Annotated in this window: 95 protein-coding genes, 3 tRNA genes and 1 pseudogene (1 of these 99 running past the window's edge); 54 read left to right on the top strand and 45 right to left on the bottom strand. The window is 52.7% G+C overall.

What is annotated here, in order from left to right:
• The 7 genes from xdhB to V7775_RS18755 all read left to right on the top strand — a co-directional run.
• Positions 1 to 701, top strand: partial view of a xanthine dehydrogenase molybdopterin binding subunit gene (xdhB, locus tag V7775_RS18785; RefSeq protein ID WP_335753460.1) — the 3' end only. 1582 nt of this gene lie to the left of the window's left edge; 701 of the gene's 2283 nt are visible here — the last part of the coding sequence; the start codon falls outside the window, past its left edge; its stop codon occupies positions 699 to 701.
• Positions 694 to 1470, top strand: a complete 777-nt coding sequence (xdhC, locus tag V7775_RS18780) for a xanthine dehydrogenase accessory protein XdhC (protein WP_335753459.1) — start codon at positions 694 to 696, stop codon at positions 1468 to 1470. Before xdhB ends, xdhC begins: the two co-directional genes overlap by 8 nt.
• Entirely contained in the window at positions 1467 to 2984 is a 1518-nt protein-coding gene (locus V7775_RS18775) for an ABC transporter ATP-binding protein (RefSeq protein ID WP_335753458.1), read from the top strand. Before xdhC ends, V7775_RS18775 begins: the two co-directional genes overlap by 4 nt.
• A gap of 48 nt (positions 2985 to 3032) precedes the next feature.
• Complete coding sequence (locus tag V7775_RS18770) at positions 3033 to 4115, top strand: ABC transporter permease (RefSeq protein WP_335753457.1); 1083 nt, start codon at positions 3033 to 3035, stop codon at positions 4113 to 4115.
• Complete coding sequence (locus V7775_RS18765; protein WP_335753477.1) at positions 4115 to 5035, top strand: ABC transporter permease; 921 nt, start codon at positions 4115 to 4117, stop codon at positions 5033 to 5035. Before V7775_RS18770 ends, V7775_RS18765 begins: the two co-directional genes overlap by 1 nt.
• Before the next feature lie 49 nt (positions 5036 to 5084).
• Positions 5085 to 6158 (top strand): BMP family ABC transporter substrate-binding protein, encoded by a 1074-nt coding sequence (locus V7775_RS18760; RefSeq protein ID WP_335753456.1) that lies wholly within the window; start codon positions 5085 to 5087, stop codon positions 6156 to 6158.
• Between the two features lie 154 nt (positions 6159 to 6312).
• Complete coding sequence (locus tag V7775_RS18755; RefSeq protein WP_335753455.1) at positions 6313 to 7359, top strand: alcohol dehydrogenase family protein; 1047 nt, start codon at positions 6313 to 6315, stop codon at positions 7357 to 7359.
• Between the two features lie 29 nt (positions 7360 to 7388).
• Here V7775_RS18755 and V7775_RS18750 read toward each other — a convergent pair whose 3' ends face one another.
• Complete coding sequence (locus tag V7775_RS18750) at positions 7389 to 7781, bottom strand: ectoine synthase (RefSeq protein WP_335753454.1); 393 nt, start codon at positions 7779 to 7781, stop codon at positions 7389 to 7391.
• Positions 7782 to 7854: 73 nt separating this feature from the next.
• On the opposite strand from V7775_RS18750, the gene V7775_RS18745 reads away from it, so the two are divergent.
• The 5 genes from V7775_RS18745 to V7775_RS18725 are packed head-to-tail and all read left to right on the top strand — an operon-like array spanning position 7855 to position 11949.
• Positions 7855 to 8463 (top strand): glutathione S-transferase family protein, encoded by a 609-nt coding sequence (locus V7775_RS18745; protein WP_335753453.1) that lies wholly within the window; start codon positions 7855 to 7857, stop codon positions 8461 to 8463.
• Positions 8464 to 8511: 48 nt separating this feature from the next.
• A complete protein-coding gene (locus V7775_RS18740; protein ID WP_335753452.1) occupies positions 8512 to 9447 on the top strand; it encodes an aldo/keto reductase in 936 nt (311 codons plus the stop codon).
• Positions 9444 to 10514: an NAD(P)/FAD-dependent oxidoreductase gene (locus V7775_RS18735; RefSeq protein WP_335753451.1), complete on the top strand. Its 1071-nt coding sequence runs from the start codon at positions 9444 to 9446 to the stop codon at positions 10512 to 10514. Before V7775_RS18740 ends, V7775_RS18735 begins: the two co-directional genes overlap by 4 nt.
• Complete coding sequence (locus V7775_RS18730; protein WP_335753450.1) at positions 10511 to 11164, top strand: DUF938 domain-containing protein; 654 nt, start codon at positions 10511 to 10513, stop codon at positions 11162 to 11164. Before V7775_RS18735 ends, V7775_RS18730 begins: the two co-directional genes overlap by 4 nt.
• On the top strand, positions 11161 to 11949 hold the full coding sequence (locus V7775_RS18725) for a glycoside hydrolase family 25 protein (protein WP_335753449.1): 789 nt from the start codon (positions 11161 to 11163) through the stop codon (positions 11947 to 11949). Before V7775_RS18730 ends, V7775_RS18725 begins: the two co-directional genes overlap by 4 nt.
• A 68-nt stretch (positions 11950 to 12017) precedes the next feature.
• Here V7775_RS18725 and V7775_RS18720 read toward each other — a convergent pair whose 3' ends face one another.
• From V7775_RS18720 to V7775_RS18705, 4 genes are all read right to left on the bottom strand, one after another.
• Positions 12018 to 14510: a GcvT family protein gene (locus V7775_RS18720; RefSeq protein ID WP_335753448.1), complete on the bottom strand. Its 2493-nt coding sequence runs from the start codon at positions 14508 to 14510 to the stop codon at positions 12018 to 12020.
• 148 nt (positions 14511 to 14658) lie between these two features.
• Positions 14659 to 16059: an FAD-binding oxidoreductase gene (locus V7775_RS18715; RefSeq protein ID WP_335753447.1), complete on the bottom strand. Its 1401-nt coding sequence runs from the start codon at positions 16057 to 16059 to the stop codon at positions 14659 to 14661.
• 4 nt (positions 16060 to 16063) lie between these two features.
• The gene (gene ggt / locus V7775_RS18710; protein ID WP_335753446.1) at positions 16064 to 17842 is read right to left on the bottom strand and encodes a gamma-glutamyltransferase; all 1779 of its coding nucleotides are present in this window, start codon (positions 17840 to 17842) and stop codon (positions 16064 to 16066) included.
• A 51-nt stretch (positions 17843 to 17893) separates the two neighbouring features.
• A complete protein-coding gene (locus V7775_RS18705) occupies positions 17894 to 18880 on the bottom strand; it encodes a 2-hydroxyacid dehydrogenase (RefSeq protein ID WP_335753445.1) in 987 nt (328 codons plus the stop codon).
• A 128-nt stretch (positions 18881 to 19008) separates the two neighbouring features.
• Between V7775_RS18705 and V7775_RS18700 the strand changes: the two genes are divergently transcribed.
• The 5 genes from V7775_RS18700 to V7775_RS18680 all read left to right on the top strand — a co-directional run bounded on the left by V7775_RS18700 (position 19009) and on the right by V7775_RS18680 (position 23769).
• Complete coding sequence (locus tag V7775_RS18700; RefSeq protein ID WP_335753444.1) at positions 19009 to 19542, top strand: SH3 domain-containing protein; 534 nt, start codon at positions 19009 to 19011, stop codon at positions 19540 to 19542.
• A gap of 63 nt (positions 19543 to 19605) precedes the next feature.
• The gene (locus V7775_RS18695) at positions 19606 to 20595 is read left to right on the top strand and encodes an NADPH:quinone reductase (RefSeq protein WP_335753443.1); all 990 of its coding nucleotides are present in this window, start codon (positions 19606 to 19608) and stop codon (positions 20593 to 20595) included.
• Positions 20596 to 20670: 75 nt separating this feature from the next.
• A complete protein-coding gene (locus V7775_RS18690; RefSeq protein ID WP_335753442.1) occupies positions 20671 to 21993 on the top strand; it encodes a mechanosensitive ion channel domain-containing protein in 1323 nt (440 codons plus the stop codon).
• A gap of 74 nt (positions 21994 to 22067) precedes the next feature.
• A tRNA-Gln gene (locus tag V7775_RS18685) sits at positions 22068 to 22142 on the top strand.
• A 934-nt stretch (positions 22143 to 23076) separates the two neighbouring features.
• The gene (locus V7775_RS18680) at positions 23077 to 23769 is read left to right on the top strand and encodes an HTTM domain-containing protein (protein ID WP_335753441.1); all 693 of its coding nucleotides are present in this window, start codon (positions 23077 to 23079) and stop codon (positions 23767 to 23769) included.
• Between the two features lie 996 nt (positions 23770 to 24765).
• Here the strand turns inward: V7775_RS18680 and V7775_RS18675 are convergent.
• From V7775_RS18675 to V7775_RS18655, 5 genes and pseudogenes are all read right to left on the bottom strand, one after another.
• On the bottom strand, positions 24766 to 24966 hold the full coding sequence (locus V7775_RS18675; protein WP_443070145.1) for a transposase: 201 nt from the start codon (positions 24964 to 24966) through the stop codon (positions 24766 to 24768).
• Between the two features lie 57 nt (positions 24967 to 25023).
• A pseudogene (locus V7775_RS24860) lies at positions 25024 to 25387 on the bottom strand (transposase); the annotation flags it as partial.
• Between the two features lie 87 nt (positions 25388 to 25474).
• Positions 25475 to 26092, bottom strand: coding sequence for a TetR/AcrR family transcriptional regulator (locus V7775_RS18665; protein ID WP_335753438.1), 618 nt, complete (start codon positions 26090 to 26092; stop codon positions 25475 to 25477).
• Between the two features lie 51 nt (positions 26093 to 26143).
• On the bottom strand, positions 26144 to 27877 hold the full coding sequence (locus V7775_RS18660) for an aldehyde dehydrogenase family protein (protein ID WP_335753437.1): 1734 nt from the start codon (positions 27875 to 27877) through the stop codon (positions 26144 to 26146).
• Between the two features lie 235 nt (positions 27878 to 28112).
• Positions 28113 to 29828: a GMC family oxidoreductase N-terminal domain-containing protein gene (locus V7775_RS18655; RefSeq protein WP_335753436.1), complete on the bottom strand. Its 1716-nt coding sequence runs from the start codon at positions 29826 to 29828 to the stop codon at positions 28113 to 28115.
• Between the two features lie 428 nt (positions 29829 to 30256).
• Between V7775_RS18655 and V7775_RS18650 the strand changes: the two genes are divergently transcribed.
• Both V7775_RS18650 and V7775_RS18645 read left to right on the top strand, forming a co-directional pair.
• The gene (locus tag V7775_RS18650) at positions 30257 to 31987 is read left to right on the top strand and encodes a phosphatidylglycerol lysyltransferase domain-containing protein (RefSeq protein ID WP_335753435.1); all 1731 of its coding nucleotides are present in this window, start codon (positions 30257 to 30259) and stop codon (positions 31985 to 31987) included.
• Positions 31988 to 32296: 309 nt separating this feature from the next.
• Entirely contained in the window at positions 32297 to 32800 is a 504-nt protein-coding gene (locus V7775_RS18645) for an AAA family ATPase (RefSeq protein ID WP_335753434.1), read from the top strand.
• A 70-nt stretch (positions 32801 to 32870) separates the two neighbouring features.
• Here the strand turns inward: V7775_RS18645 and V7775_RS18640 are convergent, their stop codons facing one another.
• The 4 genes from V7775_RS18640 to V7775_RS18625 form a co-directional block, all read right to left on the bottom strand.
• Positions 32871 to 34535 carry a GMC family oxidoreductase gene (locus V7775_RS18640; RefSeq protein WP_443070144.1) on the bottom strand — a complete coding sequence of 555 codons (1665 nt, stop codon included), beginning with the start codon at positions 34533 to 34535 and terminating at the stop codon, positions 32871 to 32873.
• A 158-nt stretch (positions 34536 to 34693) separates the two neighbouring features.
• Positions 34694 to 35803 carry an NADH:flavin oxidoreductase gene (locus V7775_RS18635; protein WP_335753432.1) on the bottom strand — a complete coding sequence of 370 codons (1110 nt, stop codon included), beginning with the start codon at positions 35801 to 35803 and terminating at the stop codon, positions 34694 to 34696.
• A 225-nt stretch (positions 35804 to 36028) separates the two neighbouring features.
• Positions 36029 to 36469, bottom strand: a complete 441-nt coding sequence (locus tag V7775_RS18630; protein WP_335753431.1) for an acyl-CoA thioesterase — start codon at positions 36467 to 36469, stop codon at positions 36029 to 36031.
• Positions 36466 to 37617, bottom strand: a complete 1152-nt coding sequence (locus V7775_RS18625) for an iron-containing alcohol dehydrogenase (RefSeq protein WP_335753430.1) — start codon at positions 37615 to 37617, stop codon at positions 36466 to 36468. Before V7775_RS18625 ends, V7775_RS18630 begins: the two co-directional genes overlap by 4 nt.
• Before the next feature lie 233 nt (positions 37618 to 37850).
• On the opposite strand from V7775_RS18625, the gene V7775_RS18620 reads away from it, so the two are divergent.
• Positions 37851 to 39176 carry a cytochrome-c peroxidase gene (locus tag V7775_RS18620; protein ID WP_335753429.1) on the top strand — a complete coding sequence of 442 codons (1326 nt, stop codon included), beginning with the start codon at positions 37851 to 37853 and terminating at the stop codon, positions 39174 to 39176.
• Here V7775_RS18620 and V7775_RS18615 read toward each other — a convergent pair.
• Together V7775_RS18615 and V7775_RS18610 are read right to left on the bottom strand one after the other, a co-directional pair.
• Entirely contained in the window at positions 39173 to 40669 is a 1497-nt protein-coding gene (locus V7775_RS18615; protein ID WP_335753428.1) for a CRTAC1 family protein, read from the bottom strand. The two genes, V7775_RS18620 and V7775_RS18615, sit on opposite strands and share 4 nt — an antisense overlap.
• Positions 40670 to 40683: 14 nt before the next feature.
• Positions 40684 to 41883 (bottom strand): ROK family protein, encoded by a 1200-nt coding sequence (locus tag V7775_RS18610; protein WP_335753427.1) that lies wholly within the window; start codon positions 41881 to 41883, stop codon positions 40684 to 40686.
• 273 nt (positions 41884 to 42156) lie between these two features.
• Here V7775_RS18610 and xylF point away from each other — a divergent pair, with 273 nt between their 5' ends.
• The 5 genes from xylF (at position 42157) to V7775_RS18585 (ending at position 47961) form a co-directional block, all read left to right on the top strand.
• Positions 42157 to 43185: a D-xylose ABC transporter substrate-binding protein gene (xylF, locus tag V7775_RS18605; RefSeq protein WP_335753426.1), complete on the top strand. Its 1029-nt coding sequence runs from the start codon at positions 42157 to 42159 to the stop codon at positions 43183 to 43185.
• A gap of 138 nt (positions 43186 to 43323) precedes the next feature.
• Positions 43324 to 44619: a sugar ABC transporter permease gene (locus V7775_RS18600; protein ID WP_335753425.1), complete on the top strand. Its 1296-nt coding sequence runs from the start codon at positions 43324 to 43326 to the stop codon at positions 44617 to 44619.
• Positions 44616 to 45365 (top strand): ATP-binding cassette domain-containing protein, encoded by a 750-nt coding sequence (locus V7775_RS18595; RefSeq protein ID WP_335753424.1) that lies wholly within the window; start codon positions 44616 to 44618, stop codon positions 45363 to 45365. Before V7775_RS18600 ends, V7775_RS18595 begins: the two co-directional genes overlap by 4 nt.
• Positions 45362 to 46801, top strand: a complete 1440-nt coding sequence (xylB, locus tag V7775_RS18590; protein ID WP_335753423.1) for a xylulokinase — start codon at positions 45362 to 45364, stop codon at positions 46799 to 46801. The genes V7775_RS18595 and xylB overlap by 4 nt, the downstream gene beginning before the upstream one ends.
• Before the next feature lie 236 nt (positions 46802 to 47037).
• Positions 47038 to 47961 carry a glucokinase gene (locus tag V7775_RS18585; protein WP_335753422.1) on the top strand — a complete coding sequence of 308 codons (924 nt, stop codon included), beginning with the start codon at positions 47038 to 47040 and terminating at the stop codon, positions 47959 to 47961.
• A gap of 4 nt (positions 47962 to 47965) precedes the next feature.
• Here the strand turns inward: V7775_RS18585 and V7775_RS18580 are convergent, their stop codons facing one another.
• The gene (locus V7775_RS18580) at positions 47966 to 51406 is read right to left on the bottom strand and encodes an indolepyruvate ferredoxin oxidoreductase family protein (RefSeq protein WP_335753421.1); all 3441 of its coding nucleotides are present in this window, start codon (positions 51404 to 51406) and stop codon (positions 47966 to 47968) included.
• Between the two features lie 115 nt (positions 51407 to 51521).
• Here V7775_RS18580 and V7775_RS18575 point away from each other — a divergent pair, with 115 nt between their 5' ends.
• The gene (locus V7775_RS18575; protein WP_335753420.1) at positions 51522 to 51986 is read left to right on the top strand and encodes an Lrp/AsnC family transcriptional regulator; all 465 of its coding nucleotides are present in this window, start codon (positions 51522 to 51524) and stop codon (positions 51984 to 51986) included.
• A gap of 127 nt (positions 51987 to 52113) precedes the next feature.
• On the opposite strand, the gene V7775_RS18570 is transcribed toward V7775_RS18575, so the two are convergent.
• Both V7775_RS18570 and V7775_RS18565 read right to left on the bottom strand, forming a co-directional pair.
• Positions 52114 to 52863: an SDR family NAD(P)-dependent oxidoreductase gene (locus V7775_RS18570; RefSeq protein WP_335753419.1), complete on the bottom strand. Its 750-nt coding sequence runs from the start codon at positions 52861 to 52863 to the stop codon at positions 52114 to 52116.
• Positions 52864 to 52969: 106 nt separating this feature from the next.
• Positions 52970 to 53659 (bottom strand): GntR family transcriptional regulator, encoded by a 690-nt coding sequence (locus V7775_RS18565; RefSeq protein WP_335753418.1) that lies wholly within the window; start codon positions 53657 to 53659, stop codon positions 52970 to 52972.
• A gap of 329 nt (positions 53660 to 53988) precedes the next feature.
• Here V7775_RS18565 and V7775_RS18560 point away from each other — a divergent pair, with 329 nt between their 5' ends.
• The 5 genes from V7775_RS18560 to V7775_RS18540 all read left to right on the top strand — a co-directional run bounded on the left by V7775_RS18560 (position 53989) and on the right by V7775_RS18540 (position 59021).
• Positions 53989 to 55005 (top strand): TRAP transporter substrate-binding protein, encoded by a 1017-nt coding sequence (locus V7775_RS18560; RefSeq protein ID WP_335753417.1) that lies wholly within the window; start codon positions 53989 to 53991, stop codon positions 55003 to 55005.
• 140 nt (positions 55006 to 55145) lie between these two features.
• The gene (locus V7775_RS18555; RefSeq protein WP_335753416.1) at positions 55146 to 55580 is read left to right on the top strand and encodes a TRAP transporter small permease; all 435 of its coding nucleotides are present in this window, start codon (positions 55146 to 55148) and stop codon (positions 55578 to 55580) included.
• Entirely contained in the window at positions 55577 to 56887 is a 1311-nt protein-coding gene (locus tag V7775_RS18550; RefSeq protein WP_335753415.1) for a TRAP transporter large permease, read from the top strand. Before V7775_RS18555 ends, V7775_RS18550 begins: the two co-directional genes overlap by 4 nt.
• A gap of 28 nt (positions 56888 to 56915) precedes the next feature.
• Positions 56916 to 58079: a mannonate dehydratase gene (gene uxuA, locus V7775_RS18545; protein ID WP_335753414.1), complete on the top strand. Its 1164-nt coding sequence runs from the start codon at positions 56916 to 56918 to the stop codon at positions 58077 to 58079.
• Positions 58080 to 58103: 24 nt separating this feature from the next.
• The gene (locus tag V7775_RS18540; protein WP_335753413.1) at positions 58104 to 59021 is read left to right on the top strand and encodes a sugar kinase; all 918 of its coding nucleotides are present in this window, start codon (positions 58104 to 58106) and stop codon (positions 59019 to 59021) included.
• Positions 59022 to 59174: 153 nt separating this feature from the next.
• On the opposite strand, the gene V7775_RS18535 is transcribed toward V7775_RS18540, so the two are convergent.
• Both V7775_RS18535 and V7775_RS18530 read right to left on the bottom strand, forming a co-directional pair.
• Positions 59175 to 62234 (bottom strand): ATP-binding protein, encoded by a 3060-nt coding sequence (locus V7775_RS18535; RefSeq protein ID WP_335753412.1) that lies wholly within the window; start codon positions 62232 to 62234, stop codon positions 59175 to 59177.
• A 154-nt stretch (positions 62235 to 62388) separates the two neighbouring features.
• Positions 62389 to 62997 (bottom strand): phosphoribulokinase, encoded by a 609-nt coding sequence (locus V7775_RS18530; protein ID WP_335753411.1) that lies wholly within the window; start codon positions 62995 to 62997, stop codon positions 62389 to 62391.
• A gap of 266 nt (positions 62998 to 63263) precedes the next feature.
• Here V7775_RS18530 and V7775_RS18525 point away from each other — a divergent pair, with 266 nt between their 5' ends.
• From V7775_RS18525 to cysG, 10 genes are all read left to right on the top strand, one after another.
• On the top strand, positions 63264 to 63848 hold the full coding sequence (locus tag V7775_RS18525) for an ANTAR domain-containing response regulator (RefSeq protein WP_335753410.1): 585 nt from the start codon (positions 63264 to 63266) through the stop codon (positions 63846 to 63848).
• The gene (locus tag V7775_RS18520; protein ID WP_335753409.1) at positions 63845 to 64993 is read left to right on the top strand and encodes a CmpA/NrtA family ABC transporter substrate-binding protein; all 1149 of its coding nucleotides are present in this window, start codon (positions 63845 to 63847) and stop codon (positions 64991 to 64993) included. Before V7775_RS18525 ends, V7775_RS18520 begins: the two co-directional genes overlap by 4 nt.
• 248 nt (positions 64994 to 65241) lie before the next feature.
• A complete protein-coding gene (locus tag V7775_RS18515) occupies positions 65242 to 66612 on the top strand; it encodes a CmpA/NrtA family ABC transporter substrate-binding protein (protein WP_335753408.1) in 1371 nt (456 codons plus the stop codon).
• A 69-nt stretch (positions 66613 to 66681) separates the two neighbouring features.
• The gene (locus V7775_RS18510) at positions 66682 to 67755 is read left to right on the top strand and encodes an ABC transporter permease (protein WP_335753407.1); all 1074 of its coding nucleotides are present in this window, start codon (positions 66682 to 66684) and stop codon (positions 67753 to 67755) included.
• Positions 67756 to 67760: 5 nt separating this feature from the next.
• Positions 67761 to 69449 (top strand): ABC transporter ATP-binding protein, encoded by a 1689-nt coding sequence (locus tag V7775_RS18505; RefSeq protein WP_335753406.1) that lies wholly within the window; start codon positions 67761 to 67763, stop codon positions 69447 to 69449.
• 4 nt (positions 69450 to 69453) lie between these two features.
• The gene (nirB, locus tag V7775_RS18500; RefSeq protein WP_335753405.1) at positions 69454 to 71892 is read left to right on the top strand and encodes a nitrite reductase large subunit NirB; all 2439 of its coding nucleotides are present in this window, start codon (positions 69454 to 69456) and stop codon (positions 71890 to 71892) included.
• Positions 71889 to 72224: a nitrite reductase small subunit NirD gene (gene nirD, locus V7775_RS18495; RefSeq protein ID WP_335753404.1), complete on the top strand. Its 336-nt coding sequence runs from the start codon at positions 71889 to 71891 to the stop codon at positions 72222 to 72224. The genes nirB and nirD overlap by 4 nt, the downstream gene beginning before the upstream one ends.
• A complete protein-coding gene (locus tag V7775_RS18490) occupies positions 72221 to 74797 on the top strand; it encodes a nitrate reductase (RefSeq protein WP_335753403.1) in 2577 nt (858 codons plus the stop codon). Before nirD ends, V7775_RS18490 begins: the two co-directional genes overlap by 4 nt.
• The gene (locus tag V7775_RS18485; protein WP_335753402.1) at positions 74794 to 75729 is read left to right on the top strand and encodes a glycosyl transferase family protein; all 936 of its coding nucleotides are present in this window, start codon (positions 74794 to 74796) and stop codon (positions 75727 to 75729) included. The genes V7775_RS18490 and V7775_RS18485 overlap by 4 nt, the downstream gene beginning before the upstream one ends.
• Positions 75726 to 77105, top strand: coding sequence for a siroheme synthase CysG (cysG, locus tag V7775_RS18480; RefSeq protein WP_335753401.1), 1380 nt, complete (start codon positions 75726 to 75728; stop codon positions 77103 to 77105). The genes V7775_RS18485 and cysG overlap by 4 nt, the downstream gene beginning before the upstream one ends.
• A gap of 32 nt (positions 77106 to 77137) precedes the next feature.
• Here the strand turns inward: cysG and V7775_RS18475 are convergent, their stop codons facing one another.
• Both V7775_RS18475 and V7775_RS18470 read right to left on the bottom strand, forming a co-directional pair.
• Complete coding sequence (locus V7775_RS18475; RefSeq protein ID WP_335753400.1) at positions 77138 to 77452, bottom strand: putative quinol monooxygenase; 315 nt, start codon at positions 77450 to 77452, stop codon at positions 77138 to 77140.
• Between the two features lie 140 nt (positions 77453 to 77592).
• Positions 77593 to 78207 (bottom strand): TetR/AcrR family transcriptional regulator, encoded by a 615-nt coding sequence (locus tag V7775_RS18470; RefSeq protein WP_335753399.1) that lies wholly within the window; start codon positions 78205 to 78207, stop codon positions 77593 to 77595.
• A 93-nt stretch (positions 78208 to 78300) separates the two neighbouring features.
• Between V7775_RS18470 and V7775_RS18465 the strand changes: the two genes are divergently transcribed.
• Positions 78301 to 80346 (top strand): NADH:flavin oxidoreductase, encoded by a 2046-nt coding sequence (locus V7775_RS18465; RefSeq protein ID WP_335753398.1) that lies wholly within the window; start codon positions 78301 to 78303, stop codon positions 80344 to 80346.
• A complete protein-coding gene (locus V7775_RS18460) occupies positions 80347 to 81384 on the top strand; it encodes a trans-3-hydroxy-L-proline dehydratase (RefSeq protein ID WP_335753397.1) in 1038 nt (345 codons plus the stop codon).
• Between the two features lie 393 nt (positions 81385 to 81777).
• Here the strand turns inward: V7775_RS18460 and V7775_RS18455 are convergent, their stop codons facing one another.
• Positions 81778 to 82689 carry a LysR substrate-binding domain-containing protein gene (locus V7775_RS18455; RefSeq protein WP_335753476.1) on the bottom strand — a complete coding sequence of 304 codons (912 nt, stop codon included), beginning with the start codon at positions 82687 to 82689 and terminating at the stop codon, positions 81778 to 81780.
• A 183-nt stretch (positions 82690 to 82872) separates the two neighbouring features.
• On the opposite strand from V7775_RS18455, the gene ugpB reads away from it, so the two are divergent.
• From ugpB to V7775_RS18425, 6 genes are all read left to right on the top strand, one after another.
• Positions 82873 to 84177 (top strand): sn-glycerol-3-phosphate ABC transporter substrate-binding protein UgpB, encoded by a 1305-nt coding sequence (ugpB, locus tag V7775_RS18450; RefSeq protein ID WP_335753396.1) that lies wholly within the window; start codon positions 82873 to 82875, stop codon positions 84175 to 84177.
• 97 nt (positions 84178 to 84274) lie between these two features.
• Complete coding sequence (gene ugpA / locus V7775_RS18445) at positions 84275 to 85156, top strand: sn-glycerol-3-phosphate ABC transporter permease UgpA (protein ID WP_335753395.1); 882 nt, start codon at positions 84275 to 84277, stop codon at positions 85154 to 85156.
• Positions 85156 to 86007, top strand: a complete 852-nt coding sequence (gene ugpE / locus V7775_RS18440) for a sn-glycerol-3-phosphate ABC transporter permease UgpE (RefSeq protein WP_335753394.1) — start codon at positions 85156 to 85158, stop codon at positions 86005 to 86007. Before ugpA ends, ugpE begins: the two co-directional genes overlap by 1 nt.
• Before the next feature lie 10 nt (positions 86008 to 86017).
• A complete protein-coding gene (locus tag V7775_RS18435) occupies positions 86018 to 87070 on the top strand; it encodes a sn-glycerol-3-phosphate import ATP-binding protein UgpC (RefSeq protein WP_335753393.1) in 1053 nt (350 codons plus the stop codon).
• A 3-nt stretch (positions 87071 to 87073) separates the two neighbouring features.
• Positions 87074 to 88048 carry a glycerophosphodiester phosphodiesterase gene (locus V7775_RS18430; RefSeq protein ID WP_335753392.1) on the top strand — a complete coding sequence of 325 codons (975 nt, stop codon included), beginning with the start codon at positions 87074 to 87076 and terminating at the stop codon, positions 88046 to 88048.
• Positions 88048 to 88932 (top strand): HAD-IIA family hydrolase, encoded by an 885-nt coding sequence (locus V7775_RS18425; RefSeq protein ID WP_335753391.1) that lies wholly within the window; start codon positions 88048 to 88050, stop codon positions 88930 to 88932. Before V7775_RS18430 ends, V7775_RS18425 begins: the two co-directional genes overlap by 1 nt.
• Positions 88933 to 88960: 28 nt before the next feature.
• On the opposite strand, the gene V7775_RS18420 is transcribed toward V7775_RS18425, so the two are convergent.
• From V7775_RS18420 to V7775_RS18375, 10 genes are all read right to left on the bottom strand, one after another.
• Complete coding sequence (locus V7775_RS18420) at positions 88961 to 89968, bottom strand: aldose epimerase family protein (protein WP_335753390.1); 1008 nt, start codon at positions 89966 to 89968, stop codon at positions 88961 to 88963.
• A complete protein-coding gene (locus V7775_RS18415; RefSeq protein WP_335753389.1) occupies positions 89965 to 91866 on the bottom strand; it encodes a beta-galactosidase in 1902 nt (633 codons plus the stop codon). The genes V7775_RS18420 and V7775_RS18415 overlap by 4 nt, the downstream gene beginning before the upstream one ends.
• A 6-nt stretch (positions 91867 to 91872) precedes the next feature.
• The gene (locus V7775_RS18410) at positions 91873 to 92718 is read right to left on the bottom strand and encodes an SMP-30/gluconolactonase/LRE family protein (protein WP_335753388.1); all 846 of its coding nucleotides are present in this window, start codon (positions 92716 to 92718) and stop codon (positions 91873 to 91875) included.
• A complete protein-coding gene (locus V7775_RS18405; protein ID WP_335753387.1) occupies positions 92715 to 93323 on the bottom strand; it encodes a 2-dehydro-3-deoxy-6-phosphogalactonate aldolase in 609 nt (202 codons plus the stop codon). The genes V7775_RS18410 and V7775_RS18405 overlap by 4 nt, the downstream gene beginning before the upstream one ends.
• Positions 93320 to 94243 (bottom strand): 2-dehydro-3-deoxygalactonokinase, encoded by a 924-nt coding sequence (locus V7775_RS18400; protein WP_335753386.1) that lies wholly within the window; start codon positions 94241 to 94243, stop codon positions 93320 to 93322. Before V7775_RS18400 ends, V7775_RS18405 begins: the two co-directional genes overlap by 4 nt.
• Positions 94244 to 94246: 3 nt before the next feature.
• On the bottom strand, positions 94247 to 95017 hold the full coding sequence (locus tag V7775_RS18395) for an SDR family NAD(P)-dependent oxidoreductase (protein WP_335753385.1): 771 nt from the start codon (positions 95015 to 95017) through the stop codon (positions 94247 to 94249).
• Positions 95018 to 95074: 57 nt separating this feature from the next.
• Complete coding sequence (locus tag V7775_RS18390; RefSeq protein ID WP_335753384.1) at positions 95075 to 97180, bottom strand: alpha-galactosidase; 2106 nt, start codon at positions 97178 to 97180, stop codon at positions 95075 to 95077.
• 6 nt (positions 97181 to 97186) lie between these two features.
• Complete coding sequence (locus tag V7775_RS18385) at positions 97187 to 98035, bottom strand: carbohydrate ABC transporter permease (protein ID WP_335753383.1); 849 nt, start codon at positions 98033 to 98035, stop codon at positions 97187 to 97189.
• Complete coding sequence (locus V7775_RS18380) at positions 98035 to 98976, bottom strand: carbohydrate ABC transporter permease (protein ID WP_335753382.1); 942 nt, start codon at positions 98974 to 98976, stop codon at positions 98035 to 98037. Before V7775_RS18380 ends, V7775_RS18385 begins: the two co-directional genes overlap by 1 nt.
• A gap of 107 nt (positions 98977 to 99083) precedes the next feature.
• Complete coding sequence (locus tag V7775_RS18375) at positions 99084 to 100343, bottom strand: ABC transporter substrate-binding protein (protein WP_335753381.1); 1260 nt, start codon at positions 100341 to 100343, stop codon at positions 99084 to 99086.
• Between the two features lie 167 nt (positions 100344 to 100510).
• On the opposite strand from V7775_RS18375, the gene V7775_RS18370 reads away from it, so the two are divergent.
• Positions 100511 to 101308: an IclR family transcriptional regulator gene (locus V7775_RS18370; RefSeq protein WP_335753380.1), complete on the top strand. Its 798-nt coding sequence runs from the start codon at positions 100511 to 100513 to the stop codon at positions 101306 to 101308.
• Positions 101309 to 101326: 18 nt separating this feature from the next.
• A complete protein-coding gene (locus tag V7775_RS18365; RefSeq protein WP_335753379.1) occupies positions 101327 to 102385 on the top strand; it encodes an ABC transporter ATP-binding protein in 1059 nt (352 codons plus the stop codon).
• A 16-nt stretch (positions 102386 to 102401) separates the two neighbouring features.
• Here V7775_RS18365 and V7775_RS18360 read toward each other — a convergent pair whose 3' ends face one another.
• The 9 genes from V7775_RS18360 to V7775_RS18320 all read right to left on the bottom strand — a co-directional run bounded on the left by V7775_RS18360 (position 102402) and on the right by V7775_RS18320 (position 111916).
• Positions 102402 to 103448: a flavin monoamine oxidase family protein gene (locus tag V7775_RS18360; RefSeq protein WP_335753378.1), complete on the bottom strand. Its 1047-nt coding sequence runs from the start codon at positions 103446 to 103448 to the stop codon at positions 102402 to 102404.
• A gap of 54 nt (positions 103449 to 103502) precedes the next feature.
• Positions 103503 to 104171: a cupin domain-containing protein gene (locus V7775_RS18355; protein WP_335753377.1), complete on the bottom strand. Its 669-nt coding sequence runs from the start codon at positions 104169 to 104171 to the stop codon at positions 103503 to 103505.
• A gap of 111 nt (positions 104172 to 104282) precedes the next feature.
• Entirely contained in the window at positions 104283 to 105749 is a 1467-nt protein-coding gene (locus V7775_RS18350) for a mannitol dehydrogenase family protein (RefSeq protein WP_335753376.1), read from the bottom strand.
• Complete coding sequence (locus tag V7775_RS18345) at positions 105749 to 106522, bottom strand: L-iditol 2-dehydrogenase (RefSeq protein WP_335753375.1); 774 nt, start codon at positions 106520 to 106522, stop codon at positions 105749 to 105751. The genes V7775_RS18350 and V7775_RS18345 overlap by 1 nt, the downstream gene beginning before the upstream one ends.
• A complete protein-coding gene (locus tag V7775_RS18340) occupies positions 106519 to 107523 on the bottom strand; it encodes an ABC transporter ATP-binding protein (RefSeq protein WP_335753374.1) in 1005 nt (334 codons plus the stop codon). The genes V7775_RS18345 and V7775_RS18340 overlap by 4 nt, the downstream gene beginning before the upstream one ends.
• Before the next feature lie 88 nt (positions 107524 to 107611).
• Entirely contained in the window at positions 107612 to 108442 is an 831-nt protein-coding gene (locus V7775_RS18335; RefSeq protein ID WP_335753373.1) for a carbohydrate ABC transporter permease, read from the bottom strand.
• Positions 108443 to 108455: 13 nt separating this feature from the next.
• Positions 108456 to 109322, bottom strand: coding sequence for a carbohydrate ABC transporter permease (locus V7775_RS18330; RefSeq protein WP_335753372.1), 867 nt, complete (start codon positions 109320 to 109322; stop codon positions 108456 to 108458).
• Between the two features lie 145 nt (positions 109323 to 109467).
• Entirely contained in the window at positions 109468 to 110775 is a 1308-nt protein-coding gene (locus V7775_RS18325) for an ABC transporter substrate-binding protein (RefSeq protein WP_335753371.1), read from the bottom strand.
• Positions 110776 to 110878: 103 nt separating this feature from the next.
• Positions 110879 to 111916, bottom strand: coding sequence for a LacI family DNA-binding transcriptional regulator (locus V7775_RS18320; protein ID WP_335753370.1), 1038 nt, complete (start codon positions 111914 to 111916; stop codon positions 110879 to 110881).
• A gap of 834 nt (positions 111917 to 112750) precedes the next feature.
• Here V7775_RS18320 and V7775_RS18315 point away from each other — a divergent pair.
• From V7775_RS18315 to V7775_RS18305, 3 genes are all read left to right on the top strand, one after another.
• A tRNA-Met gene (locus tag V7775_RS18315) sits at positions 112751 to 112827 on the top strand.
• Between the two features lie 249 nt (positions 112828 to 113076).
• A complete protein-coding gene (locus V7775_RS18310) occupies positions 113077 to 113451 on the top strand; it encodes a hypothetical protein (protein ID WP_335753369.1) in 375 nt (124 codons plus the stop codon).
• A 92-nt stretch (positions 113452 to 113543) separates the two neighbouring features.
• Positions 113544 to 113768: a hypothetical protein gene (locus tag V7775_RS18305; protein WP_335753368.1), complete on the top strand. Its 225-nt coding sequence runs from the start codon at positions 113544 to 113546 to the stop codon at positions 113766 to 113768.
• A 209-nt stretch (positions 113769 to 113977) separates the two neighbouring features.
• Here V7775_RS18305 and V7775_RS18300 read toward each other — a convergent pair.
• A tRNA-Arg gene (locus V7775_RS18300) sits at positions 113978 to 114054 on the bottom strand.
• 325 nt (positions 114055 to 114379) lie between these two features.
• Positions 114380 to 115246, bottom strand: coding sequence for a glycosyltransferase family 2 protein (locus V7775_RS18295; protein ID WP_335753367.1), 867 nt, complete (start codon positions 115244 to 115246; stop codon positions 114380 to 114382).
• Between the last annotated feature and the right edge of the window lie 97 nt (positions 115247 to 115343).

Below are 115343 nucleotides of genomic sequence, written 5' to 3'. Positions count from 1 at the left end.
GCCAAACCATACGCAATCGTATGTTAGAGCATTTGGCAGAGCTGTTTGACTGCGCGCTAGAAGACATCAAATTCAAAGATGGTAAGGTTTTTGCAGGCAATCAAACTATCAGTTTTGCCCAAGCGGCTCAACGCACCTATGAAGCGCGGATCAGTCTGTCGGCCACTGGGTTCTATAAAACCCCCGAGATTAAATGGGACCGGATCAAAGGCGAAGGCCAGCCGTTCTTTTACTTTGCCTACGGAGCCGCAGTTACCGAAGTTGTGGTTGATACGCTTACCGGCGAGAACCGCATCTTGCGCGCTGATGTCCTGCATGACGCGGGCCAATCCCTGAATCCGGCGCTGGATATCGGCCAGATTGAAGGCGGATATGTTCAGGGCGCGGGTTGGCTCACCACCGAAGAACTGGTGTGGGATGACAAAGGCACGCTCAAGACCCACGCACCAGCGACCTACAAAATTCCCGCCTGTTCGGATCGGCCAGATGTATTCAATGTAGCTCTTTGGGATCAACCCAATCCTGCACAAACAGTTTACCGCTCAAAAGCCGTGGGTGAGCCACCATTTATGCTGGGCATATCTGCATGGTCGGCACTAGCTGATGCAGTGGCAGCTTGCGGCCCTTCCTACGGCGATCTGCAAACTCCTGCCACGGCCGAAGCCGTACTCGATGCAATTGGGCGGACCAGCGATGCGTGAGGCACCAAATGAAATCTGGGTGAAGATCACAAAAACACGTGGTTCGGCCCCTCGCGATGCGGGCACGGCAATGATGGTCACACCTACAGGAATAAAAGGCACCATCGGCGGGGGCGCGCTAGAATACAGTGCCATCGCAACTGCGCGCCAAATCCTTCGTGACAATGGCGAAGAACGCTCGGAAACCATCCCACTGGGCCCAAACTTGGGTCAATGTTGCGGTGGGGCGGTGACACTCCTTTATACGTTTGAAAAATGCCCAACGGATATGCACTACTTCGATATGTCTGATATCAAGAACGCCCCACCCTACCCTACATTCCTTTGGGTCTGGGGCGCAGGGCACGTTGGCCGTGCAGTGATCAATGCATCCTACCCGCAAGCGTTCAAAATAAATTGGGTCGATAGCACAGCGGACCGTTTTCCTGTGAACATTCCCAAGCACGTTCAAAAGACACCCGCAGCAGACATGCCGCTGCTTGCATCTCGCGCACCAACTTATGCACATCATCTTATATTCACTTATTCCCACGACATTGACCTGGCTCTTTGCGCGACCTTATTGCGGCGCGGCGCGGCCAGTATTGGGGTGATAGGATCAGACACAAAATGGACACGTTTTTCCAAGCGATTGCGCGACATGGGTCTTGATCCCGGCGCCATCACTTGCCCCATCGGCGATAAAAGCCTTGGCAAAACGCCTCACGAAATAGCACATGGCACTGTGCAAACATTGCTCAACGCAACTAACACCAAGGTTCCCGCATGACCCAGCCCCTGCTCTCATTGTCTTCGTTGACCAAAGCCTATCCCGGCGTTGTTGCCAACGATGATGTCTCCCTAGAGATCGCTCCGGGTGAGGTGCATGCCCTTTTGGGGGAAAATGGTGCAGGCAAATCGACCTTGGTTAAGATGATCTATGGCCTTGTGAAACCTGACAGCGGCCAGATGAAAATCCACGGCCAAAGCTATACTCCGTCTGAGCCACGCGCCGCGCGTGCGGCGGGCGTGGGCATGGTGTTCCAACATTTCTCGCTGTTTGACGCGCTCAGCGTGGCCGAAAACATCGCCCTTGGTATGGAGAACGCACCAAAGCTCAACGCGCTTTCCGCGCAGATCAGTGCCGTATCGGAAACCTACGGGCTGCCCCTTTCGCCTGATCGAATTGTCGGCGATCTATCTGCAGGTGAACGCCAGCGCGTAGAAATCATCCGCTGCCTGCTGCAAGAACCCAAACTGCTGATCATGGATGAACCGACATCCGTTTTGACACCGCAAGAAGTTGAAATCCTGTTCAAAACCCTGCGCAAGCTAAGTGCCGAGGGGACGGCGATCCTGTATATATCTCACAAGCTGGAAGAAATTCGCACATTATGTGACAGCGCGACGATCTTGCGATTGGGCAAGGTTGTGGGCGACTGCATCCCGCGCGAAACAACAGCGCGCGACATGGCCGAAATGATGGTTGGCAAGCTGTTGCACACACCAACACGCGCAGGGCAATCTGCGGGTGAGGTAGTCCTGACCCTCAAGACCCTCAAAGCCCCTGCGCCCAATACGTTTGGTATGTCCCTCAAAGATATTTCGCTGGAACTGCGCGCTGGCGAGGTTCTGGGCATCGGCGGAGTCGCGGGCAACGGACAAGATGAGCTGATGTCAGTGCTTTCTGGCGAACGGAAAGTTGCAAAAGGCATGGTGACCTTCAAAGGTGAAGACATTGGCGCGCTTGGCCCCACAGCACGCCGCCAGCGTGGCGTTCTTACCGCCCCAGAAGAGCGGATGGGTCACGCCGCAGCACCCGATATGTCGCTCACCGAGAATGCGATGCTAACAGGTGCGGTGCGCGAAGGGTTGGACAAGGGCGGCTTTTTGAACTGGCCTGCCGCCACACGGTTCGCCGAAAGCATAATCGAGCGCTTTGATGTGCGCACGTCAGGGCCAAGAGCGGCTGCGCGTTCGCTTTCTGGCGGGAATTTGCAGAAATTTGTGATTGGCCGCGAAGTCATGCAGCGCCCCGAGGTTTTTGTCGTGAACCAACCCACTTGGGGTGTGGATGCATCTGCCGCCGCAGCGATCCGTCAGGCCCTACTTGACCTCGCACAGAATGGAGCGGCCCTTATTGTGATCAGCCAGGATTTGGATGAATTAATGGAAATTTCCGATCGTTTTGCCGCGTTGAATGAAGGGCGGTTATCTCCGCCGCGCCCAGCAAAAGGGATCACGGTGGATGAGATTGGCCTGATGATGGGCGGCGCACACGGTATGGAGGTGGCGCATGTTTAAGCTATTAAGGCTGTCACCCCGCAGTATCATTTCGCCGGAGACACACACATGATCGCCTTGGTAAAACGCCCCGAGCCTAGCCGCGCGTTTTCGCTGGCCGCACCTGTGCTGGCCGTCTTGGCAACGATGTTCTTTGGCGGATTACTCTTCGCCCTTTTGGGAAAAGACCCGTTAGAGGCCATCAAAACTATTTTCTGGGAACCTCTGTTTGGTGAGTTCGCGTTTTTCTATCGCCCGCAGCTGTTGATCAAAGGTGCGCCATTGGTGCTGATTGCGATCGGCCTTAGCCTTGGCTTCAAGGCGGGCATCTGGAACATCGGCGCCGAAGGGCAATACATTATGGGCGCATTGTTTGGTGCAGGCGTGGGATTGGCGTTCTACCCAACGGAAAGCGTGTTCATCTTTCCGTTGATGGTGCTTGCGGGCGCTTTTGGCGGATGGATTTGGGCCATGATCCCTGCTGTTCTCAAGGTGAAATTTGGCACCAACGAAATTCTTGTCTCACTGATGCTGGTGTATGTAGCTGAACAATTTCTGGCCTCTATGTCGCTGGGCATGATGAAAAACCCGGAAGGGTTCGGTTTTCCCGGCTCGCGCAACCTGCAACAATATAGCAGCGCACATAATGCCGATCTGATCGCAGGGTCGGGAATGCACTGGGGTGTCGTTGCTGCGCTGATTGCAGTGATCTTTGCCTATGTTTTGCTGGCGCGCCACCGCCTTGGTTTTGCCATCCGTGTCACAGGGGATGCGCCACGCGCCGCTGCATTCTCTGGCGTAAACCCTTCACGGCTGATCCTGTTTTGTCTGGGCATGTCGGGTCTGCTGGCGGGCCTTGCTGGCATGTTCGAAGTGACTGGCCCTGCGGGTCAGGTCACAATCGACTTTAACGTGGGTTACGGTTTCACCGCAATTATCGTTGCCTTCTTGGGGCGCTTGCATCCGGTTGGCATTTTGCTAGCAGGCGCGCTGATGGCGTTGACCTACATCGGCGGTGATATCGCGCAGTCAAAACTTGGCCTGCCCGCTGCCGCCATTCAGGTCTTCCAAGGGATGTTATTGTTCTTCCTTCTCGCCTTTGACCTTTTCACAAATTATCGGCTGCGCATCGGCCAAACAGAGGTGGCATGATGGATCTTTCATCAATCAACCCAATCCTTTTTGTCGCTGGCTTCTTTGTTGCCGCGACCCCACTCATCTTTGCTGCAATTGGCGAATTGGTGGTCGAAAAAACAGGTGTGCTGAACCTTGGTGTCGAGGGCATGATGATCATGGGCGCGATCTGTGGCTTTGCCACAGCGGTTGAGACTGGCTCTCCCCTGCTGGGGTTTGTAGCTGCGGCTGTCGGTGGTGCGGTACTCAGCCTGCTGTTTGCATTCCTCACCCAAGTTATGTTGGCCAATCAGGTCGCATCCGGGCTTGCGCTCACCCTGTTTGGGTTAGGATTTTCCGCCCTGCTTGGCCAAAGTTATGTTGGCGTTAAACCACCTCGCCTTGGCGATATAAGCTTTGGCCCCTTGGCCGATATTCCTGTGATCGGCCCTGTTGTCTTGAGCCATGACATCATTGTCTATCTTGGGCTGGCCTTGGTTGTTGCGGTTTGGGCCGTTATGAAATTCACCCGTGTGGGTCTGGTTTTACGCGCCGTTGGCGAAAATCACGATGCCGCACATGCGCTGGGATATAAGGTTGTCCGCATCCGCACGCTTGCCATCATGTTTGGCGGTGCCTGCGCGGGCGTTGGCGGAGCATACATCAGCTTGATCCGTGTGCCCCAATGGACCGAAGGCATGACAGCCGGAGTCGGCTGGATCGCACTCGCGCTGGTGGTATTTGCCAGCTGGAAACCATTTCGCGTGCTGCTAGGAGCTTATCTTTTTGGCGGTTTGGTTCAATTGCAGCTGAATCTACAAGGCGCAGGCGTTGCCATTCCGGTCGAATATCTGGCAATGTCGCCCTACGTTATCACCATCGTGGTTCTGGTTTTTCTGTCGCGCTCAAAAAGCGCCGCACCGGGATCACTTGGACGCATATTCCACGCCTCGTCCTGAGGCAAAAACCGCCAACGAGCGGAAAAGACCAACTGGGGAGAACTATAAGATGAATTTCACCAAACTGCTGACCGGCGCTGCGCTGGCCGTAGGCCTTGCCACAGGTGCATACGCCGAAGATAAAACGAAAGTCGGCTTTGTATTTGTTGGCCCCGTCGGCGACGGCGGCTGGACCTATGAGCACAACAAAGGCCGCTTGGCCATTGAAGAAGAATTTGGCGACAAAGTCGAAACTGTCTTTGTTGAGAGCGTGGCCGAGGGCCCCGACTCTGAGCGTGTTATGACGCAGATGGCGCTCGACGGTGCTGATCTGATCTTTACCACGTCCTTTGGCTATATGGACCCAACGATCAACGTTGCGGGCAAATTCCCGAATGTGAAATTTGAGCACGCAACGGGCTACAAACGTGCGGACAACGTGAGCACCTATTCAGCGCGCTTTTACGAAGGCCGCGCAATTCAGGGCCACATCGCAGGCAAGATGACCAAATCCAACATCGTGGGTTACATTGGTTCTTACCCGATCCCCGAAGTTATCCGTGGCATCAACTCTGCGTTCATCCACGCGCGCAAAGTAAACCCAGACGTACAGTTCAAAATCGTTTGGGCCTACACATGGTTTGATCCCGCAAAAGAAGCAGACGCAGCCAAGGTCCTAATCGAGCAAGGCGCTGACGTTGTTCTGCAGCACACAGACTCCACAGCACCACAAGCGGCTGCACAAGAAGCTGGCAATGTTGTAACCTTTGGTCAGGCATCTGACATGGGCCAGTATGCACCATTCCCACGTGTTTCATCCATCATTGATGACTGGGCACCATATTACGTTGCACGCACCAAGGCCGTCATGGACGGCACATGGGCATCCACAGATACATGGGACGGCATTGGCGCAGGCATGGTTGGCATCGGCGAGATTTCCGACGCAGTCCCAGCAGACGTGAAAGCCGAAGCATTGGCACTGAAAGCTTCACTGGCGGACGGTTCTTACCACGCGTTCACTGGCCCGCTGAACAAGCAGGACGGCACAGCATTCCTAGCGGACGGCGAAACAGCGGATGACGGTACATTGGCTGGCATGAACTTCTACGTTGAAGGCATTGAAGGCGAAATTCCGCAGTAAGCGAAATCTCATTAATAGCTGAAAAGGCTCCGCTTTTTGCGGGGCCTTTTTTTTGTTGTGAGTTATTCAAACTGAACACCAATTGACTGTGCTTTAGATTGACTGGGCTTCAGATTGAGCGGAGTGTCGGAATTGGAAACCTGCGGAGAACAAAATGGCCCTTCCCGACAAAATGTACGGCGTCGCTTTAACAGGGCACGGCGGGCCCGAAATGCTGCAATGGCGCGACGATCTTGCTACACCCTCCCCCATGAAGGGGGATGTCATAATCGAAGTCAGCGCAGCTGGCGTGAACAATACGGACCTCAACACGCGCATCGGCTGGTACTCTAAGGGAGACGCCGCATCCGAAGATGCCAGTTGGTCAGGCAATGCACTCTCGTTCCCGTTCATCCAAGGGGCCGATGTTTGTGGAACGATTGTCGCCGTCGGAGAGGGCGTAAATCCTGAACGTATTGGTGAACGGGTCTTGATTGAGCCGTGTCTGCGCAAAGCAAACGGTGAAGCGCTCGAGCTCCCCTGGTATTACGGCTCTGAATGCGACGGCGGCTTTGCCCAATACACGCGCGTGGCTGCGCGTCATGCGATTTCGATCAACAGCGATCTAACGGACGTCGAACTGGCGTCCTTTCCCTGTTCCTACTCAACAGCCGAAAACATGCTGACCCGCGCACGGGTAAAGGAAGGCGATGTTGTTTTGGTGACTGGTGCCTCGGGTGGCGTAGGATCAGCAACCGTACAATTGGCCCGCGCACGCGGCGCACGTGTGATTGCTGTTACAAGCGCATCCAAAGCATCCCTTTTGTCCGAACTAGGCGCCGAAAAGACGCTAAATCGCGACGATGATTTCCTTGCTGAACTGGGCGCAAATAGTGTCGATGTCGTTATTGATCTGGTCGCAGGGCCAAAATGGCCTGCACTGTTAGACATCCTGCGCCCCTTTGGTCGCTATGCAGTTGCAGGGGCTATTGCAGGTCCGATTGTCGATCTGGACGTGCGCACCCTCTACCTCAAAGACCTCAGCTTTTTCGGGTGTACCGTTCTTGAACCTGAGGTGTTCGGCAATCTGGTCAAGCGGATCGAAAGCAAACAGATTAAGCCACTGGTCGCAGAGACCTTTACGCTTGCCAATATCGGACAGGCCCAAGCAAGCTTTTCCGAAAAGGGCCATGTCGGCAAGATCGTCTTGACCGTACGATAGGCTTCTCGCACCTCTCGAGGTGTCAGGCATCACTTCGGCGGGGGATAGCTCCCGTCAACCCCGTGCACCTCGTTGCCCTCTAACGCAGGCGAAAAGACGCATATCAAATGCAATGCCGTGCCGTCTTCGGGCACGCGCACCTCATGCTGTTCGTGGGCGTTAGGAGCATACAACACGCCAGCATGAATTGTATGAACAGCGCCGCTTCCCAGCTCCACCACTTCGCCGGCGCCGCCAATGCAGTAACATGCCTCGATGTGATGTTTGTACTGCAACCGTAGCACGGCCCCCGGCAACACGCGTGTTTCGGTCATTGAAAATCCCATGCCATCCGAGCGGACCAACAGGCGCAAGCTCTCCCAGCCAGATCCACGGGCATCCCGTGTTGTTCCGGTCAACGTCGCCTTATCTGCAATTATCATCTCAATTCTCCCGTTGCGTCACAGGCAACATGACCTGCTTTGCAGACCGCTGCAAACCTCCTAGTCTAATTGAATGATCAAACTTCATCACCTCAACAGGTCCCGCTCGCTGCGCATTCTCTGGCTATTGGAAGAGATTGGCGCGCCCTATGAATTTGTTTTGCATGAACGCGATGAGGAAACCAACCTCGCGCCTGATGCCCTGCTCAAAGTGCACCCATTGGGTAAGTCACCTGTCATCGAGATTGATGGCGAAACCGTCGGTGAGAGTGCTGCAATCACCGAACTGCTATGCGCAAAATTTGCACCGCAGATGATCCCAGCCGTTGGTACAACAGCGCACATTCGCCACCTTGAAGCCATGCATTTCGCCGAAGGTTCTGCGATGACGCCGATCCTGCTAAAACTATATGTTGGACGTTTGGGTGAGGCAGGCGCGCCGTTGCATCCACGCATTCAATCCGAACTCGACAACCACTTCTCTTACATGGAACAGATGCTGCGCCCGTCGGGGCATTTTGTTCTAGATGATCTCTCCGCCGCCGACATTATGCTCAGCTTTCCTGCGCAAATTGCGATGCGGATGGAACAGCGCGAAACCTATCCAAAGCTGGCTGCTTTTGTCGACGCCATCGAGGCGCGGCCCGCATATATCCGCGCAGTTGAAAAAGGCGGCGTGTAAACCGCACTTTCCATTGCCAAGCGGTATCAAGGGTGGCACCAAAAGCGGATGAAACACATCCTGACCAGCCTTGATGGCACCCCTGCCAGCCGCCTTGCATTTGGCACCATGCAATTTGGAGGGCGCGCAGACCGCAGTGCCTCCCAAGAAATGTTTGATGCGTCGCTTGCCGCGGGCATCACCCATTTCGACACCGCCCATCTGTATACGGATGGCGCATCCGAAACCTATCTAGGCGAGATGATCAAGCCGCACCGAGAACGTCTGATCATTGCGACCAAGGCAGCCTATGCAGGTGGCGCCACCGCAGACAACATCCGCGCATCAGCCGAGACCTCTCGCAAGCGCATGGATGTTGATGTGATCGACGCGCTGTATCTGCACCGTTTTGATCCAAACACCGACATGCATGAGAGCTTTGAGGCCCTAGCCCAGCTCAGAAATGATGGTATCATCCGTGCTGTTGGCATTTCAAATTTCGCGGCTTGGCAAGCAGTTAAGGCTGCAAATATCGCGGCCAAATTTGATTTATCCATCTCGTTCATTCAGCCGATGTATAGCGCGGTGAAACGTCAGGCCGAAGTCGAGATCATGCCCATGGCAAAAGATATGGGCATGCTTTGTGTCCCTTACTCACCTTTGGGCGGTGGCCTACTGACAGGCAAATACGCAAACGGTGGCGGGGGCCGTTTGACCGAAGATAAAAACTATAAAGCGCGCTACCGTTTTGATCACATGCACGAAGCCGCTCAAACGCTAGGCCAGATCGCGGCCCGCGAAGGGGTACATGCGGCAACTCTAGCTGTGGCGTGGGCAGCGGCGCATGAGACCGCACCAACACCCATTATATCCGCGCGATCAGCCGAACAATTGGCTCCCTCCCTTGCTGCGATGGAATATACTATATCGCCCGAGCTTTATGCTGAGCTAGCCACTCTTGTCCCAACCCCGCCTCTCGCAACAGACAGAGCAGAAGAACAATGAGCGACATCATCATCATCGGCGGTGGGATTGCAGGCCTGTCTGCCGCCGCCCGCTTATCCGTCGACGCACAGGTAACCGTGTTGGAAATGGAAAGCGCCTTTGGCTACCACGCTTCTGGACGTTCTGCCGCCCTGATTGAGGAAAACTACGGCGCGCCGTCAGCTCAAGCCCTCAACCGCGCCAGCATGGAACATTTTGAAGCAGGCAATTATCTAACCCAACGTGGTTTGATGATTATTGCCTCCGCAGATGACGCCGAAGCCTTTCATGCAGATGCCAAGCAGATGGGCGTACAAGAGATTTCACCAGCTGAAGCGATTGATTTTGTTCCTGTATTGGACCCTAAAAAAGTTGCACTGGCCGGATATCACGCCGAAGCATTTGACATCGACACCGATCTTTTAATGCAGGATTTCATCCGCACCATACGCGAAAATGGTGGCCAGATTATATCAGACGCTATTGTGACAAGCATCCGTCAGGACGACCACGGCTGGCACGTAAGCGCGACTGAAACCTATAGTGCGCGCACGCTTGTAAATGCGGCGGGCGCCTGGGCTGACCTGATTGCAGGCATTGCGGGTGTGACGCCTTTGGGCATTATTCCACATCGCCGTTCAATGGCGCGTATCGCGGCCCCCGGTGGACATGACACCAGCCGTTGGCCCATGTTCTTTGGAACGGGTGAAAGCTGGTATGCAAAGCCGGATGCGGGTGCGCTGCTTGTCTCTCCTGCCGAAGAAGACGCGACCTACCCCCACGATGCCTTTGCCGATGATATGACCTTGGCCAAAGGGCTGGACCGCTATCAACAGATGGTAAGTACTCCTGTCACAAGACCACTGGCAACATGGGCGGGTCTGCGCAGTTTCGCGCCGGACCGTACACTGGTTCTGGGTCGTGATCCTGATGTGCCTGAATTTATCTGGTGTGCGGGACAAGGCGGATACGGTTTTCAAACCTCTCCCGCTGCATCTGTCCTGCTGGCTGACCTCGTGATGGGGCGCACACCAACCCTTGATGCCGACGCTGTGGCAGCACTACGTCCTGACAGGTTGCGGGTATGAGCAAGCTACCGCCAAACGCCAGTGTCGCAAGCCAAACTGAAGACGGAAAACTCTGCGCGCCTTCGGCATTGCGCAATGCGCCCGTGATTGTCGAGCTTTTGCAACAGATCGCACCACCTCGTGGTCGCGCCTTGGAAATTGCATCCGGTACTGGGCAGCATATTTCCGCTTTGGCCGCGGCGATCCCGCAGATCGATTGGTATCCAACCGAAATTGCAGTTGATCGGATCACCAGCATTGACGCCTACGCCGCGCAAGCGGCACTTGATAACCTACGCCCAGCGCAACTTCTTGATGCTTCCGTGCAAGGATGGGCAGCCAGTCACATACCATACGATCTGATTTATTTGGGTAACCTGCTGCATCTTATTTCAGCTGAGGCGGCGGCCACTGTTCTGCTCGAAGCGGCCAGCACCTTGGCGCCACAGGGTCACTTTGTAATCTACGGGCCCTTCAAACGCGATGGTATCCTTTCCTCGGATGGAGACGCAAAATTTGACGCTGAACTGCGCGCTGCCAATTCCGAAATCGGATACAAGGATGATCAATGGATCAAACAGGTGCTGACAGGCGCTGGCTTGGACGCTAGCCTCGTTCAGAACATGCCAGCGAACAACCTCGCCCTTATCGCCAAACGGAAGCCATTATGACTCTGCGCACAACTTTTTCGATCCTCATCATCTCAATCTTAGCCTCCTGCGGAGGAGGTGGTGGCAAGGTCATCCCCGTAGGAGAAGCCGTCGCACCCAATTTTCGCGATGCTGATCCGATTGATTTCAAAGGCCAACGGCCAGCGCGCTATCCGGTTCACGGCATTGATGCCGCGCGGTTCCAAAAAAGCATTCATTGGAAGCAGGCGCGCCGTAACGGGGTGAACTTCGCCTTCATCAAGGCGACTGAGGGCGGCGATCTGCTAGACTCGGCATTCAAGCAACATTGGCGCGGCGCGGGTCAGGCTGGCGTGGCGCGCGGCGCGTATCATTTCTATTATTTCTGCACTGCGCCAGAAGTTCAGGCACGGTGGTTCATTCGCAATGTCCCCAAGACCAAAGGCATGTTGCCCCCTGTGTTGGATATGGAGTGGAACCCCTTTTCACCCACCTGTGCACATCGTCGCCCCGACGCGAAGGTTGTGAAAGACGAAATGCGCCGCTGGCTCAGGATTGTTGAGGCGCATTACGGCCAGCGCCCGATCATCTATACCACGCCACGTTTTTACAAAGAAAACGAGCTGGCCAGTTTCAGAGGGTATGAGTACTGGTTGCGTACAACGGCCAAAACTCCGCATGAAGCATTTCCACGTCAGGGTTGGCGGTTTTGGCAGTATTCGTCCACCGGGCTTATTGATGGCATTCAAGGTGAAGTGGATCTGAACCTGTTTTCAGGAAGTGCCGCTGAGTGGAACGCTTGGCTGGCGGCGCGGTCTGTTAAATAACATTAGTTAAAAGGCCATAACCCTAGAAAAAAAGGGCCGCAGCACTAAGTGCTGCGGCCCTTTTTTATTTACCCATCCACACGGATGGTTGTGTTCTTTGGATCGTAAGGACTGTCTTCGACAATCTCGGCATCCCACAACTTGTCGAACATTTTCACGCTCAACTTTGTGCCAACCACGGCTGTTTCAGCCGAGACATAGCCCATGCCAATGGATTTCCCAAAGGCCACCGAATACCCGCCAGAAGTCAGACGCCCAACACGGGTGTCACCGTGATACAGCACTTCGTGACCCCATGGATCAGCATCATCAGGACCATCAATCAGCAAGGTTACGCATTTTGCCTTGATGCCATGATCTTCCAAGGCCTGCTTGCCATAGAATTCTTTTTTCATATCAACAAAGCGCGGCAGGTCAGCTTCTAACGGCGTTGCATCACGGCCCAGCTCGGTGCCAAAGGCGCGATAGCTTTTCTCTTGACGCAACCAGTTTTGCGCACGTGCGCCAACCAGCTTCATCCCATGTTTTTCACCCGCTTTTTCCAGCAGATCAAACAGGTGGTTTTGCATCTCGATCGGGTGGTGCAATTCCCAACCCAGTTCTCCGGTATAGGCCACGCGGATCGCACGCACAGGCACCATGCCCAGTTCGATGTTGCGCATCGTGAGCCAAGGAAAGCGTTTGTTGCTCAGCACAGTATCGGGGTTTGCATCTTTGATCACATCGCGCAGAACCTCACGCGATTTTGGACCCGCGATGGCAAATACGCCCCACTGCGTCGTGACATCGTGACATTCGATATAGCCCAATTCCGGCGCCTTATCCTCGATCGCTTTGCGCAGATAATCGCTATCATAGGCTGTCCACCCGCCTGCACTCACCAGATAGTATTCATCCTGCGCGATGCGCACGATGGTGTATTCGGTCCGTGTGGTCCCAGCGCCCGTCAGCGCATAGGTCAGGTTGATGCGCCCGATGCTTGGCAGTTTGTTGCAAGTGAACCAATCAAGGAAGGCCGTAGCACCGGGTCCTTTGACAACGTGTTTGGTGAAGGCTGTAGCATCGATCAGGCCTACACCTTCACGGATTGCTTTTGCCTCATCCACAGCGTACTGCCACCATCCCCCGCGTTTAAACGAACGTGAATCATAGTCGCTGAAACCCGCTGGCGCAAAATAGTTTGGACGTTCCCAGCCGTTCACCCAACCAAACTGGGCACCACGCGCGGCTTGGCGGTCATAGGCTGGGGATGTGCGCAATGGACGGCATGCAGGGCGTTCTTCGTCAGGGTGGTGCACGATATAAACGTGTTCATAGGCTTCTTCGTTTTTGCGCGCTGCAAATTCGGTTGTCATCCAGTCACCGTAGCGTTTTGGATCAAGGCTTGCCATGTCGATCTCGGCTTCGCCTTCAACCATCATTTGGGCAAGGTAATAGCCTGTGCCGCCCGCTGCGGTGATCCCGAATGAGAACCCTTCGGCCAGCCACATGTTACGCAAACCGGGTGCAGGGCCCACCAGCGGGTTGCCGTCTGGTGTGTAGCAGATCGGGCCATTAAAATCGTCTTTCAGGCCGCATTCTTCCGTGGAAGGGATGCGGTGGTTCATCGCCATATATTGGCCTTCAATCCGGTCCAGATTGAGCTGGAAAAGATCGGCGCGGAAACTGTCTGGCACACCGTATTCAAAACGGGCGGGCGCACCTTTTTCGTACACACCCAAGATCCAGCCACCGCGTTCTTCACGCACATAAGATTGGGCATCTGCATCGCGAATAACAGGGTGTTCGGCGTTCCCCTCTTCGCGGAATTTCACCAAATCGGGGTCTTGATCCATTACGATGAACTGGTGTTCAACCGGAATGGCGGGCATTTTGATGCCCAACATCTGGGCGGTACGCTGTGCGTGATTGCCTGACGCCGTGACAACATGCTCGGCGGTGATCACAACTTGTTCGTCAGAGGGAACAAGGTTGCCGCCCTTTTCTACCATCTTGGTTACGGTGACTTCCCATGCTTCGCCGTTCCAGTGGAATGCATCTGCTTGCCATTTGCGTTCAATCACAACGCCACGCTGGCGCGCGCCTTTAGCCATCGCCATGGTCACGTCAGCAGGGTTAATGTACCCGTCAGTTTGGTGATAAATCGCACCCTTCAGGTCTTCTGTGCGGATCAGCGGCCATTTTTCTTTGATCTCGTCGGGTGTCATCCACTGGTAGGGGACGCCACAAGTTTCAGCGGTAGACGCATAGAGCATGTATTCGTCCATGCGTTCATCTGTTTGTGCCATGCGCAGGTTTCCAACAACGGCAAAACCAGCGTTCAAACCCGTCTCTTCTTCAAGCGTTTTATAGAACTTGATCGAATAGTCGTGGATGTGGGTCGTCGCGTAGGACATGTTGAAATAGGGCAGCAAACCTGCCGCATGCCAAGTCGAGCCTGACGTTAGTTCATCGCGCTCTAGCAGGACAACATCATCCCAACCTGCGCGCGCCAAATGATAGGCGATCGAAGTTCCGACGGCGCCGCCGCCTACAACCAATGCTTTGACTTGCGTTTTCATGTCACGATTCCCTTTTGCGCGCTCTTGCCCCGTTTTAGACCGCAGGCACAGAAACCGACGCCAAACCGCGACCGGACAGAGCAGAAAACCGACCTACTCCTCAGTTGAAAGGTCGCAATTACGACGGATCCATGCGAGCTACAGCTTCTTAGGGAAGAATTTTACCCGGATTCATGATGTCGTCGGGGTCAAGCGCCCGTTTTATCGCCACCATAACATCAACTGCACCGCCTAGCTCTTTTACCAGATAGGGCCGTTTGCCTTGGCCAATTCCGTGTTCACCTGTGCAGGTACCGCCAAGAGAAATGGCACGATGATTTAACCAACTGACAAATTTTTCAGCATTCGCGACCTCGATCGGATCATCCATATCGATCAACACTGACGCATGGAAATTCCCATCCCCCGCGTGACCGACAACAGGCGCAATCAGGTTCAACTCTTCTGCTTTTTCATTTGTCGCAACAACTGCCTCAGCGAGTTTCGAAATCGGTACACAGACATCTGTGGCAACCGCCTTTGATCCGGGTCTAAGCGCAAGCATCGCCCAATAGGCATCATGACGCGCCTGCCATAGTTTTGTACGTTCTTCCGCCGAAGTGGTCGCCGCATATCCTGTTCCGCCAAAATCTTCGGCCAATGCACCGAAAGTCTCGGCCTGTTCGGCAACGCCCGCGTCTGATCCGTGGAACTCAAGCAACAACAAAGGTGTTTCTGGCAGTGTCAGCTTCGAATAGCTATTCACCGCTTTAACCACCAAAGCATCCAACAATTCGATCCGCGCAACAGGCAGGCCGTATTGGATGACTGCCATTACCGTTTCGCAGGCCGCCTCTACCGTTGGAAATGAACAACTGGCGGCAGAAATCGCTTCAGGAATACCCTGCAGGCGCAATGTAACTTCCGTGATGATCCCTAGTGTTCCTTCGGACCCAACCATCAAGCGCGTTAAATCATAACCCGCCGAAGATTTCCGCGCGCGGCTGGCGGTTCGGATGATTTCGCCGTTGGCCATCACAGCCTCAACGCTCAGCACGTTGTCTTTCATCGTACCATACCGCACCGCGTTGGTGCCAGACGCACGTGTCGCTGCCATGCCGCCAATACTTGCATCGGCACCGGGGTCGATCGGAAAAAACAAACCTTGGTCGCGCAGATGGGTATTGAGTGCCATGCGCGTCACACCCGGCTGTACACGGCAATCAAGATCCCCCGCGTTGACCTCTAGCACCTTATCCATTTGGCTGACATCGATACTGATCCCGCCTGCAGGCGCATTTACATGCCCCTCTAGGGAGGTGCCCGTGCCAAAGGGAATGATCGGCACCTTATGGGCTGCGCAAATCTTGACAACGTCAGACACTTCTTGGGTGGAATGGGCAAACACCACGCCATCGGGCGGCTGATTGTTGATCCATGTCGTGGTGTGTGCGTGTTGCTCACGGATCGAAGCGCCCGTGTTAAACCGTTCGCCAAATTGCTGCTTGAGAATACCCAGCGCCGCACCGATACCGTCTTCGTTGCGCGCTAGTGATGTTGCTTGAACCATTACTCTATTCTCCCAACGCGATGCCTTCGCGGCGCGGATCAGCGCCGCCCTGCAGCGTATCGCCAATAGCAATCAAATGAAGGCCCGACGTCAAAGCGCGCGCATTCGTTTCAAACCCAATACCGGTCAAACCGTCGTTCAACGCTTCGGCTGATGTTCCAGCTTCAAGGTCGTAGGTCCCAAAACGATTGACCGCATGTGGTAATGCAGCCGCTTCCTGAGGGTTAAGGCCCCAGTCAATCATCCCGATGATCGCTTCTGTGGTGTAACCGATGATCCTGCTGCCACCAGGAGAGCCAGCAACGATGACTGGCGCGCCGTCTTTCATAACGATTGTCGGCGACATGGATGAACGCGGACGCTTGCCCGGTTCAACACGGTTGGCAATCGACACGCCATCACGGTGACTGCGGAATGAGAAATCTGTCAGCTCGTTGTTGAGCAGAAAGCCACCAACCATCAGGCGACTCCCAAAACCGTTTTCGATGGTAGTGGTCATCGACGCCACATTGCCAGCCGCGTCTACAATCGAGATGTGAGAGGTTGAAGGCAGTTCAATTGCTTCGTCATCTGCCCAAATCAACGCATGATCAAACGCGGGGGAACCTGCTGACACTTCGGGCAGTGCATCATCGCCAGACAAAAGCGCACCACGTTCAGCCAAATAGGCAGGATCAAGCATGCCCTGCACCGGTACTGGCACATAATCGCTATCGGCCAGGTAGCGTCCACGATCTGCAAACGCGAGGCGCGCGGCATCACCGATCAAGCGACGCACATTGATATCATCAGGTCCCGCGCTGAGGTCGTAACCTTCTAGCATACCCAACGTTTGGCCAACTGCGATAGCACCGGAGGATGGTGGGCCCATGCCGCAAACATCATGCGCGCGGTAGGTGGCACAGACGGCTGGGCGTTCTTTAACTTGGTAGATCGCCAGATCTACTTCGCTCAGAACACCGGGATTGCCTTTGGCGCCTTGTACAGTAGCGATAATATTTTTGGCCAGATCGCCTGCGTAAAACGCATCAACGCCCTGCGCGCCAATTGCTTTTAACGTTTCCGCATAGGGCTGGTTCACAAGAGTATCCCCTGCCTTGATCGGTGTCCCTTGGGGTAAGAAATAGGCTGCGGTTGTGGTTGAGCTTGCCAGACGCTCTGCGTCAGAAGCAACAAGTTGGGCCAAGCGCGGGCTAACGGTAAAACCATTTTCGGCCAATCCCATGGCAGGGCTAAGAAGGCTCGCCCAATCCTGATTTCCGAAACGCTTGTGGACATGGGCCAATAGCGCAGGCGTGCCCGGCGTGCCCACAGAAAGACCACCAACCACAGCATCAAAGAACTTAAGCGGCTCGCCAGCTTCATCCTGAAACAATTGCGGTGTTGCGGCCAGAGGCGCCGTTTCACGACCGTCAAACGTGGTCAACTCGCCACTCGCGGCATCATACCAGACCAGAAATGCACCACCGCCCAAACCAGAGCTTTGCGGTTCAACCAAACCCAGCATCACCTGAACAGCGACAAGTGCATCAGCCGCCGTACCACCCGCAGCCAGAACATCTGCACCCGCCTTGACCGCATGAGGATTAGCCGCAGCGATCATCCAGTTGTCTGCCAAGACTGGTTGTCCTGCGGCCTTGGCTGCCAGCGATGCCGATACATCCGCAGACAGCGTCTCAAATACGCCGGCACTCGCGGCCTCTGGCGCAACTGCATCCGCCGCTTGTTGGGCTGCGACACTGCCAGCCATCGCAACAAAAACACCAAACAAAATTGTACGCATCACAGGTTTCCTCATTTTTTCAAATCGTTAGTCAACTTACGTTGACGGCGTTCATAGCATTGCAGGCACAACCTGATCTGGCGGCCTGTGACCATCATCAAACGTTTTAATATTGATGATCACCTTTTCGCCCATTTCAATCCGCCCCTCGACGGTGGCAGACCCCATGTGGGGCAGCAGGACGACATTCTCGAGCTCGCGCAAACGTGGGTTAATTTCGACGCCGTGTTCATACACGTCCAGACCCGCACCTTTTATCTCACCAGCGCGTAGCATCCGCGTTAGCGCGTTCTCGTCGATTACCTCACCGCGGGAAGTATTCACAATCACCGCATCCGGTTTCATCAGCTTTAATCGACGCGCATTCATGAGGTGAAACGTCGAGGGCGTATGTGGACAGTTAACAGAAATCACGTCCATCCGCGCAACCATCTGATCTAAGCTTTCCCAATAGGTCGCCTGAAGATCAGCTTCGGTTTCGGGGCGCAAGCGGCGACGGTTGTGGTAGTGGATTTGCATCCCGAATGCTGACGCGCGTTGCGCAACCGCCTGACCAATCCGGCCCATTCCCAAAATCCCCAAACGACGCCCAGAAATGCGACCGCCCAACAACGCATTAGGGGCCCAACCATCCCATTCGTTCTTTTGCATCTTGGCCATACCTTCCGGCATCCGCCGTGTGACCGCCAATAACAACGCCATTGTCATATCAGCGGTATCATCCGTTAACACACCAGGAGTGTTTGAAACCAAAACCCCCTGCTGGCGGGCGGTAGCCACATCAATATGATCAACGCCAGCACCGTAATTCGCAATCAACTTTAGGCGCTCCCCCGCTTGGGAAATCAGCGCGTTATCGATCTGATCCGTAATTGTTGGCACCAAAACATCGCAGGTTTTGATCGCTTCTCGTAACTCGGCGCGGGTCATGGGGGTGTCCGTGTCGCGTAATTGGACATCAAACAATTCTGCCAGACGGGTCTCAACGACCTCTGGCAACCGTCGCGTGACTACAACACTCAGCTGTTGTTTGGGCATTTTTGTATCTCCGGACTTGGCTTGACGTATGGATTAAGTGCATGGTGACCTAAGCAGCGACGAGGCACAAGAACCTCGAGTTGCATGAGCAAGACCAAAACAATAAAATTCAGTGCAGGCAGCACATTATGAACAAATCACAATTGCGCAAATTGGGCGCAGGGCTCCTTGGCGCGTGTGCGCTGATCCTGACCACCAGTTTTGCCACACCTGTTCTTGCCGGTAGCGGTACAGAAATGGGAAAAGTAACCAATCGACCTATCCCGCGTTTCGTTTCAATGAAGGCGTCCGAGGGGAATGTGCGCCGTGGGCCTTCATTGACCCACCGCATCGATTGGGTATTCAAACGCCGTGACATGCCTTTGCGGATCACAGCAGAGCATGGTCATTGGCGCAGAGTCGAAGACCGCGACGGTATCGGCGGATGGGTACATTACTCCCTTCTCTCCGGTACAAGAACTGTGTTGATCGAAAAAGATATGCTACAACTTCATTCACGTCCGGATGCAACGACGCTTGTGGTGGCCGCACTGGAGATGGGCGTTGTCGCCCGCGTTAGCGCATGTAACGGCGAATGGTGCCTTCTGCGTTCGGGCGGCTTCAAAGGTTGGGCACCCAAGGCCCGTCTTTGGGGTGTGCGCCCTACTGAGACGTTTGACTGATTGCACCTGAGCGCCTGTTGGACCATGCTGGGATTCCCAACTAGATCCAAAGGACCACACGTCATGAAATCCGTTTACTACGACCATTTCGGCAGCGCCGCCGATGTCCTGAACATTGCAACACTGGGCACCCCAGCACCAGCCGCTGGCGAAGTAACCATCCGCATGGCATTTTCTGGCGTAAACCCTTCTGACATCAAATCCCGCGCAGGGTCTCGTCCTGGCGTGTTGAAACCAGCCTTCCCGCAGGTCATTCCGCATAGTGATGGCGCTGGCGTGATCGAAGCAGTTGGAGAAGGTGTTCGCCCGAACCGTATTGGCAACCGGGTCTGGATCTGGAATGGCCAGTGGCAGCGCGCATTTGGCACGGGATCTACACACATTACCTTGCCAGCCGAACAAGCTGTCGATCTGCCAGAAGGCATCAGCCTTGAGACAGGTGCAGTCCTAGGTATTCCCGGGCTTACAGCGGCCGAGGCCGTGTTTGGCGCGGGCGACGTGACGGGGCAAACCCTATTGGTTTCCGGTGGCGGCGGGACTGTCGGCTATCTGGCTGTACAACTGGCCGTTTGGGGCGGTGCAAAAGTCATTGCCACCTGTAGCGAACGCGACATGGAGAGGGTTAAGGCCGCAGGCGCCCAGACCGTTCTGGATTACCGCTCCGAGACCCTGGTTGAGGATATTTTGACAGCGAATAGCGGTGCACATGTTGACCGCATACTTGAAGTCGAATTTGGCGCGAATATTATGATGAACGCCGAAGTCATCAAAGTGAACGGAACAATCGCCGCCTACGGCTCTCAAATTGACTTAACCCCTACAATGCCATTTGCTCCGTTCTTGTTCAAAGCGGCGACAATCGACATCATCTTGATCTATCTCTTGCCACTTGCGGATCGTCAGGAACGGATCACACGGCTGAATGACGCGCTGGCTGACGGTGCCCTCATTTGCCCTGTTGCGCAAATTTACCCGTTGGAAGAATGTGTAGCAGCGCATGAGGCGGTTCTTGCTGGAGGGCGCGCTGGGGCTATCTTGGTGGACTGTAGCTAATACCAAGTTTGCAAAAGCAATAAGGCGAGCCTAAGCTGCCGCCTTATTGTTAGCTATATTTTACAGAGATCATTAATGCGTCACATTGCTCTTTTGCTGTGCCTACTGCTGCCCATCAGCGTTCTGGCACAGTCCACCGACCAGCCCTCGGGAACGATAACCATTCAGGACAGCGCTGGCCAAGATGCTGCCATTGCCAACCGTATCCGCGACATCCTGAGCGAATTGGAAGGCTTTGATGACGTGACTGTTGCCGTAAGTTCCGGCATCGTAACCCTACGGGGCCATACGCTGGATACTGCAAGCGCTCAGCGCCTCAACACACTTGCAGGGCGCGTCGAGGGCGTGGTGGCAATAGAAAATGAAGTGACCAAGACAACCGACGTCGTGCAGCGGCTAAACCCCGCTGTTGAACGGTTTCTCGCACGCGGCAAACAGCTTATTGCCTTTCTGCCCCTAGCGATCATCGCCCTGTCGTTGTTTGCTTTGATCGTGCTGCTAGGCTTTGCCATAGCGCGACGCAAGCAGCCGTGGAACCGCTTGGCTCCAAATGCGTTTATTGCAGACATCTATCGGCAAATCCTGCGGTTGGTTTTCATCATCGGTGGTTTGGTCGTAGCTCTCGATATCATCAATGCAACGGCACTCCTGTCCGGCATTTTGGGCGCTGCGGGCATTGTTGGCCTCGCTATCGGCTTTGCGGTGCGTGACACGGTTGAGAATTTCATCGCGTCCATCATGCTTTCTATCCGCCAGCCCTTTCGCCCCAATGATACGATCGAGATCGGAGGCGACACTGGCAAGGTCATCCGCCTAACCTCTCGGGCAACGATTCTGCTGAGCTTTGACGGAAATCACATTCGCATCCCCAACTCGACCGTTTTCAAAAGCCGTATCGTCAATTTCTCTCGCAATGCAGAGCGGCGTTTTACGTTTCAGCTTGCCGTCGCGCCTGAGGCTGATCTGGCCCATGCCCAAACCCTGGCCTTATCGACACTTGAGGGGCTGCCATTTGTTCTGCAAGCGCCCAAAGCGTCCGTATGGATCGACTCCGTTGGTGACAGCTGGATCACAATGGGAATGGCAGCATGGATCAATCAAATTGATACAAGCACAGTCCTTGCACGGTCCGAAGCGATCCGCTTGGTGCAAGCCGCCTATGATACAGCAGGCATGGCCGCACAAGCACCCGCCTACCGGCTACTTCATAATGCTCCGCCAATTGATGCGAATTTGGCAATGGCGTCACAAAGCTCAGATTTTGAAGGCCCAGACCTACCACCAACACCCCCTCAAGATGTGGATGCACTTGAGGATAAGCAACTTGAACAAATCGTAGACCTTGAACGCGCCGAAGAGCACAGCGATTTGCTACGGGAAAACGCCGATCAAGAATAACTGACAATTAGGATGCATTTCTGACAGATAAAGGCTTGCACCCAACGCCATCCCGCCCTATCTAAGCCGCACGTTGGGATGTGGCCTAGTGGTAGGGCACCTGTTTTTGGTACAGTAGATCGTAGGTTCGAATCCTACCATCCCAGCCAATTTACCATTTATATTTAATATCAATTACTTAGCGTCGAACCGTTTATTGGTTCGTAACAGATTTTCGTAGCATTTTTTCGTACCGATTACTCTAACTACTGCAGGCACTAAGCCCAAGCCGACGCGACCTTTTTAAAACGCGAGCAGGATGATTCGGACTTACATTTCGACACCGATTATTCCTCAGTTTCTGAACATGCCCTCAGAAACTGAGCAGATGCGCGTATGCAGCCCGTGGGAGCGCTTGACGCCACGCCAGCTAGGGTGGGGAGGCGAAGCCCCAAGGCGAGCCCTTATACTCGACGGGTATTAGTGATGAGCAGAAGCGGTCTATCGTGGACCAGATACGGCTGCCAGCATGATGGTTCCTCCCGACATGGAGGTCTTTGAGGTCTCTAGTCATATTAGGTATGAGTAATGGACACTGAGAAAGAAGAAGAAATATGAAGGCGGGGGCTAGCTTCATGCAGCATTAACCATTTAGCCGCTAACAGAACATATGTGGAAAACTCTTTCATTTGCCCTGCCCGTGCTCTTTCCATCATGGCAATTCTTCAAAACGATTGAACCTTCACCTAGGGTACAATGGGCACTGCTGTCAGACAGCAAATCTGCTGTGATTGAGTGGAGAGAGTTCCGGCCGCACCCTTTGACGATCTCACCAATCCAGATGGTTTTTCGGCTATTTTGGAACCCTGACTGGAACGACGCGTTGTTCGTCGTAAGTTGTGCTGAGCGAATTCAACAATCCCCCGATCCGCACAGTATCAATGAAATCAGACGGCGGATTCTATCTGATCTTCAGAAGCTCCCGATTGATACAATGGGACAGCTGCTGCAATTCCGGTTGGTTTTTGTGCATCGTGGCGAAACGGGTTTGGTCCGTGAGGTCGTGTTTCTTTCAAACACATATCCAGCAAATGTATTCGTAAAATGTTGACGTTAGAACTCGCTCTGCGGGCGACTGAGGTTCTATTGGCTTTGGCCTTTTTACAGCAAAGCGCCGAGCATATCTTCGGGTCCCGCGACAGCCGCCAACTATTCGTCTGGCGCGCGATCATGAGCATAGGACTTTTGCCCGGGCATTATAGTGAGTGGATCCTGCTGGCTTTGTCTGCACACAGCCTGCTTATCTTGAACCGCTATCAAGGCCCCTACAATGGAGGCAGCGACCGAATGGGCCTATTGGTTTTATATTGCTTGTGCCTTTCTCGGTGGCTTCCAGAGGGGCTCCCCAGCGAAGCCGCATTTGGTTACTTGGGCCTTCAGGTTATCGTATCCTATTTCGTGTCCGGCCAAGTTAAGATCGTCAATCGCGACTGGCGAACTGGACAAGCGTTGCAGGACGTTTTTAGTTTTTCAGCCTACCCTGTAGCGGAATCATTGCGCGCGCTGGCCAAACGTCCACACCTGCTTTGGATGGCGTCATGGATGGTGATGCTGTTCGAAGTTCTATTTCCTCTAAGTTTTTTGAACTCAACCACCCTCATGTTGGCCCTTGCGGTGGCGATCTCGTTCCATGTGGCCAACGCCTGCCTGTTTGGGTTGAACCGATTTGTTTGGTTTTGGATCGCAGCCTATCCATCGCTGATATGGCTGCAGGCGCGTCTTGTGGCTGGCGTTTAGCTAGGAGTTCTATTTTTGCACACAGTATCTTAGGCCATAACAACAACGGCTCGGCGTTCGAGGTTGTTTAGGGAGGGAAACCTATGAAACTGGTTTTTGAGTGTGTATGGAATTTAAAATGATCTTCTTTTTTCAGCATATTTATTTTTTGCCTTCATAAGTGGCCTAATATTTCTCTACTCAAGCTTCGCGTTGAGCTTCGGCAACCTCTTTCTGTTATTTGACGTAAGTTGGCTTATGTCGATCTGGGCTCCAAAGCATCAACCTATCAAGTACATTGTTTTTCTATTTTTTCAGAACCTTATGTTTCGTTGAGCAATCAATTGGAGGCCGCAATGGTCTGGGATTTGGGAGTGGATCAGGTGGCCACCCATACCAAAGACAAATGGTCGATGGTGAGTATATGTATGTTGGCAAAATACGAGCGATGAAGTTCATCGCACTTGGAGTGTTTGTCTATTTTATTGGCGAATTTTGTCGTCTTGTCGGAAAAGAGGCCCAGAAAAATTGAGCCGGGTGGCTCAACCTAGGCGTCAAAGCTTCTTTAAAGCACTAATGACTCGTTAGAATAGGCCGATAATCTAGTTCGAGCCAAGCTTGAAAGTCAGTCAATCCGGACTCCAGAAATTCACAATAGTCCCTTCAGCGGATCCCAAATAGTCCCTTCAGCGGATCCCAAATTTCAAGTACAGTGGGGCGTAGTTGCACAAATCGGTTGAGGACGGCAATGCGGATTTGGATTTCCGCAACCTGACGATCAAATTCCCTCGCCATTTGGGATTGGCCAAGCAGTTTCATACGATGCATCCACTGACCGACAGGATCATGCGCAACATGATCCAGAGAGGTTTCGTTTCGACACGGCTTCGGCGGTGATATCGGCTCCAGCGTCGCCACACGGTGCGGTCCAGATATCGTTGTGCATTGACCGCGTCGTTACGTGCAGCACTTGTCCACTGCCCGGCAGTGCGTGCCAGCATGCACGAGAGGGGGCTTTCAGGGCTTTGCATTCTTACGCGGTGGGATCAGCGTGGGCACCTCGGGCGGCAACTGCCTCGTGGCATTTACGCGTGTCATAGGCCCATCAGCGGTGACGGTGCCTATGTCCTGATCGGGAGGGATTTGGTTCAGGAGTTCGGGCAGCATAGGGGCATCTCCGATGTTGCTGCTGGTGACTTCGACTGCCCGAACCTCCAGCGTTTCCTCGTCGAGGCCTATGAGTATCTTACACCAGGTACAGCGTATGGAGCCGCTATACGGCAGGCTGACATTCAGTGTTTTTTTCATGACGACATAAGGTACAGAAGTCTGGGGCTGCCCAGTCCAGCCCAACCATCTGCAATAGGCTCTGGACGAACCCAGTTGTCTGGCGAAACGGCATACCAAACAAGACCTTCAGCGTCAGGCACGTCTGAATGGCAGCGTCATTGAATTGCCGTTGCGACCCCGCTCGCCACTTGGCCGCGGTGTCCAAACCATCTCTGGATCAAACCAGCCCCTCACACATGCAAGCATGTGTTGTCAGCCAGTGGATCGACAACGATCCGCGCCGCTTCAAACTGGCATTGTAAGACGACCAATTCTTGGTCTTGTACTTCGTAGGCGCCCAACGGCTCATGCCGTCAGCTATAATGATGGATTCATACAGTGGATTCCGTCAGCCGATTTGTGCAACAAAACAGTACAGTGATCACAACTCAAACCGCTACTCCATCAAAAATGCCAACCCAGATGACATCTCATCAACCATGTCCTCAGGGTTCCATCCTGTATTCCGACACGCCAAATGCAGATGGCGTTGAAATAGGCCGTCCAAAATATGATAGGCTGCTGTTGTCGTCTCAGGGCGCATTCCAACTGCATCAACAATCCGACCCGTCATGTCGATCAGCGATGCCTCGATGTCACTAACAACCTTCTGGAACGCCTCCTCAAACAGGGCTTGAGACCGGATATCATACCAAAGTCTGTGTGTGGCGGCGTCCGCTTCAATGGTTCCGGCTAGGCCATCTAAGATGGCAGCCAGTTTATCATCTTGAGGGATATCCAGCGCAATGATTTGATCTATGTCTGATACGAAACGTTCTTTGTAATTGCGTACGCAGAAGCAAATTAGATCATTTTTGTCATCAAAATGGTAAGTTAACGCACCAACAGAGCGACCAGAGATCGCCGCGATGTCACGTAGTCCCATCCTCGCATAGCCCAGCTCGGAAATGGCCGCTACTGCATAAGCGGCCAATTCCAATTTTGTCTCTTCGCGCCGAATTGAACGGCGCGTCGCATCGGCTCTCATCTTTGTAACTTTTGCAAGGGCTGTCATTTCCGTCACCTACATCAGACATTGAGCTTCTTACTAAGTACTTATGTGTGCTCAGCCAAGTAGCGCATTCAGGAAAATACGTGGAATTTTGAGGAATGACGGTTTGTATTGGAAACGCGTCAACAACATACCAATTATATGCTGCTTGCGGTTCGTTACCAACCAAGGTGGCTTTGGCAAAAGCGTCATACTCAGGCTTAGCAAGTTACGCGGGAATGGCCTGAAGGGCGCCCAAACGATGCAACGCTCCACCTTGTCGAACATATAGGTGTTATGGACAAAACCGATACCACTTTGCACGTCATCAAGAGTATGACCCGGAAACGCACCCCAAGGACATTGCGGCATCAAAAACCCAAGCCCCGTCCATGCGTTGATCGCGATTGTACCATAGCGCAAATCAGCCAGAATTTCTTCAAACTGCTTTTTGCCGATTTGCTTGATCGTTGCGGGGTGGATCAAAATATTTGCGCCAAGCGTGCCGTGCAGCTCAGTGTTGCAATACTCAACCGCGTCCCGCAAATACTGCGCCGGATCAGTGCCCGCGATTTCATGTGTGGTCATTGCGGGGGCAAAAACTTCGGTGTTTTTGAAGTACTCTGCACTTGTTTCAGGCTCCAGAAGGATTGGCTCTGCGTCCACACGCTCAAGCTTAACAACATTGCTGCTGTTATCCTCAAACGCCTGCAACCGATCCTTTGCTCCGGGATAATAAAGCCCCCGTGTTGGCGCGTTTGCCATGACATCCGTGACCGTTTTCTTAAACTTGGCCGCCTTATCCCAATCACCCGGCATAACCATGACCTGACAAGCAACGCAGTTGAAGCCAGAATTGTGCAGCTTCATGGTTGCGACTTGAGCAGCTTGGAATTTCAGATCGGCAGCAGTCCAAGGTCCAGGAACAATGATTACGGGGCAAACGGCGCCCAACTCGGACGTGATCTTTCGTGGATTTTGCGGCGTGCCTGCCGCCTTGTTTGCTACACCTTCTGCACCAACGCCCCAAACGATTGCATCATGCGACGTTTCTGCGCCAGTGATGTGAATTTCTTCAATATCGGGGTGGTTGCAAAGGTACTGACCAACATCAGTGCCTCCTGTAACAATGCGCAAGGCACCCACATCAATCAACGGTTTCATGAAATCCGCCAAGTATGGCGCAAGGTAGTCGTTCACAGGGTTCATTTTCAAAACCACGACGCTGTGTTCGCTGAATATTTTTTGAAAGCAATCAAGCGGCGTAATCGCTGCGATGTTACCTGCGCCGAGAACCAAGGAAACCACGCCTTTGCGATCTTTTGGCGCAATATCATAAGCGCTAGCAGTGTGTGTCGCCAGATTGGCAGCGGTCACACCTTTTTCCATCCAAACGTCCGCGCGAACACCTGAAAGCAGCAGATAATCCCAAATTGAATGCGGAACAATCTTTGCTGACACTTGGCCAGTGACCGTCTCACGCAGTGGAATTTTCTTGAGGAATTTTTTGTCTTTCATCTCGGACAAGGTTTCAATCAAGTGGTTCATTGCAGCCATCACCGCGTAAGGACCTGAAATCCATTCTTCACCCGCCAAAGGGGAACCCTGCGGGATCTGCTTTTTAGTCGCAGCCTCGGCTGCCCACTCAGGTGCCACACGATTTAGACGATCCCGCATTTGGCTAATGATGCCAATGCGCTTTTCAATACTGGACTGTGCCCATGCTGCTGCGTTTGCCTTTAGCGCAGCAACATCGCGCGCCAGTTCCGGCTGCTCGGCCACATCTGATAATTTTTTAGCTGTACTCATGATACTCTTTCCCCTTCTGGGGTTAATAGTTGGACCTGAACATTGCGCAGGTCCTTTTTGCGATCTTAGGTGTCGCGATCATCTGCCTACAATTTGTCTGAAATAGGCTCGCTACATGCTTGCCAAATGGCAAGTATTTCTGTGTGTTTTGGTCAAACACCTCGATCCCGTTCACGACTGACCGCTTGCTCCAAGTCGGGATGAGGTGCCGCCTAGCAGGCAGCACCCCCATAATTTATGCGTCAGCCTTTACGAGGTCCGCGCATTTCTCACCGATCATGATGCTAGGCGCATTAGTGTTGCAGTTCACAATGAACGGCATGATGGATGCATCCGCGACCCGCAGGCTACCAATGCCGTGAACGCGCAATTGTGCATCCACAACTGCCATATCATCACTGCCCATCTTACAGGTGCCGACCGGGTGATAGATCGTTTGGATGTTGTTGCGAATGAATTCACGCAGCTCATCATCTGTCTGAACATCTTTGCCAGGTAGGTACTCTTCGCCACGGAACTCATCAAATGCAGATGACTCCATGATTTTTCGGCCAATTTTGAATCCTTCAAGCACCACTTCGAGATCGCGATCATCTTCAAGAACGGCTGGATTAATCACTGGCTTATCGTGCGCGTCCGCCGAAACGAGGGACAAAGACCCAACACTTCTGGTGCCTACGATGCCGGGCAACAACGTATAGCCGTGGCCTTCTGGGTTTCCTGCACCATCAGCGATGAACCAGTTTGGTGCAAAGTGGAATTGTAGATCTGGCGCTTCAACGTCATCAAACACTGTCAAAAAGCCACCAGCCTCGCCGATGTTGGATGTCAAAAGACCCATACCTTCGGCAAACAGCTCTGCTTGACCTGGCTCAGCTGCACCTGCCAACGTCACCGGTTTGAGACTGTGATATGCCAGTGGTGCCATTCCATGGTCCTGAAGGTTTTGGCCAACACCGGGCAGGTCTTTTTCAACCGTAATACCCAACGCTTCTAGGTCTGCTTTTGGGCCGATGCCCGAAAGCATCAAAAGCTGTGGTGAATTAAACGCCCCCGCGCTGACAATAACCTCAAGGTTTGCATTCACTTCGTGGATCTCTCCACCCGCTTCAAACCGAACCCCCGTGCACTTGCCGTCGCTGATCAGCAACTTATGCGCCAAAGCTTCGCCTTGGATTGTCAGGTTTTCGTTCTCAAGCGCTGGATGCAGATAAGCGACAGCAGTTGATTCACGTTTGCCGTTATTCTGCGTTACTTGGTACTGTCCGAACCCTTCTTGATCGCCATCATTGAAGTCAGAATTTATCTTGTGGCCCTGCTCTTTGGCTGCCTCCACGAATGCAAGCGTCAATGGATTTGGATCATTCAGATCAGACACATTCAGCGGGCCACCCGCGCCGTGCATTTCGCTGGCGCCACGAGAGTTATCTTCTGCCTTCATAAAGAATGGCATAACGGCATCCCAATCCCAACCGGGGTTATCCTTGCCCCAGCTGTTATAGTTTGAAGGGTGTCCGCGCTGATAGATCATCGCGTTGATCGAAGACGTACCACCATACATCTTGCCACGTGGCATGAATAAATTCCGCTCATTCAACCCTTTTTGTGGCGTACTAGAATAGGCCCAATCCAGTTCTGTATTGAACAAAAACGGGAACGTTGCGGGGATATGAATATACTGGTTGTCATCAGGCGGGCCCGCTTCCAGCACCAGAACTGTCTTGCTAGGATCTTCGCACAAACGTGCAGCGATGGCACAACCAGCAGAGCCAGCACCAACAACAACGTAATCATAGCTTTCAGCAGCTTGCGCACTTGCGTGTTGGCCGCTCAGCACCATCGGTGTTGCCGCCACGACGCCAAGCGCAGCCGACGACCGCAAAAATTTCCGCCGCGAAATTTTTCCGCTTTCGAAATTCGATTTTAGTGCACTAAATTTAGGTGTAGTCATCTTGTCCTCCCATAGACAGCTGTCGTTGCAGCTCGATAATTACAAAACAGTTATACAAAACAGTTGTTATGTAAATCTATTTGTTTGTGATCAGCCAAATCAACAAGCGTGTCGGGCATCTAGAATGGCGCCATTCGACAAAGGAACAGACGCCCAACGCCCTGAACCCACCGCTCCCAATTGTATCTATCTTTCATGATGTTCTTAGCGGTTTGGTTAGGCGCCATGCGTATGTGTTGAGTGGGAAAAAATGGGTGATTGGTTTGCAGAATTTAAATACGTCAGCGGAAGCTGTTATTCGTCACAGCATGCCCTTTGTGTTGGCAGCCATATGCATTTATTCAGCCCCTCAAGTTTTGAATACAGTGTCTTTGCCTGATGTTGTATTTTTGATCGGAACCTTGCCTCTTTGGGCCTGGTTCCTTGCGATGGCTTTCACAGTTGTCAGTTTTTACGCGGTTGGTCAGTACGATGTTTTGGCCAGACGGCACTTGGGCGCATTAACACCGGATGGACAGGCGCGCCGCAATGGAATGGTTGCCGTTGCCCTTTCTCAAACACTTGGCTTTGGGTTGATCACGGGCAGTCTCGCGCGATACCGATTACGTCCTGACGAGGGGCCTTTGCGCGCTGGCCAGATCACCGGATTGGTCACATTATTCTTCCTGACAGGACTAGCCGTTATTGTTGCACTGGCGGGCCTTTTGTCAGGTGTATTGATCTATCGCAGCATCAGCATCTCAGTCCTATTTGGGACGATTTCCGTCTTAATATTTTTGACGCTTTGGCGACCCAACATTCGCTTCAAACAACGTGAAATTTCGATTCCTTCACTGACCGCAGTCAGTGCTGCACTCTTTTGGACCGCAGTTGATGTCTTGGCTGCAGCTGCTGTTCTCTACATCATTTTACCTGCGCAAGTGCAGCTTCCCTTTTTCGCTTTTCTGCCCGTGTTCTGCGTCGCATTGGGGGCTGGCACGTTATCGGGCGTTCCAGGTGGCGTTGGTCCATTTGAATGTGTGTTGCTTGCATTGACCGCCAATGAAATGCCCGCGCATATCGATCCAACCCATCTAATGACGGCAATTTTGGGTTTTCGTATCGTCTACTTTGTTGTGCCTGCCATCTTGGCTGCTTTTGTAATTTTGCGCCCAAACACTTCCAATCATTCTGCGCAATCAACACCAAAAACCTCACCGCCACATCACGTCCTACGTGCTGAAACGGGTGTTATCGCTCAAAACGGTGGCGCGATGGTCTCATTCACATCGGGTTGCGCTGCCCTTTGGTCCACTGGAAATAGCCTTGTGGTGTTATTTGACCCCGTACTGAATGCCTCAACAAATTGGGTATGCGACCTCAAACATTACGCGCGCAGGCGCAATCTATTGCCTGTGATTTACAAGTGTTCCGCCCGAACTGCGACAGCCGCGCGCAAGGAGAACTGGTGTGCCTTCAAAGTGGCCAAAGACGCAATTATCACCCCAACCTCATTCGACACCAAAGGTTCAAAAAATGCGCGATTGCGAAGAAAGCTGCGCAAGGCAACATCAGCTGGCACAACGATAGAAACATTCCAAAGGGAACATCTACGTGATCTGGAACGGATTGACGCGATTTGGCAATCTCGATGCGGGAGCCCCAGAGGCGGCACAATGGGACGGTTTTGTCCTAGGTATATTGAGGATCAGCTCGTTCTTGTGGCCAAACACAATGGAAAACCAGTAGCCTTTATCACTCTCCACACTGGCGCACAGGAATGGGCACTAGATATCATGCGCGATTGTCCAACTGCGCCAGATGGCTCCATGTATCTACTTGTACACGCCGCAATCCAAATGGCAGCAACGGCCAAGATCACCAAATTCTCATTGGCTGCCGTGCCTGTAATAAGAGACGCTGGTGAGGGTTTTCAAGGCATCCTCCTTGGTTACATGTGTGAAAAATTCAATTCAAAAGGGTTAACCCAATTCAAGTCCGCGTTTAACCCTAAGTGGGAGCCGCTTTATATGCTCGCCCCAACCAGGTTGGGTTTATGTTTAGGTGCCATTGATTTGCTAAGAGAAATTCATCGACCTGCGAAAGTTGGATTTGCCAAAGCACATCCCGATGCCCACCCGAAACAGCAGGTGCATCAAATGCCTTTGCTACAAATGTAACATTGGCAAAGCGGAACGGCTGGTGACGGTCATCAAATTTTGTTCGAAACTGCCAGTATCTCAGGCTAAGATTAGTTCCCAATACGCTCAAGACATAAGGTCTGGCCCGCCTTTTTGTTTCATGCGCACAAACCTAGACCTGAGAATAGACATTAAAGTTGCGACATGCAATTTTGGACACATGAAACGTGACACTCAGAAAACCGTCCTTCAAAGACGCACCCGAATTACCTTCCCGGTCTGAAAACCGGACCGGGTAATTCGCTTTTGAACGTCAACTGCGCGCAACGCGCCCAAAAGGTTATTCTAATGTCCCCTACCCTCCCAACCCTGCATTTGGTTTGCGGGAAAATTGCGTCTGGAAAATCAACGCTGACTGCTCAACTCGGCAGCGTAAATGGAACTGTTGTCATTGCCGAAGACGATTGGCTGAACGTTCTGTATTCTGGTGAGATGTCTTCGATCTCAGACTACGGGCGTTGCATGTCGAAGTTACGCGAGATCATAGGGCCGCACGTGGCATCTTTGTTGAACGCGGACGTTTCGGTCGTTTTGGACTTTCAAGCAAATACGCTTGAATCCCGCAACTGGATGCGACGCATTTTAGAGCAGACAAACGCGGCGCACGAACTTCATGTATTGGACGTGCCTGATGAGGTTTGCATCGCACGCCTACATGCACGTAACGCGCAGGGGGATCATCCATTTGCCGTATCCGAGGAACAGTTCAGGCAGTTTTCCAACTACTTCGTTGCACCGTCTACAGAAGAGGGTTTCAATATCGTTTTACATCAAGCTGATCCGCATCCCTAACGAATGTCGGGGCCACGCGAATACCCAAACACTATGCCAACAGAGGTTCCTAACGCAGGATCAGAGAACACTATTGCCCTGCCAAAATCCAACCCGCAGCTTTTTCTGCAATCATCAATGTCGGTGAATTTGTATTGCCACTGGTGATCTGCGGCATGACACTCGCATCAACTACGCGCAGGCCTCGTACCCCTTTCACGCGCATATGCGGATCAAGAACCGCATCGGCATCATCCTCACGCCCCATTTTTACTGTGCCAACGGGGTGAAATATTGTGTTGGCTATGTCGCCGGCCAGCTTGGCCAAATCCGCGTCGCTTTGATATTGAACACCGGGTTTGAATTCTTCAGGTTCAAACTCCGCCATTGCAGTTTGACCCATGATTTCACGCACTTGTCGCAGGCTATCGGCGGCGACCTTGCGGTCGTCTTTGGTGGTCAGATAATTAGGCGAAATTTTTGGTGCATCACGGAAATCACCTGACCCGATGCGCACATGCCCCCGGCTTGTTGGGTTCAGGTTGCAAACGCTGACAGTTACGGCAGGAAAATCATGTAGATCCTCACCAAAGGCTTCGAGGCTCAGCGGTTGCACATGGTATTCAAGGTTAGCATGGATTCGGTTTTTGTCCGACCGCGTAAACGCGCCTAATTGGCTTGGCGACATGCTCATTGGGCCGGAGCGTTTGAACATATACTCCAAACCGATTTTGGCCTTACCGACCATCGAGTTTGCCAATGTGTTGAGTGTTTTGGTCCCATTCACCTTAAACACCGCACGAATTTGCAAATGGTCTTGAAGGTTCTCACCAACCGCCGGCGCATCCAGCACAACCTCAATACCATGAGATTTCAACAGTTCCGCTGACCCAATGCCTGACAATTGCAGAATTTGCGGCGAATTTATTGCGCCAGCTGACAGGATAACTTCACCATGCGCGGCGACGGAAACACTTTTGCCCTTATGATCAACAATGGCGCCGCTGCACACGGGCAATCCATCAGCTCCCTTTTCAAAGGTCAACTTTTCAACTTGTGCTTCGGTCCAAATGGTCAGGTTTGGGCGCCTCTTGGCAGGACGCAAAAATGCTTTTGACGTATTCCACCGCCATCCCGATCGTTGATTAACATCGAAATAACCAACGCCAGCATTATCACCGCTATTAAAGTCTTCCGTCCGGCGAACGCCCGACTGCACAGCCGCATCCGCGAAACCGTCCAAAACATCCCAACGAAGGCGCTGTTTTTCTACACGCCATTCGCCACCATTCCCGTGAGTATCCGCAAACCGCATGTTGTCGCCCACTTTTGGGTCGGCTCCGTCGTCCAGTTTGTAATGATCTTCATGCGCCATGAAATCCTTTAGGGAGTTTTCCCAACTCCATGCGCCGTCTCCCGTCAGATGGGCCCAATTGTCATAATCCCGCGCCTGACCGCGCATGTAGATCATTCCGTTGATAGATGAGCAGCCGCCCAAAGCCTTGCCACGAGGATACCGCAGGACGCGCCCGTTTAATCCTGCGTCAGGCTCGGTGTTATACATCCAATCCGTGCGCGGGTTGCCGATACAATACAGATAACCCACGGGAATATGAATCCAGTGATAGTTGTCAGGTCTGCCTGCTTCGACCAGAAGAACACGGTTTTTGGGATCAGCGCTCAATCGGTTCGCCACGAGGCATCCCGCCGTGCCGCCCCCCACAACGATATAATCAAATTGGTGAGCTGCGCTGATTTTCGTATTCACTTGATCCCTCACATTTTGGCTGGACGACATATGCGCAGAGTAGAAGCCATCGCGAGGCAGGTCGATAACGAACTGCTAAAACACGTCTCTATGAACGCAGTTGGCTGGAAAGGCGCGGCGTGATGAACCCCGCGCCAGACGTTAGATCAGTATAGCTTTTTCAACATGTCTTTTTCATAGGCTGTAATGTTGGAAAGATTTCCTGCCTCTACTTGGTTTGCCCAATCAGGATTGGCAATCAGCGCACGGCCAACAGCCACAAGATCAAATTCATCCCGCTCAAAACGCTCTAGCAGGTTGTCGATGCTGGCGGGTTCCGCTTCTTTAAAATTGGCCGTGCCATCCTCAGGCAAGAAGTCGGCATTCAACCCAACGCTGCCAACCGTGATGGCTGGTTTACCAGTAAGCTTACGTGTCCAACCCGCGAGATTCAGATCGCTGCCTTCAAACTCTGGCTCCCAAAAGCGACGTGTCGAACAGTGGAATATATCCACACCAGCATCTGAAAGCCGCGCAAGGAATTCGCCCAGCGCTTCGGGTGTCTCACAAAGGCGCGCGCAGTAATCTTGCTGTTTCCACTGTGAATAACGGAAGATGATTGGGAAATCATCGCCTACAGCAGCGCGCACTGCACGGATAATCTCCAACGCAAATTTTGAGCGGGCTTCAAGGTCGCCGCCATATTCGTCATCCCGATGATTGGTTCCATCCCAAAAGAACTGGTCAATCAGATAACCATGCGCGCCGTGCAATTCTATTGCGTCAAAACCAACAACCTTGGCATCCGATGCGGCCTTGGCAAACGCCGCAACAACATCATCGATATCCTGCTGGGTCATGGCATGGCCCGTCACCTTGCCCGGGAATGCCATACCGCTGGGGCTGTGGCCGGGTGTGTCACCACCAGGGTTCACGCCTGGGCGTCGGATTGCGCCCACATGCCAAAGCTGTGGCGCTATTTTGCCGCCAGCAGCGTGCACCGCGTCCACAACATTTTTCCATCCCGCCAGCGCGTCTGCCCCGTAGAACGCAGGCACGTTTGGATAACCGCTGGCCGCGCTATGATCAACAAACGTACCTTCAGTGATGATTAGCCCTACGCCACCCTCTGCACGGCGACGGTAATAGGCTACTGACTGTTCGTTAGGGACATTCCCGGGTGACATGGTGCGGGTCATCGGGGCCATGACGATCCGATTTTTTAGGCTCAGATTGCTCATGGTCACGGGTTGAAACAGGGTATCAGCACGGCTCATCTAGTTTTCCTTCTTAGGATCTGGTTGCAACATTGCTATAAGCGATGTGCAGATTCAGGCTCAATTGATACAACCAACGCGTATCTGAACAACTGTTCCCTTAGGTAACAATCGGGCTACGCCTAACAACTTTTCTGTTTGCTATGGATCGGCGCCCGTTTGACCTGAAGTCATGAAAAGGCGCCACAAAAACAATCTACCGGAACTGCGACAAACCTCCATCACTTATATCTCTTGTGTAAGTGCCTGCAAAACGGCGCGGGCCCCATCTCCAATCGGGGTGGGCTTGCGAGATAGCCTATCCACATTCACATGCACAAAATGGCCCTCCGCGCGTGCGCTTTCCTCGTCGTTCCGAAACAAGCCGATTTCATACCGCACCGAAGACCCACCCAATGACGCAACCCTTAAGCCTGCTGTAATCACATCGGGAAAGGCCATCTCGCCAAAGTATCGACATCCTGTATCGACCACCAAAAAGACAGTTTCGCCTTCCTTGAAGTCCAACACACCTTGCGCAATTAGATGCCCGTTCACGGCTGTATCAAATAATTGATAATGCACCACGTTATTCATGTGTCCGTAGGCATCATTATCAAGCCAACGCGTGGTGATTTGTGTAAACGTATTATAGTCGGCACGTGTCCCTGCAACTGGGCGGTTCATAGTGCCGCTTCATAGATGGCAAGCGCGTCAGCATCTGTAACTTCGCGTGGATTATTGACCAACAGTCGCGTCTGATTCATCGCATCGCGCGCAAGTAGCGGCAGATCATCTTTGGTGATGCCAACACCGCGTAAATTTTCTGGCAAACCGCAACGCGCCGACAAAGCAGCAAGTTCATTCGCGAACCCAACAGCCGCCTCTTTTACGCCCAAACCCGCCAGTTCCGGAAATGCGATAGGTGCCAGATCGGCATAAGCGCCGGGCGCGGTTTGCGCATTGAATCGCAGCACATGAGGCAAGACCAGCGCATTGGACAGACCATGGGGTACTTTGAAATGCCCCCCAATTGGATATGCCAGCGCATGGACGGCCGCCACAGGCGAATTTGCAAACGCTTGTCCGGCCAACAATGACCCCAACAGCATATCTGCACGCGCCTCCATGTCATGGGGCGATGTAACAGCACGTTCCAAGGACGCGCCCATAAGGCGTAGCGCCTCGCACGCCAAAGCACGGCTCACTGGATTGTTGTTGGGACTCGCCGACGCATAGGCTTCGATGGCATGAACCATCGCATCAACACCTGTTGCTGCTGTGACATGTGCGGGCAAATCGCGGGTCAATTCAGGATCAAGCAAGGCAAGGTCAGGAATAATCACTGGGCTCACAACGCCCATTTTTTCACTAGCACCCGTTGTCACAATTGAGATCGGGGTTACTTCGCTGCCCGTGCCCGCAGTTGTTGGAACCGCGATCAATGGCAAGCGAGGACCTTTGGCCATGCCTACGCCGTACACATCTTTTAGCGTCTCATGGCCAGTCGCCAAAAGGGCGGCCAGTTTGGCCACATCAATCGACGATCCACCGCCCAACCCGATGATGCCTGTCACATCTTTTGCAGCCGCCGTTGCTGCCAGAATGACAGATTCAGGTGGATCGGCCTGCACGTCAGAAAAAACGTTAACGGCTACGCCTGCCCCCTTTAAGGCAGTCAACGCGCGATCAACAATCCCTGTGGCCATCATACCCGGATCAGTAACAAGCAGTACGCGTTCTCCGCAAATGGCCTTAGCGATACTCCCCAATTCATCTATCAGGCCAGCGCCCATCCGGATGCTTGGGGTTGTGTTAAATGTGAATGGTGCCATGGTTTTGCCCTTTCCGCGTGCGGTCATGTCTGATCGTTTTTCCCGCGCGGTTGCAGAAATCCTCCCAACAATCAGAAGCCCTTAGTGCAAAACTATGCCTTGATGGGTCGGGCACGTCAAACTGCGAAATCTAGTTCCGACATGTGAAACACTTTGAACGGTATCAGGGCCATCTTCCGCAATCCCATCTATCCCTATTGTTCGCGATCAACATGCTCCCTAAGGTCACCAAAATGAAAACGTTGCACATATTTTTGCTTTTGGTTGGTGTCGCTGCTCCCGCTGTTTCCCAGCATTTACCAGCTCCCGTAGACGACAACGATTATGCACCGGTTGATCTGCAAGAGGCAAAGCTGGGACAACTGTTGTTTTACGATCCCATCCTGTCTGGCAACCGCGAAACCGCCTGTGCAACCTGTCATCATCCTGCGTTGGGAACGTCGGACGGCGTTTCGCTATCCTTTGGCGATGGCGGGATTGGGATTGGGCAGAACCGCAAGGCCGATCCAAACAACCTCCCCGAAAAACGTATCCCCCGGAATTCGCCCGCGCTGTTCAACCTCGGCGTACATGAATTCACGGTTCTATTTCATGATGGTCGCCTAGAAGCTGATGCGTCTAGGCCCGGTGGCATCCGCACACCAATGGACGCAGACATGGTTGTCGGGTTCACATCGGTCTTATCTGCACAAACCATGTTCCCCGTGCTGAGCCGTGACGAAATGGCAGGATCATACAACGAAAACGAGATAGGCAAATTGGTCCGTCAGGGTCGGATCACCGGAAGTGGCGGCGCATGGGACGTACTGGCACGTCGTGTTGCGGACATTCCTGAATATGCCAGCGCATTCACCGCAACCTATTCGCATCTGGATACCCCTTCAGACATTGCGTTTACGGATATCTCCAACGCAATTGCGGCGTTTGTGTCCTACGAGTGGCGCTCAGATACCTCACGGTTTGATGCTGTCTTACGAGGAACCGAACAACTTAGCGGGTTAGAGCAAAAGGGGCTTGGGGTGTTTTACGCAGACCGTGGGTGCGCTGATTGCCACAGTGGATCATTCCAGACCGATCACAAATTCTACGTAATGGCTGCCCCCCAAATCGGTCCCGGCAAGGCGGCAACATTTGAAGACCACACCCGCGATGATGGTCGGTTCCGCGTCACGGGGCGCGATGCTGATCGCTTTGCGTTTCGAACACCTTCATTGCGAAACATTGCATCAACGGCTCCTTATGGCCACGCGGGCGCGCATGCCGACCTGTCTGCATTCATCAAAGCGCACGCCGATCCTGTTAGAGGTCTTAAGGATTATGATCGCTCACAGGTCATATTACCCGAATTTACGGGCAATGATTTCGCCCTTTTGGACGACCTAGCGCAGACAGATGCTATCACCAATGCAGTCAAAACCGCGCCCATTAATTTAAGCGATGGTGATATCACCGCAATCGTCGCGTTTCTTAACACTCTCACTGATCCAATCAGTAAAACAGGGCGTTTAGGCGTACCCGCATCCGTACCAAGCGGGTTACAGGTGCCAACAGTCGACTAGGGCTTCACAACCACAATACGCTGACTGGCAGCGGCTTGAACGGTAGTAGAAGTACCGTCAGGCCATTCAACAGTGACCTGTGCCTCCATCCCTTTGCCCAAACCAAAATGGCGCGGCAACAGTTGCCCCCCTGCATGCCCGCCCCCAATGACATGCTGAATGGTTTGGGAAATCTCCCCTGACCGAACAGTAATTACCGCTCCAATCGCATCGCGGTTCCCACCTGATTGCTGAACCGCAACGGTGATCCAATTGCCGCTGTCTGCGGTCACATTTCGGTACAGCTCAAGCGCGGCGCGACGGTTTGAAACAATTAGATCCAGCCGACCATCCAAATCAAAATCTGCAAAAGCAGCGCCGCGCGATCTATCTGTTGTGGCCACACCCGCAAGAACTGACATCTCGTTGAATGTACCATCCGTGGATTGCATCAGCAGATTGTTGGGATCTTGCATCGCCATACCGGGCATTTGATCCACATTACCTTTGGCAATGAACAGATCAGCACGGCCATCATTATCGACATCACCAAATTCCGCATGCCAGCCTGTCGAAGGACGGCCATCGTCGCCAATGTGGGGGCGTTGAGAATACGTACCGATGCCATAGTCCGCAGCTTGATAGCGACCATCCTGCGTTGCAATCTGCAACAGCTGATCCCCCATTGAGGTTAACATCACCTCATCCAGCCCGTCAGCGTTCAGATCGCGACTGGCGATGCCCATCCCCCACAATGCAACATTTGCCCAGCCATCCGCTTCGGTCAGAAAGCTGCGATCAGTAATGTCCCACATCTGTTCATAACCGCCTTTGACATAGTAGTGCCTGTCATTGGACAGCCTCAATGTCGGGCGGCCACGCGCGTCATTAGCCGCAAGGATAGACAATGGGCAAAAGCTGGGAGTGAGATCTGTTACGGAATATGCGATTTCGGCTTCTGACGCGGCACCGCTAAGAGTGGGTCGTAAAATTTGATTGTCATCACAGGCTTCAAACGGTCCGTCAGGATCAGTCCGATCAACGTAATTTCCTAACGCAAAAACAGGAAGCCCATCATCCTCCCACCAGGCGGTAAATCCGGTTGTCCACTCATCACCCAGCGGGATCTGCCATTCCTGTGAGGATTGAGAAAACTGGCAATCCCCCTCACCGCGCAGCACGATGTTTTCGCCTGCACGCATCACAAACAGATCAACATGCCCATCGGCATTAATGTCGATCGGGTAGGCCCCTGTCACACCCAACACATCAGGCATCGGGACCGTCGCAAAATTGAAATCGCCGCGATTGCGGATCAGGCTTGCCGGATTCTCACCACCTGCCGCAAAAATGTCTGGCAGGCCGTTTGAATCACAATCAAACACCGCAATCCCACCACCAACAAAGTGCTCCCAGCCGCCGTCATAAACATGCGCTGGTAAATTCGCTGACAGGTCTTGAAACTTTGGTTCGGCCAATGCGGGCTGGACTGCAAGGCCGCAAACCAATGCCATGCTCCCTGCCTTCATCACCGGCTCTGAGCCTCTTGGCCGCCGACCATCCTGTCCGTCATTGCCGACAACGCAGGTACAGTAGCCCCTCGCGCCCAATCCAGATCATCCCAAAAATGCACCTCCACTTCGCAAGGGGTACGCCCCTCTGACAGGGTGAGCTTTTGCATCTCTGACAACATTTCGTCCGCATAAAGGTAGTCGTATCGCGTTCTTTTTCCGGACAGAATAATCAGCGGTGGGTCAAACAATTGCACAACATTGGACAACCCCACCGCCAGATACCTTGCCGCGCGCTGAAAGATGACCTCTGCTGCGCCATGGCCGGCTTTAGCACTCTCGAACAACAGCTCTAGCAACGCATCCTGATCGTTGGGGCCGCTTCCATCTCGGTCCAGCGCTGTAGCTGCTTCGCGGCTAAGGGCATAATCACCAAGGTACGCCTCAAGACAACCACGTTGCCCGCAACGACACAGTGCGCCGTCCAACTGAACTTTAGTGTGCCCCAGTTCCAAACCCATTCCATGGGTTCCGCGATACAACCTGTTGTTCACAACCAGCCCCATGCCGACTCCATTTTCAATGGTGACGACGGCAAAGTCTTCCTTGCTGCGCCCAACACCGAACCACAACTCAGCTAAGGTGAGCATGTTCGTATCGTTATCCACAAATAGCGGTGCAGAAAACCGACCTGCAAAAGCCGCGACGAGGTCAACATTCACGTCCTTCAAAAGCGAACTCCAGCGCACCAACCCGCGTTCCTTGTCCACAATGCCCGGCAGGCCAATGCCGACAGCCCCAATACCATCAACTGAAACACCTGACTTTTCGATGACCCGCCCAACAAGCACAGTAATTTCATCCAAAAGATCAGCGGTACTGCGCCGTTTATCAGATGCGGATTTACTCGCCGTAGCAATGACGTTGCCCGCGAAATCACACAACACAGCCGAATGGCGTTTGAATGACAATTTGATCCCTATTGCGTGCGCTGCCCCGCCAACAACCTCAAGGGCAACTGGCGGGCGGCCACGCCCCAATTCACGTGTTTGTTCACCCGCAGGTGCTGAAACTTCGCGCAAGATTCCCGATGCGATCAGGTCTGCGGTGATGGTTGTGGCGCTGCCTGCACTGATCCCCAAGGCCCGTGTGATGTCTGACCGTGCTGCGCGCCCGCTTGATCTGACATGTTGAAAGACCTGCTGGCGTAACGGCAAAGGAAACGACTGTCCTCGGTCAATTAGGGGCCCACAACCTACTGGAATATCTATGTTCTTTATATTATTTAGCACCTAAATATATTCCCCTTAATAGCAGCAAATTTCCGTCCATTTCATCAAATATAGCCCACTTTTGGACACGGTTGGTAGATATTTTTGGCACTTTATGAATTTTTTATTTTGCAAACTAAAATTAATAATGCACATTAACCTCCGAGTCACTGGCTCCTCTCCGACTAGAATCGGGGAAACACCTTAGGGAGGATTAACATGAATAAGTATATCATTGCGGCGGCTGTTGCTGCGGCTGGTTTTGGCTCATCTGCATTTGCGGACGGCCATGGCATCACTGTTGGCGTAAGCTGGTCAAACTTTCAGGAAGAACGTTGGAAAACTGACGAGGCGGCCATTCGTTCTGCCCTAGAAGCTGCAGGTGCCACATATATTTCGGCTGATGCGCAGTCCTCTTCTGCCAAGCAGTTGTCTGATGTTGAAAGCCTGATCGCGCAGGGAGCAGACGCGCTGATCATTCTTGCACAAGACACCGCGGCCATTGGCCCAGCCGTAGACGCAGCCGACGCCGAAGGCATTCCGGTTGTCGCCTATGATCGCCTTATCGAAGACAGCCGCGCGTTCTATCTGACATTCGATAACGTCGAAGTTGGCCGCATGCAGGCCCGCGCCGTTTTCAACGTACAACCAACGGGCAACTACGTAATGATCAAAGGCTCTCCTACCGATCCCAACGCAGATTTCTTGCGCGGTGGTCAGCAGGAAGTACTGCAAGCGGCGATTGATTCAGGAGCGATCACAATCGTAGACGAAGCCTATACCGATGGCTGGTTGCCAGCCAATGCCCAGCGCAACATGGAACAGATCCTCACGGCGAACGACAACAAAGTCGACGCGGTTGTGGCATCCAACGATGGCACCGCTGGCGGTGTTGTCGCAGCACTGACCGCCCAAGGCATGGATGGTATCGCAGTATCCGGTCAAGACGGTGATCATGCCGCCTTGAACCGTGTCGCGCTAGGTACTCAGACTGTGTCTGTCTGGAAAGACGCACGCGAATTGGGTCGTTCAGCTGGTGAAATTGCGGTCGCTTTGGCTGGTGATGAGGCCGCAATGGTTGATGGTTCCGGAAAGTGGACATCTCCGGCGGGTACGGAAATGACATCCATGTTCCTCGCACCTGTACCAATCACGGCCGACAACATGAGCATCGTTACAGATGCGGGTTGGATTACTGTTGAGGCCTTGTGCCAAGGCGTAACCGACGGCAAAGCGCCTTGTAACTAAACAGCTTACCGGTCTTCCGGTCTGCTATGGGCCCTGTCATTTTGGCGGGGCCCTCTATCCCCCGAAATTTTCGCTTTCTTGACGCACGCCCACCAAATCAGTGGACGTGGTCACCCGAATTCCCAATGGAGACAGGCCATGTCTGATCACAGCACCACTGGTTCACCGCAAAAACGCACATTCCTGCAATCGCTTGAGGTTGATCTGCGCCTTTTAGGGATGGTCGGAGCGTTCTTTGGAATCTGCATTATCTTCAACATCTTGACGGATGGGCGGTTTTTGACACCGCGCAACATCTTTAACCTGACCATTCAGACGGTATCAGTTGCGATCATGGCGACGGGAATGGTGTTTGTGATTGTAACACGCCACATTGACCTGTCGGTTGGAGCCCTACTAGCGACCTGCACTGCGGTTATGGGTATGCTCCAAACGGCTTGGTTGCCCCAAGTCTTCGGGCTTGAGTTAGGTCACCCGCTTATCCCGTGGATTACAATTTTGGCTGGCTTGATCACTGGTGCGCTCATTGGTGCAGCGCAGGGTTGGTTGATCGGATATCAAGCGATCCCTGCGTTTATTGTGACCCTGGGTGGCTTGTTGATTTGGCGCAATGTCGGCTGGCACATGACAGACGGTGCAACAATCGGGCCGCTTGATAAGACATTTATCCTGTTCGGCGGGATCAACGGCACCCTTGGTGTTTTTTGGAGCTGGATCGTAGGCATCTCAGCCACAGGTGCCGCCCTACTGGCCATGTGGTCTGGTAGAAACGCCAAGGTCAAACACGGTTTTCCCGTAAAACCACTCTGGGCAGAAGCCACAATGATGGCCGTCATTTCTGTCATTATCCTAGGGTTTGTCGCAATTTTGAACGCCTACGCAGTGCCCGAACGCGTCATCGCACGTAACCCAGGCCTGTATGGTTGTGAAACCGCAGAAGGCTGCGTTGTTGCCTATGGTCTTCCGTATTCCGTTCTCGTCTTAATCGCCGTTGCCATTGTGATGACCGTCATCGCCCTACGCACACGACTAGGCAGATACATCTTTGCCACCGGCGGCAATCCAGACGCGGCAGAACTATCGGGCATTAACACCCGCCTGTTGACCGTCAAAATCTTTGCCATGGTTGGGGTGTTGTCGGCCCTTGCAGGTGTAGTGGCCTCAGCGCGGCTAGGGTATCACACAAATGACCTTGGCACGTTGGACGAATTACGTGTCATCGCGGCCGCGGTCATTGGCGGCACTGCCTTATCCGGTGGCATTGGCACAATCTACGGCGCAATCATCGGCGCGCTGATCATGCAGTCCCTTCAATCGGGAATGGCCATGGTCGGGGTCGACGCGCCGTACCAAAACATCGTCGTCGGCGCGGTCCTTGTGCTGGCCGTCTGGATCGACATTCAATACCGCAAGCGGGTGGGAGCAAAATCATGAACACTCCATTGGTTGAAATGAAGAACGTCTCGATTGCGTTTGGCGGCGTTCACGCTGTGGATGACGTCAGCATCGAGCTGCACGCAGGCGAGGTTGTTGGCCTGTTGGGTCACAACGGTGCGGGCAAATCTACGCTCATCAAGATGCTGTCAGGTGCCTATAAAATGGACAGTGGCGAGATATGGATTGAGGGCAACCGCGCCACAATCAACTCGCCGCGCGACAGCCGTTCCTATAAGATCGAAACGATCTATCAAACGCTCGCTTTGGCGGATAATCTGGACGCCGCATCAAACCTGTTTCTAGGCCGTGAGCTAACGACACCCTTCGGGTTCGTTGACGACAGCCGGATGGAGGCCGAGACGCGCAAAATCATGGCGCGCTTGAACCCTAATTTCAAAAAACTGAAAGAGCCTGTTGCGGCCTTGTCCGGTGGGCAACGTCAATCAGTTGCGATCGCACGCGCGGTGTATTTCAACGCAAAAATCCTGATCATGGATGAGCCCACAGCAGCACTAGGAGTTCATGAAACTGCGATGGTTGCAGAACTGATTGGCGAATTGAAAAAGCAGGGCCTTGGTATCTTTTTGATCAGCCATGACACCCGTGAGATGATGGATTTATGTGATCGCGTTTCAGTTATGAAAAACGGCAAGATGGTTGGAACAGAACGCGTTGAAGACGTAACAGAGGATGATATCCTGTCTATGATTATCCTAGGCAAAAATCCAAAGGCCCCCTCATGAGTTATATCGGCATTGACCTCGGAACATCCTCTTTGAAGGCGATACTGATCGATGACGATCAGATCGTTTTGGCAGAGCACAGCGTGGCACTAACTGTCTCGCGTCCCCATGACGGTTGGTCTGAACAAGACCCCCGCCAGTGGTCCGAGGCGATGCAGAAGGCGATTGGATCGCTTGCTGAGCAGGCCGATCTTTCGGCTGTGCGGGGTATCGGCCTTTCAGGACACATGCACGGTGCAACCTTGCTGGATGCGTCTGACACCGTCCTGCGTCCCTGCATTTTGTGGAACGATACGCGCTCGTCGCACGAGGCCTCCTTGATGGACGCCGACCCGCAATTTCGGAACATTTCAGGCAATATCGTATTTGCAGGTTTTACAGCTCCAAAAGTGGCATGGGTCAAAAATCATGAACCCGAAATCTTTGCCAAAATTGCAAAGGTATTGTTGCCCAAAGACTACCTGCGCCTTTTGCTCATTGGCGATCACGTCGCGGAGATGTCAGATGCTGCTGGCACTAGCTGGTTGGATGTTGCGCGTCGCGACTGGTCTGATGATCTGCTTGCCGCTACAAGCCTCGAGCGCAGCCAGATGCCGCGCCTTGTAGAAGGGTCTGAAACCTCTGGGATATTGCGCGATCAGCTTGCTCAGCAGTGGGGCCTGCCCAAAGGCGTTATCGTTGCTGGTGGTGCGGGCGATAATGCGGCCTCTGCCATTGGGGCAGGCGTTGTTGCAAAGGGCGACGCATTTGTATCTCTTGGAACTTCAGGCGTATTGTTTGCAGCCTCAGATGCGTATCAACCGGATGCAGCCAGTGCAGTGCATACATTTTGCCACGCATTACCAGATACATGGCACCAAATGGGTGTCATATTGGCGGCAACGGATGCGCTCCAATGGCTCTCGCGCCTCACTGGGCAACCAGCTAGCGAACTGACCCAAGACCTTGGCACGCTTCAGGCGCCTTCACGCACGTTGTTCCTGCCCTATCTAGGCGGGGAGCGCACTCCGCATAACGATACAAACATCCGCGGCCAGTTTTTGCACCTCGATCACAGCACCGACGCCAAACAAGCTACCCGTGCGGTACTGGAAGGTGTGGCATTTGCTTTTGCAGATTGCCATGCCGCGTTGAAATCTACAGGTACAACAATAGAGCGCGCTGTGGCTTTGGGCGGTGGCGCAAAATCGGAATATTGGCTAAACGTGATTGCAACAACATTGGATATCCCGTTGCTGGTGCCAAAAGCAGGCGATTTTGGCGCAGCTTTGGGCGCCGCACGCCTTACAATCATGGCTGTAAACAACGCTGGTATTGATGTGGCATCCCTTCCCCCAATCGCCAAAACCATACACCCTGACGCAGTTCTTCAGTCTGCTTTTGCACAAACACACGAACGCTATCGGACTGCTTATGACGTTCTAAAGAGCTTGTGACATGGTCGACTGTCTCCAAGGCAACCCCACAATCAATTGTGCAGGTCCGGATAGCGACTATGAATTAACCCACAACCTTTGTCCTCCTGATCTGATCATCAGGAGCGGCTGGGAAACATCGCAAACTGATACCTCCAAGAAACGACGGAAACATGCGATGCACAGTGCCACATTGAACTTAACGCGGTTGCGGACGTTTCCCCAACCTTGTTCCAGTAAGAATTCAGGATAACACCATGCGGTTGATTGCAGATGTCGGAGGAACAAATTCCCGCATGGCGCTGAGCCAGGCTGGACACATGTTACCTGAAACAGCCCGCAGCTATTCCAACGACAACTGGGACAATTTCTACGCGATCATGGCCGACTATCTTTCTAACAGCGACACTTCGACCATCGAGAAGGTTGTTCTGGCTGTCGCAGGGCCAGTCCGCGGAGACCGTGCGCATCTGACAAATCGCAAGTGGGTGTTTGAAGCTGATTTGCTTGCGCAGCAATGCGGCGTAAAAGATATCTATCTTTTCAATGACCTAACCGCATTGGGGTACGCCGTTCCAAAACTACGGCCAGATCAGCTTCGCGTTGTGGCATCGGGTGCACCCAAACAAGAGGCCACATCGAACTCATTGGTGGTTGGCATTGGCACCGGTTTCAACGTTAGCCCTGTCTGGGAAAACCGAGGAAGTGTTGTATGTCCACCTGTCGAAGCGGGCCATATCAGCATGCCCTTTAGCATCATCAAACAGCTGCAAAAACTGGGATTTGACCAAGAGCAATTTCAAACTATTGAAGCTTTATTTTCTGGTCGTGGGTTCGCCGTTTTTTGTCAAGATCTGACAGGAGATGCTGAACTGCGAGGTCCTGCGGCAATTGCCGCCTATCAAGCAGGCAAAAACCGTGAAGTCACAACCGCGATAGATCACTACTCAACGCTTTTGGGGCACCTTCTGCACGATCTTTCATTGGCGTATATGCCTTCATCGGGCATCTACCTAGCAGGAGGCGTCGCACGCTCGATCATCACTGTGTCACCTGCAGCATGCCTAGACGCTTACGACCAACCCGCCAGCATATTAGCAGAAAATACTGCCCCCCTTTGGATGATCTGTGACGACCTTGCGGCACTGACAGGTTGTGCGCAATTCACACCACCCAACTAGTCAATTAATTTGAGGTCCGGTCTGTAGCGACCATCAGTAACTCAACCCGTGCCTTAACCTCATGTGCTGCTTGGTCTTTGACTGGGCCATACCCCCTGATGTCCATCGGCGCCGCGAGAACCCCCTCAACTTGCGCTTCCGTAAGCTTCGAGAAGTTTGCTGCAACCTCTGCCATGGTATCGCGATACCAAACGATCAACTCCTGTTCGAGCATCCTATCAGACTGATATGAGAATGGATCATATTTTGACCCACGTAAGGCACTACCCAGCGACAGCCACTTGAACGCAACGCCCATCCACGCCCCGAATACCCGTTTATTTGGGCGTCCGCGTGCATCTTGACCAAGCGGCAGGATTGGCGGCGATAGATGGTAATTGACGGTATAGCCAGGCTCAAAATCGGATGCGATTTGATTTAGGAACGCAGGATCTCTGTGCAAACGTGCGACTTCATATTCGTCTTTATACGTCATAAGTTTGAACAATGACTTGGCTGCTATGCCCGTTAGTTTTTCACGCAACCGCTCAGGCATTTCAGCTGCAAACTCCGTCATTACGGTACGGTACTGCTCAGCATAGGCTGCATTCTGATACTCGGTTAGAAAGTTTGATCTGGCATCAATAAGTTGATCGACGGACTGCTCGCTTGCGACTGTAGATGGGTTTTGCAGCTCTGCAAGTAGCCCCCTGTCACCTGCACACAGACGTCCTACACTGAAGGCTGCAATGTTCTTATCAACAGCTGTCCCGTTTAGACGAATGGCAGCCATAATAGCATCTAAGCTGACAGGGATGCTTCCGCTTTGCCAACTAAAGCCAAGCAATATCATGTTACTAAACACTGGGTCACCTAACGTCTGTTCCGCCAAGCCCCCCGCATCAAAGGTATCCACATTCTGCTGTCCGACTGCACCTGAAATAGCACGCACCCTTTCTGATATCTTTAGATCGGCGTCACGGTTCAGCACCAGATCCCCGGTTGGCATTTCCGCTTCATTTAGGAAAACACGGGTACCCTTGCGGTAATGAACTGATGCCTTTGGCGAAGAGCAAACAACCGCATCACACCCGATCACTGCGTCCGCACCAGCGACGTCAATGCGAACTTGGTTCAACTGATCAGGCGCTGCGGCGATGCGCACATAGCTCAGCACAGTACCAAATTTCTGGGCAAACCCTGTGAAATCCAGAACCGAGGCACCCTTGCCATCCAGATGCGCCGCCATGGAGATCACGGCACTTATCGTGACAACGCCAGTACCGCCTACACCGCCAACCAACACGTCATGCGGAGTGGCCAGATTGGCGACATCGGGTAGCGGAAGATCAGCGCACATTCCAGCCCAGTCTTTGTCCATGCCGCGTTTCTTGCGCCGCACACCGCCCTCAATCGTCACAAAGCTGGGGCAAAATCCATTCACACAAGAGAAATCTTTGTTGCAACTAGATTGGTTGATCTTACGCTTGGTGCCAAATTCGGTCTTGAGGGGTTCGACGCTAAGGCAATTACTTTCCACCGAACAATCGCCGCAGCCCTCACAGACCAGCGGGTTGATCATCACAAATTTCTTTGGATCCTCCAACGTACCACGCTTGCGACGACGGCGTTTTTCAGTGGCGCAGGTTTGTTCAAATATCAACAGCGTAACGCCGGAAACCTCACGCAACTCTCGCTGAACTGGATCGAGGTCTTTCCGGTCATGAAAGCTGATGCCCGTTGGGAACTCGGATTTCTTGAACTTTCCGATGTTGTCTGACACCAACGCGATACGTTCGATCCCTTCTGCACGACTTGCATGAGCAATTGCTTGGACACTGATTGGCCCATCCACTGGTTGCCCACCCGTCATTGCAACAGCATCATTGAACAGCACCTTGAACGTGATGTTGGCCTTACCAGCGATCGCTTGACGAACCGCCAATGATCCCGAATGGTACCACGTTCCTTCGCCTATGTTCTGAAATTGGTGCTTTTTGCCATTAAAGAACGACGCCGCCACCCATGGCACCCCTTCGCCGCCCATCTGGGCAAACCCTACCGTGCTGCGGCCCATCCAGCTGGCCATCACGTGGCACCCGATGCCCGATGCTGCCGTGCTGCCTTCGGGAACTTTTGTTGAGGTGTTATGCGGGCACCCTGAACAGAAAAAGGGTGTTCTATTTGCGCCAGAGACCGAAAGAACGGGCGGCACAACCTGCAACATTTCTTCCGCACGTGCGCGTAATCCCAAATTGGGGAATACGTTATCCAATCGGGCGGCGATAATAGGAACCAATTGTTTTGGCGTTAGCTCTCCGATCCAAGGGATCAGCGGCTCAAGCGCTTCATCGTGTTTGCCGACCATCCGCTTTGGTTTGTGACCTGGCCAATCGTAGAAGTATTCCTTGAGCTGGCTTTCAATGATCCCCCGCTTTTCTTCGATCACAAGAATTTCGGTCTTTTCCTTGACGAATTCCAACGCACTGCGCCGCGCAAGTGGCCACACCATACCTACTTTGTAGACATCAATACCCAAGTTGCGGCAGGTCTCCTCATCTAAATCCAGCAGTCGCAGTGCTTCCAGCAGATCAAGATGCGCTTTGCCCGTGGTGACAAATCCGAACGATGCCTCTGGCAGATCATAGATCGCGCGATCAATGGGGTTGGCATCTACAAACGCCTCAACAGCCTCCAATTTGGCGGCTATCCGGTTTTCGATTTCCGCAGATGGCAGGTCCGTTGACCTGACATGTAGCCCCCCAAGCGGTGGCGTAAAATCAGGCGTAACAAATGTGCGGTCTGCTTTCAGATCGATTGACTGGCCAGATTCGACAGTCTCCGAAATGGCCTTGAACCCAACCCAAGCCCCCGAGAAACGAGACAGGGCAAATCCGTATTCCCCAAATTCCAAATACTCTGAAACCGATGCAGGATTCAGCGACGGCATGAACCACGCCATAAATGCAACGTCAGACTGATGCGGCATTGAGGAGGATACACACCCATGATCGTCACCTGCGACAACCAACACGCCGCCTTTTTCTGAGGAACCATATGCATTGCCGTGTTTCAACGCATCGCCTGAGCGATCCACACCCGGACCCTTGCCGTACCACATGGAGAAGACACCGCTGACCTCGGCATTTGGATCAAGGGCCACCTGCTGAGCGCCCAAAACTGCGGTTGCGCCCAAATCTTCGTTGATGGCAGGCATGAAAGTGATTTTGCTTGCATCCAGCCGCGATTGATTTCGCCACAGCTCGTTATCAAGCGCGCCAAGCGGGGAACCGCGATATCCAGACACAAAGCCTGCGGTGTTCAGGTGCTGGGCACAGTCGCGCGTTGCCTGATCCAGCATGATCCGAACCAGCGCCTGTGTGCCCGTTAAAAACACCCTCCCCGATTGATTATCGTATCGGTCATCGAGTGCATAAGAATGACGAATGGCGGCCAGTTTGTTCACGGCAAAATCCCTTAGATATCTTTCGTAAGGATAGTTCAGATGGTATGGATATTTCGGTCAATTTTCATTATCCATGTCAGTAATATTGAGAACATTACCCACAGATGTGAAAAAAATGACAAGAATACTCGACAAGGCCGATCGAAAGATTCTCAATCTTTTGCAAACCAACAGCCAGATGCCCAATGCGCAAATCGCTGAACAGGTTGGCCTGTCGGCTTCGTCCTGTTGGCGCAAAATCAATGCACTTGATGCATCAGGTATTATTGAAAACTATACAGTAACTCTGAATCCGCGTCGCGCTGGTTTGGATTTTGAAGCAATTGTGCATCTTCAGCTGGACCGACACGATTCTGATGGCGTCAGCGCCCTATCCGAATTGCTGGGCGCACGTCCTGAAGTTGTTGATTGCTTTGCAACAACTGGAACTGCGGACTACCAGATGCGCGTTCTGTGCAAAGATCTAGAGGCGTACAACATCTTCCTTGAGGAAGTTTTGTTTCGCAATTCGTCCGTGCGCAGCGCGCAAACAAATGTTGTTCTTAAGCGTATAAAAAGTAGCGGTAAAATCACTCTTTGATCGAGTGGCGGGTCGCACCTCAGGCTCACCGCATCTCCTGAGGTTGCTCAACAGGCCACCAAAATGCGGCCTGTTGAGGTGGTTTCAAAAGCACTATTGGCTTGACTTACAAGCCATGCCCATTTCCTTACGAGAAGAGAATGCCGCCGTTGATGTCGACGCAAGTGCCCGTCATGAAGGCCGCCTGATCAGAGGCAAGGAATGCCGTCAGGTTGGCAACATCCACGGACAAACCTTCGCGCTTGAGCGGTGTTGCATTTGCAACAAACTTGCGCACTTCGTCTTTGGTGAAGGTGTTGTGGAAATCCGTATCGATCATGCCGGGGCAGATTGCATTCACACGGATTTTTGGACCAAATTCTTTGGCCAAACCGCGTGTCATTGTCATGACTGCACCTTTAGATGCTGCATAGGCTACCGCGCCCGGTCCACCGCCATCACGACCCGCTTGGGACGCGAAGGAAACAATGCTGCTGCCTGCTGGCATGTGAGGCGCCGTTTCTTTGGTGATCAAGAAGAAGGACGTCACGTTCAGGTCCATCACAGCATTCCAGTGATCGATACCAGCCTCTGCGATTGTCTTGCGGGCAACCAAACCACCGGTCACGTGTACCAGCACATCAATGCTTGCACCGAACTGAGACTGAGTCTCGGACACCAAACGCGCGACGTCAGCCGCATTGGTCATGTCACCTTGCAATGCAAAGGCGTTACCGCCTGCTGCTTTGATTTCCGCTACGGCAGATTCAGCACCAGAGCTGCTTGAGTGATAGTTGATTGCGACATTCGCGCCGCCTTCGGCAAGACGAATAGCACATGCGCGACCGATGTCGCGACCGCCACCAGTCACAATTGCCGTTTTTCCAGTAAATTCCATTGAGAGCCCTCGAAATGCGTGTTCCTACGGGCTCCCGCTGAGCCCATTACAGCTTTTTCTGGTATGGTAGTATTCAAGTTTTGTCAATCTTGCGACTTACTGAACTTTAGTCTTCGAAGAACAGTGGATAGTTTTCGCAGGCGCTGGCCAACGTTGAATCAAGATGCCTAAGGTGAATGCGAGTCATTTCAACAGCTGTCTCTTCGTCTCCCTCACACACTGCGTTGAATATGTCGGTGTGACCTTCGAGGACTTCCAGTCTCCCCGCAGCGTCTGACAATTCGAGCATGCAAACACGATCAGTATGAGTTTTGATCTCAGCAATGGTTTTGAAAGCGAGCGAACAGTCTGCTGCAACACAGATCAGATTGTGAAATTGATAGTCAAGCGCGTGCAGCAAATCTGCATCCCCAGCTTCCACCGCAACCTGCTGTTGGTTCAGATTCCCTTGGATCAGGGCAAGGTTTTCTTGCGTAGCTACTTTGCAGGCAACCCGCACAACCTCAACTTCAACAGCCGCTCTGATAAACCGAGTATTGCGCAAATCTTGATGTGATATCTTGCGAACGCGAGTTGCCCTCTGCGGCCTAATCTCCAACAAATTCAGCTCACCCAACCGCATAAACGCTTCTCGAACAGGCTGTCGCGATACATTGAAGGCCTTAGAAACTTCGACCTCTGAAATTTTAGAACCAGGGGGAAGCTGCAAGGAGATGATGTCGGACTTCAGTTGACGGAAGACTTCTTCCGTCGTCGTAAGCCGTTTGACGTCCTCAAATGTTTCGTGAGCGATCATTATTATTCCGATACCTTTTCGATCCGCATTCAAGTGCTAAAGCGACATGTTTGAACCAACGTGTAAAAGGAAAGCCGACTTCCTTCAACAATTGCATCCCTAGCACAACATTCCTGAAAACGTCCGCTGTTTTCATATTGCCCAAAAATATGCCGCCTGCAGACGCCCACATGTCACCTTGTAGAAACCTGCTACCACAAAAGTACCATACTAGTCTGCATTTTTCTTGACGAACACGTCAGAGCAAGCTTATCTCACCCCAGATTTACAAAAATCTGGACGTTCTAACGGGTTTGTTGAACGTAAACATAGATTCTGGGAGGAACTACATGGCGTTTTTTAATGTTGCGACGAAAAAAGTTGTACACCTAACGATGAGCTTGGCGCTCGCGACTGTTCTGGGTGCAGCTTCTGTCACGACGGCTTCTGCCGATAGCGTGACGTTGCGCGGTGCCAGCATGTTTGATGACAACCATGCTTTCACAAAAACGATGGTCAAGTTTTCTGAACTTGTAGGCGAATACTATGACGGCGACGTAGAATTTGATCTGCGCCTTAACGGCGAGTTGGGTGTAGAAAAAGACTACGTCAACTTCTTGCAGCAAGGCGTTGCGATCGATTACACGATCATGGCCCCATCCAACATGGCCAAGTTTGCACCATCCATTCCCTTGATGGATATGCCCTTCTTGTTCCGTGATCTGGACCACTGGAACACCGTTCTTTCAAGCACAGCCTTTGGCCCGCTTGAGGCAGAACTGGAAAAGAACGCCGACATCATGATCATCGGTTATACTGGTGGCGGTGTGCGTAACTTGGTTTCCAGTGAGCCAATCGGCAATCTGGACGAGCTGGCAGGACACAAGATGCGCGTTATGGGCGCCCCAATTCAGGCGCAGATCTTTGCTGCTCTGACAGCTGCTCCTGCTGCAATTGCCTATAACGAAGTTTATAACGCAATCCAGTCTGGCGTAATTGCTGGTTTTGAGAACGAAGCAGCCAGCATTCAGAACCTCAAGTTCTACGAGGTTGCACCAAACGTTACGTTAACCAAGCACACAATCACTGTTCGTCCAATCGTGATGAGCGGCAAAACATTCCGCAAATTGCCAGCAGCCTTGCAGGCCGCGGTTATGAAAGCTGGTTCAGAAGCAGGCGCATTTGGTCGTGAGCTGGAATCACGCGAAGATGGCCTGAAGCTTCAGGAAATGGTTGATGCAGGCCAAGTTAAAGTTCAGGAATTTGAAGGCCGCGAAAAGCTGCTTGAGATGGTTATCCCTGTACAGGACGCATTTGCTGCAGAAATCGAAGCAACTGACCTGCTCAATGCAGTGCGCGGCATGTAAGCTGACGTAGGGCACCCCAAATCCGGGGTGCCCGTTACTTTTCAGGGGCCAATGCTCCGCATCCGTAAGGCAATACCGATATGATTGGGCGTTCTCTCGAGACCTTCTGCAAAGGTCTCCGCATACTTTTGGGATGCCTCATGGCGTCTTTGGCGATTCCGGTTGGGATGCAAGTCCTGTCCCGCTACACTGGCATCATTCCCACCTACCTTTGGACCGAAGAACTCGCGACCTTCATATTTGTATGGGTTGTTATGATCGGCTCTATGGTTGCTGTTTGGGATGGTACGCATTTTGACGTGGTTATCACTGCCGATGCCAAACGCCCTCTGCCTGTCTTCCTTCAGAAAGCTGTTGTGCACTGTTCCATCGGCGTCTTTGCCGTTCTGTTCGCATGGTACGGCATTGAATATGCCAAGATTGGATCGATCCAAACCTCGGTCATGCTGCGTGCCAATCTATTCTGGATTTACGTCTCTGTTCCAATTGCGGGCTTTGCCTGGGCGATTTTCAGCAGCTACCGCTTGTATGAGGCATTTGCTGCCTACCAAATTAATAAAAGGGCTTCGCAATGATCATCTCAACAGGCATCGCATGTGCCATTCTCGTCGGTGGTTTCTTGTTTTTGATCCTGATCCGCGTGCCCGTTGCATTTGCCTTGGGCATTGCAACAATACCAATTGTCATGATGGATATCCGCCTCACGCCATTCATTATTCTGGACCGGATGTTCCAGTCCTATAACTCGTTCATTCTTCTTGCTGTGCCCTTCTTCCTGCTTGCTGCAAACCTGATGAACTCGGGTAAGATCACTGCAAAGCTTATTGATCTGGCGCGCGTACTAACAGGATGGATGCCCGGTGGTTTGGGCCATGTAAACGTCGCAGTTTCCATGCTGTTTGCTGGCATTTCCGGCTCCTCCACCGCGGACGCGGCTGGCTGCGGCAAAATCTTGATCCCTGCGATGGTCAAGGAAGGGTATGACACCCGTTTTGCCATTGCGATCACTGCATGTTCGTCCGTGATGGGCGTAATTATTCCACCCAGCATTTTGATGGTTGTCTGGGGCGGCGTGATGCAAATGTCTGTTGGCGCATTGTTCTTGGCTGGTGCTATTCCTGGCCTAATGATCGGCTTTGCCCTGATGGCGACGGTCTACGGCTATGCAAAGGTCTACAACTACCCCATCGCCCTAAAGCCAACCCTGCCCGAGTTCTGGAGCGCCTTTAAAGGTGCCGCTTTGGCTTTGTTGACGCCAGTCCTCGTGATTGGTGGCATTGTTGGCGGCATTGTGACCCCTACAGAAAGCGCGATTATTGCTGCTGCATATGCCCTTATCCTTGGTATGTTCGTTTATCGCACGGTCACCATCAAAGACCTCGCAGGTATCTTTTATGATACGGGCCGCTTCGCATCGATCTCATTGTTTGCCATCGGTACGGCATCTGCATTTGGCTGGATGCTGGCATTTTACAACGTGCCCCGCCTGATTGTTGAAACCATGACCGCAAGCGAATTTGGCGTCATCGGCACTTCCTTGGTGATTGCTGCGTTGTTCTTGTTCTTTGGCCTGTTCATTGACGCGATCCCAACGATCATCATCCTTGGCACCGTACTGCTTCCCGTAGCAACTGCGGCAGGTATCCATCCCGTCGCCTTTGCAATCATCGGGATCATTTCACTGGCCTTTGGTTTGGTGACCCCGCCCTACGGGCTTTGTTTACTGATATCAGCGGCCATTGGGGGAATGAACGTGGTCAGCGTGATGCGAGATGTTTGCATCATCCTTGCACCAATGCTGTTGATCTTAATCCTCATCATCGTCTTCCCGGAAATTGCCCTGTGGTTGCCACGCACCCTTATGCCGATGACGTTCAAATGATCGTCACGGCAACACGAAAGATGCCATCATGAAGGCGGCATGGCGTTGGTTTGGGCCAGATGATCCAATCACATTGGCCCAAATCCGGCAGACTGGCGCGACAAGTATTGTCACAGCTCTGCATGATTTTGGCCCTGGTGAAGTCTGGCCCGCACGCGACATCAATCGCATCAACGAGATGATTGTCGACAATGGCCTGACCTGGGACGTCTGCGAGTCGATCTGGATGCCCGACGCGATCAAGCTGCAGGGGGCCGCGGCCACTGGCGAAGTTGACGCGTGGATCAAGACCATGCGCAACCTTACGAAAGCGGGTGTCAAAACCATTTGCTACAACTTCATGCCCCTGCTTGATTGGACCCGTACAGATCTGAATTATCACATCGAAGGGCGTGGCCATGCCCTGCGTTTTGATATGATCGATTTCATTGTCTTTGACGTGCATGTCCTCAAGCGCCCCAATGCAAGTGCCACCTACCCTGCCGATCTAATGGCGCTGGCAGACATCGAATTTGCAACGATGACCCCTGCGCAACAGACCACATTATCACGCAACATCATCGCTGGCCTACCAGGCAGCGGCAGTGGCTTTACCCTCGATCAACTGCGCGATGGGATTGCCAGCTTTGCAAAGCTCTCTCATGCGGGGCTTCGTGAAAATCTAGCGTCGTTTTTGGCCGCAGTCATGCCGGTCGCGGATGAGCTGGGTGTGTGCCTTGCGATACACCCTGATGACCCGCCCATGCCGCTGTTTGGATTACCGCGCTGTGTCTCAACGGCAGATGATTTGCGTTTTGTGCTTGAGAGCTACCCTAGCCCGTCAAACGGCCTGACCTTTTGCACGGGTTCCTTGGGCGCACGAGCTGACAATGATCTGCCAAAGATGGCCCGCGAATTCGGCGACCGCATTCATTTCGCCCATCTGCGCAATGTGAAACGTGAAAGCGATGGCAGTTTTCATGAGGCCGCCGTTTTTGAAGGCAGTACTCAGATGGTCGATGTCGTCAGAGAACTGATGGCTACGGAGCTGAATAACAACACCTCCGACCTCCCCTTTCGACCCGATCATGGTCACCTCCTTGACTTCGAAGGTGATCAAAAAAGCAATCCGGGGTATTCCTACCTTGGCCGCCTCAAGGGATTGGCCGAACTAAACGGCGTAATGATGGCGCTTGCCTCAAACGCCAAATGAAACACGACTTCTGAAAGAGCTGACATGACTTCAATTTTAGGCATCGGAGAATGCATGGTAGAACTGTCCTCAGCGGGGACAGGGCTTTGGCGGCAAGGTTTTTCCGGCGATGTGTTTAACGCGTTGTGGTATGCACGGGCGATCATGCCTGACGACTGCTCAGTGGCGTTTCACACCGCGTTGGGGACCGACCCGCTTTCAGATCAACTGATCGATTTTGCGCAAAGCGCTGGCATAAATTGCGACAACACTCCACGTTTTGAAGACCGCAGACCCGGTCTGTATTCAATACATCTAAACGACGGCGAGAGAAGTTTCACCTATTGGCGCGATACTTCTGCGGCTCGGGTTATGATGAACGACGCCCAAACGCTTTGGGACAAGATCGAAAATGCGGACATCATCTATTTCAGCGGGATCACCTTGGCCATCTTGCCTGAGGAAGACTGTCAGCTGCTGTTGGAAAATCTAAGACCACGCAAAAAGTCTACGGCCAGTATTGTGTTTGATCCAAACATCCGGCCCCACTTGTGGCAGGATAAAGAGCGCATGCGCGCAGTGATCACCCAAGCGGCCTCATTGTCGGATATCGTCTTGCCCAGCTTTGATGACGAGATCAACACATTCGGGGATGCCAATCCAGAAGTGACTGCACGCCGGTATGAGGCGCTCGGTGCGGGACATGTTGTCGTTAAGAATGGGCCAGAAAATACAGTGCACCTTCAAGACGGTAAGATAACGGAGTTTCCCGTTGCTGCGATTCAGGATGTCATCGACACAACGGCGGCTGGCGATTCCTTCAATGGCGCATATTTAGCTGCACTGCTTGGTGGAAAACGCACGCAAGACGCGATCCACGTTGCACAACAGTGCGCAGCTCAGGTCATCCAAACCAAGGGGGCTTTGGTGCCTTTTTCCGAGCTCACACTAACCAAGGGCTAATCACACAACGGCACACCCCAGAAAAGTTTGAATATCAAACCCTTTTGGGGTCCTTAAAGACAATTGCTCACCAGCAGGTGGGATGGTCTTTCCATACTACCCACCATGGCAATACGACGTGCCCAATGACCTAATTCTGTGCCAGCGCAGCCATCACCCATTTAGCGATTTTGATAAGGCGGCCAATAGATCGGCACGAATGACGGGCTTCATCAGGCGTATATCTTCAGGGCGCAGATCATTGCCTCGCACAGTCGCTTCATTGGCATAACCAGACATAAATATAACGCGAAGATCAGGAACCTGTTCGCGCAATACCTTGCTAAGCGTGGTGCCCTGAAGGGTACCGGGCATCACAATGTCCGTAAGCAACAGATCGAAATCGGGTGATGCGTCAAAAATCGCACGCGCCTCGTCGCCCGTTGATGCCGAAGTGACATCATATCCCGCTTTCTCTAACATTGTAACAATCACAGCCAGAACTTCACTCTCGTCCTCGGCAACCAATATACGTCGTCCATTGGCTTGATGCGGTTCGACGAAAGTTTCCTCAATTTTTTGGCAAACCAATTCATCCGTGAGCGCTTTGAAATAGAGATTAAAACTAGTCCCAACACCCCACTCTGAATAGACCTGAACAGTTCCACCCGATTGATGCATAAAGCCCTGTACCATTGACAACCCCAACCCTGATCCCTTGCCGGTAGGTTTTGTTGAGAAGAAAGGCTCAAATATTCTTGAGAGAATGGGTCCTGAAATACCCTCGCCCGTATCGCTGACCGACAACATCACGTAGCAGCCAGGCGCCAGTTTCTCTTGCCGGCTATCGATATACGCATCATGGACGTGCACGTTTGCAGTCTCAAGCATCAACTCCCCACCATCCTGCATCGCGTCCCGTGCATTCAAAATCAGGTTCAGCAACGCGCTTTCGATTGAACTTGGATCGGCCTCAGTTTCCCACAAATCTGCAGACAAAGAGGTCTCGACCGAGATGTTCGCCGGAAGGGTGCGGCCAGCCCAATTGCGGGTTTCATTCACCAAACGGTTCAGATCAACTACCTCAGGGGACAACCGCGCCTTACGTGCAAATGCCAACATGTTGCGGGTCAAATCCGCCCCTCGTTTGGTGGCTTGAATACCAGCATCGATCATTTCAATATGGTCCGCATCTGTCATGTCATCACGTAGCAATTCCAGATTGCCCATAATAACCGCTAGAAGGTTATTGAAGTCATGCGCTACACCGCCTGTCAGTTGACCAATACTTTCGTGTTTTTGCGCACGATGAACAACTTCCCTTTGAACTTCTAACTGCGCCTGAGTTTCGACTTCAGCCGTCACATCAAGGATGAAGCCATCGGTACGTACATTTCCATCCTCCACTCGGGACGCTCCGGTCAGGGTTTCCAACCACTTGCGTTCACCCGTCTTGGTCGTGATCTGAAAGCGTCTTTTAAACGTACTCAGATCACGCGCTGCATCAGACAACCTCTTGTACATACCCTCCCGATCTTTGGGATCATGGGCCGTTATCAATAGCTCTTGGTTTGCGTAAATTTCTTCGGGGGTGTAGCCCCAAATCGCTTCTGATTGAGAACTGACAAAGATAATATTTGGTTGATTGGGGTCAGTCATGTCCAAACTAATAGTTACACCAGGAAGGCTGGCAATAGTGCGCTCAAGACGGGTTTCGGCGATCTCGCGCTGCTTTACTGCCTGTTTTCTTTCTGAGACATTGCGGACAACGACAACCATCTCATCATGGTTGATGATACGGCAGATACGCGCTTCAAAATCTTGAACTCTTCCAGACACTTCAAGGGGATATTCCCAAGTAACAATCTCACCCGTTTCCAGGTGTTCTCGGATTTTTTCGTCAAATAAATCACCGGCTGCCTTGGGCAGCATCCCCGACATTTTACGCCCAACTTGTTTTTCCGGTTGAATATATAGGTCAGCCAGCTGGGATGTCTTGCACTCCAAAATCCGGCCTTCTCTGTCGATCCTGAAATAGGTATCGGGCAAAGCGTCTATCAACGCGGCCATCTCTTCTGATTTGGTGTCTCTTTCTTCTTCCACACGCCGGCGTTTTTGGGAAATATTCCTGAAGCTTTGCATGATACCCTGAAAATCAAGCACCTGCTTGGCAGCTTGGTCTCGTGCGTAGTCACTGCTCAACGCTCCCCCGTATTCCAAATGGCGAATTTCGCGGTTCATAGCCCGAATGGGATTGAACACGCTCGCTTCCATCAGGCGCCCTGCGATATACCAGATCGCGGCCAACGCCGCCCCCAGCCCCAGTAAGTAGTTGAACATACGTTGATTGGCTGCCTCAATTCCAATACCTACAGGAACCCCAAGGATCATGTAGACGTTGTTATGCACGATCCCATCTGTAAGCATACTTTGTCTGAAAGTTCGGCGCACATTATCTGTTTTTGAAATCACCTCTTGATTAACATTTTCAACTTCATCTAAGGCCAATCCAGCCTGAGTAAGGGGTTTCCCCAATAGGTCAGTTTGATTTGGATAGGTCGCTATGATGTTTCGACTGTTGTCTACGATAAAGGCGACCGTACCTTCTGGCAGGCCTGCGTCTTCAAGTGTAACGCTCCACCAATCCAATGAAAGAACAGCAACAGCAGCGCCTATTGGCGCCGTTTGGCTGGTAGCATCATACACAGGATAAGCAAAATTGACGCTGGTCACATGCGCAGCGCGGTCAATTTGAAATGTCCCAATGCTAAAATTTTGCCGTTCAATCGCTTTGCGAAAATAGGGGCGGTCATAAACGTTAACAGGCTTAGTCAGTGGCACGGCGCTGCACAACAACTGTCCGTCAGCCAACGGAACCCCTAGATTTATATAGTGCGGCGTCAATGACGCTGTTTGTTCCAAAAACGCCTTGCACTCTGCACCAGCAGGATTACGGATCGCAGGCACTTTTGTTAAATTTATCAGGAAACGTCGTGTATCCTCAATAAGCTCTGCCTGAGTGGCGATCACTTGCTCCACAGCCCGTTGTGCAATTAATCGGGAGACATCAATTCTGTGCAGTCGTTCCCGCATATTTAGTACTACGATCATAATAACCGCAGGCAACGCGATGAGCAGGAATAAAAATTGTAGGCGAAACCGGATAGATCTTAAAACGTCGGGCAGCTTAACTGTAAAAGGGATATCTTGTATTTGTCGCTTGTCGACATCCATATTCGTATCCATTCTTAATCAATGAATTCGAGATATCACAATTGGTCGCCAATGCCTCAAGATTAATTAATCCCGGAAGAAAGGAAAAAACACTGTGTCCATCGATCTCAACACCACCGATAGTTGGGACATTCCAAAATAATCAACATCCGTATCATTCTATCGATATGGTCAAATCTGCTGAAAGCCCATGTGCCAACGTAAATTTTGCATTTGGCAAATCGTTTCTAGCCACCCGTAATTCGGCTTCATCCTGACTATGCTCGTGGTGTATCCATCGTTCAATCAAACGTTTCTTCAAAATATCGATGGGCACGCTAATCTGAACACTAAGGTCCCACAACGATGCCAACGCGCTCCATGGGGCGACATCAAGGAGCAGATAGTTACCTTCGACTATAATTGTCGTGTCTGTTTCTTTTACTTTGCTTCCGCCCTCAATCACGCAATCCTGTTCCCGGTCAAATATTGGGAAAGGCACTTCACCCCTTTCTTTCAACGCAAGGATAACTTCTGAAAAGCCAGCAACGTCGAATGTTTGCGGCGCACCTTTGCGTGACAATAGGTTCTGGCGTTCCAACTCCTCATTGCTGAGATGAAAGCCATCCATGGGAACCACGCAGGCGTCATCGATTTCCTGTTCAAGGGCTGCTGACAACGTAGATTTTCCACTGGCTGGTGGACCCGCAACCGCAATGATCCTGCGCCCATTTGTCAGTGGGACGGCAGATATGCGTTCGCTGATGCTTTTGGTATCGATCATGGCGTTTCCAATTGGGGCTTTTGGGCATGGAATATTCTAAAACCTGCGTATCACAATTTATGATCACTGTAGGAGATCAACGTGAAGCATTCCCCTCATATTCACCTGTTTGATTGAATCTGCAGCCAGTTACGTGCTCCCTCACAACGCCTATTTATCAATCACGCTGGATATGGATGCCTGAAAAATGGGCGCATTGATGGAAAGGCCCGTCCACGCGCCCGTGTTGAATTTTCCAAGCGCGCGGCCTCCACTAAGCAACGACAATGAACTCAGACATGCGCATCCTCGTCGTCCAGGAAGATACCGAAAAAGCTCAACACATCATCGATGCCCTTTCAGAGGCGGGCTGGCACGATGTGCAGGCCCTTTCAGACATATCATTCCTCAAAAATTCAATTCAGAGTTTTGATCCGGACATCGTTCTGATTGACATGGAAAATCCTGATCGAGACACGTTGGAGCACATAAGCATGGTCTCTGACACCCGGTCGCGGGCCGTTGCGATGTTTGTGGATCAATCAGATAGCGATCTGACCCGCGCAGCCATGAATGCCGGCCTAAGCGCGTATGTCGTTGATGGGTTAAAGATGAACCGAATAAAACCCGTGCTAGAAACCGCAATAGCGCGGTTCCAAATTATGCGCCAAATGCGGTCGGAATTGGATGCTGCAAAGCAAGCCCTCACAGATCGCAAAACCATCGACCGCGCCAAAGGCATCTTAATGCGCCAGCGGTCACTGTCAGAGGATGCCGCCTATAAACTCCTGCGCAAGGCGGCGATGGATCAGGGCCGCAAGGTGATTGATGTCGCGCAGGCACTGGTCACAGCGGCGGATCTGCTTATATGAGCCGTCAAATTCTGAACTGCGGATATGTCCCACTTGTGGATTGCGCCCCTCTCATTATCGCAAAAGAACTTGGCTTTGCGCACGAAGAGGGGATCGAGCTAAATCTAATGCGTCAGCCGTCATGGTCCGCCCTGAGGGATATGTTGGCACTGGGCCATTTGGATGCCGCACAAATGTTATCTCCGATGCCCATTGCGATGTCTTTAGGCATGGGGGGGCTGAGCGCGCAGATCGACAGCCTTATGGTATTGTCCGTCAACGGAACTGTCTTTGGCGCGTCCAAGGCAATCGCGCGGGAATTAGGGCCACTGCCCTTTGGAGACGCAACAACCCTGCTGAAGGCTTTAGGCAAACTAAACAAGCGCCCGATCCGCATTGGCATCCCGTTCCCCTTTTCCATGCATCGGTTGTTGCTGTCCTACTGGACACAAACGCTTCCTGATGGTGCCGTTGAAACGGTGACGGTGCCGCCACCGCGCATGGCAGATGCCGTCAGTGATGGTCACGTTGATGCATTTTGGGTTGGGGAACCTTGGGGCAGTGCAATAGTACAGCGCGATGTTGGGCAGATTCTGATGACGGGGCCAAATGTTTGGGGGTTTGCACCAGAAAAAGTACTGGCAGCGCGCCATGACTGGATCGAAGAAAACCCAATACCGACCCGCAGCCTGATGCGCGCAATCTACCATGCCGGCCGTTGGCTGGACGATGAAAATAACAAACCACTCGCTGTTGAGATCCTAGCGCGTAGCGAACATCTGAATTTATCACCCGATGTGATTGATCCCGCCCTTACCGGACATCTAACGCCCCACACCAACGGTTCACCCATCACTGCAAGCCGCTTCTTGGTGTTCCACGATCACTGCGCCTCATTCCCGTGGCGCAGTCAGGCCGCATGGATTGCCGCACAACTGGGCGCTGATCCAGCAGGCATCGACCGCGCCAAACAGTGCTGGCGCACCGACCTTTACCGCAAAAACCTAAGTTCAATCGGCGCTGATATTCCAAGTGCATCGGAAAAAATCGAAGGCGCGATTAGAGAAATGACCCCCGTGCCCTCATCACGTGCCCGTATGATTCTTGCGCCGGATGCATTTTTTGATGGCAGAACCTTTGAATTCACGCCCAACAAAGATGAATAAAAAGGCACTTTTGTGCTGCGGTGCAAAATTTGATGCGGCAGTGCAGAAAAAACTTGAGATCATCCCTCATTCGCTAAATCCTTAACCCATGACTAGGGCATCGTCGCCCGCCACTCTGCTTGCCAATGAAGGTGAGCAACTTCCAAGAGCAAAGCCGCTCGCGATGACCACGGACCTCCTCCCCGTGTGAATTGCGTGCGGCTTTTTTCGTTTTGCTGGCCCTGCCAGCCTAGACAAAGGACCATTCCATGAAGAAAACCCTGCCCACCTTCATCACTGCCGTTAGTTTGCTAGCAACTGGGGCCTATGCCCAAACACTTGATCTGGAAAAAGACGAACTGACTTTTGGCTTTATCAAGCTCACCGACATGGCCCCATTAGCCGTGGCCTATGAAAATGGATACTTTGAAGATGAGGGATTGTTTGTCACACTAGAGGCGCAGGCGAACTGGAAAGTGCTGCTTGATGGTGTGATTGACGGCGAATTGGACGGCGCGCATATGCTGGCAGGTCAGCCACTGGCCGCGACCATTGGCTACGGCACGAAGGCGCATATCATCACGCCTTTCTCGATGGATTTGAATGGCAACGCGATCACGGTCTCAAACGATGTCTGGGATCAAATGAAACCACACATCCCAAAAATGGCAGACGGACGTCCACAACACCCGATTAGCGCCAGCGCCCTTGCCCCTGTAATTGAAGATTACAAAGACAAAGGCGTCGCCTTTAACATGGGCATGGTTTTCCCCGTCTCTACCCATAATTATGAACTGCGCTATTGGCTCGCAGCGGGTGGTTTGCAGCCGGGTTATTACTCCCCCCAAGATATTTCCGGTCAGATTGGCGCGGACGTCTTTTTGTCTGTGACCCCTCCGCCGCAAATGCCAGCCACAATGGAAGCAGGAACCATCTTTGGCTACAGCGTAGGCGAGCCATGGAACCAACAGGCCGTAATCAAAGGAATTGGCGTGCCGGTGATCACTGACTACCAGCTGTGGAAAAACAACCCCGAGAAGGTCTTTGGAATTTCCAAAGAGTTCGCAGATGCCAACCCGAACACAACCATCGCCCTGACCAAAGCACTGATCCGCGCGGCAATCTGGCTAGACGAGAACGAGAATGCCAACCGCGAAGAAGCTGTCGAAATCTTGTCCCGCTCAGAATATGTCGGCGCGGATTACGAGGTAATTGCCAATTCGATGACAGGCACGTTCGAGTTCGAAAAAGGCGACAAGCGCGCGATCCCCGACTTCAACGTTTTCTTCCGCTACAACGCAACCTACCCGTTTTACTCTGACGCCATTTGGTACCTGACACAGATGCGCCGCTGGGGTCAGATTGCTGAGCCAAAATCGGACGAATGGTTCATCGACACTGCTAAAGACGTCTACCGCCCAGACATCTACCTGCAGGCAGCACGCATGTTGGTAGATGACGGCATGGCAAGTGAGGCCGACTTCCCATGGGACAGCGATGGTTTCAAAGCGCCAACACCTGCCAGCGATATCATTGACGCCATTCCCTACGATGGCAGCGCGCCCAACGCCTACCTCGAAAGCCTGCCGATCGGCCTGAAGGGTCAGCAGATCATCGAAGATAACGAAATCAAAGGCTAAGCCTTTTCTCCCTCGCGGCACCTGCTGCGGGGGAACTTCATCCATTTAGACGACCATAGGAATCCAGACATGTCCGTAACCGATCCAGATACATTAAGCGCCGATGTAAGACGCGCGAAGCTATTCACCCGTATCAACCGCGCCGACAACTGGTTTCAGGTTTTAGGCTTGGCATGGATGACCCCAATCCTCAAAGCCGCCGCAGGAGATAACCCGCGCGCGCAAATGGGCGAAATCTGGCGGTTGCTGGGCGTCCCTTTGCTTGCCATCGCGATCTTCTTGATCGCTTGGGGCACCCTCGCCCCCAAAGTACAGACATCCCTCGGTGCTGTCCCCGGCCCTGCCGCCGTGTGGGAACAAGCCGTCAATCTAAACGCCGAGGCCGCACGCACCCGCGAAAAAGAGGCCGCCTTTTACGAACGTCAGGATACGCGCAACGCCAAACTGATCGCGGAAGGCAAAGAGGATAAGGTTAAAGACCGCGCATTTACAGGTAAACCAACCTATTACGCGCAAATCTGGACGTCGATCAGAACCGTATTTTTCGGCTTCATCATCGCATCAATAATTGCAATTCCGCTGGGCATTGCTGCTGGTCTGTCCCAAACGGCGAACGCCGCACTGAACCCGCTGATCCAAATCTTCAAACCCGTCTCCCCGCTTGCGTGGCTGCCTATTGTAACGATGATCGTCTCGGCCGTTTACGCCAGCAATGACGGCATGTTCTCCAAATCGTTCCTCGTTTCTGCAATCACCGTGACGCTCTGCTCGCTTTGGCCCACGTTGATCAACACATCCCTTGGCGTTGCCAGCATCGACAAAGACCTCGTTTCAGTCAGCCGTGTTCTGAAGATGAACACATGGACCAAGATCACCAAACTGGTGCTGCCCTCTGCCCTGCCGCTGATCTTTACCGGATTGCGCCTGTCTTTGGGTGTCGGATGGATGGTTCTGATCGCTGCTGAAATGCTGGCCCAGAACCCAGGCCTTGGCAAATTCATCTGGGACGAATTCCAAAATGGGTCCAGCCAATCCTTAGCCAAAATCATGGTCGCCGTGTTCACCATCGGCATCATCGGCTTCTTGTTGGACCGCGTCATGTTCGCGCTTCAATCCATGTTCACCTTCACAGCGGATCGGTGATCGATATGAGCATCCTATCATTCAAAAACGTAAACAAAGGTTTCGGCGTAGGTATTCACCGCTCTGAAATCCTCAAGGACATCAACCTTGAGGTAGAGGAAGGCGAGTTTCTTGCGATCCTCGGGTTTTCTGGCACGGGTAAATCTACGCTGATGAATCTTATCGCCGGATTGGAGAAGCCCGACAGCGGAACGCTCACCTATCGCGGCAAACCCATTACTGAACCCGGGCCAGAACGGGGGCTGGTCTTTCAAAGCTATTCCCTGATGCCGTGGCTCACGGTTGGAGGTAATGTGGGCCTTGCGGTGGATGCCGTATACCCAAAACTGTCAAAGGCCGATCGTCAGACCAAGATCGACCATTACGTTTCAATGGTGGGTCTGTCACACGCAACTGCGCGGCGCCCTGCCGAGCTGTCTGGCGGTATGCGGCAACGCGTTTCTGTGGCGCGCGCCCTTGCCATGAACCCTGAGATGCTGCTGCTGGATGAACCTCTCTCAGCGCTGGATGCGCTGACACGCGCCAACCTTGCCGATGAAATCCTGGAAATCTGGGAAGAAGACAAGAAGACCTGCATCCTGATCACCAATGATGTGGACGAAGCGATCCTGTTGGCCGACCGCATTGTGCCACTGAATCCAGATGGCACGCTAGCCGACCCGATCGTGGTCAACATTCCGCGCCCGCGCGACCGGATGGCCATGAACAACGATGAGGGTTTCAAGAAACTACGCGCTCAGGTGACAAACTACCTCATGGATGTCGGCATCGAGGCAAAGGTCAAAGAGACCAAAACCCTACCAACCGTCACGCCGATCCACAGTGTGCCAAAGGCCGTGGCCGAGGCGCAGAAAGGCGCAATTGAGGAACGCTTCCTGAACTTTTCACAGCTCCACAAGGTGTATCCGACCCCCAAGGGACCACTGACCGTTGTTGAGAACTTTGACCTGAAGGTGAATAAGGGGGAATTCATCTCGCTGATCGGTCACTCGGGCTGTGGTAAATCCACGGTGCTGACGATGGCCGCTGGTCTTAACCCGATTTCAAAGGGTGCGATCCGGCTGGATGGTTGGAACGTTGAAGGCGCAGACCCTGAACGCGCTGTTGTGTTCCAATCCCCCAACCTGTTCCCATGGCTCACCGCCAAGGAGAACGTGGCCATCGGTGTGGACAAGGTCTATCCAAAAGCCAGCCAAGCCGAGCGTCAAGACGTGATAGAATACTACCTTGAGCGCGTCGGGCTGGCTGATAGCATGAACAAAGGTGCCGCGTCCCTGTCAAACGGGATGAAGCAGCGGGTGGGCATTGCCCGCGCCTTTGCCCTCTCACCCAAACTGTTGTTGCTGGATGAACCCTTTGGCATGCTCGACAGCCTCACCCGTTGGGAGCTGCAAGAGGTCCTGATGGAAGTTTGGTCGCGGACCAAAGTGACCGCTATTTGCGTTACCCACGATGTGGATGAAGCGATCCTGCTGGCTGATCGCGTTGTGATGATGACCAACGGACCACAGGCGACGATTGGCAAAATCACCGATGTAAAACTGCCGCGCCCACGGTCGCGCAAGGCCCTGCTCGAGCATCCTGATTATTACACTTACCGTCAGGAGGTTCTCGATTTCCTAGAGGAATACGAGCACGGCAATCAATCCAAAACTGCTGCAAAAGCAGCCCCAAAGCCCATAGCAGCGGAGTAGCACGATGAAAAAGAAGTTGATCATCATTGGTGCAGGTATGGCCACGGGCCGCGCACTTGAAACGTTGATAGAAACCGCGCCGGACGCCTATGAGGTGACGCTGTTCAACGCAGAGCCGCGCGGGAACTATAACCGCATCATGCTGTCGCCCGTTCTGTCCGGCGACAAAACCTACGCCGAGATCGAAACCCATACACCGCAATGGTATGCTCAGAACGGCATCAACTGCCGCTTTGGCGAAAAAATCGCCAGTATCGACCGCCAAGCAAAAAACGTTACCGCACAGAACGGCGATGTTCTGCCCTACGACAAACTGATGTTTGGCACAGGCTCCAACCCGTTTATCATTCCGCTTCCTGGTCACGACCTTAAAGGCGTCATTACCTACCGCGATCTGGAAGACACTGAACGGATGATGGGTCTGAATGAGAGCAACAGCTGTGTTGTGATCGGTGGCGGTTTGTTGGGTCTTGAGGCTGCGGCAGGCATGGCAGCACGCGGCGTTGACGTGACGGTTGTTCACATCATGGGCCATCTGATGGAGCGGCAACTGGATGAGGCTGCAGGCTATTTGCTGCGCAAAGCACTGGTAGACAAGGGCATCACTATTAAGTGCTCTGCCAATTCAAAAGAGATCCTTGGTAAAGACGGCCATGTGCGTGCTTTGTTGCTGGATGACGGCACCGAGTTGCCCTGTGATCTGTTGGTTATGGCGGTCGGCATTCGACCCAATGTTGCGCTGGCCAAAGAAGCCGGGCTTGCCGTGGGCCGTGGCATCCATGTGGATGACCAGATGCTCACCTCGGACGAGGACGTTCTTGCGGTAGGTGAATGCGTCGAACATGACGGCGCGATCTTTGGCCTTGTGGCACCTCTGTATGACCAAGCAAAAGTTGCTGCGAAAACCCTGCTGGGTGAAACAGATAGCTTTGTTCAAAAAGAGCTATCTACCAAGCTGAAAGTCACGGGTTGTGATTTGTTTAGTGCTGGTGATTTTTCAGATGGCGAGGGGCGTGAGGACATTGTTTTCCGCGATCCTGCGCGCGGCGTCTACCGCCGCTTAGTGATCGAGAATGACATCGTTATTGGCGCGGTCATGTACGGTGACACTGCCGATAGTAACTGGTTCTTTGGCATGATCCGCGACAAGACCGACATCAGCGAAATGCGCGACACGCTCATCTTTGGTCCTGCGTTTCAGGGGGGTGCCCCCTTGGACCCGTTGGCAGCCGTTGCAGCCTTACCGCGTGATGCGGAAATTTGTGGCTGTAACGGCATTTGCAAAGGAACCATCGAGGATGCCATCGCAGCAGGTGCAACCGATCTAAGCGCGATCAAAGCCACCACCAAAGCGTCAGCGTCTTGCGGGACTTGCACGGGTCTGGTTGAACAAGTATTGGCCGTCACGCTTGGCGACGCGTTTGTCATGCCTGCTGCTGCGTCAATCTGTGCATGTACGGATATGACCCACGAAGATGTGCGCCGCATGATCAAGTCACAGAAGCTGAAATCAATGCCCGCCGTTTGGCAGGAGTGCGGTTGGAAAACCTCTTGTGGCTGTCACGTTTGCCGCCCAGCGCTTAACTTTTATCTGCTGGCCGACTGGCCACTTGAGTATCAAGATGATCCACAAAGCCGGTTCATAAACGAACGCAAACACGCCAACATCCAAAAAGACGGCACATTCAGCGTTGTACCGCGCATGTGGGGTGGCATCACCACACCAAATGAATTGCGCGCGATTGCTGATGCCGCGGATAAATACAAAGTACCGACTGTGAAGGTTACAGGCGGTCAAAGGATCGATCTGTTGGGCGTAAAGGGTGAAGATTTGCCCGCAATCTGGTCTGATCTGAACGCCGCTGGCATGGTGTCAGGCCACGCCTATTCCAAAGGTCTGCGCACCGTAAAAACCTGCGTTGGGACAGATCACTGCCGCTTTGGCACCCAAGACAGCACAGGCCTTGGTATCAAGCTTGAGAAAATCCTATGGGGATCATGGACGCCCCATAAACTCAAGCTCGCTGTATCGGGTTGCCCGCGCAATTGTTCCGAGGCCACGTGTAAGGACATCGGTGTGATTTGTGTCGACAGCGGCTATCAAATCTCGATCGGTGGCGCGGCTGGCATGGACCTGCGCGAAACCCAGCTATTGGTTCAAGTCGAGACCGAAATCGAAGCCATGGAAGTGATCATGGCGATCACGCAAGCGTACCGCGAAAACGCCCGTTACCTCGATCGCATCTACAAATGGATGAACAAGGTTGGCCTAGATTGGATCAAGGAAAGGGTCGTTGAAGACAAATCCGAGCGTGCCGCACTCGTTGCGCGGTTCGAATTAAGTCAAAGCATCTATCGCCGTGATCCTTGGGCAGAGCATGCGCTTGAAAAGGCACACACCTACAAGCCACTCGCAAACCTATCATTGGAGGCCGCAGAATGAGCAAGTGGATCAACATCGCAGCACTTGATGACATTCCGGTTCGCGGCGCACGCATTGTGAAAACCCATGTTGGATGTGTTGCCGTATTTCGTACAGGTGAGGACGAGGTATTTGCTCTCAACAACGCCTGCCCTCACAAGGCTGGACCGTTGTCAGAGGGGATCGTACACGGAAAATCCGTAACCTGCCCGCTGCACAATTGGGTGATCTCCCTTGAGACAGGTGAGGCACAGGGCGAGGACAACGGCCAAGTGTCCACCTACCCAACTCAGATCAAGGATGGCCGTATCTTCCTTGACGGGTCTTCAATTGTAGCGCGTTCCGCTGCATGACCCTAACCCGCACAACCTGTCCCTATTGTGGTGTTGGCTGCGGCGTTCTGGCGAATGCAGATGGCACCATCAAAGGCGATCCCGAACATCCCGCGAACTTTGGCAGGTTGTGTTCAAAAGGGTCCGCATTGGGCGAAACCATTGATTTGGAGGGGCGTTTGCTCCATCCGCAGATTAATGGCGCGCGGGCAGATTGGGATGTCACGCTTGATTTGGTCGCTGAAAAATTCAGTACTGCTGTGCGTGAACATGGCCCCGACAGCGTGGCGTTTTACCTTTCTGCGCAATTGCTGACCGAAGACTATTACGTCGCGAACAAGCTGATGAAAGGGTTCATCGGCGCGGCGAACATCGATACCAATTCGCGGCTGTGCATGGCCTCTTCCGTTGCAGGACACAAACGCGCCTTTGGCACAGATACCGTTCCCGGCACCTATACCGACCTTGAGGAAGCGGATCTGATTGTTCTGGTCGGTTCTAACCTTGCATGGTGCCACCCCGTTTTACACCAACGCATCGCTAGCGCAAAAGAAGTGCGGCCCGACATGCGGATCGTCAACATTGATCCACGCAAGACAGCAACCAGTGATCTAGCGGATACGCACCTTAGCATTGTGCCGGATGGTGACATTGCCCTTTTCAACGGGTTGTTGGCACACATCGCGGCAACGGGTGCAATTGATGCGCAATACGTGGCCCAGCATGTGAGCGGCCTGCAAGACGCCGTTGAGGCAGCACACGCCAGCGACCCATTACAAACCGGACTGTCCCAAGCAGAGCTAACCGAATTTTACACCCTTTGGACCGACACTAAAAAGGTCGTCACCGTCTATTCCCAAGGCGTGAACCAATCGGAGTGTGGCACCGATAAGGTCAACGCGATCCTGAACTGTCACCTTGCTACGGGGCGCATTGGCAAACCCGGATGCAGTCCGTTTTCTGTCACGGGTCAGCCCAATGCGATGGGTGGGCGTGAGGTAGGCGGGTTGGCAAATATGCTGGCTAACCATCTTGAGCTTGATAATCCAGATCACCGCGCCTCGGTGCAAGGTTTCTGGGACAGCCCTGCAATTTGCACGGCAGCAGGCCTAAAAGCAGTAGATTTGTTTGATGCCTGCGCAAGCGGTCAAATCAAGGCGCTGTGGGTGATGTCAACGAACCCAGCTGTCTCCATGCCCAACGCCGATCATGTTGCGGCAGCCATCAAGGCAGTGCCGTTTGTCGTTGTGTCAGACATTATGGCGCGCACGGATACTGGTGATCTGGCTGATGTTCTACTCCCCGCCCTTGGATGGGGTGAAAAGGACGGCACCGTCACAAACTCTGAACGCCGCATTTCGCGTCAGCGCCCCTTCCTGCCATCTGCAGGTGAAGCACGCGCTGATTGGCGCATTATATCCGATGTCGCGTGCCGCATGGGTTTTGAAGCCAGCTTCAACTACACCAAGCCCGCCGATATCTTTGCGGAGTATGTCGCGCTTAATGATGCTACATCGGTATTTCCGCGCGATCTAGACCTGAGTATTTTTGCAGATGCCGACTACGCAAACCTAGTCCCTACGCAATGGCCACGAAATGACAGACGTTTTTTTGCAGACGGGCAATTCTATCACGCGGATGGTAAAGCGCGCATGCTTGCGCTCACCGCGCCTGATGTCACGAACGCTCCGTTCATGCTCAATACTGGACGCAATCGGGACCAGTGGCACACGATGACCCGCACGGGAAAATCGCCAAAGCTGGGCGGGCATCTCGCCGAACCATATCTTGAAATACACCCCAAGGACGCGAGCGCCCTTAACGTAAATGCTGGCGACTTGATCACTGTAAAAAACCAGTTCGGCAAGGCGATCTTGCGCGTGCTGGTCACGGATCGCGTGGCCGTTGGACACCCTTTTGCACCCATGCACTGGACACGCCAAACCGCGCGCAATGCCACCATCAATAGCGTGGTTGCACCTGTGACTGATCCTGTGTCCGGCCAACCTGCACTCAAATCAGGGCCTGTGTCTTTGGCGAAATATGACGCGGACTGGTACGCGTTCATTGCGTCAAGACACCCGATAATGCCAAATACAGCCTATGCCGGAATCGCACGTACTGAAACCGGATGGCAGGCCGAGATCGCCTGCAAAGGCACACCTGATGATTGGGCACTCATGGCGCAACAGATGACTGGTTTACAAGATGCAGAAGTATCGATGTACCAAGACGCCGCATCAGGAAACACACGCGTCGCCCTTAGCCGTGAAGGTGAGATTGAAGCATTGATGTACACAGGAATGCAGCCTGTTGTTCTGTCCCGCTCTGCAGCAACTTCCCATATCGGCACATCGGTGCCACCATTGCTTGCCCTTGCAGGCCGAACAAGCGCGGATCAATCCGATCCCGGCATAACTGTTTGTGCGTGTTTTAATGTCGGACGTAATACGCTGCTGGACGCCATCGCAGCCGGTGCCACATCCGCAAATCAGCTGGGCGAGGCAACATGTGCTGGAACCAATTGCGGATCTTGCAAGCCGGAACTCAATGCACTTATTGCGCAAGTTTCCTTGCCTGTGGCTGCAGAATGACGCTTGCTCCCTACGTTCGGATTGTGGCCCAAGGAAAAGGGCGTGCAAGGCCCCTCACGCAGGAAGAATCGTTTGAGGCGATGACAGTCATTTTGCGCGGTGACGCAGCGCCCGAAGCAGTCGGTGCGTTGCTGATGGTAATGCGCCTGCGCGGTGAGATCCCCGAAGAGATCGCAGGGTTTACCGCCGCCTTGCGCGCCCATGTTGCTGGAACGCTGCCGCCTGCCGATCTGGATTGGCCCAGTTACGCCGCAGGGCGCAGCCGCGGCGCGCCGCTTTACCTGCTTTCGGCACGGCTTGTCGCTCAGGCAGGTTACCGGGTTTCGATGCACGGCTGGAACTCTCATCAAAAGGCGTCACGTACCGTTGAGGAAATCCGTCATCTTGTTGGTCCTCAGGTGCAGTATCACACGTTGGTTGATCTAAGCCCCGAGGCCTTCAAATTGCTGAATTTGCGTGACGTTCTGGGGTTACGATCTTGCTTCAATACCGTTTTACGCATGTGGAATCCGTCAGACGCTGATGCAACAGTTCAGGGCGTCTTTCACCCCTCTTACCGCAGTTTGCAGGCGCAGGCTGCCGCGCTTTTGGGTCAACAGACCTTAAGCATTATCAAAGGTGGCGGTGGAGAGTTCGAGCGGCACCCCTCCAAGGACATCACGGTTTTCGGGCTGCGCGATGGCGCGCACATCCAGTACGTAATCCCAGCTGAACTGAACCAAACACGCCGCTTGCATGAAGTGGGAGAAGACATTGATCCAAAAGCACTTTGGCAAGGAAGCCTTCAAGATGAATTCGCGCAAGCCATTGTGATTGGCACTGCAGCGTTAGCCCTATGGACACTCAGGGCCGCACCCACTGCTGCCGACACCTACCAGATGGCCCAAGAGTTATGGGCTGGCAGGCATTCTAATGACGGAGTTGCACCATGAAAACCTTTCCAATGTTTTTCAAAATGGACGGCAGACAGGTTGTCATTGTGGGCGGTGGTGAACAAGCCGCGCAAAAGACCCGCCTTATGCTCAAGACCGAAGCGCAAATCACCATAATTGCGGACGATCTGGATCCCGAGCTTGCCACGCTGGCTGCATCCGGAAAATTCACACAACACCAAGGCGAAATCAACGCGGCCTGTTTTAACAACAAAGCACTGGTGTTCATTGCAACAGGGTGCCCCGCAGCGGATAGTGCCCTGCACGCCATGGCAAAGGCCGCAGGTGCGACAGTGAATGTTGTGGATCAACCGCATCTTTGCGACGTTATCACCCCCTCAATTGTCGATCGTGATCCCGTGGTTGTTGCCATAGGAACAGAAGGCACGGCCCCTGTTCTGGGTCGTCAAATTAAAACGCAGATCGAGCAGATGCTTGAGCCGGAATTGGGTGATCTTGCAGCCCTTGCAGGGCGGTTACGCGCAAGTGCTGCCGCGCGCCTTGCACCTCGGGCGCGACGCGATCTTTGGCGCTGGGTGTTTGGTAGCACTCCCCGGCGCACCCATGCGCGCGGTGCGCGACGTGAGACTGCGCAGATGATCAAACAAGCGATTCAAACGGGCGATTTTGGACAAGACGCAAAAGGTAGTGTTGCCTTGGTTGGCGCTGGCCCCGGCGCAACAGACCTGATCACCCTGCGCGGCATTCAACGCCTGCAAGAAGCCGATGTAATCTACTATGACAGGTTGGTTGATCCCGAAATACTGGAACTTGCCCGCCGTGACGCTGAGCGCGTTTATGTTGGAAAAACAGCTGGATGTCACAGCTGGCCGCAAGAAAAGATCACACAGACGCTCGTTAATGCCGCGAAAAAGGGGCAGAGAATTGTCCGGCTTAAATGTGGTGATCCAGGCATCTTTTCCCGCAGCGATGAAGAATTGAGCGCCCTGCGCGCCGCCGACATTCCAGTAGAAATTGTGCCCGGTGTCACGGCAGCATGTGGTGCCGCTGCCGCAATGGGCGAACCATTGACCGAGCGAGGTGCCATCGACACGCTTACCTTAACTACTGGGCATTTAGTTGACGGCGAAACCATCCCCCATGCGTTGAAAAACTTGCACCCGGGAACCTGTGTCACACTTTACATGGCAGTTTCGGCAGCAGATCGGATAACTTCATATTTGTTATCAAACACCTCAGCATCCGAAATCACGGTCACCGTGGTGGCAAATGCACAGACCAAGCATGAACAAATTCTGGAATGTGATTTGCGTTCGCTCACCGCCACTCTGGCTGCAGCTGGAATAACCGATACTGCCATGATCATTTTGAAATGGCGCAAGACGCAGGCCCTTCCCAAGATGCGGCTCGCCTAAATTCGGAAGGCGAACCGCATCAGGTGATCCGTTTAGGTGGGTGACAGAATATGGATCACACGGTCTGCCAGCATGTCTTTTGTGCTGACACCATAAGCTTTCATGTGGGCTGAAACGGCATGTGCGCCCAGCGCCTGCATGCTGGCCCATTTTTCAACGACGACAAATGTGTCGGGACCGAACGGCGCTTGCATTGGCCCTGCATTTTCTGTGTCAATCGTTGCTTCATAAGCGATGCAACCGTCTTCGGCCAAGACTGCCGGAACATTGGCATTGAACAGGGCAAGCACAGCATCACGCTGGCCCGGTTTAGTGGTCAAAATGGCGACTACGTGAACAACAGACATGGCCCATTTCCTATGTATTATTTGCGATTTTCCTGACGTTAATCCGAAGCTTGCACTATCACAACACACGATCAGGTTGGTTCGATCACCGAGAGAGAGGTCAACAATGGCAGTTTGGGTGCTGTTTACCCGAATGATATTTATTCGTGGCGGGCAAGGAATGCATCTTTGTCTTGCTGCCTGGGTACTTCCCCTGCAAAAACTTCGACGTAATAACATCCGGCAATCGCGCGTTGCTGGCGCGACTCGTTAAATCGCATGGAATGGTATCCTGTTTGGGTCAGGATCACGGTTAGTGCGCGGTAGTGGGCGATTTTACTTGTCTGGCCAAATCTCTCAAACATTTTAACCACGGCTTCTAGTCGCGCGTCGTCCGTTTCAGCGACAAGCGCCTCTAGCGCAGAATCATTGCGCGCCCAATTCCGGATTGCCAAATCAAGTGGCGCGTCAAAGAGATCATTATCGATCCAGCAATCAATCAGATTGAACAAAGCGGCACACAGATTGTTAGCAGGTGCCTCGCAGCGCTGTAAAATGATGCCAGTGTTTCGCGTTTGCCAAATGTCGATGATGGCATTGTGTAGTTCAGAAACGTCTTTGAAATGCCAGTAAAAACCTGTCCGCGTCAGGTTTAGCTTTTTAGCGAGTGGCATGATTTTGACCGCGTCAATCCCATCTGCGACGAACAGCTCATAGGCAGCGTCCAGCCAAACCTCTCGGGTGGCGCGTATGCGATGTGATGCGGTGGCGGTCATACCGCCTTCTTAAAGAACTTGACAGGAGTGTCAATTTTAGGAAATCTCCTGACACCTATGTCAAGTAACGTTCAACTATCGAGGAAGCCCGCGATGTCCAGCGACCCATTACTCCAACCTTTCCAGCTCAAACACCTGACATTGCGCAACCGGATCATGACCACCAGTCATGAACCCGCATACCCTCAAGATGGAATGCCAAAAGAACGCTACGCTGCCTATCACGCCGAACGCGCCAAGGCGGGCGTAGCGCTGACCATGACCGCCGGATCAGCGGCCGTTAGCCGCGACAGCCCGCCAGTTTTCAACAATATCCTCGCCTATAAAGACGAAGTCGTTCCCTGGATTCAAAACCTGACCGATGCGGTGCATGAACATGGTTCCGCAGTAATGATCCAGCTGACCCATTTGGGGAGGCGGACCAATTGGAACAAGGGCGATTGGCTTCCGTCAGTATCCTCATCAAAACACCGCGAACCCGCACACCATGCCTTTCCCAAACTAATTGAGGATTGGGACATCGCGCGGATCATCAACGATTTTGCCGATGCAGCCGAACGCATGAAAGCCGGAGGCATGGATGGAATTGAACTGCAAGTTTATGGTCACTTGCTGGATCAATTCTGGTCACCGCTCACCAATGACCTCACAGGCCCCTACGGTGCAGATACGTTGGAGAACCGGATGCGCTTTCCCATGGATGTGGTTGAGGCGATCCGCAAACGTGTCGGCGCCGAGTTTATTGTGGGCCTGCGCTATACGGCGGATGAAGCACAAAAGGGTGGCATAACGGCCGAGGATGGCTTGGAGATTTCCAAACGCATAGCGGCCACCGGACAAATAGATTTTTTGAACGTGATTAAGGGACGCATCCACACCGATCCCGCAATGACCGATGTGATCCCCATCCAAGGCATGAAAAGCGCGCCACACCTCGATTTTGCAGGTGAGGTACGCAAAGCGACTGGGATGCCGACCTTTCACGCCGCACGCATCCCTGACGTTGCAACCGCCCGCCATGCGGTGCAATCGGGCCTATTGGATATGGTCGGGATGACGCGGGCGCATATGGCGGATCCCCATGTTGTGCGTAAGATCATTGAAGGGCGCGAAGATGACATTCGCCCCTGTGTTGGCGCGACCTACTGTCTAGACCGTATCTATCAAGCGGGTGATGCATTGTGTATTCATAACGCGGCTACAGGGCGCGAGTTGACGATGCCCCATGACATTGCGCCCGCAAAGGTTTCCAAAAAAGTTGTGGTGGTAGGTGCGGGGCCTGCTGGCCTTGAGGCGGCAAGGGTCGCGGCCGAGCGCGGCCATGACGTGACCGTTTTTGAGGCAGCGGCGCAACCGGGGGGGCAGGTTCTGCTGACGTCCCAGTCTCCGCGTCGCCGTGAGATGATCGGCATTATTGACTGGCGTATGGCCCAATGCGCCGCCCGCAATGTGGCGTTTCATTTTAACACATGGGCAGAAACGGCTGACATCACCGCCCTGAACCCCGATGTCGTGATCATCGCAACCGGAGGCCTACCCAACACCGAATTGTTCGAGCAAAAAGGCGAGCAAGCCCATGTCGTCACATCATGGGATATTATCTCTGGTGAAGTAAAACCTGCGGGTAACATTCTGATCTACGACGAAAGCGGCGATCACCCTGCCCTGCAAGCTGCCGAGATCGCAGCCAATTCAGGCGCGAAGGTTGAAATCGTGACACCTGACCGTACCTTTTCGACCGACATTATGGCGATGAACCTTGTTCCTTATATGCGATCGCTACAGGATAAAGACGTGACATTTACGGTAACGCGTCGCCTGATGGGCGTTGTGCGAAACGGAAATACGCTAACTGCAACAATTGGCACAGACTACAGTGATCACACCTATACTGTTGATGTCGATCAGGTTGTCGTGAATTACGGCACGTTGCCTTTGACCGATTTGTATTTCGACCTCAAACCAATATCCTCAAACCTAGGTGAGGTTGATTATGACGCGCTTCTTTCAGGAAACAAACAAACGCCTATCCGCAACGAGCACGGGTCGTTCCAATTGTTCCGCATTGGAGATGCCGTATCTGCACGCAATACACATGCGGCAATCTATGACGCTTTGCGTTTGGTAAAGGACATCTGAATGCGCAGCACAAAGACAATTCACGTCATATCCTGTCACGCTGAGGGTGAAGTTGGAGATGTCATTGTTGGCGGTGTCGCGCCTCCGCCGGGAAAGACCCTTTGGGAGCAACGGAGCTGGATTGCGAAGGACGAGACACTCCGCAACTTTATGTTGAACGAGCCTCGCGGCGGTGTTTTTCGCCACGTGAACTTGTTGGTGCCCCCCGTCCACCCAGACGCGCAAATGGGCTGGATCATCATGGAGCCGGAAGACACCCCACCGATGTCCGGTTCTAATTCAATCTGTGTGGCAACCGTCCTGTTGGACAGCGGCATCATCCCGATGACCGAACCCATAACCGATATGACCCTGGAAGCGCCGGGTGGTTTGGTAAGGGTGCGCGCCGAATGTCGAAACGGCAAAGCCGAACGGATCACGGTGCAAAACCTGCCTTCATTTGCAGGCCAGTTGGATGTGCCGCTAGACGTGCCCGAAATCGGCCAAATCACCGTCGATACCGCCTTTGGCGGCGACAGCTTTGTTGTTGTCGATGCGCAGGCCCTTGGGTTCTCGCTCATTGCGTCCGAGGCTAAGGCGCTTGCGGATTTGGGCATCGCGATCACAAACGCGGCCAACAAGCAGTTGACGTTTCATCACCCTACCAATGCCGACTGGCGACATTTTTCATTTTGCCTTTTTGCTGGGCCAATCACACGAGAGGGCACTCACCTGTCAACTTCCGCTGCTGTTGCGATCCAGCCGGGAAAAATTGACCGCTCCCCCACGGGTACGGCAGCCTCGGCGCGCATGGCGCTATTGCATGCACGCGGCGAAATGCAGGTAGGTGAGACATTTACCGCCCGCTCAATCCTAGATTCCGAGTTTCACGGACGTATCGTTGAAACGACATCGATAGGGGATACCGCCGCGATCATCCCTGAAATTTCGGGTCGGGCATGGATAACGGGAACTCATCAACACATGCTTGATCCCGATGATCCATGGCCAGAGGGATACCGCCTTAGCGATACGTGGCCAAACCTGAAAGAAAGCTGATGGCGTCGCAAAACGTATTGCAGGTTTTTGTCACGTCATTCCTGTCACCGCGTTTCAGTGGAACGGTAATGCATGCCGGTAAAACTAACACACGTGAGATGATGGCAGAGATGTTGATGCCCTGCTCTAAAGGTCTTTTTCGACGAATACGGACAAAATCCTTGCGGCGCTGAACACTCACCATCTGATCGGCTAAACGCCACTTCGTATCGCCGTTAGTGTCTCAACTGCCACGGCAGCTGAGGTCGTGCATGATGCCGAAGCAAACCCATCAGTTGTGTCAGTCTTGGCCAGGTTCCAAAGGACACGGCTCACCCGCCGCTTGGCGATATCCAGATATTAGATTAGATGCAGTGAGCTTTGAGGACGGAAAGGTCCAAACCCAAGATACCATCACGATGAGACATCTGGTGGCAAGACAAACGGAGCGAGGCTCTCCTTAAATTGGTCGAAAAAATCCTGTGTCAATTTCGACGCGGCCCCTGCTGTAGGCAGCAACAGCGAAACATGGTGACTTACCTCTGGTTCAAATGCTCGAATGATAATTCCGTTGTTTCTGTACCTCTCCGCATCAAGCGCACTAACGACAGCTGCACCTTCTCCCTCGCGGATAATCTCGCAAGCTGTAGTGAACTGGCGCACTTCGATCCACGTCTTCAACGCGACACCTGATTTTGAAAATACACGAGAAAGATGAGCAAAGAACCGGCTATCACGGCGCGTATGTATCATCTTTTCGTCTGCCAAATCTTCGGGCGTTATAACGCTTTTCTCACCCAGTCGATGTCCCTCAGGCAGAATACATACAGACCGTATCGCTAAATCAGTGGCTTGGATCAACGGGTGTTCAGCAAAAGCCTCTGTAATGCCGCAGTCATATTGTTGACCAACCACCCACTCAAGAATGCGTTCAGGGCGGTCCGGCTCGATTGTCACTGAAACACCCGGACGCTCGCGTAAAAACTGGGCCAATACGACGGGCAGGTGATTTGTTGCAAATCCAGGCAGACACGCAATGCGAATATGCCCCGCCGTTTGGTTTGATAGGTTCTGCCTGAGGTCTTCAAGATGGTGCAGGCTTTCAATGATGCGCGTCACCTCAGGAAGCATATAATTTGATTCGCTGGTCAGGACCATTCGCCCTCCTTCGCGCTTGAATAAATCAAAATCGAGGCATTTCGAAAAATCCGAGAGAAGTCGGCTTGCGGCGGGTTGTGATATATTTAAGGAGTGCGCAACCCGCGTAATGGAACCAGTTTGGGCCAAAGCATGGAATGCTTCAAGCTGCCTTAACTTAAAATTCAATGAGTTACCTCCTAGATTGAAATGACGTTCACCCGTAATAACGGCATAAATATTCATAACATAGTATTATAAAAAAAATCAAAAAAATCGCTTTGAACTAAGAACGCGCCGTGCAACCTTCACTACACTGTTACATTCATCGTCTCTACGGACGGTGCATATACACCTAATGGGAGGCTAAAAATGAAATATTCAACCCTAACCGCGACCTTCGCGGCCAGCGCAATTGCCATGTCGACAGCTGCTTTTGCAGAAGTAGAAGTCCAGTGGTGGCACGCAATGGGCGGCGCGAACGGTGAACGCGTTGACAAAATTGCTGGAGATTTCAACGCCTCCCAATCCGAATATAAAATCATGCCTGTCTACAAAGGCAACTACACCGAAACAATGACTGCCGCGATTGCCAGCTTCCGCGCCAAACAGCACCCGCATATCGTTCAGGTCTTCGAAGTTGGCACAGCCACGATGATGTCCGCAAAAGGCGCCATCTATCCAATGGAACAGCTGATGAAGGACGCGGGCGAACCATTCGACAAGTCCGACTACCTGCCAGCCGTGATTTCCTATTACCAAACACCTGAGGGCGAACTGCTATCCATGCCGTTCAACAGCTCTACACCAGTTTTGTGGTACAATGCTGACGCGCTCAAAGCGGCTGGCGTTGACGTGCCAGAAACATGGGAAGACGTCAAAAGCGTTTCCAAAGCACTTGTAGGCAACGGCATGAAATGTGGCCTGTCGTTTGGCTGGCAGTCTTGGGTTATGATCGAGAACTTCTCGGCGTGGCATGACATCGAGATGGGTACAAAAGAAAACGGCTTTGCTGGTTTTGACACTGAATTCACTTTCAACAATGATCACGTAGTGGCCCGCATGGATGATATTGCATCCATGTCCGCTGACGGTTCATTCGTCTATGCAGGTCGTCGTGGTGACAGCTTGCCTTCGTTCACAAACGGTGAATGTGGCATGTGGATTAACTCCTCTGCTTACTACGGTTCCATGACATCACAGGCCAAGTTTGACTTTGCTCAGACAATGCTTCCACTGGACACAAATGTTGCTTCTGCTCCGCAGAACTCAATCATCGGTGGTGCAACATTGTGGGCCCTCGCGGGTCACGAGGACGAAGAGTACAAAGGTGTGGCCAAATTCATGACATACCTCTCCTCTCCTGAGGTCCAGGCATGGTGGCACCAGGAAACTGGTTATGTGCCAATCACCACAGCAGCCTATGAACTGTCCAAAGAGCAGGGTTTTTATGAAACAAACCCTGGCACAGACACGGCGATCCAACAGCTGAGCCTGAACACGCCAACACCTAACTCTCGTGGTGTTCGTTTTGGTAACTTCGTGCAAGTACGCGACGTGATCAACGAAGAGATGGAAGCCATCTGGGCAGGTTCCAAAACCGCACAAGAAGGCTTGGACGAAGCAGTCTCGCGCGGCAACGAATTGCTTCGCAAGTTCGAACGCTCGGTTAAGTAAACCGGGTACCCTCGAGGCAAATCAGTGTTGTCCGCGGCCCTAACCGTGGACAACATCATTTTTACCTCAATATCTCTTTCTCGCTTTGGATGACCAAATGCTAAAACGTGTCCACTTTAATAAAAAACTACTTCCATTTCTGTTGGTTGCGCCTCAAATCGTAATCACTTTGGTCTTCTTTATGTGGCCCGCAGGACAGGCATTGTACCAAAGTTTTCTGATCGAAGACGCCTTTGGTCTGTCCAGTGAATTTGTCTGGTTCGAGAACTTCCAATATTTGTGGCACGATAAGGTCTACCTAGATACTTTTTGGCGGACCGCCGTGTTTTCAACGCTGGTTGCCGTACTCGCTATGAGCATCGCTCTGATCCTAGCCGGATTTGCCGAACGTGTGATCAAAGGGGCTGGTGCATACAGAACCTTACTGATCTGGCCTTATGCTGTCGCTCCGGTTTTGGCAGGCGCGTTATGGGTCTTTATGTTCAATCCAACACTTGGAATTTTCCCATTCCTTTTGGATAAGATTGATATCGACTGGAACCACTACCTGAACGGCACCCAAGCAATGGGGCTGGTTGTCGCCGCTGCTGCCTGGAAGCAAATCGCTTACAACTTCCTGTTCTACCTCGCGGCCATGCAATCCATTCCCAAATCAATTGTCGAAGCCGCCGCCATCGACGGAGCAGGCCCGTTGCGCCGCTTCTGGACGCTGACGCTTCCACTGGTATCCCCAACAACGTTCTTCTTGTTGGTCATCAATATTGTTTATGCGTTCTTTGACACATTCGGCATCATTCATGCCGTGACACAAGGTGGCCCTGCAAATTCAACAACGATCCTTGTCTACAAGGTGTTTAGCGACGGGTTTGTTGGCCTTGATCTGGGCGGTTCTGCTGCACAGTCCGTGGTGTTGATGTTCATCGTGATCGTTATGACGGTCGTCCAATTCCGGTATGTTGAAAAGAAGGTAGAATACTGATGGTTGAGAATAGACCGGTCCTGACATTCATCACGCATGCAGTGTTGATTTTGGGCGTCATCATGATCGCCCTGCCCATTTGGATTACATTTGTGGCTGCCAGCCATGAAGACATTCGCATGACCCAAGCACCGATCCCTATGTTACCCGGCGGGTATTTCTGGGAAAACTTCAAACGCACATTGTTTGGTAGCGGGCTGGCAGGCAATGAAATCACACCTGTCTGGCGCATGCTGCTTAACTCACTTGTTATGGCCCTTGCGATTGCAGGTGGTAAGATCACCATCTCGTTGCTCTCGGCCTTTGCGATTGTCTATTTCAAGTTCCCGTTCCGCATGGGTTTCTTTTGGATGATCTTCATGACCCTTATGCTACCAGTCGAGGTGCGCATCTTGCCGACGTTTGAGGTGGTTGCAAACCTTGGCATGTTGAACAGCTATTGGGGTCTGTCCATCCCACTAATTGCATCAGCAACGGCTACCTTTATGTTCCGTCAGGTGTTTTTGACGATACCCGATGAAATGCTAGAAAGCGCACGGATCGACGGCGCTGGACCCATGCGTTTTTTCTGGGATATTCTTCTTCCCTTGTCGCGCACCAACATCGCTGCGTTATTTGTCATCCTGTTTATCTTCGGGTGGAACCAATATCTCTGGCCGCTCCTGATCACCACCGACAGTGACATGACCACCATCGTTGTCTCCATAAAACAAATGTTAGAAGCCGCCGAGCAATCGCCGCAGTGGAACATCATCATGATGACCGCAATGCTCGCTATGCTTCCCCCCATCCTCGTCGTCATCGCCATGCAAAAGCTATTTGTGCAAGGCCTGACAGAAACCGATAAATAGGTCTGACCCAATGGCAAAAATTAAACTCGACAGCTTGACCAAATCCTACGGGGCAACCGAAGTATTGCACCACATCCAGGGTGACATCGACCACGGTGAGTTCATCGTGATCGTTGGCCCCTCTGGCTGCGGCAAGTCCACATTGCTGCGTATGGTTGCGGGGCTGGAAACAGTTACCACTGGTGAAGTTTCAATCGGTGACAAGGTCATCAATGATCTTGAGCCCGCCGACCGAGACATTGCGATGGTGTTCCAGAATTACGCGCTCTACCCTCACATGACGGTTGAGCAAAACATGGCGTACGGCCTGAAAATCCGGAAGCTTCCAAAAGATGAAATCAAGCGGCGTGTTGAAGAAGCCGCTGACATCTTGGAAATCCGCGACTACCTGAAACGCAAACCACGGCAGCTATCCGGCGGACAACGCCAACGGGTTGCGATGGGCCGCGCGATTGTACGCGATCCACAGGTGTTCCTATTTGACGAACCTCTCTCGAACCTAGACGCAAAGCTGCGCGTCCAGATGCGTTTGGAAATTCGTAAACTGCAGCGCCGCCTTGGTGTGACATCGATTTACGTAACCCACGATCAGGTCGAGGCCATGACACTAGGCGACCGCCTAATGGTTTTGAATGGTGGCTACGTTGAGCAGTTTGGCACCCCTATCGAGGTTTATGAAAAACCAGCCTCTGTCTTTGTTGCTGGCTTTATCGGCAGCCCGTCGATGAACTTTATCTCGGCAGACGCACAGAACGGATTGCTCACCTTGCCCAATGGCACAACCCTTCGTACTTCGTCAAAAACGGTAGGTCCGGTAACACTGGGTATTCGCCCAGAGCACCTGCTGCCCGATGAAGCTGGTGCCATTGAGGTTGAAGTAGACCTGCCAGAACAGTTGGGTGCGACGACATTGGTCCACGGACGGATTGTCGGAACGGACCTTCCGATAACGGCAAGCCTGAACGGCATCAATGCAGCATCAAGCGGGGATGTTTTGAAGTTCAACGCACCTGTTGAACAGATGCACATTTTCGATGCCCAATCCGGCAAGCGCATCGATTAACACATGACACCCAACCTCGACAGGCTGCGCAAAGCGCCAGGCATCATCCGTTTGCATGGGCACAGAGGTGCACGAGGCATCTGGCCAGAAAACACCCTAACGGGGTTCCAAGGTACATTTGATCTTGGTGTGCAGGTTGTCGAACTCGACGTTTTGCTCACCAAGGACAACATCCCGGTGATCACGCATAATCCAACATTGATGCCGGAAACGACCCGAGGGCCGGACGCCCAATGGCTTACATCTGACGGGCCCCACATTTCAGATCTCAGCATTGGTGAACTTTGCAGCTATGACATTGGCGGCATGCGTTCTGGCACCGATTACGCCCAGCGCTATCCTGAACAGGCGTTCATGTACGGACAGCGGGTTCCAACATTGGACGCACTGGCCAAGTTGGTTCAGCTTCCCCAATACATGCAGACGTGGCTGAATATTGAAATCAAAAGCAACCCAATTCACGAGGGGCTAACACCACCCCCTGAACAATTGGCCGCCCAAGTGGCCAAGGTCATTGAACAAAACCAACTGGATCGTCGTGTCATCGTCCAAAGCTTTGATTGGCGTGTCCTTGAGCATATAAAACGTATCGCCCCGCATTTGCCCCGCTCCCACCTCACCTTTTTGGAAACACCATCAATCAATATGGATTCCAACATTTATGAGGGCAGCCCGTGGATGGCTGGGGCGACGACTACCCGTGCAGACAGCGATCTATGCGATGTTGTTGCGGAGGCTGGCGGGCAACTCTGGGCTCCGTTCCATATGAATGTTGATGCCGAAGAAGTCGCACGTGCACAGGCCAAAGGTCTGATCGTGAATGCGTGGACCGTGAACGAAATCACAGATATTGACCGAATGGTTGATGCAGGCGTGGATGGCATCATTTCGGACTACCCTGCGCGCGTGCAGCGTCGCCTTATTGAAAGAGGCTACCACTGGCGCGAAGATTTTGCCGAACTCAACACGGCAATCTAATGCAAAACGCCGCTGAAATTTTTGACCGTTATGAATGCGTCAGGCAACGCTTGCCGCTCATTCGGTCACAACCCAAAGCGAGCTCCATTACCTCATTGTTGGATATCTCGGGCGAAGTCGACGCCTTTGTCTTTGATGCGTTTGGCGTGTTGAATGTAGGGGAAGTTCCAATACCGGGTGCGATAGATCAGATCGCGCAGTTGCGGACACGTGGACACGAAGTACGTGTGCTTACCAATGCCGCCAGCTTCAATCCTGATGCAACAATGAAGAAATTTAAACGGCTTGGGTTTTCGTTTTATCCAGAGGAAATCATCACCAGCCGAAGTGCGGCACTGGCTGCCATGGATGACAGGCATTGGGGTGTCATTGCTGATACCGCAGACCCGTTAATAGATATTCCCTACCAAACTACGCGCTTGGGTTCGCTAGAGGCCCCTTATGGGGACGTGGAAGGTTTCCTGTTTCTTTCGACAGCTTGTTGGAGCGACGCCCAACAAGAAATACTTGAACGTAGTTTGGCCCACTCCCCCCGTCGGGTTGTTATCGCCAATGCTGACCTGGCCGCACCACGCGGTGATACATTTTCTATCGAACCCGGATATTGGGGGCACCAAATTGCGGACAAGTTCGGCGTTCAGGTCGAATTCTTCGGAAAGCCCTTCCAAAGTATTTTTCAAATTGGGGCTTCCTCGCTAGGCCGCATTGAACCTCATAAAATCGCCATGTGCGGGGATTCCCTTCACACCGATATTTTGGGCGCAAACGCGATGGGCTGGAAATCTGTTTTTGTGACCCATGATGGTCTCTTCAACCAGTTACACCCATCAGAGTTGATCACCACTTCGGGCATTCAACCCGATTGGATCACCCCACGCATCTAACCCTCCAATTTGGCGGAGCAAACTTACCTTATCCTTGGTCAAGGTTTTCTGACGTGAACTGAAATTGTGTTCTTTGTCGATAAGTTTGTTCAGGCATCAGTAATGTACATGGAAACCCTTCGTGGTTCACAGCATCCGGCCACGCCTGTGGCTCAAGCGCGATGCCTGCAAGCGATCCAAATACCAGCCCGTCTGTGCCACGCCCCATCCCGCTAATTCCGTGACCTGTGTAAACTTGCAATCCCGCTTCCGTGGTTGAAATTGATAATGTGATCTTGTCATCAGGGGCACACAGACGCGCAACTTGCCGTAGCAATTGCCTTTGATCAGATAGGCACAGATTATGATCGTATCGCGACTTGTCGTTCAGCTGCTTTCTAATCCGGAAGTCAAAGTCCGTCTTAGAAACGTCAGTGACCTCACCAGTTGGCACACCTTCGCCGTCCACAGCGACATATCTGTTTGCGAAAGCCTGAAGTTGGTGCCCGTCAATTGTGGCACTGTTCCCCAAATTGAAATAGCTATGGTGGGCGAAATTACACAAGGTCGGCGCATCACTGACCGCCTCAATCTCCAAGGAAAAAACCTGATCTGGTAGTATTTCATAGCGGGCAGTCACCGTCAGATTACCCGGATACCCCATATGACCATCGGGCAGAGTGTCCTGTAGGGTTACATGCGTTGAGGAATGTTCAACCACATCCCATGTGCGTCTGAATGTTCCATCTCGTCCGCCGTGCAGCTGGTGACCGACCTCAGTGTTCCGATCTAACACATATCGCGAGCCATTGATCACGGCAGTACCATTCGCAATCCGGTTCGCGACACGTCCCACGATTGCCCCAAAATAATTGTCATCCCCTAGGTAGGAGGACAGTTCTTGATACCCCAAGACAAGGCTACGGTTGTGGCCCACTATTCTGATGTCTTGTAAGATGGCCCCGTAGCTCAAGATAGTAGCGCTCAGCCCATCCCGCTCCAAGGTGATCCTGTGGACATCAGAACCAGCATGATCTTGGCCCCACGTCTCAATCACAACAAGGTTCTCCTTACGCCTGCCGCTTCTAATGTCACTCCGTGGCAGCTGACTTCCTCTGCCGTGTAGTTAAACCAGAACCGTTCTTGGCCAGTATCGCGGACGCGCACACCATCCGGTAAATCAAGGGTGGCTATGCCTGCCCGTTCGCAAACAGATCTAAGCAAGTCATTGAGCGAAATATCATCCAGCCAACCACCAACATAGGTTTGATGTCCGCTACGCACGGCCACAGATTGCCCTGCTTGCGTCTCAAGGATGGTTTGCGCTGAGCCTTCCAAAATCTCGCGGTACAAAATGACACTCCCGCCGCCCTTTAACGGAACCGGAGTATCAGGCCGCAGGCTTTCAACTTCCGACATGCGCACATCGAGGTCCGGAATATTCGGTGGCAACGGTGTCGGGATTCCCATCTCTGCGTTGCGCGCGCCTGATCGCGGGCCATAGATCACTTCTGTAGCGCTACCCGCAAGCGCCGCTTTCAGTGCCTTTGGCATGAACATCATCCCCGGCACCAAAGTCAGGCGGTATCCGGTGAAATCACGTGTTGCCGCAGGGACGATATCAACGGAAAGGCCTAGGCTGCGCAAACTGCGGTAGACATGAAGGATCAACCCGAAATAGCTGAGGTCCTGACCGTGCGGTTGTACCGTCCATGCAAAATCGGCGTCATAGTCAAAAACAATTGCAACGGGTGCTTGCGCGGGCACCACATCAGGCGCATCTGCCAGCTCAGCCGTCACAAGGCGTAATTCATCCATAACAGCCGCATCAACGCCATCGGGACGCAGCAATCCGGCGTGCATTTGTTCTTGGGCCACGGGCGCTTGACGCCAACGGAAATAACACACGGCTTCAGCGCCATGTGCAAACGCTTCCCATGACCACAACCGCACCATGCCGCGCAACGGAACAGGGTTGTATGGGGCCCAATTCACCGGGCCTGGTTGCTGCTCCATAACCCACCAACGTCCACGCCCAACAGCGCGATAAAGATCGTGGTGAAGTGCCTGAAAGTCGGGATCGCCTTGGCGGGCAAAATCACGCTGACGTTGTGCATCCGCTCCGACACGGTCCTCTAAAAACCCCAATGGGTAACTGTCCCAGCTTGCGATATCCAAATCTGCGCCAACTTCAAAGTGGTCGAAATCGGTTATCCGCCCCATGTAGTTGTGGGCGACGGGGGCTACACTGTGTTTTTTGATCGCTTCTACTTGTAGGCGATTAAAGGCAACAACCTGATCAGAACTAAAGCGGCGAAATGCAAGACTATGGGCAGGGTTTGCCTCTGTCACAGTCAAGTTCGGCAAATCGATCTCGTCGAACGCGCTGTACTCCATCGACCAGAATGTATTCCCCCAAGCGACGTTCAATGCTTCAACCGAAATATATCGATCCAAAAGCCATTTTTGAAACGCATTCCGCGCGCCATAGCTGTAAGAAATTGTCGTATCATGGCAGCCATATTCATTGTCTGTCTGCCACGCCGCAATATGTGGGTTTTTCCCATATCTCTCGGCCATCAGGGTCACAATCCGCTTACAATCTTCTTTGTACCCTTCGTGGCTAAAACAGTAGTGGCGGCGAGAACCAAATTTTCTAGGGCGCCCCTCAACATCCACTGCCAACATGTCGGGATGCCGCTTTAGCATCCAACGCGGCGGCGTTGCAGTCGGCGTTCCCAAAACAACCTTTAGACCCGCCTGCCCCAATGTCTCGACGGCCTTATCCAACCATTCCCATTGGTATTCTTCAGGCTTGGGCTCCAGCTTGCTCCAGGAAAATTCACCGATGCGGACCCATGTCAGGCCAGCCTGTACCATGCGGCGTGCGTCATCCGCCCACATCTCTGTTGGCCATTGTTCAGGGTAATAACAGGTCCCAAGCGTTCGCTTCATCTTGCCTCACAAAATCACGCGGTGTTCAGCCTGACCGCTTACATCCGCATCAAACTGAAATGTCTTCCCGTCCATGGCCCCGTCAAGCCCGTCAGCCGCCGAGGTTACAAAGACGGTGTTTAGGTCTGGTCCACCAAATGCCGGACAGGTCACCTGTGATGCAGGCAGCTCATATGCCTTTAGAAAGGTGCCATCAGGCCCGTACTTCGCCACACGCCCAGCGCCCCATTGCGCATTCCAAAGGCAGCCAGCGCTGTCCACAACTGATCCATCTGGGTTGAGCTTTTCCTGCGTGAGATCAACAAAAATCTCGGGCGGTCCTGCTGGCCAACCGTCCTGCGCGGCCAACGGAACCTGCAAAATCTGACTTGACCAAGTGTCCGTGTAATACGCCACAGAGCGATCAGGGGAAAAAGTGATCGAATTGGACACCGTCACTTTGTCGACAATCTTTCGCAGCTCACCTTTGTAGTATCGGTAAATGCTTCCTGCATAGGGCTGAGTTTCTAGCCCCATCGTCCCGATCCAGAACCCGCCCCACGGATCAGCACGTCCGTCATTGGAACGCGTTAAAGGCTGATCTGCCTCTAGGTCAATCACATGCGAACGCTCACCTGAACCGATATCAAACCACCACAGGCCTGTTTGCGATGCCATCAACAAGCTGTTGTCATCGATCCAGCCAGCCGCCGACACATGTTCGTCAAAACACCATTCTGCTGGCCCTGTTTCGTCCTGAGTCAACAGCTTTTTGCCTAGAATATCGAACCAAAATAACTGATTTCGGGTGGGATGCCACAACGGTCCTTCGCCAAGGGTACAGACGCGTGGATCAAAAACAGTGTAGGTCATTGGCCTGTTACTCTGTCATAGGCTTTGACGATTTCGCGCGCGTGCTGGCGCACTTCCGCGACCGTGTAACCTGGTTTATAAATGCCTGTACCGATACCAAATCCTGCCGCACCCGCAGAAATCCAATCCGCAAAGTTATGGGGCCCGACACCGCCAACCGCATAGGTTTGTGTCCCCTTGGGTAAAACTGCATTGATCGCTTTCAATCCTTCGACACCAATCAAAAACGACGGGAAAATCTTGAGGCCATCCGCGCCTGCCTTTAACGCTGCGAAACATTCCGTTGGGGTCATAACACCGGGGTAGGACAACATGCCCGCGGCCTTACTTGCGGCAATCACATCAATATCGGCATTCGGGGACACGATCATTTCTCCGCCTGCGGTTTTTACGTTCGCAACATCCTCAACGCTCAACACTGTACCTGCACCGATGATAACATTCTCATCCGTGCAATCCGCCATTTGCGCGATTGAATTCAACGGATCGGGTGAGTTTAATGGCACCTCAATACGGGTGATCCCCTCTTCGACAAGTACGGCGCAAATATCCGCAGCTTCATGTGGATTTATCCCGCGTAAGATCGCTATGATATTCCTGCTCACTTAGAAACTCCTTCTTGCGCCGTAAATGCAGCCGTTAATCCAGCCAATGTCAGATCAGCAACGTCACGGACAACTGCGGGAACACCCTGTTCAACAAGTGCAGAGCGGTACAGTTCAGCGACAGCACCCGCACCAATGATGGCGACATTTTGGCCCAACCAATAGGGCCGCGCAGCTGCTAGTTCGATACCAATTAGCAAGCCAGACAAACGAGCGCGCGCCGTTTCGGCCGCCAACTCACCCACCAACCCGCCAGCGCGCAAACCAAACAGATGTGCAGCGACTGACTGGGGCCGCGTCATCGCGTCCGAAATCGCAGCAAGATAGCTATTCTGATCCCACTCATCGCTTGCCACGCTATGCCGCAACACTGACTGCTCTGACAACAACGCAAACATTTCGCCCGTCATAAAGGTTTGAAAGCTGACGATCTCGCCTGCGCTGATATGGACCCATTTGGTATGTGTGCCGGGCAGGCAAATGATGCCGTCAAAGTTTGGATATTCGCGCAGAAAACCCGCAATCTGGGTTTCTTCACCGCGCATGACATCCGGTGGTGTTATTTGTTTAATGCCCGGAAGGATTGTCACTGAAATACGTGGGTCTTCTGCCTCTACCTTGACAGCAGCAGTCCTGCACGGCGGCGGGCAAGGGGTCGCGATGTAATTCGCTTCGCGCCATCCTTCACGTGCACCAACCATTCCTGCGCAAATCACAGGCGTTACCTGATCATCCGCCAAATAAGGCGCGATCAATTCCATCAACGCTGGTTCAAACTCATCTGTAGTGAGGCCACCCATCCCCTTGTCAGAGTGGGCCTGCCCAAAAAGAACATTATCGCGGCCCATCATCCAAACGCGCAAATTGGTAGTACCCCAATCAACGGCAATCCACGCAGCTTTCTTCGTTTGATTGTCCATGTTCTAACCCGTCACCACAACGCCGCCATCAACGGCGATGACCTGCCCTGTCATCATCCGGCTGGTATCTGATGCCAAGAATAGTATCGCACCAACGATGTCTTGCGGGGCTAATGTGTCTTTCAGGCATTGCCGCTCAACATGGGCGGTAATTGCTTCTGGCGTGACCCATAACTCTTTTTGCTTGTCCGTCAAAACCCACCCCGGTGCCAGCGCATTCACGCGGATTTTGTCGGGTCCAAATTCGCGTGCCAGTGACCGCGTCATTCCCGTGATGCCAGAGTTGGCAGTTGTGTAGGACGGATAGCCTGCATTGCCCATCATGTAGGAAATAGAGGTCATGTTGACAATCGCGCCTCCACCCAGTTGTTGCATACCCTCCATAACGCTTTGACAGGCAAAGAAATAGGATTTGAGGTTTATCGCCTGAGATTGATCCCAGAATTCTTCGGTGACTTCGTTGGTCGTATGGCGCGCATCATTGGCCGCATTATTAATCAGCACCGTGATCGGCCCCTGATGTAGCGCCGTCTGCGCCAAACATTCTTTAAGTGCAGAAATATTGGAGATATCGCAGGTTTGAGAATGAGGGCGCCGACCATGTTTGGCTTCCATCTCATCGCAAAAGGCCGATGCATCGCTGCGTTGAACAAAGCTGACATTTGCACCCTGAGACATAAAGCCATCCGTCAAGAAGGCTCCGATACCAGAGCCCCCGCCGGTAATGAAAACTGACTGACCTTTAAGGTCCGGAAAAATCGCGTGTTGTGTCATCAGTGGCTCTTTCGTGTGACTGGGAAGGCTTTTGTGGCGCTGTTGATCTTATCAGGTCTATTTTGTTGCGTCATTTTTTCTGCTTATCCGAGTTCCCTCAACAACCCACATCCGTTCGGGAAACGACCAAGGCAGGGTGATCCCATGACGCATGAGATAGGTGCCCGAGAGCTCTAGATCTTGAGTTTTTAATGCGCTGTCTCCGCGCGACAACTCCGAGAGTTCATCGCGGTTCCGTAGCGATATCCTGTAGGTTGCGTCCAGTTCAAGGGCCGCCAGCCGCAAGGGCCTTGGAGATATCTGCGACGATGTCGTCACCTTACCCGCAAACACAACAAACTGTTTACCGTCATTGGCCATCTGCTGCTCAGCGATGACAGCGGTATCAGCACTATCAAGGCGCAGGATATCAGCGCGGTTCATCCAGTCTCGGTTGTCTTTCCACCACTGCGTGACCTGTTTGAGCACCTTAATCTCACGATCATCCAGCTCACGTGGGTCCATCTCAAAACCCAGGTGTCGCTGTGCGGCCACCCATGCGCGAAATGTGATATCCAGTGTGCGGCCAGATGTATGGCAAACGCGCGGGCCAACATGGCTGCCCGTGACAGCGGCAGGTAAAAACAGTGCAGCGTCGTGCTGGATGCGCAAGCGCTCCAGCGCGTCGTTGCTATCTGACAACCACACGCGCTGGGTGCGCGCCATGATGCCAAAGTCGATGCGCCCGCCCCCAGACGCACAGCTTTCGATTTCCACTTGCGGAAAATCGCTGCGCAACCGATCTAGCAACGCGTAGGTTCCACGCGTTTGTGCGCCATCAGCCATCGGCAAGACACGATTATGGTCCCACTTGATGTATTCAATTTCATTGGTGCGCAGAATGGCCGATATTTGATCATAGAGAAAATCGCGCACATCGGGCAGCGCCATGTTCAGAACTTTTTGCTGGCGGCCTAATGTTTGGTCAACTGCTCCCAATGCCCACTGTGGATTCCGACGGTAGGTATCGCTATCCTCATCCACCATTTCCGGCTCAAACCACAGGCCAAAAGTCATACCAAGGCTGTGCACATGTTGGATCAGTGGCGACAGGCCATCTGGGTACTTGCGTGGATCAAGGGTCCAGTCTCCGAGGCTTGTCGTGTCGTCATTACGGGACCCAAACCATCCGTCATCCAAGACAAACCGCTCTGCGCCCAAATTCGCGGCGCGGTTTGCGATGTCTTTCAGGACTGGAACCTGATGATCAAAATACACAGCCTCCCAACAGTTATAGTGCACAGGTCTAGGCGCATCCGGCTTTGGCCATGTCACGATCTTGTCACGCAGGTGGCGCTGAAAACTGATCCCACAGCCGTTCAGCCCAGTATCCGAGTAGGTGATATAGAGCGGCGCAGTTTTAAACCGTTTTGCAGGCTCAAGTTCACTACCGGACATACTCCCAAACTGTATTTGGCGCCGCCCGTCTTGCAACTCTTCTGCGATCATCTTGTGACCACCTGACCATCCATAATGGAACCCGTAACACTCACCCTGAACATTTGTTGTTCCAGTGGTTGGGATCAACAAGCCCGGGAAATGCTCATGCCCTGTACGGCCTGTGCGGTTCTCGCGCACTTTCATACCCGCTGACCATTCACAGCGGTTGAGCTGGAATTCTCCACACCAACGCCCCGACACATCAATCATTTCATCCGAATATTGCGGCGCGGGAAGAACAGGCGCGGCGAGCCACTCAAGATAGACAGGACGCGTGGCATCCAGTGTGGATTGGCACGTGATAACATGGGTTTCGGCATCAAGCGCAAAATCAAATGTCAGTGTCAGTCCGTTTTCAATATCTTGGCAGGTAATTGAAACGCCTTCGCGTTGCGTAATGTTTGCAGCGTCAAACTTCGGTGCAAGCACCGCGCCGTTTGTTTCCCGAACAATCAACCCCGGGTGGCCCGGAAACGAGCGCGCAGCTTCGGGACATAGCGACAAGTCCGGATTTACATCCAACATGCCACCAGTGACATCGATCCCAGATGCCGCGTGCAATGTTGTCAGGTCCTCCTCCATTGGCAGGCTTGCCCCCCAATAGGTAACCTGCGGGATGCGCCCATCCTCTGAAGCCAACACAAGCGATTGGCGACCGTCATCTAATCGGTATGTTTGCACCATGGCCCTCTACTTTACTGCGCCAAGCGTCAGGCCAGCGATGAAGTGTTTTTGCATCAAAAAGAACATCGCAACGGGAGGCAATGCTGCGACAATCGAACCCGCACTCATCAAATGATACGCTGCGCGAAACTGAGAGTTAAACTCGGTGATGCCCGCAGTGACAGGTTGCGCATTGGGCCCTTGCGTCAAGACAACCGCCCAGAAATAGTCATTCCAGATAAACGTGAATATCAGCACGGACAGCGCTGCCAATGCAGGCTTCATCAGGGGCAGCACAACATACACAAATATCCGCCACTCTGACACACCCTCTACACGCGCGGCCTCAATAAGCGCGAAAGGCAAAGCGCGGATGAAATTGCGCATGAACAACGTGCAAAATCCGGTTTGGAACGCGACGTGGAACAGAATGAGACCGCTGATGCTGTCGTACATTCCCAGACTGATCGTCAGGTCACGTACGGGAACCATAAGGATTTGAAACGGGACAAAGTTGCCTGCAATAAACATGAAGAAGATGATCAGGTTGCCTTTGAACCGGTAGATTCCCAGCGCAAAGCCTGCCATGCAAGACAGCGTTATAGCACCTACAACTGTCGGCAGCGTGATGAACATTGAGTTCAACAAATATCGTGGCATGTTGGACTCAAGGAACACTTTTCCGTAGTTCGTGAACCCTTCAAAGCTGGAAGGAAGCCCCCAATAGTTTCCATTGGCGAAATCCGCAGCCGGCTTTATCGAGAACATCGCGACCGCAATCAACGGCAACAACCAAACAATCAAAGCGATGGGTAAAAAGGCCTGATACGTCAGCTGCCAACTGCGTGACCGCTTTTCGATAGGTGTTGGAAACATTAGTGTGCCCCCCGCTCATCGCGCCACATTGAGTATAGGAAATATGCGATAAACCCCAGCATGATGAAGAACAGAACAACAGCAATGGCCGAACCATACCCCATCCTGAATCCGAACTCGGACAGGGACTCCTCAAACATATAAAACGACAAAACCCGTGTTGAACCAAACGGGCCGCCGTTTGTCATAACACTGATCAAATCGAACGACCGCAAAGCCCCAATTATAGTCACAACAAAGGCAATGAATGTCGCAGGTTTGAGCTGCGGCAAGATGATGTACCATAACATCTTGTACCCCTTTGCGCCGTCCAAACGCGCGGCTTCAACCTGTTCAGGATCAACCGCATTAAGGCCCGTGAGGTACAAGATCATGCAATACGCCGTTTGGGGCCAAAGCCCCGCCACGATGATGCCGTAGGTCGCCATCGACGGATCACCCAGTATGTTCACAGGACCTGCACCAAACACTGCAAGGATCGCATTTAACAGCCCTTCGCGAGGCAGGTAAAACCACGAGAATACAAGGCCCACAACCACCTGCGAGATCACAAACGGGAAAAAGAAAAGCGACTTGTACAGGCGGATGCCGCGCACTGTCTGATTTAGGAAAAGCGCAATGAACAAACCCGCGGGCACCGCCAACAGATACAGTACTAACCATTTCAGATTATTCCAAAAGGAGGTTTCGAACTTGCGATCCATTTTTTGATCGCCAATACCAAGCAGGCGTTCGTAATTGGCTGTGCCAACGTATGTCTTTTCGCCCAGTCCGTCCCATTCATGAAAACTGATCGCAAAGCTTTGGCCAATTGGAATGATGACATAAACCGCAAAAAACAACATCGCTGGCAGCATGAAAAGCCACGGTGTGATCGCAATCTCATTGCGCTTGTACCAGCTGCGAGAAGCGGGCGCTTTGCCCGTTGTCATTGATGACATGCCGTGCCTCCAAGGGTCAACATATGCGAAAACCTAACGGTAGGTTTGCGGATAGATTGAGGGATGAATGCGCCTCCCCCAGAAAGAAGGAAGCGCAAAACCGTAGCTTATTTATAGATGCGCTGGCGCGCTTCTTCTAGGCGTTCAAGGATGTCATCTAGATTGTCCGGGAACACCATGAACTCCTGCAGACCCTCCATGCCGACACTTGCCATCTCGGCAGGGAAGTCACGGTCAAAGAACTGTGCCACGCCACCTTTGGCGTTGTTGGACAGCATGTCAAAACCCTGTTCAAGGAACTCATCCGCATCAACACTTGAGGCTGCGTTTACAGGCAATTGGCCCAGCGCATCGCCAGAGTTGATCTCGGTCTGAACATCAGCCGATGTGACATATTGCAGGAACGCACGTGCGTTTGCCTTGTTCGACGCGCCAGACGGAATGTGGAAGGTGTCCGTTGGGGCATCTTCGCCTTGTGGCACGTCAGCGATGGTCGGAAACTGGTAGAAGTCGATCTGGCTGTCGTCCAGACCTGCTTCACGCATTGCCGCGACAGCGAAGTTACCCATTAGGTAAGACGTTGCTTCTCCGTCGATCATAGAGCTAAGCGCTTCTTGCCAAGAATAGGACTGGTGATCGGCGATATAGCCGCCCATGTCGATGATCTTGCGCCAGTTGGCAAACGCTTCACGGACGCGCGGATCAGTCCATTCAACTTCGCCGCGGGCAAGTTGCATGTGGAAATCAAACCCGTTGGTGCGCATGTTCAAGTAGTCAAACCACCCGCCCGCAGTCCAAAGGAACTTGGTGCCAATCGCGTAGCAGGCACGCCCCGACGCGACGATCTTTTCGCAATTGGCCAGCTCTTCGTCGAATGTTGCTGGCTCTGTTAGGCCCAGTTCTTTGAAGATGTCTTCGCGGTAATAGATGCCCCATTGATAATAGGTGTATGGCACGCCGTATTGCTTGCCATCCAGCGTCATCGCACCTTTTACGGCGTCCAGACCGGGCAAGTCACCGTTGGCGTACATGTCCGAGATGTCCTCAAACAAACCCGCAGCCACGTAAGGACCCATGCGGTTTGCGGCATACCAGTTTACAACGTCAGGCGGGTTCGCGCCCAGCGCGTTGCGGATTTGTGTCTTCCACGCTTCGCGGTCCACAATTGTCAGATCAATGTTCAGCTCTGGGTGCAGCTTTTGAAAACCCGCAGCGAGCCCTTCCATGACAGCACGAGGCGCAGGGTTGGACATGTCAGAAATGATTTTCAGATCACCAGACAACTGCTGATCGTCGGCAAATGCTGCTGATGCAGTCACGCCAGCTGCGATCAGCGCCGCCAGCGACGTCTTGAGAATGGAATGCATGGTATCCTCCCTAGTGCTTCCGGACAAAGCCTGTCTCATTATTTGAAACTTGGTTTTGAATGTTGATACTAAATCGCAATGCGGTTAGCCTTGTCAACAGTCAGCCGCATCAAGGTCTCTGCAAAATGAGGTCCACATGATCGGTTTTTGCAAGTGAGGGATGGAAAATGGGGAGTGAGACCGTAAGCGTTGTGACTGGTGATGGTACCGTTGGAAAAGCGCTGTCTGTACTTGATCAGGTTGCATCTGTCGGGCGCCCTATCCGCATGCGCGAATTGCTAGAAACATCCGAATTCCCAAAACCGACATTGTATCGCTTTCTACAAACCCTCACGAACCAGGGAATGCTGAGCTATAACCCTGAACACCAGACCTATGCACCGGGTTTGCGCCTTGTTCGATTGGCACATTCTGCTTGGTCCCAAGCAACTCTTGCGCCTATTGCACGGCCCCATGTTGAGGCTTTGGCATCTAGTTTGCGCGAAGCGGTTCACCTTGCACAGATCGACAATGGTCAGGTCATATTCATCGACAAACGTCAGGCCAGCACACAGTTCGCCACGTTGGCTCAAGCCGGTAAAGTTGCGCCCGCCTATTGCACAGGAGTTGGCAAAGCGATCCTTGCGTTCCTGCCCGATGAAGAGCGCGATCAAGCACTGCGCCAACAAGCCTTCCTGAAATACACAGATGCCACGCATGCCTCGGCTGAAACGTTGATGAGCGAACTCGATACAATCCGCGCTGAGGGCATCGCATTTGACCGCGAAGAACACGAGGCGGGCATTATCAGTATCGCAGCGCCCATTCTAACCCCTAGTCATCGGGTTGTTGGTTCGATCTCTATTGCGACTGCAACAAACCGTCATACCCTAGAAGAACTTTATAAATTCCAACCTGCTTTGTTGGAAGCTGCTCAAAAAATTGGAGCCGAGGCACAGTCTTGGCAATCCCCCTCACTTCCCTAGTCGAAAGGAACGACCGCTATGTCAGGCGTAGTCATGAAAGATGTCATCAAGAAATACGGTGACGTGCAAGTGATCCACGGGATCGACCTTGAGATCGAGGATGGTGAATTTTGCGTTTTTGTCGGCCCTTCCGGGTGTGGCAAGTCAACCTTGCTGCGCATGGTAGCGGGATTAGAAGAAACCACCCAAGGCACCATGAGCATTGGTGCGCGGGACGTGACCAGTATGGACCCCGCCGAGCGCGGCGTTGCGATGGTTTTTCAAACCTACGCACTTTACCCGCATATGACAGTGCGCGACAACATGGGTTTTGGCCTAAAAATGAATGGTTACCCCAAGGCAGAAATTGCCGAAAAGGTTGCCGAGGCGACGCGCATTCTCAAGCTCGAAGAATACCTCGACCGGAAACCTGCAGCCCTGTCAGGGGGGCAGCGGCAACGCGTCTCAATTGGGCGTGCGATTGTCCGTGGCCCCGAGGTGTTTTTGTTTGATGAGCCGCTCTCCAACCTTGATGCTGAACTAAGGGTCGAAATGCGCGTTGAGATCGCGCGCCTGCACAAAGAGATTGGTGCAACCATGATCTATGTCACCCATGATCAGGTCGAGGCGATGACGCTGGCCGACAAAATTGTGGTTCTGCGTAAGGGCAACATTGAACAAGTTGGTGCGCCGCTGGAGCTGTACCGCAATCCGGATAACAAATTTGTGGCGGGTTTCATCGGCTCACCTGCCATGAACTTTCTGGACGGCACATCCACCGGAGACGCAATCGCTCTGGATGACCTTGATGGACATTATAGACTGCCGGTGGGGCTGCCCGCAGAGGGAACCCAAGTCTCGATGGGCATTCGCCCTGAACACATTGAAATTGATCCCGCTGGCAAAACTCATACCGTGGAACTGACCGAAGCCTTGGGCGGTGTTTCGTTTGTTCACCTTACCTCTGAAACTGGCGAAAAGATCATCGTCGAGGAACGCGGTGATGTGCGTTCAGAAGAAGGCGCGCAGGTTGGTATGAACTTCCCGCTTGAGCGTGCGATGCTGTTTGATCGTAAGTCTGGCGCGCGCATTCGTTAAAAGCCACGCGTCTCTTTTAGGAAGTGATTGTTTTCAGGGTATTTTCGGAAGCTTCCAAAGCACCCTCAATAAACCCACCAAATTCCGGAGCAACTTCGGTACCAGAAAAATGCAGCTTCCCTTGCCACAGGCCCATGATTTGGGGCGGCACTCCATATCTTGGATGGGCATAAAGCGGCGTTAGATCAGCGTCGGTCGCCGTATGGCGATCAAACGCCCAATCTTTGATGAATAGCTTTCTGGGGTTCGCGGCCTTTGGGCCAAACAACCGTTCAAGCTGTATCTTTACTGCAGTCTTCAATGCCGTGCTGTCCTTACGTCCCAGCGGCGGCACACCGATAAACCCGAACAAAGCAAAGGGACCACCCGTTGCGGGCGATGCATCATGGATTTCTACCATTGGGCCATGGCGGCTCATTGCGTCACCGGACAGTCCGGCATCGCGCCAAAAGGGTGTATCATAAACGGCTACAGCTTTGGCTTGGCCCGCCATCCACGTTGGCACCGCGCCTAAAGCTTGCAATGCCGAAGACCCAAGCACCGGATCAAAGCGGATCGTTGCGACAATACGGGGTGGCAACGCCAAGACAACCTGCTCAGCAACAATCGTCTCTCCGCTTGCAAATGTAGCAGTCACATCGCTCCCGCTCTCGGTCAGACCTGTAACTTCGGCGTCCAGTCTTTTGCGATCTTCAGGCAGTGCGTCAGCAAGGGCATCCGTCAACGTCCCTAGCCCGCCTTTAAGCCGCCAAGATCCTTCCATCGATGCGTGGCCTCTGCCCCGCTGGACATGACCCTGCTCGTCCTCAAAACTGAGCTCACCTGCATAGAATTGTTCAAACTTTTCCAATCCAAACTGTTCGGCCAAGGCGGCAATACGGGGCTGACCGGGCCAAAACCATGCTGGCCCCATATCGAAATATCCGTCACCAACTTGCTCTGTCTTGATCCGCCCGCCGAAACGATTGCGCGCTTCGACCAGCAGATAGTCATGCCCCTTCACCTCAAGAGCATGTGCAAGGGCGAGGCCAGACAGGCCACCGCCAATAATGAGAGTTCTCATCTTAATTCAGCCCTACCCATCTTTTGTGCCGCCCGTAGTTGGACGACACAACCATCATGCCTCAGGTGCTTTTGCATAGGCAAGGTGACCTGTCTTGATCCAAACCTTCGCACCATCGCTACCTGCAACCACATTCAAAGCAGCACCAGCGGGCAGACGAAGCCACGCCCCTTTGGAAAGTTCCTCGCCCCCCTCGACAACGGACCCCGAAATCACAAGCATTTCGACCCCACCGGCATCATCATTTATAAAGGATGCCCCAGCGGTCAGGTCACTGAACGTTACAACCTCACGACCGTCGCGGTGAAGTTCAGCTGTGGAAACACCATCTTTGGATGCGGACAACTCAGACGCCATGTCTTTTCTAAACTGGGCGCGGTCATCCATGTCGAACTGCCAAAGTTTTACAAATATCGTACACCCCTCATCCGATCCGGGGGTATGCGATGTAGTTGGCGGATTGCGCACATAGGTTCCTGTGGGAAAGTCGCCATGCTCATCTTGGAACACACCATCGAGGACAATAAACTCTTCTCCACCCGTATGAGTATGCGCTGAAAATTTACTGTTGGGTGCATAGCGTACAAAAGTTGTCGCGCGTGCCACTTCATCTCCGATGCGGTCCAACATGCGCCTATCCACGCCTGGCATTGGCGACGGGATCCACTCAAGTTGATCCGAGTGAACAACAACGCGTTTGTTAAAGTCTGCGTTCAATTCCATAGTTTCAATCCTTGTGACCATAGTGCGAGAATCTGATAACTCTACAATCTACCTACCATTAGGTAGATATCTTTGGCAAGCATAAGCCGTTCTCCTTGGGTCGTCATTTGATTAGGCTGCTAGGTATTCGTTCAAGGCCATCTCTGTACCTTCATTCCAGATCAGATTGAGCCAACGCTCAAAACAATCGGCAACGCGCGCATCTTGTCCCAAGTCTCCGTAGAATTGGTTTTGACCTAACCACACCATAGGATCACTTTTTGACCGTAATGCTGCTTTTGAAAGTGCATCCCATGCGGGATCGTTCGCTTGGATGATGCTGCCATCTTCACGTGTGCCGGCGCACATACGCGCCCACATTGCCTCGATCAACATGAGGCCGTCGATTGGTGCATTTGCAGCCAACGCGTCGCGGATGATGGGATGAAGGAACCCTGCATGGCGAGATGATCCGTCAAAGGCAACCCGGCGCGTCGTGTCGCGAATTTCAGGGTTCGCAAACCGTGTCTCGATTAGATCTACATACTCGGCAGGTGTAATATTTGGGACGTTCATCACATGGGGAACGATCTCGTCAATCTCTATTTTGCGGAACAAGCTACTGATCAACGGGTGCGCCATGCTCTCGGCGATGGTTTCGACGGATAACAGTTCGGCTGGCGTTGCAATGACCTGATGGCCTGCATTTAACAGGCGCAATTTCATCGCTTCATAGGTGTGGACGTCATCCGTGAACGTCGCTCCGGCCTTGTCCCAGTCAGGGCGACCATTGCAGAACTTGTCTTCAATCACCCATTGGCGAAAGTTCTCATGAGTAACAGGCGCTGCGTCCTCAATTCCGAACGACTTTGCCAGCTCCAGTTCGTTTGGCCCTGTGGCGGGAACGATGCAATCAACCATCGAATTCGGGAACGTAACATGGGCATCGATCCACGCCGCCAATTCAGGATCAGACAGCATCGCAAGGCCAATCACAGTTTGGCGTAAAATATCGCCATTACCCTGCAGGTTGTCACAGCTTTGGCAGGTAAACGGTTCGCCCGAAGTGCCACGGCGCAATTTAAGCGCCTGAATGATCGCACCAAATGCAGTTCGCGGGCTGCTTGGATTGGCAGCGTCATGCACGATGTCGGGATGGGACACATCCAACCCACCGTCTGATGGAGATACGAAATACCCCCCCTCAGTTACGGTCATTGCAACGATCCTAATGTTTGGCATCGCCATAAAGGCAATCAACGGTGCGTTGTCGGCCTCAATAGGAATGTAATCGATCATGGTGCCGATCACCTCGACAGATTTCCCAGATGGATCGAGTTCGATCAGCGTTGTCAGGCAATCTTGCGCAAGCAATTTTTCGCGTTGTGCAATGTCTGGGGATCGCACACCTGCCCCCACAATGGCCCAATCGAATGCATCACCTTGATCCATCAAACGGTGCAAATACCACGCCTGATGCGCGCGGTGAAAATTCCCTAGGCCAATATGCACAATACCAGCAGACAAATCGGTACGCTTATAGGACGGAACGCGAACGTTACTGGGCAAGTTACCAATGTTCTCAAGGTTCAACTTCATCAACTCATCCATTGTCCGCCGTCGACGTTATACGTCTGGGCCAAAATATAATCCGCTTCTGGCGAGGCCAAAAACACTGCCATGCCCGTCAAATCCGCTGGCACGGCAAAACGACCAGCAGGAACAGACGCTGCAACTTCGGCTTTCTTTTGGCCCGGCTTTTTACCTTCTAGCTTGGCAAACATCGCATCTACATGTTCCCAATGGTCACCGTCCACCACTCCGGGGGCGATCGCGTTCACGTTGATGCCGTGCTGGATCAGGTTCAGGCCCGCTGACTGGGTCATCGAGATAACGGCTGCTTTTGTCGAGCAATACACCAGAACTAGGCTTTCACCCCGACGACCAGCCTGTGACGCCATATTGATGATCTTACCGCCGTGGCCTTGGGCGATCATTTGTTGAGCTGCCGCTTGCATCATGAATAATGTGCCCGCGACGTTTACAGCATACAGCCTGTCATAGCTCGCACGCGTGATATCAACGGTCTCAGCGGCATCAAACAAGGCCGCGTTATTGATAAGAATATCCAACTTACCTGCCTGGGCGACAACCGATGCAATTGCGCTATCGATGCTATCTTGATCAGAGACATCCAGCTGCACAGCATAAGCCGCATCACCCAATTCACGTGCGGTTTGCTCTGCGGCATCAAGATTGATGTCCGCAATGGCCACGGTCGCACCTTCAGCAATAAAGCTTTCAGCAAAACCGCGGCCAATGCCACGTGCCGCCCCCGTGATGAGGGCGGATTTTCCGTCTAGTCGGTTCATGCGATCCGCAGACCTTTCTCGTCAAAACGGTGCATCTGATCGGCCACAGGCGTCAGATAGATCGTATCACCATGGCGGGCTTCGATGTCACCTGTGATGCGTACAGTCATCATGTCCATCAACCCTGTGTCATGAACGTGGATGAAGGTATCAGAGCCGAGGTGTTCTGCAACGCCAACACGGCCTTTCCACATGCCTTCGGTCTTGGAGACAGTCAGGTGTTCGGGACGAATACCAATTGTGGTCGCGTCGTACTTTGCCGCTTCCGGCCCCTCAATCTGGTTCATTTTAGGGGAGCCGATGAAGCCCGCAACAAATTTGTTGCGCGGTGCGTGGTACAGCTCAAGTGGAGAGCCGACCTGCTCGATTACGCCAGCCTGCAACACAACGATCTTGTCGGCCATTGTCATGGCTTCGACCTGATCGTGGGTCACATAGATCATGGTGGTTTTCAGCTTCTCATGAAGCTCCATGATTTCCAAACGCATGCCAACACGCAAGGCCGCATCAAGGTTTGAAAGCGGTTCATCAAACAAGAACGCAGAGGGCTCACGCACAATCGCACGGCCAATAGCCACACGTTGACGTTGACCACCAGAAAGCTGTCCGGGTTTGCGATCGAGATAATCGGTGAGGTTCAGCGCCTTGGCTGCAGCTTCGATCTTGACGTTCTGGGCTGCTTCATCCATGCCCGCCATCCGCAGTGGAAATGCAATATTTTTGCGAACCGTCATGTGCGGATAAAGAGCGTATGACTGAAACACCATTGCCAGACCGCGTTTTGCAGGCGGCAGTTGTGTCGCGTCGTTGCCATCAATGCTGATGTGGCCCGATGTTGTGTCTTCGAGCCCAGCAATCAGGCGCAGCAGTGTCGACTTACCGCACCCTGATGGGCCGACGAAGACGACGAATTCACCCTCGTTGATATCTAGGTCGAGTGGTGGAATGACCTGAACATCACCAAAGCTTTTTGTAACTTGGTTTAGGCTAATATTTCCCATTACGTGTGTTCTCCCGTTTTGCGGGGGAGGCGTACGATCCAAACGTGATCGCAGGCCTCCACTTCAAAATTATTTCGTTTCAACAAGCTCACTTTACGGCTCCAAAAGTGAGACCTCGGACAAGCTGTTTCTGTGAGAACCAACCCATGATCAGGATCGGTGCGACAGCCAACATCGAGGCCGCTGAAAGTTTTGCGTAAAACAATCCTTCAGGTGCCGAGAAGCTTGCGATGAATTTAGTCAGCGGAGCCGCGTCAACCGTTGTGAGAAGGATGGTCCAGAATGCTTCGTTCCAGGCGAGGATGATGTTGAGCAGGATCGTAGAGGCGATACCTGGCAGCGCCATTGGCGTCAAAACATAGAGGATTTCGTCCTTGAGGTTGGCCCCGTCCATCCGCGATGCTTCGAGGATTTCACCCGGAATTTCGCGGAAATACGTATACAGCATCCAGACAATGATCGGCAGGTTGATCAACATTAGCACCACAACCAGCAAAAGGCGGCTGTCCATGACACCTAGCCATTTGGCCAACAGAACCAGTGGGTAAAGGACCCCAACAGCCGGAAGCATCTTGGTGGACAACATCCACAACAAGACATCCTTGGTCCGGTTACTGGGCACAAAGGCCATAGACCATGCCGCTGGAACAGCGATCAAAATACCAAGCAGCGTAGACCCCACCGCGATGATGATCGAGTTCATCAGTGCTTTTGGATAATTGGAACGTGCCTGCACATCCACATAGTTTTCCAGCGTCCAGTCAAAGAAAAGCCAAACAGGTGGATCCGCGATCGCAGTCGCTTCGGTTTTGAAAGACGTCAGAAACGTCCACAGGATAGGGAAAAACATCATCAGTCCAAACGCCCAAGCGAGGGTTGTCCACATGACCTTCTTCTGAGTTGTAATAGCGCGTGCCATTCTCTTTCCTCCCTCAGTTATCGAGGTTCTTGCCGACGATCCGCATAAGGAAGATCGCGACGATATTTGCAAGGATGACGGCGATAATACCGCCGGCGGAACCTAGGCCGATGTTCTGGCTCTCCAGCACACGCTGGTAGACTAGGTAGGTCAATGTACGGGTGCCAAACGCACCGTTTGTGGTCACAAAGATCTCAGCAAAGATCGACAATAAGAAGATCGTCTGGATCAAGATCACAACGGTAATGGCACGGCTAAGGTGGGGAAGGATGATAAACCGGAACCGCGCGAATGCAGGTGCTCCGTCGATCTCTGCCGCTTCCAGCTGCTCACTGTCCAATGACTGGACTGCCGTTAGCAGGATCAGCGTCGCAAAAGGCAGCCATTGCCAAGCAACAATCACCACAATCGAAAACAACGGTGCCTGACTAAGGAAGTCAAACGGCTGAGCACCAAAGAACTCATAGGCATAAGAAAACAAACCGTTGTCTACGTTGAAGAACATGTTCTTCCAAACAAGCGCGGACACCGTCGGCATCACGAAGAACGGAGCAATCACAAGGATACGTACAATCCCCTGCCCGAACATCGGCTTGTCCAGTAGCAGTGCCATCGCGACGCCGCCCGTGATGGTAATGGATAAAATGCCACCCACCATCCAAAGCGTTGTGAGGAGTGATTTCATAAATGACGATGACGTCAGGAAGGATTCATAGTTTTTGAAACCAATCCACGCGTCAAAGATACCGCGCATGGGACGATAATCTGCGAAAGAAAAGTAAAGCGTCATGCAAAGTGGGATCAACATCCAAACTAATAAAACGAATACTGCTGGCGCGATCATCATACGTGCTGCTGATTTTGAATGCGCTGTAGCCATAGCAAAGCTCCTTAATAAAGTTGCTGCAAAACGAGCCCGATTCTTGCGAGAATTCTGTTAGAACTCGCGAAAATGTCGGTCATGAAGGAATTGGGGTAATAGCAAGCGGCGCAGTATAAGCGCCGCTTGCTGGAAGTGCTGTGGCTTAGTAGCCCGCTGCTTCCATTTCTTCTGTTGTCAGTTCCTGCGCCGCGGCAAGAGCTTCTTCAGCTGTCTGGTTGCCTGCAAGGGCGTCAGAGAACTGCTGGCCAACTTGGTTTGCAATGCCCGCAAATTCTGGGATCGCAACAAACTGAACACCTGTGTATGGCACGGGCTTTACAGTTGGGTTGGTTGGGTCAGCGGACAAGATGCTTTCAAGTGTCATCTTAGCAAATGGTGCAGCTGCAAGGTAGTCAGCGTTTTCATACAAAGATTTGCGTGTGCCCGGAGGTACGTTTGCCCAACCTTCGTTACCGGCTACCAAGCCAGCGTATGCTGGGCCAGTTGCCCAAGAGATGAACGCTTTTGCTGCTTCTTGCTTTTCGGAAGACGCAGGGATCGCCAAGGACCATGCCCAGAGCCAGTTACCGCGTTTGCCTAGACCGTTATCAGGTGCCAAAGCAAACCCAACTTTGTCAGCAACAGTTGAGTCAGCGCCAGTTACGAAAGATGCCGCAACAGTTGCATCAATCCACATGCCGCATTTGCCCTGTTGGAACAATGTCAGGTTTTCGTTGAAGCCGTTGTTCGCAGCGCCTGTTGGGCCGGACTCGTTCATCATGTCCAAGTAAAAGGTCAGCGTTGCCGCCCACTCTGGGCTGTCAAACTGTGCATTCCACTCTTCGTCGAACCAGCGCGCGCCAAAGGAGTTGGACATTGCGGTCAAGAACGCGCCGTTCTCGCCCCAGCCTGCTTTACCACGTACGCAGATGCCGTTGATGTCGTTGTCACGGTCGGTCATGGCTGCTGCAGCTTCACGGATGAATGTCCATGTAGGTGCGTCCGGCATTTCCAGACCAGCTTTTTCCATCAGGTCTGTGCGGTACATAACCATGGAAGATTCACCGTAGAATGGGGAAGCGTAAAGCTCACCGTCTACTGTAAGGCCGCCAGCGATGGCTGGCAGCAGGTCGTCCGCTGCAAAATCATCCGCCATGCCTTCATTCAAAGACACAAGCCATTTGTTGTTTGCCCAGATCGGCACTTCGTATGTACCGATGGTCATAACGTCATATGCACCACCACCAGTGGAGATGTCGGTAGTCAGGTTTTGACGCAGAACGTTTTCTTCCAGCGTGACCCACTCGACGGTGATGTCGGGGTGCTTTTCGTTGAAGTCAGCTGTTAGGCCTTGCATGCGAACCATGTCGCCGTTGTTCACAGTTGCGATTGTGATCGTTTCTGCCGAAGCGATCCCCGCAGTAAGACCAAGGCCGACCGCTGTGGTCAGTAGTGTTCTCTTAATAGACATTGCTGTCCTCCCTTTTTTACATACGTAAATATTGGAGCTGTAACCGATTTGTGTCAACCCAGTTTCTTACTGCAATTTCGCGGCACTGCAGCATCCATTCAAGTCACGCAGATTCACGCAATTTGAGGTTTCCATCAAACAGTGTGATCTGCGGAACACCTTCATTTACATCACCACGGATGATCTCCAAAATCCGAGAAACTGCTTTTTTTCCAATTGCATCTGTGTTCTGCGCGACAGTTGTTAAAGACGGGTTCAAATAGGGGCAGAGCGGGTAATCGTCATGCCCTGCAATCCGCAAGCCTCCCTTGGCAGCACGTCCCGGCATCAACCCATGCCGCGCTGCAGCGCGAATTGCCCCAATAGCAACGCGGTCGTTTACACATAGAATCGACCGTTCTGTGTATTTTCCGCGCGCAAACTCAGCATCCATAATGGCCTCTCCATGGTCCTCAAAATGCGCGCCCTCATTGATTTGCTCTGCTCCCAGCACTTCTGGCTCAAACCCCATCTTTTCCATCTGAGCGATGTAGGCGGCTTCCCTCTCCAAAGCGTTAAAATTAACTCTGGGCATAGCAAGGAACGCAGGCGGTTCACCCACTCGGCATAGGTATTCAGTAATTAATCCAGTGCTTTGTGGATGGTTTGTCCCAACAAAATCGACGTCGGGCATGGTTGTTGGCCTCGAATCCATCAAAACAAAGGGTAATCGTGATTTCAATCGCTGATGGACGGCTTGATCGCTATGGTCGCCTAACGGTGCAACCAACGCGCCATCGACATTCATCGACATAAATGTTTCCGCCGCGCGTGCCTCAATGGCAGGGTCAGAATGCGAGCATTGAGTAATGACAGTCAGCCCCGCCTCCATCGCCGCGACCTCAACTGACTCAAGGAGTTTGGTAAAGAACAGATCATTAAGGTAAGGGATAATCACACCGATGATACCTGTCGACTTCCGGTTCAACCGCGTAGCAAAGAAGTTCGGTATGTATTCCACCCGTTCAAGCCCATCCTGGATACGCTTGACCGTCTTTTCCTTAACCAATGTAGGGTCCTGAAAAAACCTAGATAGCGTCGGACGGGAAACACCAATCGCTACAGATAGTTCTTCCATGGTGTTTATGCGCGGCTTAGTCATAAATATTCTCTCCCAAATGAGATAAGCACTAACACAAACGCCTCCCAACGCACACCTACTTTCCTTTACGCGCGAAAACTTCTTGGAGGTTTTTGCTTACTCAGGGAAATTCTCACTAGGTTAGTTTTGACCTGCATCGCACAATCGACAACTCAGAAAGCCCAAAACTATGCGCTAAATTCGGCGATCCTTCTTTGGGTAGGCCTTACATATACCGTACCCACGGCTCAAATGCAGAGGCCCCTAATTGATCTCACGTGGCATTTACCGACCCCAGCAGGGAAATACCCCATAGCCAGTCAGCGTCACGCCTGTCGCCATGTATCCGTCAGGGACTCTGTTAAAACCCTCCAACCGCAGTGCAAGCCCACGCGTATGGGTTTCAACGTCATAGCCACGACTGCGCGTTGCAAGCGCAGTCGTGGCTACACAATACTTCGCATCCAATCCCACGATTGCAGAGCCGTCCGATAGCAAGGTTTACAAGAATCCAGCCCGACGTCTTCGTTTCAACTAAATATTGATCGTGTTTTGTCGGAACACCTTTGGCGAGCCCATCAAATTGTTTCGCGATATCTACCCCGAATGGTGCGTTGAATCACACGCTCATCACCTCACCATAGCTCAAAGTGTCGACTGGCGCCCTGGCTACCCAGTAACCAAATCGAATAAAGCTTTTCGAGAGTAGTTAAAAAAATCCACCCAGCCGCCATAGGAAATTAGGACCACCACACATCAAAAATAGCATAACAAAAGATATTTACCCGATTTCTGAAATTAGTGTGAGAATGGCCTTGCCGTCTCCCTAAGCTTCCCTTATTGCACACGTATTGGCGCGGGATGGAGCAGCCCGGTAGCTCGTCAGGCTCATAACCTGAAGGTCGTAGGTTCAAATCCTACTCCCGCAACCAATATTCAGCTAAGTAGCTGATAAAGAATAAAGCCCTTGTTTTTACGAGGGCTTTTTCTTTATGGGGTACACAAAGAGCATGATGGACATACCTAAGACGCTCCAAAAACTCATTCGTTGCAAGGGGGCAAAAATCAACTCCAGCCTTTTCGGCGTAGCTGAACGTCAACTGTAACAGCTCATCCATATCGGTTTGTTTAGACGGGTCGATCGCCTCGAAGCGAACAGTCCGAAGTAGGCGAGCAAGGCCATGCCTGAAGCCATGGGGGCGACTTTACGTGAACTTATGGCGCTGGAAAATGAGGGCCTTCTGATCCCGCGCACACGCATCCCTAAGATCAAGAATCCATGGCGCGTTTCTGACGGGACAGCTTTCGTCGCAGAACTCCTTACCGGCCCGGTGAGCGACAACGATTGGGAAGCCCTGCTACTGGCTCGCAAGCGGACAGGGGTAGGACTTTCGGACCTGATCCAAGCGATCCGAGAAGAACAGATATCTGTTGGGCAACGGATGGGGACACGGGTTTTCACGGGATCGTCGTCAAAAATAGCCAAGTCGACCTCCTCGCCTCATTGCGCCCAAAGCCCAGTATCCCCAACGAGGTCCTGTCCCCAGGAGAAATAAGTGCTGCCGAATTTGGTCGCACCGTCGGGCTGCGAGATCATGGAAACTTCATTGCATTGGTCAAGACTGGCCAGACACCTGAGCTGCAACACATGCATCCCCGCACAAAACGTATTCAATATCGCCTCAGCGCCGAAGACATCTCATCGTTCCACCGTCGTTTTGTGACGCTGACCACGTTGATCGAGGAAACTGGGTACCATCGCAACACACTGAAAACCCCTCTCGCGGCAGCCAGTGTTAATCGCTTTTCCCCAGAGGGTCAGGATTTTGGTCCCGTCTATCTAAGGGAAGAGGCAGTCAAAGCGCTCAAGTAACGGAATGAATGTGGATCGGTACAGTCGCACGCGTGACTGTACCGATTTTCCGAAGAATCCATGCAGAATTTCAAGGGAAATGTATAAATTCATTAAATTCAGTGCATCAAGTAAAATCGCGCAATTTTCGAGAGTACTTCTTGACAGGGGTGCGCACGAGAAACCTATTTTCTCGCATACATATGCCCCACCGACAGGAGGATATGTTTTGGCGGCCCCGGAAGGAATCGAACCCTCAACCTCGGACTTAGAAGGTCCTTGCTCTATCCAGTTGAGCTACGGAGCCGCTGAAAACAGTCTGTAAAACAGTCCGCAATATCTTGCCAATTGTTAAACACCCTTAATTCAAAGAGTAAATTTGTCTTGATCAACCGATTAGAAGTCGGATATTTTGTGTAGCCGAATTACGCGGGCGTACAGTTAGGAAGTGCCAACCATCGTGAGCATTGTCAACTCGGTATCTAGTTGATTGGTAGTTCGTGCGAAGACTTCCACAAAAACATACCCACTAGCCTATTGTACTGCTTAGGGTGTTATTGTCCTTCATCCCAATCGCTAAGTGCCGACTGCTCTAAGGTACATGTACCTTTCATCAAAGGATGAGCGTCGTTCTATATCGTAGTAAACCAGTCCGGTAAGACCGTCCGACAAACGTAGTTAATGAAGGGCGGCTTCACGATGCCGCGTTTCGGGTCACGGACTGGATTGTCCCTGATCTGCTCATATCCTGTCGCAATAGCTTGATCCCAAGGGAGTTCTGGGGCCGCTGCCATCTTTCGATAGAACCACCTTGTTTGGCGATCCGAGTTGGCCCAGCCGTTCGCACTCCAATCCTCCCCAGCTGAATCCGCAACAAATTGTCTGACAGAATTTGTCGACTTCAATGCTTCCGAATTCGCGTACTTTAGGTGAACAAAGAATACCTCATTGGGCATTTCAAATGGGAAGTCTTCTGTCTTTCGATAGCCGCAAAATACACCGTGCCACCTAAGTGGTAATGCCTTTCTAACCGCCCATGCCTTACTATAGTGGCCTGTTACACAGGCGACACTGCGGTGGGCTACAGCACGATCGTTTACCTTTAGAGGCGCATCGCCCTCCACTTCCGCTAGATTCAAGCCTAAGCCAAAGAGTGCGGGAGCGGATGTAGACTGGAAAAGTTCCTCAAAGGAACCGTAGGACGAGGGATTGAAACAAACTAGCTCATCTGCATCTGTCTGAATGACCCAATCGTACACATTGTTGAGTCCGGATTGAAAGCCGTTAATTAGCCTCATGCGGACCCGATCAAAGTTTTTCAATTCGTCCCGCGGAATTGTAATGATATTAGCTTCAGGGCAGAGGCGTTCAATCTCAGGATCATATCCATGTGAAATCACAAAGAGGTTCCGGTACCCTATTTGCCCACCATAGTGGTTATACCATTGGGTTATGGCCCAGTAATCTTTGTGAACCATAGTAAGGGCGCAAATTTTCATGAGGAGTTCCTAGGCGTCTTCTAACTGGTATCGCTTTGAAGTGTCTGTATCAAGAGATGTGCATTACGAATACATAGACGATTCTGGTGTTCTTTCG

Source organism: Sulfitobacter sp. (assembly GCF_036960155.1).
GTDB lineage: Bacteria > Pseudomonadota > Alphaproteobacteria > Rhodobacterales > Rhodobacteraceae > Sulfitobacter.
This window is presented reverse-complemented; position numbering and strand designations above follow the sequence as displayed.

What these genes read in the sequence shown, in the direction of transcription:
- xdhC (WP_335753459.1), top strand. Translation starts at nt 694, where the DNA reads ATGCGTGAGGCACCAAATGAAATCTGGGTGAAGATCACAAAAACACGT.
- V7775_RS18740 (WP_335753452.1), top strand. Translation starts at nt 8,512, where the DNA reads ATGAAACACATCCTGACCAGCCTTGATGGCACCCCTGCCAGCCGCCTT.
- V7775_RS18600 (WP_335753425.1), top strand. Translation starts at nt 43,324, where the DNA reads ATGTCTGATCACAGCACCACTGGTTCACCGCAAAAACGCACATTCCTG.
- V7775_RS18750 (WP_335753454.1), bottom strand. Translation starts at nt 7,781, where the DNA reads ATGATAATTGCAGATAAGGCGACGTTGACCGGAACAACACGGGATGCC.
- V7775_RS18530 (WP_335753411.1), bottom strand. Translation starts at nt 62,997, where the DNA reads ATGATCGATACCAAAAGCATCAGCGAACGCATATCTGCCGTCCCACTG.
- V7775_RS18355 (WP_335753377.1), bottom strand. Translation starts at nt 104,171, where the DNA reads ATGGAATTGAACGCAGACTTTAACAAACGCGTTGTTGTTCACTCGGAT.
- V7775_RS18525 (WP_335753410.1), top strand. Translation starts at nt 63,264, where the DNA reads ATGAACTCAGACATGCGCATCCTCGTCGTCCAGGAAGATACCGAAAAA.
- xylF (WP_335753426.1), top strand. Translation starts at nt 42,157, where the DNA reads ATGAATAAGTATATCATTGCGGCGGCTGTTGCTGCGGCTGGTTTTGGC.
- xylB (WP_335753423.1), top strand. Translation starts at nt 45,362, where the DNA reads ATGAGTTATATCGGCATTGACCTCGGAACATCCTCTTTGAAGGCGATA.
- V7775_RS18770 (WP_335753457.1), top strand. Translation starts at nt 3,033, where the DNA reads ATGATCGCCTTGGTAAAACGCCCCGAGCCTAGCCGCGCGTTTTCGCTG.
- V7775_RS18340 (WP_335753374.1), bottom strand. Translation starts at nt 107,523, where the DNA reads ATGGGAAATATTAGCCTAAACCAAGTTACAAAAAGCTTTGGTGATGTT.
- V7775_RS18595 (WP_335753424.1), top strand. Translation starts at nt 44,616, where the DNA reads ATGAACACTCCATTGGTTGAAATGAAGAACGTCTCGATTGCGTTTGGC.
- V7775_RS18680 (WP_335753441.1), top strand. Translation starts at nt 23,077, where the DNA reads ATGTTGACGTTAGAACTCGCTCTGCGGGCGACTGAGGTTCTATTGGCT.
- cysG (WP_335753401.1), top strand. Translation starts at nt 75,726, where the DNA reads ATGAAAACCTTTCCAATGTTTTTCAAAATGGACGGCAGACAGGTTGTC.
- V7775_RS18700 (WP_335753444.1), top strand. Translation starts at nt 19,009, where the DNA reads ATGAACAAATCACAATTGCGCAAATTGGGCGCAGGGCTCCTTGGCGCG.
- V7775_RS18655 (WP_335753436.1), bottom strand. Translation starts at nt 29,828, where the DNA reads ATGACTACACCTAAATTTAGTGCACTAAAATCGAATTTCGAAAGCGGA.
- V7775_RS18775 (WP_335753458.1), top strand. Translation starts at nt 1,467, where the DNA reads ATGACCCAGCCCCTGCTCTCATTGTCTTCGTTGACCAAAGCCTATCCC.
- ugpE (WP_335753394.1), top strand. Translation starts at nt 85,156, where the DNA reads ATGGTTGAGAATAGACCGGTCCTGACATTCATCACGCATGCAGTGTTG.
- V7775_RS18365 (WP_335753379.1), top strand. Translation starts at nt 101,327, where the DNA reads ATGTCAGGCGTAGTCATGAAAGATGTCATCAAGAAATACGGTGACGTG.
- V7775_RS18425 (WP_335753391.1), top strand. Translation starts at nt 88,048, where the DNA reads ATGCAAAACGCCGCTGAAATTTTTGACCGTTATGAATGCGTCAGGCAA.
- V7775_RS18560 (WP_335753417.1), top strand. Translation starts at nt 53,989, where the DNA reads ATGGCGTTTTTTAATGTTGCGACGAAAAAAGTTGTACACCTAACGATG.
- V7775_RS18345 (WP_335753375.1), bottom strand. Translation starts at nt 106,522, where the DNA reads ATGAACCGACTAGACGGAAAATCCGCCCTCATCACGGGGGCGGCACGT.
- V7775_RS18400 (WP_335753386.1), bottom strand. Translation starts at nt 94,243, where the DNA reads ATGGACAATCAAACGAAGAAAGCTGCGTGGATTGCCGTTGATTGGGGT.
- V7775_RS18465 (WP_335753398.1), top strand. Translation starts at nt 78,301, where the DNA reads ATGTCCAGCGACCCATTACTCCAACCTTTCCAGCTCAAACACCTGACA.
- V7775_RS18550 (WP_335753415.1), top strand. Translation starts at nt 55,577, where the DNA reads ATGATCATCTCAACAGGCATCGCATGTGCCATTCTCGTCGGTGGTTTC.
- V7775_RS18620 (WP_335753429.1), top strand. Translation starts at nt 37,851, where the DNA reads ATGAAAACGTTGCACATATTTTTGCTTTTGGTTGGTGTCGCTGCTCCC.
- V7775_RS18760 (WP_335753456.1), top strand. Translation starts at nt 5,085, where the DNA reads ATGAATTTCACCAAACTGCTGACCGGCGCTGCGCTGGCCGTAGGCCTT.
- V7775_RS18510 (WP_335753407.1), top strand. Translation starts at nt 66,682, where the DNA reads ATGTCCGTAACCGATCCAGATACATTAAGCGCCGATGTAAGACGCGCG.
- V7775_RS18385 (WP_335753383.1), bottom strand. Translation starts at nt 98,035, where the DNA reads ATGTTTCCAACACCTATCGAAAAGCGGTCACGCAGTTGGCAGCTGACG.
- V7775_RS18755 (WP_335753455.1), top strand. Translation starts at nt 6,313, where the DNA reads ATGGCCCTTCCCGACAAAATGTACGGCGTCGCTTTAACAGGGCACGGC.
- V7775_RS18475 (WP_335753400.1), bottom strand. Translation starts at nt 77,452, where the DNA reads ATGTCTGTTGTTCACGTAGTCGCCATTTTGACCACTAAACCGGGCCAG.
- V7775_RS18725 (WP_335753449.1), top strand. Translation starts at nt 11,161, where the DNA reads ATGACTCTGCGCACAACTTTTTCGATCCTCATCATCTCAATCTTAGCC.
- V7775_RS18390 (WP_335753384.1), bottom strand. Translation starts at nt 97,180, where the DNA reads ATGGTGCAAACATACCGATTAGATGACGGTCGCCAATCGCTTGTGTTG.
- V7775_RS18720 (WP_335753448.1), bottom strand. Translation starts at nt 14,510, where the DNA reads ATGAAAACGCAAGTCAAAGCATTGGTTGTAGGCGGCGGCGCCGTCGGA.
- V7775_RS18615 (WP_335753428.1), bottom strand. Translation starts at nt 40,669, where the DNA reads ATGGCATTGGTTTGCGGCCTTGCAGTCCAGCCCGCATTGGCCGAACCA.
- V7775_RS18565 (WP_335753418.1), bottom strand. Translation starts at nt 53,659, where the DNA reads ATGATCGCTCACGAAACATTTGAGGACGTCAAACGGCTTACGACGACG.
- V7775_RS18330 (WP_335753372.1), bottom strand. Translation starts at nt 109,322, where the DNA reads ATGGCTACAGCGCATTCAAAATCAGCAGCACGTATGATGATCGCGCCA.
- V7775_RS18515 (WP_335753408.1), top strand. Translation starts at nt 65,242, where the DNA reads ATGAAGAAAACCCTGCCCACCTTCATCACTGCCGTTAGTTTGCTAGCA.
- V7775_RS18350 (WP_335753376.1), bottom strand. Translation starts at nt 105,749, where the DNA reads ATGAAGTTGAACCTTGAGAACATTGGTAACTTGCCCAGTAACGTTCGC.
- V7775_RS18660 (WP_335753437.1), bottom strand. Translation starts at nt 27,877, where the DNA reads ATGAGTACAGCTAAAAAATTATCAGATGTGGCCGAGCAGCCGGAACTG.
- V7775_RS18310 (WP_335753369.1), top strand. Translation starts at nt 113,077, where the DNA reads ATGCCTGAAGCCATGGGGGCGACTTTACGTGAACTTATGGCGCTGGAA.
- V7775_RS18630 (WP_335753431.1), bottom strand. Translation starts at nt 36,469, where the DNA reads ATGAACCGCCCAGTTGCAGGGACACGTGCCGACTATAATACGTTTACA.
- V7775_RS18435 (WP_335753393.1), top strand. Translation starts at nt 86,018, where the DNA reads ATGGCAAAAATTAAACTCGACAGCTTGACCAAATCCTACGGGGCAACC.
- V7775_RS18570 (WP_335753419.1), bottom strand. Translation starts at nt 52,863, where the DNA reads ATGGAATTTACTGGAAAAACGGCAATTGTGACTGGTGGCGGTCGCGAC.
- V7775_RS18295 (WP_335753367.1), bottom strand. Translation starts at nt 115,246, where the DNA reads ATGAAAATTTGCGCCCTTACTATGGTTCACAAAGATTACTGGGCCATA.
- nirB (WP_335753405.1), top strand. Translation starts at nt 69,454, where the DNA reads ATGAAAAAGAAGTTGATCATCATTGGTGCAGGTATGGCCACGGGCCGC.
- V7775_RS18410 (WP_335753388.1), bottom strand. Translation starts at nt 92,718, where the DNA reads ATGACCTACACTGTTTTTGATCCACGCGTCTGTACCCTTGGCGAAGGA.
- V7775_RS18635 (WP_335753432.1), bottom strand. Translation starts at nt 35,803, where the DNA reads ATGAGCCGTGCTGATACCCTGTTTCAACCCGTGACCATGAGCAATCTG.
- ggt (WP_335753446.1), bottom strand. Translation starts at nt 17,842, where the DNA reads ATGCGTACAATTTTGTTTGGTGTTTTTGTTGCGATGGCTGGCAGTGTC.
- V7775_RS18645 (WP_335753434.1), top strand. Translation starts at nt 32,297, where the DNA reads ATGTCCCCTACCCTCCCAACCCTGCATTTGGTTTGCGGGAAAATTGCG.
- V7775_RS18470 (WP_335753399.1), bottom strand. Translation starts at nt 78,207, where the DNA reads ATGACCGCCACCGCATCACATCGCATACGCGCCACCCGAGAGGTTTGG.
- V7775_RS18370 (WP_335753380.1), top strand. Translation starts at nt 100,511, where the DNA reads ATGGGGAGTGAGACCGTAAGCGTTGTGACTGGTGATGGTACCGTTGGA.
- V7775_RS18665 (WP_335753438.1), bottom strand. Translation starts at nt 26,092, where the DNA reads ATGACAGCCCTTGCAAAAGTTACAAAGATGAGAGCCGATGCGACGCGC.
- ugpB (WP_335753396.1), top strand. Translation starts at nt 82,873, where the DNA reads ATGAAATATTCAACCCTAACCGCGACCTTCGCGGCCAGCGCAATTGCC.
- V7775_RS18485 (WP_335753402.1), top strand. Translation starts at nt 74,794, where the DNA reads ATGACGCTTGCTCCCTACGTTCGGATTGTGGCCCAAGGAAAAGGGCGT.
- ugpA (WP_335753395.1), top strand. Translation starts at nt 84,275, where the DNA reads ATGCTAAAACGTGTCCACTTTAATAAAAAACTACTTCCATTTCTGTTG.
- V7775_RS18540 (WP_335753413.1), top strand. Translation starts at nt 58,104, where the DNA reads ATGACTTCAATTTTAGGCATCGGAGAATGCATGGTAGAACTGTCCTCA.
- V7775_RS18625 (WP_335753430.1), bottom strand. Translation starts at nt 37,617, where the DNA reads ATGGCACCATTCACATTTAACACAACCCCAAGCATCCGGATGGGCGCT.
- V7775_RS18380 (WP_335753382.1), bottom strand. Translation starts at nt 98,976, where the DNA reads ATGTCATCAATGACAACGGGCAAAGCGCCCGCTTCTCGCAGCTGGTAC.
- V7775_RS18705 (WP_335753445.1), bottom strand. Translation starts at nt 18,880, where the DNA reads ATGCCCAAACAACAGCTGAGTGTTGTAGTCACGCGACGGTTGCCAGAG.
- V7775_RS18460 (WP_335753397.1), top strand. Translation starts at nt 80,347, where the DNA reads ATGCGCAGCACAAAGACAATTCACGTCATATCCTGTCACGCTGAGGGT.
- V7775_RS18490 (WP_335753403.1), top strand. Translation starts at nt 72,221, where the DNA reads ATGACCCTAACCCGCACAACCTGTCCCTATTGTGGTGTTGGCTGCGGC.
- V7775_RS18730 (WP_335753450.1), top strand. Translation starts at nt 10,511, where the DNA reads ATGAGCAAGCTACCGCCAAACGCCAGTGTCGCAAGCCAAACTGAAGAC.
- V7775_RS18335 (WP_335753373.1), bottom strand. Translation starts at nt 108,442, where the DNA reads ATGGCACGCGCTATTACAACTCAGAAGAAGGTCATGTGGACAACCCTC.
- nirD (WP_335753404.1), top strand. Translation starts at nt 71,889, where the DNA reads ATGAGCAAGTGGATCAACATCGCAGCACTTGATGACATTCCGGTTCGC.
- V7775_RS18320 (WP_335753370.1), bottom strand. Translation starts at nt 111,916, where the DNA reads ATGACTAAGCCGCGCATAAACACCATGGAAGAACTATCTGTAGCGATT.
- V7775_RS18735 (WP_335753451.1), top strand. Translation starts at nt 9,444, where the DNA reads ATGAGCGACATCATCATCATCGGCGGTGGGATTGCAGGCCTGTCTGCC.
- V7775_RS18765 (WP_335753477.1), top strand. Translation starts at nt 4,115, where the DNA reads ATGGATCTTTCATCAATCAACCCAATCCTTTTTGTCGCTGGCTTCTTT.
- V7775_RS18430 (WP_335753392.1), top strand. Translation starts at nt 87,074, where the DNA reads ATGACACCCAACCTCGACAGGCTGCGCAAAGCGCCAGGCATCATCCGT.
- V7775_RS18650 (WP_335753435.1), top strand. Translation starts at nt 30,257, where the DNA reads ATGGCTTTCACAGTTGTCAGTTTTTACGCGGTTGGTCAGTACGATGTT.
- V7775_RS18690 (WP_335753442.1), top strand. Translation starts at nt 20,671, where the DNA reads ATGCGTCACATTGCTCTTTTGCTGTGCCTACTGCTGCCCATCAGCGTT.
- V7775_RS18505 (WP_335753406.1), top strand. Translation starts at nt 67,761, where the DNA reads ATGAGCATCCTATCATTCAAAAACGTAAACAAAGGTTTCGGCGTAGGT.
- V7775_RS18585 (WP_335753422.1), top strand. Translation starts at nt 47,038, where the DNA reads ATGCGGTTGATTGCAGATGTCGGAGGAACAAATTCCCGCATGGCGCTG.
- V7775_RS18415 (WP_335753389.1), bottom strand. Translation starts at nt 91,866, where the DNA reads ATGAAGCGAACGCTTGGGACCTGTTATTACCCTGAACAATGGCCAACA.
- V7775_RS18715 (WP_335753447.1), bottom strand. Translation starts at nt 16,059, where the DNA reads ATGGTTCAAGCAACATCACTAGCGCGCAACGAAGACGGTATCGGTGCG.
- V7775_RS18395 (WP_335753385.1), bottom strand. Translation starts at nt 95,017, where the DNA reads ATGACACAACACGCGATTTTTCCGGACCTTAAAGGTCAGTCAGTTTTC.
- V7775_RS18575 (WP_335753420.1), top strand. Translation starts at nt 51,522, where the DNA reads ATGACAAGAATACTCGACAAGGCCGATCGAAAGATTCTCAATCTTTTG.
- V7775_RS18745 (WP_335753453.1), top strand. Translation starts at nt 7,855, where the DNA reads ATGATCAAACTTCATCACCTCAACAGGTCCCGCTCGCTGCGCATTCTC.
- V7775_RS18305 (WP_335753368.1), top strand. Translation starts at nt 113,544, where the DNA reads ATGCATCCCCGCACAAAACGTATTCAATATCGCCTCAGCGCCGAAGAC.
- V7775_RS18325 (WP_335753371.1), bottom strand. Translation starts at nt 110,775, where the DNA reads ATGTCTATTAAGAGAACACTACTGACCACAGCGGTCGGCCTTGGTCTT.
- V7775_RS18695 (WP_335753443.1), top strand. Translation starts at nt 19,606, where the DNA reads ATGAAATCCGTTTACTACGACCATTTCGGCAGCGCCGCCGATGTCCTG.
- uxuA (WP_335753414.1), top strand. Translation starts at nt 56,916, where the DNA reads ATGAAGGCGGCATGGCGTTGGTTTGGGCCAGATGATCCAATCACATTG.
- V7775_RS18375 (WP_335753381.1), bottom strand. Translation starts at nt 100,343, where the DNA reads ATGCATTCCATTCTCAAGACGTCGCTGGCGGCGCTGATCGCAGCTGGC.
- V7775_RS18520 (WP_335753409.1), top strand. Translation starts at nt 63,845, where the DNA reads ATGAGCCGTCAAATTCTGAACTGCGGATATGTCCCACTTGTGGATTGC.
- V7775_RS18535 (WP_335753412.1), bottom strand. Translation starts at nt 62,234, where the DNA reads ATGGATGTCGACAAGCGACAAATACAAGATATCCCTTTTACAGTTAAG.
- V7775_RS18555 (WP_335753416.1), top strand. Translation starts at nt 55,146, where the DNA reads ATGGCGTCTTTGGCGATTCCGGTTGGGATGCAAGTCCTGTCCCGCTAC.
- V7775_RS18360 (WP_335753378.1), bottom strand. Translation starts at nt 103,448, where the DNA reads ATGAGAACTCTCATTATTGGCGGTGGCCTGTCTGGCCTCGCCCTTGCA.